This is a genomic window from Nocardioides sp. NPDC023903 (genome assembly GCF_040639295.1).
Lineage (GTDB): Bacteria > Actinomycetota > Actinomycetes > Propionibacteriales > Nocardioidaceae > Nocardioides.
In genome coordinates this window covers 1-114762 of sequence record NZ_JBEZZS010000017.1, presented here as the reverse complement: position 1 = coordinate 114762, position 114762 = coordinate 1, and the positions used below count along the sequence as shown (strand labels likewise).

Sequence of the window (114762 nt, the reverse complement as noted above, 5' to 3'; positions counted from 1 at the left end):
CGTCCACCAGTCGTTCGACGAGGTCGGCCGGGGCGCAGTGGATGCCCTGATCCGGGAGATCCAGTCCGGCGAGCACGAGCACCAGGAGGTCCTGGTGCCCGCCCGGCTGGTGGTCCGGGCCAGCACAGCCCCGCCGCGCAGGACGACCGGATGAGCCGGCTACGCCACCGGTGGGTGCGGTGGCCCGAGTCCCTCACGGGCCAGAGCGCTCGCGGACCGCTCGGCTTCGGGGCCGACTACAACCCCGACCAGTGGGGCCGGGAGGTGTGGGACGAGGACGTCCGGCTGATGCGTCAGGCCGGGGTGAACATCGTCTCCCTCGGGATCTTCTCCTGGGCCCGCCTGCAGCCGACCGAGGACACCTGGGACTTCGCGTGGCTCGACGAGGTGATGGACCTCCTGCACGCCCACGGCATCGCCGTGGACCTCGCCACCGCGACCGCCTCGCCGCCGCCCTGGTTGGCCGCCGGGCACCCGGAGATCCTTCCGGTCACCCGTGCCGGCGAGACCATGTGGCCGGGCGCCCGGCAGCACTGGCGGCCGACGTCACCGGTGTTCCGACAGCACGCCCTGGCGGTCGTCGAGGTGATGGCGAGCCGGTACGCCCACCACCCGGCGCTCGCCGCCTGGCACGTCTCCAACGAGCTCGGTTGCCACAACCTCTACGACTACTCCGACGACGCCGCGGCGGCGTTTCGCACCTGGCTGTCGCAGAGGTACGTCGACCTCGACGGCCTCAACCACGCCTGGGGCACCGCGTTCTGGTCGCAGCGCTACAGCGACTGGCGCGAGGTGCTGCCGCCGCGGCTGACGCCCACCATTCCCAACCCGACACACCAGCTCGACTTCAAGAGATTCTCCTCCGACGCCCTCAAGGACTACCTGCGCGCCGAGCGGGAGATCCTCGACCGGCTGACCCCCGACGTGCCGGTGACCACGAACTTCATGGTGATGGACCACTTCAACGGCATCGACTACGCCGACTGGGCGGCCGAGGTCGACTTCGTCTCCAACGACCACTACACGCTCGTCGACGACAGCGCCCGCGACGAGCTGTCGTTCTCGGCCAACCTGACCGGCGGCATCGCCGGCGGTGAGCCATGGTTCCTGATGGAGCACTCGACCAGCGCGGTCAACTGGCGCGCGATCAACCCGCCCAAGGCGGACGGTGCGCTGGTGCGGGACTCGCTCACCCACGTGGCGCACGGCGCGGACGCCGTCTGCTTCTTCCAGTGGCGGCAGTCCGTGTCCGGCGCGGAGAAGTACCACTCGGCGATGGTGCCCCACGCCGGCGAGGACAGCGAGGTCTATCGGACCGTGCTCCGGCTGGGCGGGCACCTCGAGCGGCTCGCCCCCGTCGTCGGGTCGCGGCGCCGGCAGGCCCGGGCCGCGATCCTCTTCGACATCGAGTCGTCGTGGACCCTCGACCTGGAAGCCAACCCGAGCTCTTCGGTGAGCCATCGGGCGGAGGCGCTCGACTGGTACGTCGCGTTCCTCGCGCTCGGTGTCCGGGCTGACGTCCTGCCCGTCGGCGCACCGCTGGACGGGTACGACGTGGTGGTGGCGCCTGTGTTGCACGTGATGCCGGCCGCGACGGCCGACCTGCTGAGGAAGTTCGTCGACCGCGGTGGCCACCTGGTCACGACGTACTTCTCCGGCGTCGTGGACGAGAACAACCACGTGTGGCCGGGTGGCTACCCGGGCGCACTGCGCGACCTGCTCGGCATCCGCATCGAAGAGTTCGGGCCGCTCCTGGACGAGTGCGAGGTCGTTCTCGACGACGGCAGTACCGGGACACTGTGGACCGACCGGATCACCGCGACGACTTCCGGCACGCAGGTTCTCGCGACGTACAAGACCGGCCTGCAGGCGGGCCGCCCGGCAGTGACCCGACGGGCCCTGGCTCACGGCTCGGCCACGTACGTCTCCACCCGGTTGGGTGCGGACGGACTCGAGCCGCTGCTGGCCCGACTGCTCGAGGCCGCCGGGGTGGACAGCGAGCTGCCCGAAGGGCTTCGTGGCCGGGTGGAGCTCGCCATCCGCGCAGACGGCGAGAGGGAGTACTGGTTCCTGGTCAACCGGACCGACGACGTCGTCGACCTCGGCGAGCTGGGTGACCTCGGCGAGCCGGTGTTCTCCTCGGGTGCCGATCGTGGCGACGCCGAGCTGGCGGGCTCCGGGGTGGCCGTGTTCACCCGCACCGCCCGATGATCAGCGAGACCCGCGGCGTGCACCTCCGGCGCGGCGGCACCAGCCTGGTTGTCCGGCTGGACTCCACCGAGCTCCCGTGCATCCTCCACTGGGGACCGGATCTCGGCGAGACCGCGGTCGAGCACCTTCCCGACCTTCTCCGCTCGCTGGAGATGCCGAGCCTCGACGGGGCGATCTACCAGCACTCGTGGGCATCCGTGCTGCCGCAGCAGACCAGTGGCTGGGTGGGTCGTCCGGGTCTGCTGGGTAGCCGCGCCGGCCAGGCCTGGGCGCTCACCTTCGACCTGGTGGACCACACGGTCACCGAGTCAACCGGCTGCACCCGGCTCACCAGCGTCGCGCTGGACGGGCCGGCCGGTGTGGAGGTGACCACCGAGATCGAGCTGTTCGGGAACGGCCTGCTGCGCCTGCGTGCCCGCGTGCGGAACCTGGAGGCGACGCCGTACGAGGTGACGCTGCTCGAGCCGGCTCTGCCGGTGCCGGCGGAGGCCGACGAGCTCTTGGACATGGCAGGGCGGCACGCCCACGAGCGCACCCCGCAGCGCCACGCGTTCACCCAGGGACAGCACGTCCGCGAGGCGTGGGGCGGTCGTCCCGGCCACGACTCGGCCACCGTGCTGTGTGCCGGCCGGTCCGGGTTCGGCTTCCGTGCCGGTCGGGTCTGGGGTGTTCACCTCGGCTGGAGCGGCAACCAGGTGCTCTGCGCCGAGAGCTCCTTCACCGGCTGGAAGCTGCTGCGCGGAGGCGAGCTGCTCATGCCCGGCGAGATCGTGCTGGGCCACGACGAGACCTATGCCTCGCCCTGGCTCTACGCCTCCTGGGGCGAGGGGCTCGATGCCTTCTCCGGCCGCTTCCACGAGCACCTCAGGGCGCGGCCCGTGCACCCACGGCGCGCGCGACCCGTACTCCTGAACACCTGGGAGGCGGTCTACTTCGACATGGACATGCAGAAGCTCGTCGAGCTCGCCGAGCGGGCTGCCGAGCTGGGCGTCGAGCGGTACGTCCTCGACGACGGCTGGTTCAAGGGGCGGCGTGACGCCACGAGCTCCCTGGGTGACTGGGTCGTGGACGAGGACGTGTTCCCCGACGGGCTCACCCAGCTGGTGAAGACTGTGCAAAACCTCGGCATGGAGTTCGGCCTGTGGTTCGAGCCCGAGATGGTCAGCCTCGACTCCGACGTGGCCCGGGAGCATCCCGAGTGGATCCTCGGCACCCACGCCGGTCCCGGCATCAGTTCGCGCAACCAGCACGTCCTCGACCTCTCCAACCCGGACGCCTGGGACCACGTGCTCAGTCAGATCTCGGCGCTGGTGGACCGCTACGACGTCGCCTACGTCAAGTGGGACCACAACCGTGCGCTGACCGGCGCGGGCCGCGGCCGAGACCACAGGCCCGCGGTCCACCTGCAGACACTTGCGGCCTATCGCCTGATGGACGCACTCCGTGCCCAGCATCCCGCGCTCGCGATCGAGTCCTGCTGCGGCGGTGGCGGGCGCCTCGACCTGGGAATCCTCGAGCGGACCGACCGGGCCTGGGTCTCCGACTGCATCGACGCGCACGAAGGGCACCGCCTGGTCCGGTGGACCGGGCTGACTCTCCCGCCCGAGCTGATGGGCACCCACGTGGGATCGAGCACCGACCACACCACCGGACGCCAGCACACCCTGCGCTTCCGCGCCGGCACCGCCATGTGGGGACACCTCGGCATCGAGTGGGACCTCACCACCATGCGGGACGAGGAGCGCGAGGAGCTTCGGGCCTGGATCGCGCTGCACAAGCGGTTCCGTGGGCTGCTCCACTCCGGCCGCGTCGTGCGGGCGGACACCTCGCACGACGGCCTCCAGCTGGACGGCGTGGTCGCCCCTGACGGGTGTGAGGCGCTGTTCCGTCTCTCGGCGCTCGACCACACCCTGGGCCAGCCGGCCGGCCGCATCCGGTTCCCCGGCCTGACCCCGGAGACGGCGTACCGGGTGGCGCCGGTGCCTCTTGCGGTGTCACCCAAGGACCGCCCCCGACCCGCGTGGTACGACGGCGGCGCGGTGATGAGCGGCCGACTGCTCGACGAGGTCGGCATCGTCGCGCCCCTGCTGGAGGCCGACGACCTGGTCATCGTGCACCTGGTCGCGGAGGTGGCAACCCCTCTGCCGCGACAGGGCTGATCCCCCGGCCGCGACACCCGGGATTCATCGCTCGTTGGTGCCTCGTTGGTCGAGCCAAGTTCCACATGACGTACGGGTCCGATTGGCTGACTCACGCCTTACCGCTCGGGCTGGTATGCCAGCCATCGCCAGCAACAGGACCCCCACATGAACCAGATCAAGTTGGTCGTCGCCGGCGCAGTGACCCTCTTGGGCGTGATCGCCTTCAGCGGACACTTCTCGGACCCCGCACCATCCGCCAGCGGAAAGGCGAGCGCCTCGGTCGGCAGCAGCAACACCCTTCGGATCGGTGTCGACAGCACCGAACCCGTCTACTACCAGAGCGGCGGCGCGACCAAGGGCTTCGACTACGAGATGGCGCACAGCGTCGCCGAAGGCATGGGCGTCGAGCCTGAGTTCGTGGCGATGGATTTCAACGAGCTCTTCCCGGCCCTGCGAGCGGGAAAGATCGACATGATCGGGGCCCAGGTCACGAGCACCTCAGAGCTCGAGCGGGAGTTCGACTTCAGCGCGCCGTACTTCTCGACGTACGTTGCCTTCCTCACCCCGAAGGGATCGACAATTCAGACGCGCGGCGACGTCAACGGGAAGAAGATCGCGGTCGTCGACGGCGCCATCCAAGGCTCCTACCTCGAAGAGAAGTACCAGGACGTCGAGATCGTCAGGGCCCCTAACGTGGGCGCTGCCATCGAGTTGATCGAGCGAGGCGAGGCGGACGCGTTGTTCCATGGAGCTCCTTACGCTCAGCCGATCATCAAAGCCGCACCCATAGCCCTGGAAGAGCCGATCGTCTACCCGGTCAAGGACGCCCCGATCGGATTCGTGATGCGCTCGGGCGACCAGCGCAAGGAACAGATCGACGAGGTCCTGAAGGACATGGTCCTCGACGGCGAGTGGCTGAGGATCAAGACCGCCTACTTCGAGGCAGGCCCGCTCGCCGATGTGTTCCGCGACAAGGGATCCTGAATCCTGCCCGCAGCCCTGACGCCCTCACGTTTCATACGAAGAGGGTGATTCGCCACCAGGTGCAGGCCGCCAGATTGAGATCGTCCGTTTTTACTTCCCGGCCGACATCGATCCCACATGAGCGGCCGGCAGGCCCAAGGAGCGTGCCGTCATGACCGAACAGACCCCACCGACCGAGGAGACCACCTGGCAGGCGCCGGAACCGCCGCCCAGTGGTTTGGCGACCGGCTTCATCATGTTCGCCGGCGTGATGATGATCATTGCCGGCAGCTTCCAGGCCTTCGCCGGCCTGGTCGCCCTCTTCGAGAACGAGTTCTACGTCAAGACCCCCAACTACCTGCTCGAGCTCGACGCCACCAGCTGGGGCTGGATCCACCTGCTGTTGGGTCTGCTCGTGCTGATCGCGGGCTTCGCCGTGCTCAACGGCATGGTCTGGGGTCGCACGATCGGAGTCGTCCTGGCCGTGCTGAGTGCCTTCGCCAACTTCGCGTTCATCCCCTACTCCCCGTTCTGGTCGATGCTGATCATCGCGGTCGACGTCTTCGTGATCTGGGCGCTGACGGTGCACGGTCGCGACATCACCCGCTGACCTGGCCACCGAACGACCGGCTCGGGCAGGACATCGGTTCGTCCGCTTCGGGTGATGTCACGGGCGGGCCCGCCAGCCAGCCTTGGGCGTGGCCTCGTACGAAGCCACTCCCACGACCACCGAAGGAATGCCATGTCAGAGATGACCGCATCCGACACCCCCGTCCTCGACCTGCTCGCCAACATGACGGCCGAATCCGTGGAGGCATCGAACCTCGACGTACAGGCCATCGCCCTCGTAAGACTCGCGGCGCTCGTCGCGAGCGACGCTCCGGCCGTCTCGTACGCCTTGAACCTCGCGATCGCAGATGAGGTCGGTCTCGACGCCGAGGACGTCCGCGGTGTGCTCGCGGCGATCGCACCCATCGTCGGGACCTCGCGCGTCGCAGCTGCGACGAGCCGCATCGTCCTGGCGATCGGAGTCGGGATCGAACAGGCATCGGCGCAGATGGCCGACGACGAACTGAACTGACACCATCATGTCGAACGACGCGCCCATCACACGCGAGCTCCGAGAACCCACCGACGAACCCGTGGCCACCACCGCGGACCGACCATCACGAGGCCGCTCGATCGCGGCGGTGATCTGCCTGGTGCTGGCCGGGTTGTTGACCACGCCGGCTGCGGTGGCCTACTGGGGGCAGCGCACTTTGAACGACGCCGAGCGATACGTCGAGACCGTCGGCCCTCTGATCGAATCTCCCGAGGTGCAGGACGTGATCGCGACCCGAGTCACCGGGGCGATCCAACAACAGGTCGACGTCGAGGCGATCCTCAACACCGCGTTCGCCGGCGTGATCGACGACAGACCGCGCCTGGAGCAGCTCGTGGCGCCACTCGCCGCGGCCATCAACGGTCTGGTGGAGCGCGAGGTCCGCGCGTTCATCGCCTCCGACGAGTTCGCCGACATCTGGGTCCTGGCCAACACCAAAGCCCAGCAGACCCTCCAGCGAATCCTGAACGGCGACAACTCCGGTGCCGTGTCGCTCCAGGGCGAAGAGGTCGTGCTCGACGTCGACGAGGTCATCGAACGAGTCAAGGAGCGACTCGTCGCCCGGGGTCTGACCATCGTCGAGAACGTGCCGATCCCCGAGACCGACCGTCAGATCGTACTGATGGAAGCACCCCAGCTCAGGCAGGTGCGCACGATCTACGCGTTCTCGAACCCGGTCGCCCAGTGGCTCCTTCCCGTGGTCGGGGTCCTGTTCCTGGCCGCCTTGGTGCTGGCCCGCCGCCGCCCACGGATGGCGGTGTGGATCGGGGCGGTCGTGGCTGCCAACGCCCTGCTGCTGGCGTGGGTGCTGTCCATCGGACAGCAGATGTTCATCAACGCGCTTTCCGGCACCGAGTTCGGGCCGGCGAGCAGGATCTTCTACGACACCTTGCTCACCTACCTCGACCGCGGCCAAGAGGTGGTTCTGTGGCTCGGTCTGGTGATCATCGTCGCCGGCTGGTTCGCCGGTTCCAACAGGTCCGGCACCACCGCGCGTACAACCGTCGGCGGTGGTCTCGAGAACCTCGGCGCTCGCTTGGGGGACGGCCCGGTCGGCGGAGCCGGCCGCTGGGTCGCCGCCAACGTGGCCTGGCTGCGAGTCGCCGTGGTAGCGCTGGGCGCCGTGGTCCTGCTCTGGGGCAACAACGTCTCGATGGACCGACTCTGGTGGTCCCTGGCGCTGGTGGTCGCCCTGCTCGTCATCCTGCAGGTCCTGGTCGGAGCCGGTCGAGGCAGGGAGCCAACCGCTTCCCTGGATTCTGACTTGGCGACCTAGTCGGAGACGTGATGAACGTCATCATCGCCATCGTCGTTCTGGTCCTGGTCACCGGCCTGACGGTGGCGGCGATGCTGGCGGTACGACGACGTGCACCGGAGGGCTCGTACTTCACCGACGGGGACCGGGCCTCGGGGGTGTTCGGGGTGCTGGCCACCGGCTTCTCGGTGCTGCTGGGGTTCATCATCTTCCTGGCCTTCACCTCGTACGACGAATCCCGCCAGGGCGCCGAGACCGAGGCGACGATCGTGGCCCAGCAGGTGCAGACCGCCCAGTTCATGCCCAAGGACTCATCTGCCGAGCTCACCGGCGAGCTCACCTGCTACGCCCGGTCCGTGGCCGGCACGGAGTGGGACGCCCTGAACGAGGGCAACCTCGGCGACGCGATCAACCCGTGGGGCGCCGAGCTGTTCCGCACCATCTCGACCGTCGACCCGAAGACGGCCACCGAGCAGTCTGCCTACGACCGGTGGATGGACCAGACCGCCGACCGCGAGCAGGCCCGGATCGATCGCGTCCACGGTGCCGAGGGCATCATCCCCGGACCGGTCTGGGTCGCCCTGTTCGTGATCGCCGGAGTGATCTTCGCCTACATGCTGTTCTTCGCCGACCGGGCCGAGGGTGCGGCCACCCAAGGGATGCTGATGGGCAGCGTGACCGTGGTGATCACCGTGCTGATGTTCCTGCTGGTGTTCTTCGACCACCCCCACGGCGGTGGCGCGGGTCGGCTGCAGCCAACGGCCATGGAGCGCACGCTGGGCCTGATCGACGTTCAGCTCGAGTTGGCCGGGCTCTCGGTGGCTCCCCCGTGTGACGAGGCCGGCAATGCACGCTGAGCAGGCGGCCGCCGCCAGTCACACGCTGCCCCACGCCCGTTCGATGACGTCGATGACCTTGGGCCGCAGGTCGCTCGCCGCGATCACCTCGTCCACCGAGCCGACCTCGACGGCACGGTGGATGTCGTGGACGCCGTCGAACTCGGCCGCGACCTCGGCGATCTTGTCCGCCCGCAGCTGAGCACGGAGCTCGGCCAGCTCGACGACGAGCGCGCCGCGTTCGCCGTCCTCGGCGTGGTCGATGCGCTCCTCGAGCGCGGCGACGCGCGGGTCCGCCGCCGCCCGCTTGGAGACCTCCGCAGCGAACACGACGGCCGCCGCGGGCGCGCCACCGAGGACCGAGGCGTACGAGCCCTCGATGGCGAGCACCGTCATCGACGGGTTGAGGTGCTTGGAGAACACCACGAACGCGCCGCCGTGGTAGCGGGAGATGACGCAGAAGACGATCGGTCCCTGGAAGTTGACGACCGCGCGGCCGATCTCGGCGCCGTACTCGAGCTGCAGGTTGCGCATCGACTCCGGGGAGCCGTCGAAGCCGGACAGGTTGGCGAGCACCACGAGCGGCCGGTTGCCCGATGCCGCGTTGATCGCGCGCGCGACCTTCTTCGACGACCGCGGGAACAGGGTTCCCGCGGTGTAGGTGTCCGGACCGTCGGTGGGAGGGAAGCCGGCGCGCGGCACCGGCTTGGACTCGATGCCGACCAGGCTGACCGGGTAGCCGCCGATCCGGGTGTCGACGACCACCGCGGTGTCGGCGTCGGCCATACCGGCCCACCGCTCGAGCATCTCGTGGTCGGCGTCGGCCAACGCCCGCATCACGGTGCGGATGTCGAAGGGTCGCTTGCGGTCGGGGTTGTGCTCGGCCGAGAAGATCTCGCCAACCGTGGTGAAGTCACCCGCGTGCGGGAAGGACGACACGTCGCGGTCGATCGGGTCGGTCGTCGGCGCGCGGCGCGGCCCGGTCTCGCCGGGAACCACGTAGCTGTGCTCGTAGTGCGCCATGAGCACCCGGAAGGCACCAGCCAGGTCGGGCACCCAGTACTGCGCCTGACCGTTCGGGCCCATCACCCGGTCGTAGCCGCCGATGCCGTGGTTGTCCTCCGCCGACACCCCGCCGGAGAAGTCGAGCGACTGCTTGCCGGTGAGCACCATCGCGCTGTCCGGGGTCATCACGAGGATGCCCTTGGTGTGCATCAGCATCGTCGCTTCGGCGTTCCAGTACGGCTGGGCGCCGACGTTGATCCCGGCAACGACGATGTTGATCTCGCCGCCGTCCTGGGTGAAGTGGACGATGCGGCGCAGCGCGGCGGCGACCCAGTCCATGTTCTCGGTGCCGCTCTCCATCGAGATCCGGGCGCCGGCCGACACCGCGAACCACTCGACCGGAATCTGCATCCTCTCGGCGAGATCGATGGCCGCGATCACCCGGGCGCACTCGGGCTCCGAGAGCGCGCCGAGCGACTTGAGCGGGTCACCGCAGAGCACGACTCGGCTGATGCCCTCTGGGTAGAGAGAGCTCGGGGTGGTCACGACGGCGACGATGATCCCGGCGCTGTTGAGCCCGGGAGCACGGTCGACGGGTACGAGCACGCCGTCGGCGCCGAGGTCGTGCTCGACGACCGTGCCGCTCCCTGCCAGGGCGCGCTGGAGCTCATAGGGGTAGACGAGGCCGCGGCGTCGGGCGCGCAGCACCTTGGCGGCGTACTCGTCCAGCGGGGCGAGCGGCTCGGTGGGCGGTTCGATGACGTCGGCCACGACACCCGCGCCCGGCTTGGCGTGGAAGCGGATGGCCAGCGGGGTCGGGGCGTCACCGTCCCGCCCGGCGACGCGGCCCTGCGCGAGCACCTCCTCGATCCCGGCGCCCTCGCTGAGCGGGGTGATCTTGCTCTGGAGCGCGGTGATCTGGTCGAGATCCGCCTCGACCACCGGCCACACCGTCACCCACACGTGGTTGACGTCGAGCTTGGTGCCCTCACGGCCCCGGGCGGTGCGTACGCGGCGGATCGCCTCGAGGCAGTTCTCCACGGCACGCTCGACGTGCGGCAGCGCGATCACGCGGCCCTCGTCGTCGCGGACCACGGCGAGCTGGCGGGCCTGGGCAGCCGCGACGAGCCGGCGGTCGGCGGGGTTGGCCCGGGCGACGCACTCGTAGAGCAGTACGTCGTCGGGCGCGGCGAGCCTGGTGACGTCGAACTCGCTGAGACGCCACAGGTTGAGCCTGCGACCGACCATCGGGTGCATGCCTCGGACCAGGCTGTCCTCGACCAGCTCGGCGGTCGGGGTCTGAGGGGCGCCGTCTGCGTGGTGGCGGTAGGTGAAGTAGTCGATCGGCTGTGGCGCGGCATGGCAGACCGCGATCGAGACACGGCGGGCGCGTCGGGCGAACTCGTGACCGGCGAGCATCTTGGCGAGCTCGGACGAGGCGAGGTCCGGATCGGCGGGCGCGTCGGTCCAGCGCAGGTAGATCTCGACGACGTCATCGTGGTCCGAGGACAGCGCCGAGGTGATGGCGGCACCGAGCTGGCCGTCGGGGTGGGCGAGCTCCGTCACGTCGCCGATGGTGGACACGACTCGCGTCGCGCCCTTCTCGTCCGTGGCGTACTCGGCGTGAGCGACCGGGCGTCCGCCGCCATCGTCTGTGCCGGTGACGGTCAGGTCGTGCAGGTGGTAGTCGCGGTAGTGGCGCCGGATCAGCACCTCCAACAGCGGCTCGCGCTCGGGAAGACCCTCGACCAGCCGGTCCCGGAGGAAGCCGACCAGTGGCTCGGGGACAGCCGCCAGCGCGTCGATGCGGGCGGCCCGGTCGGGGGCGTCCGGGTCGGTGAGGGCGGCGACCTCGGCCGGTACGCCCTCCAGCACCGCGCGGCGCTCGTCATCGACCAGCGGCTGGTCGAACCAGCCGAACCGGACCGAGCGGGCCAGGTCGCCGACCACGGCGAACCGGCGCTGCGTGGCACGCACCATCCGCTCGAGCAGCGCGCGGACCGCAGCAGCGTCCTCCGACGCCGGCGGCGGGTCGCCGAGCCAGCGCTGCAGCACCCCGATCGCGACATCGACGTCCGAGGGATGCTGCTGAGCGAGGAAGATGCGGAACACCGCGCGCTCGAGCTCCGGCGTACGTTCGAGGTCGGAGACCCCGTAGTGCGCGAGGACGCGCAGCAGCTTGTCGCGGAAGTGGTCCGGGAGCGCGCCCCGGTCGGGGTCCAGGCTGCGCAGGTAGGTGTGGAAGTACTCCCGCGAGCTGTGCACCCGCAGCTCGGTGGACGGCTCGTCACCGGCCGGGCGGTTGCGGCTGAGCTCGGCGAAGTCGGTGAACAGCGACAGCAGGTCCATCTCGGTGCGCAGCGTGTCCGCGGGCGCACCGTTGGAGCGAGAGGCCAGGTGGGCGGCGAGCAACGCCGGGCGCTGATCGTCCTCGACGTCGTAGCCGAGCAGCAGGCTGCTCAGGTCGTCCAGCGCACCGTTGCTGCGGCCGCGCTCGGTGGTGGGCTCGGGCAGATCGAGGTCGGCCAGGGTGGCAGTGGTCGCCTCGCCCTCGGCCTCGCCGGTCGGCTCGAGGCGCAGCAGCGGCGCCGCGGTCTCGACCTGGCTCCCGACCCGGACCAGGAGCTCCTTGACCCGGCCGGTGAACGGCGCGGTCAGCGCGGTCTCCATCTTCATGGACTCGAGCACCAGGACCGGGTGGCCGGCTGCCACCTCGTCGCCGACGGCGAGCGGGGTGGAGACGACGAGCGCCGGCGCGGGGGCGCGGACCATGCCGCCCTCGTCGCGGCTGACCCGGTGCATCACGTCGTCGACCTCGACCAGGTGGACGGGGCCGTGGGTGGCGGTCACCAGCCGGTAGCGGTGGCCGTCGACGGTGAGTCGCCCGTGCACCTCGTCGATGCGGTCGAGGGTGGCGGTGAGGGTGCGTCGCTCGCCACCGGCGGTGATGGTGACCTGGTAGCGGGCGGGTCCGGACTGCCGGACGGTCAGGGCGTACGTCGCACCGCGCAGCTTGAGCTCGATGGTGCGGGCAGGGTCGTGCTGGATCTGGGGTCGGCCGCCCTGGGCCGTCTGGAGCATGCGGGCGATCTCTCCGCGCTCGGCCTCGTCGTAGCCCTCGATCGCGGCGGCGACCAGCGCGATGCCGGCGTGCCGGGCGGCCTGTAGCCGCCCCTCGCCGCGCACCCGGTCGATCCAGCCCGTGTCGGCCCAGGCCGGGCTGCCGGTGGTGACCTCGGGCTGGTCGAGGAGGTCGAGGATGAAGCTCTTGTTGGTCGCGCCGCCGTCGATGATGACGGTGGTCTCGCCCATCGCCCGGCGCAGTCGCGCCAGCGCCTGCTCACGGTCGGCGCCCCAGGCGATCACCTTGGCGATCATCGAGTCGAAGTCGGCCGGGATGGTGTCGCCCTCGGCGACGCCTGTGTCGACCCGGATGCCGGGGCCGGCGGGGAACTCGAGGCGGCTGATCCGGCCAGGAGCGGGCGCGAAGTCGCGGTCCGGGTCCTCGGCGTTGAGCCGGGCCTCGACCGCGTGGCCGCGCTCGAGCGGCCGGTCACCGCTGAGCGGCACGCCGGAGGCGACCTGGATCTGCAGCGCGACCAGGTCGGTGCCGGTCACGGCCTCGGTGATGGGGTGCTCGACCTGGAGGCGGGTGTTGACCTCGAGGAAGGCGAACGTCTTCTCGCCCGGGTGGTAGAGGAACTCGACGGTGCCGGCTCCGGCGTAGCCCACCGCTGTGGCGAGCCGCTCGGCGGACGCCTTGAGCTCAGCGGCCTGTTCCTCGGTCAGCAGCGGGGAGGACGACTCCTCGATGACCTTCTGGTTGCGCCGCTGCACGGAGCAGTCGCGTACGCCGATCGCCCAGGCGGTGCCCTGGCCGTCGGCGATCACCTGGACCTCGACGTGGCGGGCGTCGGTGACGAGCTTCTCGAGGAAGACGACGCCGCTGCCGAACGCCCGCTCGGCCTCGTCCCGGGTTCGCTGGTACGCCTCGGTGAGCTCGGCACCGGAGGTGACCTTCCGGATGCCGCGACCGCCGCCACCGGCGGTCGCCTTGAGCATGAGCGGGTAGCCGATCTCCTCGGCGCTGGCGAGTGCCGACTCGAGGTCGTTCACGCCGCCGCGGCTCCAGGGAGCCACCGGGACACCGACCTCTTCGGCGATCAGCTTCGAGCCGATCTTGTCGCCCAGCTTCCGCATGGCCTCGGCGCTGGGGCCGATGAAGGTGACGCCCAGCCGGTCGCACAGCTCGGCGAAAGCCGGGTCTTCGGCGACGAAGCCCCAGCCGACCCAGGCGGCGTCCGCCCCGGAGGCGACCAGCGCCTGCTCGAGGACGGCGAGATCGAGGTAGGGGCGATCCGCGGCAGCGCCGAGCAAGTAGGCCTCGTCGGCCTCGCGTACGAACGCCGACCCGGCGTCGACGTCGGTGTGCAGCGCAATGGTGCGGATCGTCCCTTCGGACGTATCCCGCGCGTTGAGGTCGCGGACGGCATGGATCAGACGCATCGCGGCTTCACCGCGGTTGACGATGGCAATTCGAGAGACCTGTGGCACGGTGCAGACCCTTTCATCAGGCGCCGCCCCTGTGACCGCTCGACTCCGACAGGCTTCTGATGGATTCCTTGTCGATTTCCTAGTGGACACCGCCGGCGACGCCCCAGGATCACGCCGTTGTGATGCGTTCAGGATGGCCGTTTCCTACAACGTCCGGCGGGCCCCGTTGACCTTCTGCCGGAGCCAGTCCGGGACCCGGTCGTCGGCGCGAGGGAACGTCTCGAGGTCGAGCGCGTACAGGCCCGGGTGGGCCGGCCAGCGCCAGACCGGCTCGTCGTCGTAGTTGAAGACGACCTGGGTCGAGTGCTTCTCCCCTTCGTCCCCGCTCGCGATGGTCCAGCGGGCGGAGAACCAGGCGCCCCGGCCGGGCTCGTACATCACCCGCCTGAGCTCGTCGGTGAGCGCGAGGATGGTGTCGGGTGGCTTGGCGTGGGCGAGGCTGCCGTCCGGCCGGTGCACATCGATGCGACCGGTGAAGAACATGGACAGGTTGCGGTGGTTGAAGACCAACGTGGACCAGTCGCCCTCTACCTCGTCAGCGAGGTGGAGGGCGATCTCGTCGATGAGCTGTTCCTGTCTGACCACAGGAGGAACGGTCATGGCCATCAACCTACTACCGCTGTCGACAGCATTTCGAAACTCCGTTTCGCGGAGCAGGAACGGATGTGTTGTTTCCGACATACGACGGATCCGTGAGTTCCTCGTGACGCGGTGAACGCGGAGCGCCGTCGACGGCTAGGTTGAGCAGGTGACTCGGAACCCGCGACAGTCCCTGGATCGCTCGGTGCTGCGGCTGGGCGCCCGCGTGCGGGAGCTGCGCAAGGCGCGGGGGATGACGCTGGTCCAGCTCGCCGAGGCGACGGACCTGTCGCACCCGTTCCTGAGCCAGATCGAGCGTGGGATGGCGCGTCCCTCGATGTCCTCGCTGTTCCGGATCGCCGAGACGCTGGGCACGACCCAGCAGGCGCTGCTCGCGGACAGCGTCGAGAGCGCCTCCGCCGGCCCCGTGTCAGTCGTACGCCGCTCCGACCCCGGCACCGCGGAGGCGGCCAACGGCGCCGTGCAGGCACTGGTCGCCGGGGCCGATCACGCCTTCATCCCGATGGAGTTCACCGGGGACAGATCGGCCTGGGACCGCTACTGGCAGCACGAGGAGGACGAGTTCGTCTACGTGGTCGGCGGGACCCTTCGGATCGACCTGGACGGCGAGGAGCAGGTCATGGAGACCGCCGACTCGGTCTACATCCCCGGCGGCGTACGGCACCGGTGGGCCAGCGCCGACGGCGAGCTCTTCCGGCTGCTGGTGGTCAAGGAGCAGCGCGGGCGCTGACACGCCCCAGATCCGCAACGATCTCGCGCTCGTCGGCGGTGACGAGCATCCCGTCGCGTACGACGACCCGGCCGGCCACGACCACGTGCCGCGGACGCCGCCCGGGCGAGGCCCACAGCAGGCCGGCGACCGGGTCGTGTACGCCGGCGTCGGCGACACCGGAGACGTCCCAGACGCACAGGTCCTGGCCCTCCCCCAGCCCTGGCCTGCCGAGGCCGGCCGCGGAGCCGGTGGTCGCCATCGCGAGCACGTCGGCGGCCGCCAGCGGAGGACCCACCAGCGGCGCCACCTGCATCGCGAGACGGGCATCGGCGAGCAGGTGACCGGCGTCGTTGCTGCCGCCACCGCTGGTGCCGAGCCCGACCTCGATCCCGGCCTCCCGGAGCTCCGCGATCGGCGCGATCCCCCACCCCATCGGCAGGTCACAGCCGGGCGCATGGGTGGCACTGACTCCGGCCGCGCTCAGCCTCCGGATCTCGTCGGGCGTCACGTCGCACAGATGAGCCAGGGTCACGTCGGGCGCGAGCCAGCCCCACTCCTCCAGGAGGTCGATCGGGCGGCGGCCGTAGCGCTCGGCCGCGATCGCGACGTCGACCTGCTCGTTGGCCTGGGTACGCCGCCGCAGCCCGCGCCGGGCAGCCACCGCCCCCATCAGCCGGAAGGTCGGTTCCGGGTCCGAGTGCACCCCGGCCGGCCCGACCGCGACCTGCAGCATGCCGTCGGCGCTCACCCCGCCGGGCGCATCCCCGACCAGTGCCTCGGCGATCAGGTCGGCGCTGTGCGCAGCGGTCTCGGGGTCGTCCCGGGCAGCACCGCGGACGAAGACCAGGCGGGCGCCCAGCTCGGCCACTGCTCGCGCGGTCCCCTGCGCCAGCGGCACGGTCTCCTCGGGCGTGAGGGAGGCCGGCCAGGTCAGGTGATGGTCGGCCACGGTCGTGACCCCGCAGAGCAGCGACTCGGCGAGCCCGGCCCGCGCGGCGGCGTAGGTGAGCTCGGCGTCGACCCCGACGCGGTCGTAGGCCGCCGCCATCGTGGGCAGCCAGGTCGCCATCGGCACGCCGCGGGTGCCGGGCAGGGTGCGGAACGCGGTCTGGAGCAGGTGATGGTGGGCGTTGACCAGGCCCGGCGTGACCAGGCAGCCCGAGGCGTCGAGGGTGTCGTCAGGCCCGACGATCGAGAGGTCGCCCGACGCCGCCCCGGTGATCCGCAGCGTCATGCCGACGGCGTGAAGCGGGAGGCTTCCACGATGACCTCGGCCAGCGTGGCGACCCCTGCCTCGAAGCGAACCTTGCCGTCCTCGGCGGTGGCGGTGGTCGGGTCGCCGAGGTAGCCGTCGGTGCCGAAGTCGTCGGAGAGCCAGCCGAACGAGACCGGCTTGCCGAAGCCGATGTGCCGGTAGCCGGCCAGCTGCTCGGGCACCTTCCGCTCACCTCGCTCCTGGTGCACCAGCTCGGGCCGCAGGTGGAGCATCATCGAGGTCTCGCCGTGGCCGCCGTGGATGCCGAGGCCGAGTTCGTCGTCCCGCGAGGAGCGTCCACCCTGGTCGGGTGGCACCGAGAGATGCGCGAAGAACGTCGCGAGCCCGAACTGCTTGCGCAGCTCGCGGCTGGCGACCTGCCCGAGCGCGGAGTTCCCGCCGTGCCCGTTGACGAAGAGCAGCCGGGTGATCCCGGAGGTGCTCAGCGAGCGGCCGATGTCGACGAGTACCCGCATCAGGGTGTCCCAGGAGAGCCAGATCGTGCCGGGCGACCAGGAGTGCTCGTCGGACTTCGTGTAGGCCAGCGGCTCGAGCAGCACCACGGACGCACTGCCCGCCGCGGCGACCGTCGCGACCGCGGCCTCGGCGGCCTCGGCGGCGATGACGTAGTCGGTCGAGACTGGCAGGTGCGGACCGTGCTGCTCGATCGCACCGAGGCCGAGCACGGCGACGGTGTCCTCCGGCAGAGCGGCGATCTCGGGAGCGGTGAGGTCGGCGAAACGGGGCATCAGCGGACTCCGATGTTGATGCGGGTGTCGACCAGCGCGTGGTCGGTGAGCTTGCCCTGGTTGAGCAGCCCCTTGGGGTCGCGCTCTCGCGCGACCGCGGTGACGAGCTCGACGTTGCGGTCGACGTACCACTGGTGCGGCGAGTGCACGCCGACCCCGATCTCGTCGAAGCGCGGGATGCCGGCGAGGACCTGCTCCTCGGAGACGTACTCGGCGACCACCATCGCCAGCGGGGCCTTCCCCATCAGCTCCAGATGGAGCCAGACCGGACCGTCGTAGATCTGCCGCACGCGGTCGGCGTCGCTCCAGTAGAGCTCGCCACCGGTCTCCATGTGAAACCAGCTGCGGTCGCGGTGGGCGCGCTGGAGGAAGTAGACCGGATGGTTGTAGGACATCCCGGAGAGCAGGTCGGTCGCGGCGTAGTCCTCCAGACGAGCCCGTACGCTGCCGCCGGCCGCCACGACGAGCGACTCGATCTCGGCGACCGTGGACGCCTCCGCGATCACGCGCAGGCTGTGCTGGGACGGGTCGAGCTCGACGTTGGTGGTCAGGGTCGGGACCAGCGCGGGCTCGTCGCCCGAGGCGAGCCGCGGCAGCACCGGCAGGTCGAGCAGCCGGCGGTGCACGGAGACCATCGCGTCCCAGGTGTCGAAGGCGGCATAGACCGCGACCCAGTCGCGTGCGGGGTCGGTGCGGACGACCATCGAGGTCACCACGCCGGTCACGCCGTAGGCGTGGATGTACGGGAGCGTCTCTTCGCCTCGCACCGTGATCAGGCGCCCGCTGCCGTCCATCGGCGCCACCGTCAGCTCGGTGACGAAGCCGTCGGCGGTGGTGCCGTGCTCGATGGTCCCGGTGCCGGCGCTGCCGCCACCGATGAAGCCGCCGATCGTGGAGCCCTTGGTGGAGGGGAAGATCCACAGGTCGCGCCCGGCCGCCCGGGCAACCTTGTCGATCCGGGTCATCCGGGCGCCGGCCCCGGTGCGCAGGTTGCCGTCGGCCAAGACCTCGATCGCGTCCAGGCCGCGCAGGTCGAGGATGATTCCGCCGGTGAACGGGGTCGCCTGGCCGTAGTTGCCGGTCCCGGCCCCACGCGGGACGACCGGCACGTCGTGCTCGTACGCCACGGCCAGCACGTCGGCGACCTCCTGCTCGGTCCGCGGCCGGACGATGGCGTCGGCGACGTACCTGCCGCTCGGCACCTTCTCCTGGAGCACCGGCGACATCCGGGACCAGTCCGAGGAGAGCTTGACCAACGCGGCCGGGTCGGTCTCTACCCGGTCCGCGCCGAGGCGGTCGGCGACCAGGGCGGTCACCAGGGACGTACGTTCTGAGATGGTCATCGACATCACTTCATCGAGATCGAGTCGTCGATGAACCGGTTGTCGTAGAGCGACTCCGGGTCGATGTCGTCGGACGTGATCGTGCCTGCCTGCTTCATGATCGGCGCGAACGTCTCGACGACCTCCTTCATCCGCTCGCCGTCGATCTGGCCGAAGACTCCGGACTTCGGGTCGTCGTGGACCAGGTCGAGGTCGGTCATCGTCTTGGCGGCGTACGTGGCGACGCCCTCGCTGTAGGTCCAGCCGGTCTGATAGCGCTCGACGATGTCGACGATGATCCCGTTGGCCCAGTCCGGGTCGGCGAGGTAGTCGATCTCCGCCTGCTGCATCACCGGGACGAGCTTCTCGAGGCAGTCGGCCTCCTTCTCGACGTCCTCGGCGCGCACCGCGATCGGCTCGGGGTAGATGGTGTAGCCGACCTCGGCGAGCAGCTGGTAGCCGATCGGCTTGGCCCAGCTGCCGATCTCGTTCTCGTAGATGTAGGGCTCGGCGGTGGCGAAGCCCTGCTGGAGGATCGTGGGCTCGGTGACGAAGCGCTGCGGCGTGCCCTCGTAGGAGAGGTCGGACTGCTTCTCCTCGATCATCCCCTGCGACTCGAGCAGCGCCGGGATCACGTCGCCGGCGGTGACGACCGGGTCGCCGTCCCCGGCGGCCTCGGCGATGGTCTTCGCGTCGTCCTGGCTCTTCGGGTCCCACATCAGGATCTGTGGCGAGACGGTCAGCTGCGAGGCGAGCGCCACGGTCGGCTGCTTCTCCGCGGCCGCGATCGCGGCGTCGGTGTTGACCGCTCCGATCAGGATGTCCTTGTCGAGGTACATGGTCGCGGGGACGGGCTGGAACCCGGTCGCCGGACCACCCGAGCGGACCTCGATCTTCACGCCCGTGTCGACGCCGCTTGAGACGAGCGGCCCGGTGACGGTCTTCTTGTCGGTGTCGACGGTGTAGCCCTCGCCGATCAGGCTGTACATGCCGCCGTGCTCGGCCTCGGGCTGCCAGTCCTGCTGCATCACCACGGTTGCGGGACAGACGTCGGAGAGGTCCTTCGCGCTGCCCTTCTCCGCCTTCGTCACCTCGCCTGCGGTGGCGGTGTTGGCGGAGCCGGAGTCGCTCCCGCAGCCGGTCAGGGCCAGCGGGACGATCGTGGAGAGAGCGACCAGGGCGGCGGCTCTGCGGGTTCTCGCTCGGTTCGAGGATCGGTTCATGCTGTGTCCGTTTCTTGAGGGTGGAGGAGGGTCAGCGCTCGCCGTACCACTTGCCGATCACGGCACGGTCGAGAGCGGCGAAGGCCGAGAAGACGACGACACCGAAGAGGGCGGTGAGGATGATCGCCAGGAAGAGCGGCTCCATGCTGAGCCGGAGCGTGTAGACGCGAAGCAGGCCACCGATGCCGGGGCTGCCCTGCTGGAAGTAGAAGTCGCCGACGATCACGCCGATGACCGACAGCCCGGCGGCGTTGCGCAGGCCGGTGAAGATCGCCGGCATCGCGGCGGGCAGCTGCAGCTTGAGCAGCCGCTGCAGCCGGGTCGCCCGGTTGAGGGTGAAGAGGTCGTGCGCCGGTGCCGTCGCCGACTGCAGGCCGAAGAGGGTGTTGGCGATCATCGGGAAGACCGCGATGATCACGCAGACCACGATCCGGGCCCCGATGCCGTAGCCCATCCAGATCCCGATCAGCGGGGTCAGCGCCAGGATCGGGACCGTCTGCAGGATGACGGCGTAGGGGTAGAGCACCTTCTCCAGCAGCCGGGTCTGCGCCATCACCATCGCCCAGGCCATCCCGATGACCACCGAGATCACCAGACCGGCCAGCGCGACCATGACCGACTGCCACAGCGCCGCGAGCATCGGCTGCATGATCTCCGGCCGGCCCAGCGTCTCGCCGAAGACCTGGTGCGGCGGCGGCAGCAGGAACCGCTTGTCCTCTCCGAGGACGAGGTACGTCACGGCGTACCACACGGCCGCCAGGCCGGCGAGCGCCGCGATCATCGGCACGACCTTGGCGAGGAGTCCGCGGAGCACCGGGGACGTACGTCTGGTGGGCGGCTCGGCAGGTGCCGCCTCGGTCGCGGCCTCGACGTCCGGCTGGACGATCAGCTCGGTACTCAGCTCGGTGCTCATGCGTGCTCCTCCAATGCCTCGGAGACCTGGCCGACCAGGTGGGCGAAGTCAGACTCGAAGCGCAGCTCGGGCGGGCGTGGGAACTCCCAGGGCACCGGGATCTCCGCGACGATCCGGCCCGGCCGGCCGCTCATCACGACGACGCGCGTCGAGAGGTAGACGGCCTCGGCCACGGAGTGGGTGATGAAGAGGCCGGCGAAGCCCAGGAGCTTGAAGAGCCGCTGCAGCTCGGTCTGCATCGCCAGCCGGGTGATCTCGTCGAGTGCGCCGAACGGCTCGTCGAAGAGCGCGAGGTCGGGCTCGGCGACCAGGGCACGGGCGATCGAGACCCGCATCCGCATGCCTCCGGAGAGCTGACGCGGATGCTGCTTCTCGAAACCGGTGAGACCGACCAGGTCGAGGGCCTCCTGGGCCGCGCGGCGGCGCTGCTCCTTGGGCATCCCGCTCAGCTCGCCGATCAGCTCGACGTTCTTCCGGGCGCTGCGCCACTCCAGCAGGGTGGGGTCCTGGAAGACGTAGCTGGTCGTGTCCGCGTCGACGTCGACCCGGCCGATGGTGGCGTCCTCGAGTCCGGAGGCCAGCCGGAGCAGGGTGGACTTGCCGCAGCCGGACGGGCCGACGACGGAGACGAACTCCCCGGCGTCGACGCTCAGGTCGACCCCGGTCAGTGCGGTCGTACCGGTCGGGAATCGCTTGGTCACCCCGGAGAGGGCGAGCGTGGCAGTGGTGGTCGTGTTCATGTCACCTCGGCATGGGATCGAGATCGAGAACGGTGCTGACGCGGGTGTCGGCGAGGACGCGGCCGCCGTGGACGACGACGCGGGCGGTCTGGGATCCGGCGACGACCTCGTCGAGAGGTACGTCGGGGACGAGCATGAAGTCGGCCCGGCTGCCCGGCCCCGTGCCCGCGTCCGGGAGCCCGAGCACGGTGCGGGTGGCCGTCGTGACGGCGGCGAGGGCCTCCGCCGGCCGGAGATGACCGGCGGCAACCAGGAGCGAGGTGGTCTCGAACGGGTCGGCCCGGCCGACCGGGTTGAACGGGTCGCGCAGGTTGTCGGCGCCGGCCGCGACCGGCACCCCCGCCTCGAGCAGCGCCCGGATTGCGGTGAGACCACGCGGCACCGCCCCGTCCGCGTCGCGGCCCTGCAGGTAGAGGTTGGTGATCGGGAGCGTCACGATGCCGATCCCCGCCTTCGCCACCAGGTCCACCACGGGACCCCGGCGGTCGTGGCCGAGCATGCCGAGGCGTACGCAGTGGGAGGCGGTCACCCTCTGCTGCATCCCTCGGGCGATGACCTGCTCGGCGAGGTCGGCCAGGTCGAGGTGGCCGGTGGTCGTCTGCTCGTCGGTGTGCAGGTCGACCGGGAGGCCAGACCGCTCGGCGTGATCCAGGATGCGGCGGGTCTCCTTGGCGGGCTCGTCGGCCAGATGCGGACACCCGCCGAGGACATCGATCCCGCGCCCGATCGCGTCCTCGATCACCGCGTCCGGGACGTCCTGACCGGCGAGCAGGCAGACCTGCAGCGTGACCGTTCCGCTGAGCTCCTCGCGCAGGCCGAGCAGGGCATCGACCCCACGCAACGGGTCGCCCGCGAGGAGCGCGTCGGCATGCGTACGGATCGTGGTGATGCCGTTCGCCACGTAGCGGCGGACCGCCCGCCGGGCGCGGTCGGCGAAGTCGTCGGAGGTGAGCGTGGGAACGAGCGAGCGCCACTGCTCGATCGCGGTGACCAGGTCGTTCCCGGCATGCGGGCCCGGCTCGATCTGCTCCGCGCTCAGCGCCTTGTCGAGATGCGCGTGCGGCTCGCCGGCGGCGGGGATCAGCCGCCACCCGCTCGCGTCTGTCCCGGCAGCCGGCTTCTCATCCGCCGCCCGGACGGCCGTGATCTCACCGGCCGCGAGATCGAGATCGGCGAGGGTGCCGTCGAGGAGGCGTACGCCGCGCAGCGCGGTCAGCTCCAAGCCGGCCAGCTGCGCCGGGCCGTCCGCCGGCCCGACCTGTCCTGCACTTCGTGCCACGGCCATCGACTACTCCTTCCGGCTCAAATGTTGATGAGATGAACATTTTCGAGCGTAAGGAGCGGTTATTTCGGTGGCGTAACCGTTTCGGTCATCCTCGATGAAACCGCCAGACGCTCGCGGGCGGCGGCGCTCCTGACATAGCCGGCGGTGCGGTTGGGTACCGACCTGCCATGCAGCCGGCATCCACCTCCGCTGCCCCGACCGGGTTGGCGACCGCCCAAGGCGTGTTCAACATCGTCGCCGGCCTGTGGCCGCTGGTGAGCCTGCGCAGCTTCGAGTGGGTGTTCGGGCCGAAGCAGGACCGCTGGCTGGAGCACACGGTCGCCGGCCTGCTCTGCGTCAACGGCGCCGCGCAGATCGCCGCCGCCCGCGCCGGTGAGCCGGTCGCGGCCCGCCGGATCGGCCAGGGAACCGCGCTCACGCTGCTCGCGATCGACCTCGTGTACGTCCCCAAGGGACGGATCCGCTGGACCTACTTGATCGACGGCGCGATGGAGGCCGGCTGGCTGCTGGCCTGGAGGAGGGCCCGCTGAATGGTGACGAACGGCGTACTTCTCGTCTGGCTCTTCACGATGTCCGTCGGAGCCTTCATGTTCGGCACGGTGAGCCGCTTCGGCGCGCCACCGGAAGCCATCCGCAACTCCCGGCTCCCCGCCCCCGCCCTGCTCTCCCACCCCGCGCTGGCGGGAAGCGCCTTCGCCGCCTGGCTGGGTTTCGTCATCACCGACAACCGTGCCTGGGCCTGGGTCGCCGTCGGCCTGCTCGCGGTCGCCATCTGCCTCGGCGCGTTCCTGTTCGTCCGGACCGGGAAGCCCGAGCATCTCGTCCTCGCCGAGGAACGCGACGAGATCGCCGGCGACCCGGTCCGGGTGCCGTACAAGGTCGCCGAGCACGAGATCCCGCGCCCGGTGATCTACACCCACGGGATCTTCGCCGCCGTGACCTTCGCGCTCGCACTGCTCGTCGCTCTGGGCGTCGTCGACTGACGCACCCGGCGCTACCGGCCATCCGGTCAAGCACGGGCGACGGACGATCAACGCGGGGGCTCGGATCGCGGCGACGATCGAAGGGTGACAACGACTTCGCCTGAAACGACCCCGTCCCCGACCACCTCCCAAGGCCGAGCGGCGCCGGTGGTCGCGCTCGCCGCCGGGATCGCGATCCTGGTCTCGAGCGAGTTCCTGCCCGCGGGTGTGCTGCCCACGATGGCGCGCGACCTCGGGATCAGCGAGGGGACGGCCGGGCTCGCGGTGGCGGCGACGGCGATCGCCGGAGCCGCGACCGCACCGACCATCGCCATGATCCTTCCCCGGATGGACCGGCGTACGTTGCTGGTCGGCCTGCTGGTCGCCGCGGCCGTCGCCAACCTGGCGGTCGCGATCTCCCCCGGTTTCATCGTCCTGCTCCTCGGCAGGCTCGTGCTGGGCGCGGCGATCGCCGGCTATTGGTCCTTCGCGTTCGCCGTCGGGACGTACGCCTCGCCGGGCCGAGACCACGTCATCTCCACCTCGATCGCGCTGGGCGTCACGGTGGCCACGATCCTCGGCCTGCCGCTGGGCTCGCTGCTCGCCGACGGCCCCGGCTGGCGCTGGGGGTTCGCGGCCGCGGCGGTGCTGAGCCTGATCTCCGCCACCGCACTGGCACGAGCGCTGCCGCCGGTGCCGGCCCACCCAGGGGCCGGGCTGGCGATGATGCGTCAGGCCCTCCGCAACCCGCGGCTGGTCGCCGGTGTGTTCCTGGTCATCGTGGTGGTGCTCGGCAACTTCGTGGCGTACCCGTTCATCCGGATCGCGATCTCGGCCACCTCGCCCGGCGACGAGATGTGGATGCTGGCGCTGTGGGGTCTCGGCGGGCTCTTCGGCAACCTCGCGGCCGGCCGGTTCGCCGGCCGACTGCGGGCCGTCGTCACGGCCGCGCCGCTCCTTCTCGCGGGCGGTCTGGTGCTCACGTTCCTCGCCGAGAGCACGCCGGTCATGGCGCTGGCCATGATCGTGTGGGGCTTCGGATTCAACTTGGTGCCGGTCGGCACGCAGCTGTGGGTCACCCGCGTCGAGCCCGAGCGCACCGAGTCGGCGCTGGCGCTCCAGGTCACCGCGTTCCAGATCGCGATCACCCTCGGGGCGGCGCTAGGAGGCGCGGTCCTCGATGAGTACGGCGTCGGACGCGTGCTCATCATCGGCGCGGTCGGTGCGGTGCTCGCTGCGGCGGGCTTCGGCGCGGTCCGCGTCCCGCGTGGTTGAGGCTTCCCGCCACGCCTGCGGCCCGGTCCCGTGGACGGTGGTGAAGGCGCGGCTGAACGCCGCGCCCGACCCATAGCCCACGGCGTACGCCACCTGCTCGACCGGACGGTCACCGCCGGCCAGCAGGTGGCGGGCCGCGCGCATCCGCACGTCCCGCAGCGCCTCGCTCGGGCTCTGCCCCAGGCCGCGCCGGAACCGCTCCCCCAACGCCGACCTCGACAGGTGCACGGACTCCGCCATCGCCTCGACGGACCAGGCGCGTGCCGGATCCGCGATCAGCGCGGAGAGCACCTGCGCGACCGTCGGGTCGAGGACGGGCGCGGGACCATCGGTTCCGCGCCCGGTGTCCTCGAGCCAGGAGGCCGTCATCGCCGCGCCGAGCAGCGACGCATAGCCCGACGCGAACAGCGCCGTCGGACGGCACGGCCCCGCCAGCGGGCAACGCCGCACCAGCTCCGCCACCCCGCCGTGGCGACCGACGAAGTCGCGCACGACCAGCGGGTTCGCGAGCGGGTACGCCACCGCGACCACCCGCAGATCGGCCCGGGTCACCGCGGCCCCGTCGTGCGTTGCCAGCCGGTGCTTGATCTGGCCCCCGACCAGAGCCGCATCCCCCGCCCGGAGCAGGTGCGACTGCCCGGCGGCGGTCAGCACGACCGTGCCGTCGTCGACGAGCAACCAGGTGGCGGAGCGTACGTCCTCACCGGCGGAGCCGGCAGCCAGCTCCTCCTGGTAGGCGAGCGTCATCTCCCACGACGGACGGTCCTCGTTCACATCAGCCCCAGCATGCGAACGCGGTCAGGCTATTCCCGAAGGCCGGTCGCGGGCAGGTCATCCGTGCAGCGCGCGATACGCCGACAGCGCGCCGGGATGCAGGGGGATCCGCCCCGTCTGGATCATCGTGGCGGGCTCCAGGTACTGAAGCCCTCGGACGAAGTCCGGGATGAGCAGGTCCGCCCGGCTGACCATGACGTCGACGATCTCTCGCGCCACCCGGTGCGGTAGATCGCGGCGCGCCAGCAGCAGGTTGGGCACGCCGATCGTCGTGCCGCCCGAGCGCGGACCGTAGTCGACCGGTGGCACCTTCCGGGTGGAGTAGCGGTAGCCCGACTGCCGTGACATCGGGGCAGCGAGCGCGCCGAGATCGATCATCCGGAGCGGCCGCTGACGCCCCGCCTCGCTGATCGTGGGCGTCGGGATCCCGCCAGACCAGAACACGGCGTCGACGTCGTCCTCGAGCAGCCGGTCCAGACCGGCCGTCAGCCCCATGTACCTCACCGTGAGATCGCGGGTCCGCAGACCAGTTGCCTTCAGGAGCACGACAGCTGTCACGGCTGCACCGGACCCAGAAGCTCCGAGCACGACGCGCCGCCCACGAAGGTCCTCGACCTCGCGGATCGGACTGTCATCGGTCACGAGAAGATGCAGATAGTTCTCATAGATGCGCGCCAACGCCATCGGCCGCTCCGCTTCGGGCATACCGGCGACTATCCGGTCGAGGCCGTCCTCGAGCGCCAGTCCGAGCGCGGCCTTGCCGTCTCTGAGGAGACGTACGTTGTCGAGACTGCCTTCGGTCGACATGACCGTCGGCTCCAGCTCGGGACTCACGGCCCGCAGCTGATCGGCGAGCAGTCCCGCGAAGACCGCATAGGTCCCGAACTCCGTGCCTGCAGCGATCGTGACGGGCGACGTCTCCGTGTCGCGGCATCCAGCCAAGGACGCCACCGTCGGCGCCATGGCGGCGGCGGTGACAGTGCGTACGAACGTCCGCCTCGTCAGCGGCTCAGCCGGCCAGGTCACGACGCCACCCGCAGCGAGAACTCGGCGATCGTCCCGACCGGATCGGCGGGTCGCAGACGTATGCGACCGCCGTTGGCGCCGGCGAGCTCGTCCGCGATCGCCAGCCCGAGGCCGGTCCCCGGCCGCTGGTCACCGGATCGCCAGAACCGCTCGGTGGCCAGGTGCCACTCGTCGTGCTCGAGTCCCGGACCGTCGTCACGGACCCAGCCGACGACCCCGTCGGTGGTCGCGGTCGCCGAGAGCTCGACGCGCGCATCCGGGCCGGCGTAGCGGATGGCGTTGTCGATGAGGACGTCGAGGATCTGGTCGAGCACACCCGCCACCTCCACATCGGGCAGCTCTCCCGTGATCACCAACGACTGCCCCGCCGCTTCCGCGGCCGGCCGCCAGGCTTCGACGCGCTCGCGGATGACGGCGCCCACCACCTGGTTGGCCACAGTGACGCGCCCACCAGCACGTGCGACACCTTCCTCCTGAGCCCGCGCCAGCGACATCAGCTGGTCGAGGAGCGTCTCCAGACGCTCCAGCTCCTTGGCCAGGCCTGCGTAGGCCCGCTCACCGGTGCTGTTCACATGCGACTCCAGTCCGTCAGCCCGCAGCCGCAGCGCCGCCAGCGGGTTGCGCAGCTGGTGCGACGCATCCGCGACGAGCTGGCGCTGCTGCTCCAACGACCTGTCGACGGCGGCACCCATCCGGTTGAACTCCGTGACCAGCCCGCGGAGCTCCGCCGGGCCGGTCGCGAGCACATCCGCGCTGCGATCCCCGTGCGTGATCGTGCGCGCCGCTGCCTCGAGCGAATGGACCGGGCGCATGGTCCACCGCGAGAGCCGCCTCGTCAGCACCGCGGCCAGCACCAGGAGCGCCAACGCCCCGACGGCGATGAGCGCCCAGTCCCGCCGCACCTGGGCGGCGGCAGCCGAGGTGTCGACCCGGGTCAGCGCGTACGCCCTGACCTCTCCGTCCTCGCGGCCCGGCGCGCCGCGCAGCGGGTCCGCGGTGGTCCACGGCAGGATCCGGCGCATGGCGACGGGAGGCACCCCCACCAGCCCGACACGCAGCGCTGCCCTGACGGAGGCGGCGCCGCTGTCGAGGTCGCCGGCGAGTGAGAGCTCCTGACCATCGGCATCGACCACGAGGACCGGCTCGTCGTAGACGTCGTGGTAGCGATCGACCAGCTCTGTGACCGGTTGGCCGGAGGCGGCCGCCTCCGCGATCACCGCCATCTGCCGGTCCCGCTCGGACGCGAGCCGGGCGGTCCTCCGGTCAGCGAGCGTGGTCGCCAGCGGGAACGCCAGCGCCAGGAGCGACCCGAGCAGGAGCAGGCCGACCACGAGCTGTACCCGGCGCTCCATCACGGTCGTGTCCCCCTCACCGGTCAGCCGAGCCGGAAGCCGTAGCCGCGCACCGTCTGCAGCGGCAGGTCATGACCCAGCTTGCTGCGGAGCGCGGTCACGAAGAAGTCCAGCGACCGCGACTTGCCGACCGCTGGCGTGCCCCACACCTGGAGCAGCAGCTCGTCGCGGCTCACCGCCTCACCGGTGCGAGCGATCAGCGCAGCCAGCAGATCGAACTCCGTCGCCGTCACCGAGACCGGTTCCCCACCTCGGTGAACGGTGCGCGCGGCGACGTCGACGCTCAGCTCCCCCAACGTGACCACACGCTCGGCGGGCCGCGGTTCGGCGGAGGCCATCCGGCTTCGCCGAACCAGCGCGTGGACACGCGCGAGCAGCACCGCCCTGCCGACCGGCTTCACCAGGTAGTCATCGGCACCGGCACGCAGGCCGAGGACGACAGACCCGTCACTGTCGCGGGCGGTGAGCACGAGCACCGGGACCGTCGAGACCCGCCGCACCGTACGCAGGAAATCGAGTCCGTCCATGTCCGGCAGACCGAGGTCGAGCACCACCAGGTCGGCTCCGGCGATCTGGTGCAGCCCGTCGTCGCCGCGGCTGCAGTGGGTCGTGGTCCACCCCACGTCCTCGAAGGCGTCCACCAACGCCTCCGCAACGCTCGGGTCGTCCTCGACCACCAGAATCCGCACGGAGCCAACCTAACGTGGTGCGGTGATCAGAACGCGCCGGTGATGACGACGCGGACCTGATGCACTGCCAGTGCCAGGAAGACGGCGGCGCACAGGCCCATCACCACGTTGGAGTAGATCCGGTTGCGCCACTCACGCGGCACCCGGTCGGTGTTGAGGATCCACAGGAGCGTGATGGCGAGGAACGGCATGAAGAGTGCCCCGAGCACACCGTAGGCGAGGATCAGATAGACCGGCTGGTCCAGGAACAGGGCGATGATCGGCGGGAACGTCAACCACAGGATGTACGTGCGGTACCAGATCCCGCCGGCGAGCCGCTCCGGCGCGTTCTCGGGGACCTTCCGCAGGTGACCGGCGAAGTCGGCGAACATCAGGCTGACACCGTGCCAGACCCCCACCAGCGAGCTCAGCGCGGCGGAGAGGAAGCCGATCAGAAAGATCGTTCCGGCGGCCGGGCCGTACCGATCCTCGAGCACGTTCCCGATGTCGAGCATTCCCTTGTCGCCGGTGTCGACCGCGATGCCGGCCGAATACAGGAGCTCGGCCCCGACGATGAGCGTGGAGACGACGAAGATTCCGGTCACGATGTAAGCGACCGAGTTGTCGATACGCATCACCCGCATGAACGCCGGCGTCGCCCAGCCCTTCTCGCGCAGCCAGTAGCCGTACGCGGCGAGCGTGATCGTCCCGCCGACGCCGCCGGCGACGCTCAGGATGTTGAGCAGCGATCCGTCCGGGACCCGAGGCACCAGGCCGACGACGAGGTCTGGCAGGTTCGGCACCGTGAGCGCGGCAGCGGCCACCATCGAGACGAACATCAGCAGCACCATGATGCTGAGCGCCTTCTCGAAGAGTCCGTAGCGACCGGTCCAGACCAGCGCGAGGCCGAAGATCCCGGCGATGATGCCCCAGGCCTTCACCGACAGCACCGGCACCAAGGCATGGGCGGCGAGCCCGGTGCCGGACATGGCGGCAGCGCCGTACACGAAGCCCCAGATGACGAGGTACGGCCCGAAGTAGACGTGGGTCCAGCGGCCCAGGCTGCTCCAGCCCTCGTAGATCGTACGTCCGGTGGCCAGGCTGTAGCGACCGGCGCCCTCGACGAGCGCGACCTTCATCAGGCAGCCGAGCACGACGGCCCAGAGCAGCGCATAGCCGTACTTGCTGCCCGCGATCATGGTGGCGACCAGGTCGGCGGCGCCGACACCGGTCGCCGCGACGACCAGGCCCGGTCCGATCAAACGCCAACGGGGAACGGACCCCGCGGTCTTGTCATCGATGACAGACATCAGTTGTAGCTCCTCGGTCTCGTCCGGGCCGGATCACCCGGACGCGCCGACTATGTGACGGTCGACACAGTCGCGTCTATGAGGAGCCGCCCTCAGCGGGCTTTCCTTACACAAACCAATGAATCGGGAGCTCGACCCGATCCAGAGGCCAGGTTCAGCCCTCGAGCAGCGGCAGCACGTCGGCGATGGAGGCGACCACGCGAGTCGGCCGGAACGGGAAGGTCTCGACCTGCTCGGGCCGGGTCGACCCGGTCTCGACGAGGATGGTGCGCATCCCGGCCTCGAGGCCGCTGATGATGTCGGTGTCCATCCGGTCGCCGATCATCACGGTCGTCTCGGAGTGGGCCTCGAGCTGGTTGAGGGCGCTGCGCATCATCAGCGGGTTCGGCTTGCCGATGAAGTAGGGCGCCCGGTTGGTCGCGGCGCTGATCAGCGCTGCGACGGAGCCGGTCGCAGGAAGCGTGCCCTGCGGGCTCGGCCCGCTCGGGTCCGGGTTGGTCGCGATGAACCGCGCGCCGCCCTCGATCAGCCGGATCGCCCGGGTGATCGCCTCGAACGAGTAGGTGCGGGTCTCGCCGAGCACGACGTAATCAGGGTCGTTCTCGGTCATCACGTAGCCGACCGAGTGCAGCGCCGTCGTCAGACCGGCCTCGCCGACGACGTACGCAGAGCCGTCCGGCCGCTGGTCGGCGAGGAACTGCGCGGTCGCGAGCGCCGAGGTCCAGATCGACTTCTCCGGGACGTCGAGACCGGACCGGAGCAGCCGGACCCGGAGGTCCCGCGGGGTGTAGATCGAGTTGTTGGTCAGCACCATGAACGGCACCGACTTCTCGGTGAGCTTCGCCAGGAACTCTCCGGCGCCGGGGATCGGCTCCTCCTCGCGCACGAGGACACCGTCCATGTCGGTCAGCCAGGTCTTGATGGGGCGCTCGTCGATCACGGGGACATCCTCGCCCACGGATCAGTAGATTGGCGAGATGGAGTTGATCGATGGCGAGCCGGTCCTGGACCGGCCCTCGGTGACCGAGGTCGAGGCCTACTTCGAGACCACCGATCCCGACACCCGAGCGGTGTGGCTGCGGCTGACCCGCAAGGGTGTCGAGCCGGCCTCCCTCTCCTCCGACGAGCTGGTCGACGTCGGCCTCTGCTTCGGCTGGATCTCCGCCGTACGTCGCCGAGGCGATGAGGAGACCTACCTGCAGCGCTACACCCGCCGGCGCCCGAGCTCGAAGTGGTCCCGGCTCAACATCTCCAAGGTCGAGCGGCTCACCGCCGAGGGTCGGATGCGGCCGGCGGGCCTGGCCGAGGTCGAGGCAGCGCAGGCCGATGGCCGCTGGGACAACCCCTGGACCTGACCCTCAGCTGCGCTCGAGCCTCTTCCTCAACCCGTTGGTCATCGAGCCGACCGCGACCGACAGCAGAGCCCGAACGATGGGCGCCGTGGGCCCGGACCCCTTGGCCACCTCGACGGCAACGGTCCAGGTCAGCCGGGAGCCGGTCGGCGTCGACTCGACGACGTAGTCCTCCGCGAAGCGGCGGATGCCGGGGCGGGTCGACTCGGCGACCGCGAAGGTCATCCGCTGGTTCTCGTCCCAGCGGTAGAACTTCTCGCGCACCGTGGCCACACCGCCCATGGTGACCTCTCGCACCGTGCCGACGCCGTACGGTCGCTGGCCGACCCACCGCGTCTTCGTGGCACCAGGCCCCCACGAGACCACGGCGTCGTCCGCGGCAAGTGCCGCCCACAACGTCTCGACCGGCACGTCGACGTCGAGCACCTTGGTGGTGGCCGCGCGTGCGGTCCCCAGGAAGTCGTCGTCGGCGGGAGCGAGGGGGTACCAGCGGGTCATGTGGCCAACCTTTGTGAGCTCGAGGAGGGGACGACGACATCTTCGTCGATACAGGATCGCAGGAACGTCGCGGCGCGGCGAAGCGCTCGGCGGGCTTCGGGCACCAGGCGGTACATCGTGACGTAGGAGTGGATCTGGCCCCGCGAGACGATCAGCTTGTTGGGCACGTCGGCGCGGGTGAGCCGTTCATGCAGACGCTCGGAGTCGCCGGCGAAGCACTCCGTGTCCCCGACGTGGGTCTGGATCGGCGGGAAGGTACGCAGCAGCCCGATGCTCATGGTCAGCGGCGACAGGCACGGATCGTGGAAGTCGCCGCCAGGATGGAAGGCCTCCGCACATCGCGCCGCGAACGTCGGTGTCAGGACCGGGTCGTGGCGTCGGGCATCGCGGCGTACCGCCTCGGTCAGCGCCGGGTCGAGCAGCGGCGAGAAGAGCGTCACGCCTGCCGGCAGGTCGCGTCCACACCGGGCGAGCGTGGTCAGCAGACCCAGCGCGAGGTGGCCGCCGGCCGAGTCGCCCGCCACGACGATCAGCTCCGGCGGGTGGCCCTGCGCCAGCAGCCAGTCGTACGCCGCCATGGCGTCGTCGAGTGCAGCGGGATAGACGTGCTCGGGGGCGCGCCGATAACCGACCGCCAGCACTGGTAGGGCGCTCAGTGCCGAGAGCGGCCCGGTGACACACCGGTAGGACCGCGGGGAGGACGCCACGTAGCCCCCGCCGTGGAAGTAGAGGATCACGCCGTCGTCGCCGGTCTTGGCGTTGCGGGCGCGCACCCACTCACCCTCGAAGCGCGGAGTGCGGACCTGCTCGATTCGTGCCGCGGTCGGCCAGCCGGCCAGGACGCCACCTGCCGCGATCACACCGCGCAGATAGCGCAGCTGCAGTCCCTCCAGGCGCAGGCGGTCGATCTGTGGACGGACCGCGAGCCGGGCACCGGCCACCAGCACACGGCTCGTGGCACTCGGACCGAGCAGCTTCAGGTAGCGGATCACTCTTGTGTCTCCGCGCGGGCCTCGAGATCACGCACCATCTCGTGCACCCGGCGGTCACGGGCCAGCACCCGGTCGGCGCCGGCGTTGAGCACGCCGCGGAGCAGGGAGTAGGGAACCCAGCGGGCGGGAGCGACTGTGGCGCCTGCCCGTTCGGAGATCCCGGCGGCGATCGACTCGGCCGCGGCGTCCGCGGAGATTCGGTGGTTCAGCGGCCAGCCGAGCAGCTCGTCGAGGCGGCGTCCCATGGGGTCGTCGTCGAGAGTCGCGGTGGCCAAGGGTGTGTCGACGAAGCCGAAGTAGGCGACCCCCGCGCTCGCCCCGTGGGGCGCCAGCTCGAGCTTGAGGGCGCGGCCGATCTGCTCGGCGGCGGCCTTGCTCGACATGTAGCCGACCCCGCCGACCCCCGGCGAGAAGGCGGCACAGGAGGCCACCACGACAACGTGCCCCTTCGCCGCGATCACCGCGTCCAGCGCAGGCTGCACGGTGTTGAGCACACCGGTCTGGTTGATCGCGACCACCCGGTCGTAGTCAGCCAGGTCCATCGTGCGAATCGTGGCCGGCGGAGGCGTCACACCGGCGTTGGCCACCACGACATCAAGCTGCCCGTAGCGCTCGACGGTCCGAGCCACGACGCCGGCCATGGCGGCACGGTCGGTGACGTCGGCGACGACGGTGAGGACCCGCTCGGCGCCGAGGCTGGATGCGACCACCTCGAGCCCCGACTCGTTCAGGTCGACCAGCGCCAGCCGGGCGCCCTGGTCGTGCAACCGCCGGGCCAGGGCCAGGCCGATGCCCTGCCCGGCTCCGGTGATCAGCACGACCCGGTCGCGTACGTCGTACTTCTTGCCGAACCAGCCGCTCATGCCCGGATCCCCTCCTTCACGACGCGTCGAACGGCGTAGTGGGCGAGGTCGATCTTGCTGGTGCGGGCGCGGAAGCCCGCCGAGAAGCCCGGGTAGTGGGTGAAGTTCCGGCCGGTCGAGCTCAGGTAGTAGCTGCGGCAGCCACCGGTGAGGAAGACCGACCTGCTCAACCCCTTGTCGGCCCACTCGAGGAACTCGTGCTGGGCCTCGGCGGTCACCTCGAGCGAGGCCAGACCAGCCTTTTCCATCTCACGGAGCGCCTCGACGATGTAGTGCACCTGGTCCTCGATTGTGATCACCGCCGAGGTGTAGACGCCCGAGTTGGGGCCGAGGATCAGGAAGAGGTTCGGGAAGTCGTGCACCGCCGTGCCGAGGTACGCCGCCATCTCACCGTCCCGCCATACGTCGCCGATGCTGGCGCCGCCGCGGCCGTGGATCAGGTCGAAGCCCGGGTGGTCGGTCATCCGGAAGCCGGTGCCGAGGATGATCGTGTCGAGCTCGTGCTCGGTGCCGTCGGCGGTCACGACGCCACGCTCGGTGATCTCGGCGATGCCGTCGGTGACCACGGTGGTGTTGTCGGCGGTGAGCGCCGGATAGTAGGCGTTGGAGAAGGTCGGCCGCTTGCAGCCCACGGCGTACGTCGGCGTGAGCCTCCTGCGAAGCTCAGGGTCCTTGACCTGTCTCCTGAGCAACGCACGCCCCATCAGCTCGAGCGGCTTCTGCAGCCTCGGCTCATGGATGAACCCCGGCACCAGCGCCTCGAAGGTGAGCTCCCATGCCTTGCGTGCCGCCTTCTGCGCGCCCGGCACCCGGCGGTAGAGCGCGCGGGTCACCGCGCCGACCGGTCGATCGGGGTGCGGCAGGATCCATGTGGGCGTGCGCTGGAAGACGGTCAGGTGGCCGACCTGCGGCTGCACCCGTGGGATGAACTGCACCGCGGAGGCACCGGTGCCGATCACGCCGACCCGCTCACCGCGCAGGTCGTGGTCGTGATTCCAGCCCTGGGAGTGGAACACGGTGCCTGCGAACGTGTCGAGGCCGGGGATGTCGGGCACCGCCGGTGAGCTGAACGGTCCGATCGCACCGACCAGGACCTGTGCGGTCAGGTCGCCCTTACCGGTGGCGATACGCCACAGCTGCGAGTCGTCGTCCCACGAGGCGTCGGTCACCTCGGTGCGGAAGCGCACGTGCGGCAGCACGTCGTGCTCGACCGCGCACCTGTGCATGTAGTCCTTCAGCTCGGACTGCAGCGGGTAGAGCCGGCTCCAGTCAGGGTTGGGCGCGAAGGAGTAGGAGTAGATCAGCGACGGTACGTCGCACTGGGCGCCCGGGTAGTCGTTGATCTGCCAGGTGCCGCCGACCGCGTCGGCGCGTTCGAGCACGACGAAGTCGTCGATGCCCTCCTGCTTCAGGCGAATGGCGGTGCCCAGGCCACCGAAGCCCGCGCCGATGACGGCGACCCTCACGTGTTGGCTCATCTCAGATCCTCCGGGTCACAGGTCGATGGTGAGGCTGTCGCCGGCGGCGCGCGAGACGCAGATCAGCATGGAGTCGTCGCGCTCCGAGGGCCGCAGCTTGGTGTCGCGGTGCTCGACTTCTCCGTCGAGGACGGCGTGCTTGCACGAGCCACAGAAGCCCTGCTGGCACGAGTAGCGGACTCCCGGCACCTCGCGCCGGATCGCAGCCAGCGCGGACTCGTCGGCGCCCACGGGCACGGTCACGCCCGTGCGTTCGAGGTGCACCTCGAACGCACGACCACCCACGACGGGCGGCGCGGAGAACCGCTCGCTGTGCAGGGAGCCGGTCGGGTTCAGCGTCGGTTGCAGGGCACGGGCGGCATCGATCAGCGCCGGAGGACCGCACACGTAGATCGCGGCTCCCTCCTCGGCCCGACCCAGCAGGTCTGCCGCATCGGAGACACCGAACTCGTCGTCGGGCCGGAGCTCGAGCCGGCCGCCCTCGAGCCCCTGCAGCTCGGAAACGAAGGGCATCGTGGCGAGCGAGCGACCGAGGTAGACCATCGTCCAGCGGGCACCACGACGCGAGGCCTCGCGCACCATCGGCAGGATCGGGGTGATGCCGATGCCGCCCGCGACGAACAGGTAGGACTCGACATCGATGAACGGGAACGCGTTCCGCGGCCCGCGCACCGTCAGCAGGTCGCCCTGCGCGATCTCGCGGTGCATGGCCAGCGAGCCACCACCACCCTCGTCGATGCGGCGTACGGCGATGCGGTAGCTGGTGAGGTCGGACGGGTCGCCGCAGAGGGAGTACTGCCGCTGGATTCCCGAAGGCAGGAAGAGATCGAGATGGGCACCCGGCACCCAGGCTGGCAGCGGATCGCCGTCTGGGCGGCGCAGGGTGAAGCTGACCACGTCGTCGACCTCACGCGTGGTCGACTCGACCACGAGGTCGAGGTCGAAGCCGGTGCGGCGTACGGGCCGAGATCTCGAGAGGTACGGCGCCGCGGGGCTGGCCGCGAACAGAGCCGAGTAGGCCTGAGCCCCTCTGGCCAGCGCCCGGAGTCTGGGTGAGGGCTCGCCGAGCCGCTGCGGAGCCAACGTCGCCGCCATCAGAGACCACTCGCCGCCGGCGACTGCGCGAGGTAGCGCACCGCCTTGTCGATCGGGCCCATCTGGGAGGGATGGAAGCCCGGGCGGAGGTATTGCGGGATCTCCTTGAAGATGAACTTCAGGCCGGGGATCAGGCCCTTGCGGGTGTCCTTGACGAACTCGATCGGCCAGGTCCAGCGCGGACGGGTGACCGACGGGTCGTTGGCGTACATCCAGGACGACGTGTAGAGCCACAGCACGAGCAGGCCGGCCGAGGCGAGCAGCGCGGTGCGCACCCGGCGCGCGTAGCTGCCATCGACATACTGGAACACGTCGAAGGCGACGTTGCGGTGCTCCATCTCCTCGGCGCCGTGCCAGCGCAGCAGGTCGAGCATCGTCGGGTCCACGCCGATCTCGTCGAAGCGCTCGTTGTCGAGCAACCACTCACCGACCGTGGCCGTGAAGTGTTCGGCGGCGGCGTAGATACCCAGCCGCTCGTGGAACCAGGCCTCGCCGGCGCGGCCCTTCAGCCCGTGATCGCCGAAGACCTGGTCCATCAGGAACTCCATCAGTCGCATGATCTCGGGGATGTCGAAGCCGTTCTTCTCCAGATAGATCCGGAACGACTCGTGCGAGCTGGCATGGGTCTCCTCCTGGCCGATGAAGCCGACGAGCTCCTCGGCCAGGCGCGGGTCCTCGATCTGTGGCAGCGCGCGACCGAGCACGTCGGCCATTGCGCGCTCACCCTCGGGCAGCACGAGGTGCATGACGTTCCAGAAGTGCGTGGCGTAGGGGCGGCCTGGGATGTACTCGGTGGGCACGTCCGTCCAGTCGAAGGAGACGTCGCGGGCATGGATCGCCAGCGCCTCGTCTGAGTACTCGTGCTGCGTGGTTGCCATCTTCTTTCCTTCCTGGCCAACGGTTCGACTGACTGTAACAAAGCAACACCTATTGTTACAATGATGCAGACGTGATCACGTTATGCTCATCGCCATGAAGGACGCTCTGAGCCGTGCGGTGAACGCGGTCGCCGACTCCCCCGGCCTTGACAAGGCCGCACGACGGTCACCGGAGACCCAGCGCATCCTCGACGCCGCGCTCAATCAGTTCGCGGAGTTCGGCATCAAGCGCACGACCATCGGCGACATCGCGCGCACTGCAGGCATCGACCGGGTCACCATCTACCGCCGGGTCGGCAACAAGGACGCCGTGATCCAGGCCGTGGTCACTCGCGAAGCCATCCGCCTCTTCGAGCTGGTCACCGCCACCGCCCGCCGCGGCACTACCATCGAGGAGCGCGTCGAGCTCGGGTTCACCTCGATGATGGAGGAGGTACGCGGCAACGCCATGCTCGCGCGGATGCTGCAGGTCGAGCCCGAGACGGTGCTGCTCCAGCTCACGACCGAGGGCGGCCCGCTGGTCACCGGCGCGACGACGGCGACACTGGGTTTCTTCGGCGAAGCCGTCGAGGACGGCCTCCTCGAGACGACCGACGGCATGGACGCCAGTGCCGAGCTGCTGGTGCGCATCGTGCACTCCTACATGCTCACGCCCCGGGCTCTGATCGATCTCGACAGCCACCAGAAGCTGCGCGACTTCGCGCGTACGCATCTCGTGCCGATGGTGCTGCGCGCGGTGCCCGAACGCTGATTGACTCGGCGGTCAGCGCCCGTGACGGACGCTGAGCACCTTCTTCATCAGCGGCATGACGTGGCTCGCCCGGCGCAGCGTGATCAGCTCGAAGCCCGGCAGCGCGAACTTCTGGCGTACGACGGCGCGCGGCCGCGCGAACTCCCGAAGCCCATCGGCGCCGTGCACCCGCCCGAAGCCGCTGGCACCCACACCGCCCATCGGCACGGCGCCCATGCCAGCGAAGGCGATCACGGAGTTGACGGTGACCTGGCCGGCACGCACCCGATCGGCGATCTCGTCGCCGTGGGCACGAGAGAACACCGAGGCGCTCAACGCGTAGTCGTGGTCGTTGGCCAAGGCGATCGCCTCGTCGACATCAGCGCACCGACGCAGCGTGACGGTCGGCCCGAACGTCTCCTCGCGCACCGCCGCCGCGTCCTCCGGGAGGTCGGTGATCACGATCGGCTCGATCAGCCGGTCACCGATCGATTCGGGCCCTCCCTTGAGGAACCTCGCCCCGCGCGCGACGGCGTCGGCCACATGACGGCGTACGACGTCGACCTGGGCCGGCATCGTCATCGGGCCGTAGGTGGCACCCGTGTCCGACCCAGGACGGACGTCGTCGAGCTCGCGCAGCAGCGTCGACTCGAACTCATCGGCCACCTCGTCGACGACATAGACGCGCTCGACACCGACGCAGGTCTGCCCCGAGTTGGTGAAGGCACCCCACGCAACGGCCCGGGCCGATGCGGCGACGTCGGCGTCGGCAGCGACGATCACCGGGTCCTTGCCACCACACTCGAGGACGACCGGGGTCAGCGTCTCGGCGCACTGGGCCATCACCCGCTTGCCGGTGCGGGTCGACCCGGTGAAGCCGATCTTGTCGACGCCGGCGTTGCACAGGGCGGCGCCGGTCTCGCCGAAGCCGGTGACCAGCGACAGCACCCCCTCGGGCGCGTCCGGGTTGGCCGCGGCGAACGCGTCGACGTACCACCGGCTGACGGCGGGCGTGAACTCGCTCGGCTTCAGGACCACCGTGTTGCCGGCCGCGAGGGCGAACGACACAGCGCTGTTCGGGGCGTAGAGCGGGTAGTTCCACGGTCCGATCACACCGACGACACCGAGTGATTCGTAGTCGACGCGGGCCGCATAGTTGGAGAACAGCGGGCCGGGGTTGACCTTGTGCGAGCGCAAGACCCTGCCGGCGTTCCTGGCTGCCCAGTGCAGGTGCTCGACGGTGAGCACGACCTCGAGCACGGCGTCGTCGAGAGGCTTGCCGTTCTCGCGGTGGAGCAGGTCGGCGATCTCGTCGACCCGGCGCCACATGTGCTTGCGCCATGCGGCCAGGCGCACGGCACGACCGTCGTAGCCCAAGTCACGCCACCACGTCGAGGCGGCGCGAGCCGTTGCGACCACGGCACGCACCTCGTCCTCGCCCATCACTGGGAAGCTGGCGACCAGCGCACCGTCTGCCGGCGAGAGGGAGTCGATGCTCACGCGCCGGCCAAGTCGTTGGCCGGGTCGGTGGATCGGGCGTGGGCGTCGCGCAGCTCGCGCTTGAGCACCTTGCCCGCACCACTGATCGGCAGCTCGCCGACGAACTCGAAGCTGCGCGGCGTCTTGTAGCCGGCGATGTGGTCGCGGGAGTGCGCCTGCAGCTCCTCGGCGGTCACCGTCTTGTCGGCAGCGAGGACCACGCAGGCATGCACGCGCTCGCCGAACTTCTCGTCAGGCAGACCGATGACAGCCACCGCGGCGACCGCGGGGTGCTTGCTCAGGGCGCTCTCGACCTCGGCGGAGTAGACGTTCTCCCCGCCCGTCACGATCATGTCCTTGATCCGGTCGACGACATAGACGAAGCCCTCCTCGTCGATGAAACCACCATCACCGGTGCGATACCAGCCGTCGCGCAGCACGGCGGCGGTCTCCTCGGGCTTGTTCCAGTAGCCCTTCATCACATGCCCGCCGCGTACGCAGATCTCGCCGACCTCGCCGGTCGCGAGGTCCTTGCCGTCGGCGTCGACGACCTTGATCTCGGAGTGCGGGGCCGCACGCCCACCGGACCGGAGGTACTGGTCATGGTGGTCCTGCGGCAGCAGCAGCGTCGCCACCGGTGCGACCTCCGTCATGCCGTACGCCTGGGTCATCCTGATACCCGGGAATGCGTTCATGGTGCGCTTGAGGACACCTTCGGAGATCACCGAGCCGCCGTACAGCATGCGGTTCAACGACGACAGGTCGTAGTCGAGGAGCCCGGGGTGGTCGACGAGCATCTGGATCATCGTCGGCACGAGCAGGACGTCGGTCACCTTGTGGGTCTGTACGGCCCCGAGCACAGCCGCGGGCTCGAAGAACGGCACCATCACGTGGGTCCCACCGAGGGCGACCTGTCCGGCCCACGCCGCGAGGTCGGCGAGGTGGAACATCGGCGCGGCATGCAGGAAGATCGCGCCCTGACCGAGGAGCTCACCGCTGGCCACGGTGCCCAGCGCCGACGTGGTCAGGTTGGCCTGGGTGAGCATGACGCCCTTGGGAAAGCCGGTCGTGCCACCGGTGTAGAAGATTCCGGCCAGGTCCTCCCCGGAGCGGCGGGCGTCCTCGACGGGCTCGTTCTCGGCCACCAGGGTCTCGTAGGAGACCATGCCCTCCGGGAGCGGGCCGTCGCCGCAGTGCACGAGCGTGGTGAGCTCGGGGCACTGGGCGGTCAGAACCGGCGCCATCGGAGCGAAGGCGTCATCGATCAGCAGAACCGTGGTGCCGGAGTCCTTGAGCGAGTAGGCGATCTCGGCCGGGCTCCACCGGATGTTGATCGGGTTGACCACACCTCCGGCCCACGGGACGGCGAGCAGGTACTCGGCGTACCGGTCGCTGTTGAGCGACAGCATGGCGACGCGGTCGTCGGCGACCACACCGAGCGAGTGCAGGCCGGCGGCGAAGCGAGCGATCCGGTCGCCGTGCTCGGCGAAGGTCCGGACGCGCCCTCCGTAGATCGTCGCCGGCTTGTTCGGCGTGGCCTGGATCGCGCGGTGCAGTCCCTGGGTGAGGTACATGGTCATCTCCTGCTGAAGTGGTGGGTCTCGAGGTGGTGCAGCCCGGCCGAGATCCGGAGCCCTGTGATCAGTACGTCTCGCCGGCCTCGGCCTTGGCGACCAGTGATGCCGGCGGCGTGAACTGGGGGCCGTACTTGTCGGCGAGGTCGCGTGCGCGGTTCACGAAGCCGGGCAGACCACCTGCGTAGCCGTTCATGTACTGCACGACGCCGCCGGTCCAGGCCGGGAAGCCGATGCCGAGGATCGAGCCGATGTTGGCGTCCTCGACCGAGCGCAGCACGCCCTCGTCGAAGCACTTGACGGTCTCGATGGACTCCGCGAACAGCATGCGCTCGACCATGTCTTCGAACGGGATCTCCTTGGTGCCCGCCCGGAAGTGCTCGGCCAGGCAAGGCCACAGACCGGTGGCCTTGCCGTCGACGTAGTCGTAGAAGCCGCCGCCCTGCGCGCGGCCGGTGCGGCCGTGCTTCTCGATCATCGCGTCGATGACGTCGTACGCCGGGTGGTGGTAGTAGAGGTGACCCTTGCCGTCGGCTTCGAGACCGCGCTGCGTGGCCTTCTGGATCTTGCTCATCGTCGAGAAGTTCAGCTCGTCGGAGAGCTTCAGCGGCGCGGCCGGGTAGCCCGCCTGCAGACCGGCCTGCTCGATCGACGCCGCAGAGATGCCCTCGGCGACCATGGCGTGGGCCTCGTTGAGGAAGGTGCCGATCACGCGGCTGGTGAAGAACCCGCGGCTGTCGTTGACGACGATCGGGGTCTTCTTGATCTGCTGGGCGATGTCGAACGCCTTGGCGAGCGTCTCGTCGCTGGTCTTGTCACCCGCGATGATCTCGAGCAGCGGCATCTTGTCGACGGGGCTGAAGAAGTGCAGGCCGATGAAGTCCTCGGGCTTCTTCACGCCGTCGGCCAGTCCCGTGATCGGCAGCGAGGAGGTGTTGGAGCCGAGCACCGCACCAGGCGCGACGATGTCCTCGATCTCCTGGAACACCTTGTGCTTGAGCTCGACGCTCTCGAAGACCGCCTCGATCACGAGATCGCAGCCGGCGAGGTCGCCCGGGTCGGCTGCCGGGTGGATCTTGGAGAGCAGCGCGTCGGCCTTCTCCTGGCTCATCCTGCCGCGCGAGACCGCCTTGTCGAGCAGGTCCTTGGAGTAGCCCTTGCCGCGCTCGGCGTTCTCGACCGACACGTCCTTCAGCACGACGTCCATCCCGCCCTTGGCGCACACGAACGCGATGGCCGCGCCCATCATCCCGGCGCCGAGGATGCCGACCTTCTTGGCGACGTACTTCTCATGGCCCTCGGGGCGGCTGCCACCGGCGGCGATGTGCTGCATGTCGAAGAAGAACGCCTTGATCATGTTCTTCGCCACCTGCCCGGTCACCAGCTCGACCAGGTAGCGCGACTCGATGACCAACGCGTTGTCGAAGTCGACCTGAGTGCCCTCGACGGCCGCTGCCATGATGGCGCGCGGAGCCGGGTAGTTGGCGCCCTTGAGCTGCTTGCGCAGGTTGCTGGGAAGAGCCGGCAGGTTGGCCGCAAAAGCTGGGCTTGTCGGCGTTCCACCGGGGATCTTGTAGCCCTTGACGTCCCACGGTTGTACGGCGTCGGGGTTGGCCTTGATCCATGCCTTCGCGGCGGGGACCAGCCCGTCGACCGGGACGATCTCGTCGATGAGGCCGATCTCCAGGGCCTTCGCCGGGGTGTGCCGCTGACCTTGGCCGAGCACCTTCACGAACGCATCGACGACACCGAGCATGCGGACGGTGCGTACCACGCCACCGCCGCCGGGCAACAGACCGAGGCCGACCTCGGGCAAACCGATCTGGCTGCCCTTCACGTCGGCCGCGACGCGGTGGTGGGTGCTCAGTGCGATCTCGAGGCCACCACCGAGCGCGGCACCGTTGATCGCCGCGACGACCGGGCGACCGAAGGTCTCCAGGGTGCGCAGGGCCGCCTTGATCTCGGTGATCATCTCGAAGACGCGTTGAGCGTCCTCCTTCTTGGCAGCCAGCAGGTCGTTGAGGTCGCCGCCGGCGAAGAAGGTCTTCTTCGCCGAGGTGAGGACGACACCCGTCACCGACTCCTTCTCGGTGACCAGGCGCTGGACTGCGGCGTTCATCGAGGCGATGTACGCCGCGTTCATGGTGTTCGCGGACTGGCTCGGGTCGTCCATCGTCAGCGTGACGATGCCGTCGGCGTCCTGCTCCCAGGTGATCGTGTTCGGCTCGGTCGTGTTTCGTTCAGTCATGGTGAAGCCCTTCGGGTCGAGGAGGGAGGTCAGATGCGCTCGATGACGGTGGCGACGCCCATGCCGGCCCCGATGCAGAGTGTGAGCACGGCGCGCCGGCCACCGGTCCGCTCCAGCTCGTCGACCATGGTGCCGAGGATCATCGCGCCGGTGGCCCCGAGCGGGTGGCCCATGGCGATGGCGCCGCCGTTGACGTTGAGCTTCTCGTCGGGGACGTCGAAGTCCTTCTGCCATTTCAGGGCGACGGCGGCGAACGCCTCGTTGATCTCCCAGAGGTCGATGTCATCGGGGGCCAGGCCGGCGGCGGCAAGCACCTTGTGAGTGGCGGGTGTCGGACCAGTGAGCATGATCGTCGAGTCGGCACCCGAGGTGGCGGTGGCGACGATGCGAGCGCGCGGGGTCAGACCGAAGTCCTTGCCGACCTGCTCGCTGCCGATCAGCACCAGGGAGGCGCCGTCGACGATGCCGGAGGAGTTGGCCGGAGTGTGCACGTGGTTGATGCGCTCGACGCTGTGGAACTTCTGCAGCGCCACGGCGTCGAAGCCGCCGAGCTCGCCCATCGCTGCGAACGAGGGCTTCAGCGCACCCAGCGACTCGACGGTCGACTCGGGACGCATGTGCTCGTCACGGTCGAGGATGACGAGACCGTTCTGGTCGAGCACCGGGATGACCGAGTTCTTGAAACGGCCCTCCTCCCACGCGGTGGCGGCACGCTGCTGCGAGCGGACGGCATAGGCGTCGACGTCCTCGCGGCTGAAGCCCTCGATCGTGGCGATCAGGTCGGCACCCACACCCTGGGGGATGAAGTAGGAGTCGTAGTTGGTGGCCGGGTCCATCGCCCACGCGCCGCCGTCGGAGCTGATCGGCACCCGCGACATCGACTCGACGCCGCCGGCCAGGAGCAGCTTGTCCCACCCAGAGGCGACCTTCTGGGCGGCGGTGTTGCAGGCCTCGAGGCCCGACCCGCAGAAGCGGTTGATCTGCAGGCCACCGACGGTGTCGGGCAGACCGGCGGCCATCGCCGCGGCCTTCGGGATCACCGATCCCTGGTCACCGACGGGCGAGACGACACCGGCGATGAAGTCGTCGATCGCGTTGGTGTCGAGGTCGGGGTTGCGCTCGCGCAGCTCGTCGATGAGTCCGACCAGCAGGCTGACCGGCTTCACGCTGTGCAGTGAGCCGTTCTTCCCGCGGCCTCGCGGCGTACGGATGTGGTCGTAGATGAATGCGTGGTTGCTCATGGTGAGCGGTCCTTCCGTCGGGAGATCAGAGCGGCTGTCACAGCGAACGGGCGATGAGCTCCTTCATCACTTCGTTCGCGCCTGCGAGGATGCGCAGCACGCGCACGTCGGTGTAGATGTGGGCGATCGGGTATTCGTTCATGTAGCCGTAGCCGCCGAAGAGCTGCAGGCAACGGTCAGCGACCTCGGTGGCCCGGTCGGAGATCCAGTACTTCGCCATCGAGGCCTCGGTGGCGTCGAGCTCACCACGGAGGTGCTTCTCGATGCACTGGTCGAGGAAGGCGCGGTTGAGCCGGGAGATGGTCTCGCACTCGGCCAGCTCGAAACGGGTGTTCTGCAGCGCCATCAGCGGCTTGCCGAAGGCGTGGCGCTCCTCGGTGTAGGCCACCGCGAGCGCGACCGCCTTCTCGATCTGCGCCTGGGCGAGGATCGCGGTGATCAGCCGTTCCTGCGGTAGCTGCTCCATCATCTGGTAGAACCCCTGGCCCTCTTCGGGGCCGAGCAGGTTGGCCTGCGGCACTCGCATGTCCTCGAAGGCCAGCTCCGCGGTGTCCTGGTCCTTCTGACCCATCTTGTCGAGCACCCGGCCGCGGGTGAAGCCGGGAGTCTCGTCGTCGACCTCGGCCACGATCAGCGAGATGCCGGCAGCACCCTGGTCGTCGCCGGTCTTGGCGGCAATCACGATCAGGTCGCAGACGTGGCCGTTGGAGATGAAGGTCTTGGCGCCGTTGAGGACGTAGTCGTCGCCGTCCTTGACCGCGCGGGTCTTGATCGCCTGCAGGTCCGACCCGGTGCCGGGTTCGGTCATCGCGATCGAGAGGACCCATTCGCCGCTACACACCTTGGGCAGCCAGCGTCGCTTCTGCTCCTCGGTGGCGTACGCCGCGATGTAGTGGGCCACGATTCCGACCGAGACGGCGAATCCCATGGAGGTGTCGCCGGCTCTGACCTGCTCCTCGAGCAGCACGGTCTCGGCCGCGAAGGACGCTCCTCCCCCGCCGTACGCCTCGTCGAGAGACATCCCGACCAGGCCGAGCTCGCCGGCCTTGAGGTAGGCCTCGCGGCTGGCGTGACCCTGTGCGACATGCTCGTCGGCCCGGGTCAGCACCTCCTTGGCGAAGTAGGTCGCCGCGAGGTCGCGGACGGCTTCGAGGTCCTTGCTCATCCATGAGGACGTCGTTGTTGGCATGGCGCCAATAGTGGCCTATTGTTGGCACTCGGTCAACAAGGTCATCGAAATCCGCACGAAAGCAGGCCAACCGTGGACACCAGCACACCAACGGCGGAGCACACCTACACCGCCATCACCTACGCCGTGGACGATCGGATCGCGACGATCACGCTCAACCGCCCGCAGTCGCGTAATGGCTACACGCTGACCATGGCCGACGAGCTGAACCTGGCCCTCGAGCGTGCGGACCGCGACGAGGACGTCCGGGCCGTTGTGCTCACCGGGGCCGGAGACCACTTCTGCGTCGGCGCCGACCTCTCCGGTGGCGGTTTTGACGTCAACGAGGAGGGCAGCGACGCCGACGCATGGCAGGAACCGGCGGGCCGGTGCTCGAAGCGCATCTTCACGATGAACAAGCCGGTCATCGCTGCCATGCGCGGGGCGGCGGTCGGCGCCGGCCTGACCATCACGCTCGCCTGCGACTTCCGACTGGGCTCCACCGACTCGAGGTTCGGCCTCGTCTTCGCCCGCCGCGGCATCTTCCCCGAAGGCGGCTCGGCCTGGTACCTGCCTCGCCTGGTCGGCACGACCAAAGCCCAGGACTGGATGATCACCGGGCGCGTGTTCGGTGCCGACGAAGCGCTCTCCTCCGGCCTGCTCACCGCCGTCCACCCTCCGGACGAGGTGCTGGATGCGGCGTACGAGCTGGCCCGCGACCTGCGCGACAACACCGCACCGGTCTCCGTGGCGGTCATCCGCCAGATGCTCAACCGGCTGGGCGCAGAGCCCTCGCCGTTCTTCGCCCACGACGTCGACTCGCGCTTGATCGCCGGCCTGCCGACCAACGCCGACGCCGTCGAGGGCGTGATGTCGTTCCTCGAGAAGCGTCCCCCGGTCTTCGCCAACACGGTCGAGAAGGACCTTCCGGCCTGGCTCCCCTGGCTCGCGGAGAACGCGGCAGGGCAGACTGCTCCGGGTGAGCATGTCTGAACCCCGCTGGCGACGCCTGGGCGCCGACCAGCGCCGCGAGGAGATCTTCGCCTGCGCCCAGCGACTCTTCACCCAACGGCCGTACGCCGAGGTGTCGACCACCGACATCGCCCGAGAGGCCGGTGTCGCCCGCGGGCTGCTCAACCACTACTTCGGCACCAAACGCGACCTCTATCTCGAGGTCGTCCGAGAAGCCGCCACGGTCCCCGAGATCGCGGTCGCCCAGCTCCCTGACGGGACGCTCGAGGAGCGCATCGACGCCGCGGTCACCTGGTTCCTCGACTCCCTCGACCAGCAGGGCGCGAGCTGGATCAATGCCACCGGCAGCCACGGCATGGGCCGAGACCCAGAGCTGGAGAAGATCCTGGTTCAGGCCGAGAACGACTCCGTCGACCGATTGATCCAGGCGATCGGGGTGTCCGAGGCGGAAGGCCACCGCGACGAGCTCCGGGCCTTCATCCGCACCTATGGTCAGCTGGCCCGGGCCGCAGGCCGGGAGTGGCTCGTGAAGAAGACGCTCACCCGCGAGCAGGTCCACCAGCTGCTGCGGGTGTGCCTGCTGGCGATCGTGGACGACGTGCTGCCGGCCTCGCTCGACCACTGATACCCGGAGCAGCGCCGCCAGACCGCCATTCCGGCCTCTCACCCCTCCTGGCGCAGGTCGCCCTCGGCCCGGGGCGGCAGGTTGGAGAGGGCGGCCTGGACGAGCGCGACGCGCGCCTTGACCGTGACCGCGCGGCGGAGCCGGCCGACGTCGTCACCGATGTTGCGCTCGACGGACTCGCGGATCTGCTCTTCCGGGAAGCTCGGACGACCGCCGACGGGGACGTCGATGTCGGGGAGGTCGGTGAGCACCGGGAAGATCTGGGTGCCGATGCTGTCCAGCAGCTTGAACCGCTGGAAGCGGTCGGTCTCGTCCCAGACCTTGTCGATGTCGGCACCGCCCTTGCGGAACCTCCGGCCGGAGGCCAGGACGGTCTTGGCCGTCCCGGTCAGGGCCACGGTGAGCTCATGCTCGGTCAATCGCATGCGCCAAGCATGCCCGCAACCGGCCCGGACATCTCCCCCGGGCCGATTACCCTTCGATAACACCTGCCCCAGATAACAGGCGCAGATATCAGGCGGCGTTGAAGGACGCCGGGTCCGGACCCGTGCGGCCCTCGCTCTCCAGGGCGTCGATCGCGGCCAGGTCGGCGTCGGCGAGATCGAAACCGAACACGTCGAGATTCTGCGCGATCCGCGACGGGGTCACCGACTTGGGGATGACGATCCGGTCCTGCTGAAGGTGCCAGCGCAGGATCACCTGAGCAGGGGTGCGGCCGAGGCGGTCTGCGATCGCGGTGATCGCCGGGTTCTGGAGCATCGCGCCCTGGGCGAGCGGGCTCCAGGCCTCGGTGGCGATCCCGAGCCCGGCGCCGGCAGCGACGGTGGCGCGCTGCTGCAGCGCCGGGTGCAGCTCGATCTGGTTGACCGCCGGCACCGTGCCGCCGAGCGCGACGATCCGGTCCAGGTGCTCGGGCAGGAAGTTCGAGACGCCGATCGCACGGACCCGGCCGGCGGCGTACAGCTCCTCGAGGCCCTGCCAGGCGCCGACGTACAGGTCACGGGCCGGGGTCGGCCAGTGGATCAGGTAGAGGTCGACCTGGTCGAGACCGAGGAGCTCGAGGCTCTTCTCGTACGCCTCGACGGGCCGCTCATGGTCGGAGTTCCAGAGCTTGGTGGTGATGAAGAGCTCCTCGCGGGCGATACCGGACTTCGCGAGCGCGCGGCCGACGCCGGCCTCGTTGCCATAGACCGCCGCGGTGTCGATGCTGCGGTAGCCGGCCTCGAGCGCCACGGTCACGGCCGCCTCGGTCTCGTCGTCCGGCACCTGGAAGACGCCGTAGCCGAGCTGCGGCATCGCGACACCGTTGTTCAGGGTGATGGTCGGGATGGTCATGAGACTTCCTTCTCTGAGTTGGGGTGAGGTTCAGGCCGGGACGGGAACGGACGTACGCCGCTCGCCCCCGGGCGCGCGGACGGCGACCAGCAGCACGAGCAGACCGAGCGCGGTGACTCCGGCGCCCGCCCACAGCGGCGAGGTGTAGCCGAACCCGGCCGCGAGGGTCACGCCGCCGATCCAGGCACCCAGTGCGTTGCCGAGGTTGAAGGCGCCGATGTTCGCGCCGGAGGCGAGGGTGGGGGCCTGGTCGGCGTATCCCATCACCCGCATCTGCAGGGCCGGCACCGCGCCGAAGCCGACCGCGCCCATCAGGACCAGGGCGAGGATGGTCAGGATCTGGCTGCTGGCGACGAGGGCGAAGGCGGCGAGGATGACGGTCAGCGCGCTCAAGAGCACACCGAGGGTCTTGACCACGTCTCGGTCGGCGGCCCTGGCGCCCACGATGTTGCCGAAGAAGAGGCCGACACCGAAGAGGACGAGCAGCCACGGGACCGCGCCCGCGGAGAAGCCGCTGACCTCGGTCAGGGTGAAGGCGATGTAGGTGAACCCGCCGAACATGCCGCCGAAGCCCAGCACCGTCAGGGCGATCGAGAACCAGACCTGCGGGCTGGCGAAGGCGGCCAGCTCGGTGCGTACGGCCGGGGCAGCCTGATCGCGGCCGGTGTGGGCCGGGACCAGAAGGGCGATGCCGATGAAGGCGATGATGCCGATGACGGTGATGGCCCAGAAGGTCGAGCGCCAGCCGGCGGCCTGGCCGAGCAGGGTGCCGAGAGGTACGCCGAGGACGTTGGCGAGCGTGAGGCCGCCGAACATGAAGGCGATGGCGCGGGCCTTGCGGTCCGGGGCGACCAGCTGGGCGGCCACGACGGAGCCGATGCCGAAGAAGGCGCCGTGGCACAGCGCCGCGACGATCCGGCCGACCATCATCGTGGCGTAGTCGGGCGAGATCGCGGAGATCAGGTTGCCGAGGATGAACAGCACCATGAGGCCGAGCAGGGCGAGCTTGCGGGGCACGCGGGTGAGCAGGAGCGTCAGGCCGACGGCGCCGATCGCGACGCTGAGGGCGTAGCCGGAGATGAGGTAGCCGGCGGTGGTCTCGCTGACCCCGAAGTCGGTGGAGACCTCGGGCAGCAGGCCCATGATGACGAACTCGGTGAGGCCGATGCCGAACCCTCCGATCGCGAGGGCTAGCAGTGCGACGGGCATGGATGACTCCTGAACGTGGACGGGCTGCGTCTGTCGATAGTCCGCGTGCGCAGTAGTTGCACACGCTTCGTATTTATAGTTGCACGCGCGCACTATCCGCGCAACTCGGGTATGCTGGAGGCGTCCACGAAGGAGGACCCATGGGAATCGCAGACGACGCCGTCGAGATCCGCGCGCAGGGCTGGCGCACGCTGGCCGCCGTGCACGGCCTGATCGAGGCCGCGCTCGAGAAGGCGCTGCAGCGCGAGCACGGGCTGTCGGTCGTCGAGTTCACCGTCCTCGACGCGCTCAGCCGCCAGGACGGTTGGCACATGCGCATGCAGCAGCTGGCCCGCGCGGCGGCCCTCTCCTCCTCGGCCACGACCCGCCTGGTCACGCGCCTGGAGAACCGCGACCTCCTCACCCGGATCCTGTGCGTCGACGACCGCCGCGGGATCTACACCGAGCTCACGCCCGCCGGACGCGCGCTGCTGAAGAAGGCGCGCCCGTTGCACGACGAGGTGCTGCGTACGGCACTGGACGAGGCCGCCGAGATCCCCGAGCTCGCGCCGCTCGTACACGCGCTCGGGTCGTTGTCGCCGGCGCCTGCCTGATCGCGTCTCAGGCGAGCCAGCCGTTGCGCCGAGCGGTGAGGGCCGCCTCGGTCTTGTTGCGGGTGCCGGTCTTGCCGATGGCCGCGGAGAGATAGTTGCGCACCGTGCTCGGCGAGAGGAAGAGCCGGCCGGCGATGTCGGCGATGCTCGACCCGTCCTCGGAGGCCGCGAGCACGTCGCGCTCGCGCGCGGTCAGCGGATTCGGGGCGGCACGGAGCGTGGCGGCGGCCAAGCCGGGGTCGAGCACCGTCTCGCCGCGGAGCACCCGGCGGATCGCGTCGGCCAGCTCCTCGACCGGGCCGTCCTTGACCAGGAAGCCGACGGCACCCGCGGCCATCGCCTGGCGTACGTAGCCGGGTCGGGAGAACGTCGTCAGGATCATCACCCGGCACTCCGGGATTGACGCGCGCAGCTCGCGCGCGGCGTCGAGCCCGCTGATCCCGGGCAGCTCGATGTCGAGCAGGGCCACGTCGGGGCGTACCTCGAGCGCCGTCGGCACGATCTCGGTGCCGGTCCCGACCTGGGCGACCACCTCGAGATCGTCCTCGAGCCCGAGCAGCACGGCGAGCGCGCCGCGCATCATCGCCTGGTCCTCGGCGAGCAGGATGCGGATCACGATGCCGGCACCCTCGCCTCGAGGCGGAACCCGTCGGCCCCAGGACGTACGTCGAGCCGACCGTCGACCGCACGCAACCGCTGCCGCAGGCCCTCGAGCCCGCCCGACCTCTCACCTGTGTCCGCCGGACCACCGACCCCGTCGTCGACCACGGCGAGCCGGAGCTCGCCGCCGTCCTCGGTGAGCTCGAAGCGGCAGGTGGCCGCCCCGGAGTGGCGGAGTACGTTCGTGGCGCCCTCGCGCACGACCCAGGCGAGCGCCTGGCCGGCGATGTCGGGCACCTCGGCCGGGGCAGCGGTCACCGACGTACGGATCCCGGCGGCGTCGAGCGCGCCGCGTGCGCCGTCGAGCTCGTCGGCCAAGGAGAGCGTCTTCATCTGGTCGACGGCGACGCGGACATCGGCCAGGGCGGCGCGTCCGACCTCCTCGATGTCGGCCGCGTGCGCGGCCGCTGCCTCAGGGTCCAGGGCCGCCAGGCGGCGTACGGCCTCGGCCTTGACGACCATCACGCTCAGCGTGTGGCCGAGCAGGTCGTGGAGGTCGCGTGACATCCGGGCGCGCTCCTCGGCCACCGCCGCCCGGGCCAGCTCTTCCCGGGTGCGGCGGAGCTGCTCGACGGCCTCAATGAGGCGGAGGAAGGAGGTCGTGGTGATGCCGCTGAGCAAGGTGCCGCCGACGCTGAGCAGGTAGGCGTCGCCGATGCCCTCGATCACCGCGATCGAGACCGCCACACCGACCGTGGCCGCGACGATCGCCACCAGCAGACGCCAGCCGCGCAGGACCGCCGGGGAGACGATGGCCAGCACTCCCCAGACCGTCTGCCAGCCCTCGCCCTGCATCGCGGCGAGCGCGATCAGCGCGACGAGAACGGGCAGCAGAACGGCGGCCCGGCCGGTGACCACGAGCCCGACCGCGGTCGCAGCGAGGGCCAGCACCAGGACCACCTGGCCGGCGGCCGCCAGCGCGTCGCCGGAGAGATTGAGCAGCGGGAAGAGGAGCAGCACCGGCAGCCACACCAGCACCACGCCGTGGCGCTGAAGGTGACACCTCAGGCCGGACACGCGCGTCACTTTACCGTCGCCGCAGGCCGGCGATGACCACAACGGCCACGACTACGTGCAGGCTCGCGAGCCCCAGTCCCGCGGCCACGGTGAGCGCGCTGGTCGGTGTGATCAGGGAGACCACGGCGATCCCGACGGCGAGCATCGTCCACCGCGTCGTCCCGCGCTCGGAGCGGCCCTGCCACCACCGCAGCAGCGCCCCGCCGGCGAGCGCGATCAGCAGGCTGCTGACGATCACCGACCCGATCCCGATCTGCTGGCTGCCGGCAACCGACTTCACCTCCAGCTCGACTCCCCCGGCCGCGGTCCACAGCAGCCACACGGCGGTCGCCGCCACGGCTGCCGCGGCCGCCGTTCCCGCGATCCACGGCCACCCGACCCGGGTGCGCTGCGAGGTCTCGTTCGTCATGGTCGTCATGCGTGTCCTCCTTCTCCACCACCCACCGTGGGTGGCGTCTCCAGACTCGCGTTCCGAGGGATCCGGGCGTCAGATCTGATTGTCCGGACCCGACGGTGACAATTGTCAGTGGTCGATGTGCCTATCGTGGAGGCATGCGCATCGCCATCGTCGGCGGCCACGGCAAGGTCGCCCTGCATCTCCATCCGATCCTCGCGGCCGCGGGCCACACCCCGGTCGCGCTCGTACGCAGCGAGAGCTACCGAGCCGAGCTCGAGGCGCTCCGGGCCGAGGTGGGCCTGCTCGACATCGAGAACCAGGACGCCGACGGGTTCGCCGCCGCCTTCGCCGGCTGCGACGCGGTGGTCTTCGCCGCCGGTGGTGGCCCTGACGGCAACATCGAGCGCAAGCGCACCGTCGACCTGGAGGGCTCGACCAAGTCGATCGCGGGCGCCAAGGCCGCCGGAATCCAGCGCTTCGTGCAGGTCTCGGCGATCAGCGTCGACGCGCCGGTGCCGGCCGATGCGGGCGAGGTCTGGAAGGCGTACGTCGAGGCCAAGCGCGACGCCGACATCGCCCTGCGCGACAGCGACCTCGCCTGGACCATCCTGCGTCCCGGCGGCCTCACCGACGACGCTCCGACCGGGCGGGTGAAGCTGGCCGAGAAGCTCGACCGCCACACCATCCCGCGTGCCGACGTTGCCGCGGTCATCGCCGCCGTGATCGACGACGACGCCACCGTCGGCAAGCAGTGGGAGCTGGTCTCCGGCGACGCCACGATCGACGAGGCCATCGCCGCCGTCCTCTGACCCGGGCGCTGACTCAGCGGAGCCCCAGCAAACCCTTCACGTACGCCGCCTGGCCGATGTGCTGGGCGGCGTCGTCGACGACACTGACCAGTCGCACCGCGAGAGTGACCGGCGGGTCCCAGCGCTCGTCGATGACGCGGGCGAGGTCGTCCTCGCTCAACGAGTCGACCAGCTCGATCGTGACCTCGTGGACCGCCTGGTAGTAGCCGGTCAGCAGCTTCGGGTCCTCGAGCCGGAACGCCGCGACGTCCTCGGCGCTCTGCCCGTAGCCCATCGCGCCGGGCGCGTACGGCAGCGCGAACCGCTCCACCCAGCCTTCGCGCGCCCACACCTCGTCGGCGCCGGCGAGCGGGGCGATCTGGGCATCCTCCATCCGGGCGATGTGCCACAGGATCCAGGCGATCGAGTTGGCGCGCTCGTACGGTCGCCACAGCAGGTCGTCGACAGAGAGCCCGTCGATGATCTCAGGAAGGGTCTCCGCGATCCGGCCGAAGCCGTCCGCGAGCAGTCGCTGGGGCCAGGTTTCGCTCATGCCTTCCGTTCTACACCGTCGCTCTAGACCGTGTCCGGCAGGTGGCTCTGCGCCTCGCTCCACATCCGGGTCACGATGTCGGCGGCCGGCTCGGCGACGGCGCGCGCCGCGGCCTGGCCGGCCCAGTGGTTGGCCCGGTCCAGAGGCGCCTCTGCGGCGGGGTCGAGCGTTCCCTTGCGCCACCTGGCGACCAGCCGGCGCTGGTGCGGGTAGGGCGCGGGCGAAGGCGCACCCGGCGCGTCCCAGGAGCGCACATAAGGCGTCGGGGCGGCGCGGCCGAGGCGGCCGGAGTAGGCGCGGGTGGCGACAGTGTCCTCGGGCGCGAGGCCGTCGAGCGAGGCCGCCCAGGCGTCGGCGATCGCGGTCTCCGGCGACCGCAGCAGCGCGGTGCCGACCTGCACGGCGCTCGCGCCGAGGGTCAGCGCGGCGGCGACGGCACGCCCGTCGGCGATCGCGCCGGTGGCGATGACCGGCAGGTCGACCCCGTCGACGATGTGTGGCAACAGCGCGAAGAGCCCCACGGACGTACGCTCCGCCGTCTCCGGCGCGAAGACCCCTCGGTGTCCGCCGGCCTCGAGACCCTGCGCGACGATGGCGTCGGCACCGGCCTCCTGGGCGGCCAACGCCTCGGTCAGGGTCGTGGCGCACGCGAACCAGGCGATCCCGGCCTCGTGCAGGCGGTCGACGTACTCCGGCGAGAAGAGCCCCATGATCGAGGAGACGGCCCTCGGCCGGGCGGCGAGCATCGCCTCGCACTGCTCCTCGAACGACGGCGCGGGCGGCTGCTCGGGGCCCGGCGTACCGAATCGGCCCAGGAACTCCTCCGCCGCCGAGATCCTGGCGGGGTCGTCAACGGGCGGGTCGGGGATCCAGATGTTCAGCTGGAGCGGCCCCGCCGACAGCGACCGGAACTCAGCGGCCCACTCAGCGATCCGCTCCGGCGAGTCGAGCACCACCCCCGCCGCGCCCATCCCTCCGGCATCGGCGACCGCGGCCGCCGCCGCGGGCGGACAGGCACCCGCCATCGGCGCCTGAAGGATCGGCATCGAGAGGCCGTACGCCTCACAGAACTCCTGAGCACGTCGTCGAGCGGTCACCCGGCCAGGCTAGTCCTTCACCAGTCCGTCGCGGCCCCAACGGGGCGTCGGACCGGGGTCGCCGAGGTCGGTCCCCGGCGGCTCCTGCGAGACGTCCTTGGCGATCGCGGTGCCCCAGTCGAAGTAGGCCATCAGCGTCTTGTGCAGGTCCGGCCGGTCAGCCAAGACCTCCTCGATCGCGGCCTGCATGAGCTCGAGCCAGCGCTGCCGGTGCTCCTCACGGATCCCGAGGCCGAGGTGGACGTTGAGGAGGGCCTGATGGCCGCCGAGCCTGGCGGTGAAGTCGGCCGGGCCACCGAAGATCTCGCCCAGCCAGATCGCCACCCGCTCGACATGGGTGGGCGTGAAGCTCGCGAAGACCGGCGCGAGGAGCTCGTCGGCCAGCACCCTCTCGTAGAACGCGTCGCTCAGCCGGCGCAGCGCGGGCTCGCCGCCGAGGTCCTCGTACAAGGTCATGCCTCACCATCACGTGCGGCACCGAGATGCGCAACGAAATACTTGTGGCGGTATGGGGAACCGCACGGCAGGATCGGCCCCATGCGCACACTCATCTACTCCGCTTTCGTGTCCATCGACGGCGTCGTCGACTCCCCCGGCGGCGGCTCCGAATACGAGCAGCACCGCAGCGGCGGCTGGACCTACAAGGACATCGAGTTCCTGCCGGAGGCCTACGCGATCAAGGGCAGCGAGATGGAGGAGGCCGGCGCGATGATGTTCGGCCGGCGCAGCTACGAGGCGTTCGCTCCGATCTGGCCTGACATCGAGGACTTCACGGTTGTCAAGGAGATCCCCAAGTACGTCGTCTCGACCTCCCTCGGCGACGACGCCCTGGTCGAGGGCTGGGGCCCGCAGACCATCCTGAGGTCGTTCGACGAGGTCGAGAAACTCAAGCAGGGTGACGGCGGCCCGATCCTGATCGCCGGCAGCGCCGAGCTCGCCCGCAACCTCTCCGACGCTGGCCTGATCGACCGCTACCACCTGCTCGTCTTCCCTGTCGTCCTCGGCGCCGGGAAGTCGATGTGGAGCGAGACCGACAAGGACAAGCAGCGGCTCGAGCTGGTCGAGTCGGAGACCTACGCCAACGGCATCATCAAGCTCGTCTACGACGTAGTCCGCTGACCGCGGTCAGGGGCACCGCGCGTAGAGACGACGCGACCCGGTCCCGTACGCCGTGGGATCGGTGAACGCGCAGCCGTAGTCGGGCGCGGCGACGGCTGCTCGGTCGAGCACGTCGTCGCCGGCCGGGCGGTCGCCGTCCTCGACCCAGTCGACGAGGTCGCCCCAAGCGGCCGAGGCCTCGGCGGGGCTGAACTCGCAGTGCCCCGCGGAGCGGATCGCCCGCTGCACGACCAGACCGTCGCGGTGGTGGCGGGCCACCTCACGCGCGTAGATCTGCTCCAGCGAGAACGGCACGAACATGTCGCCGAGGTTGTGCAGGCTCACCACCGGGGCGGTCGGTCGGCCGGAGATACGCGACGGGGCGTTGAGCCGGTGGCTGTAGCGCCCGGCCAGGTCGGTGGGCTCCGCCCGCTCGATCTCGGTGTTCAGGTCGACCGGCGAGCTCGGCGTGTAGACGGTGTCCTGGTTGGTCGCCACCCGGCCGATGTTGAAGCCGAGCGTGCCACCGTCGTCCACCGACGGCAGCGTGAAGAGGAAGTCCTTCCACTGCCCGAAGGCCGCCACCGCGCCCGGGCGCGGGCCACCGCTGCGCTCGATCGTCATCGCCCGCAGCTGCTCGCCCTCCGGGGTCAAGGTGCCGCCGAGCCCGAGCCGCTCCTTGATCACCGGGACGTCGACGCTCTGGTAGTCCTTCGTGTAGGGGTAGGCGTCGTGCCCCGCGAGCGCCTGCGCACCGAGGTTGTAGTCGACGAAGAAGTCGAAGAGCTCCACATCCCCCAGCTGCCCGCACATCGGCAGCGCGCCGTCGTAGAAGCCCGGATACTGCTCCAGCGAGCGCCCGATCACGTGCCCGCCCATCGACACCCCGGTCACATAGGTGCGGCTCGCCTTGCGCGGCAGCAGCTCGGAGGCGTACGTCGCCAGGTCCCGCGTCGATCGCACCCCGGCACCCACGTCGTAGCCGTTGGTCGAGTAGCTCGACGCCGCCCAGGCGTAGCCCTGCTCGAGGAACGTACGCCGCAGCCCGAACCCCGGGGTCTCGGGCGTCAGCGTGTAGCTGAGCCCGCGGTAGCCGTGGGCCCACATCACCAGCTCGCCGTTCCAGTCGGCCGGCACCTCGAGGATGTACGCGGCGTGCTCGTGCACGCCCTGGCGCACCGTGGTCGCCTGGCCGCCGACGGCGATCGGCGCCACCGGCGGGTTGTTGATCGTGTAGCCGGGAAGCGGCTGGTCACCGGGTGGTTCGGGGTCGGCTAGCGCCGTGCCGGACGAGGCGACCAGAGCGGAAGCGGTCAGGAGCAGGGCGAGGAGAGCGGCTGACACACGAGGCATGTCTTTGAGAGTAGGGCTCGTTGTGACTGGCGTCACAAGAACAGTGCACGATGTGCCTCGTGCATTCTGCACAAGGAGTTCAGCGGCCGACGGCCTTCCGGATCGCGCCGAACGCCGCCTGGCCGACGCCCTTGATGCCTGCCGCGATGAAGGTCGTCCAGTCGAAGTAGTCGCGCCAGAGCACGATCTTGCCGTCGCGCACCTCGAAGGTCCCGCACACCCAGAACTCGGCGGAGACCGAGCCGCGGCTGAGCACGTCGATGCGTTCGGTGAGCACCACCGGGCCGTTGGCGGCGATGTTGATCATCCGGACCTCGAAGCCGGTCGCGTACTTCCCCATGATGCGAAGCTGGCGCCCGACCTCGGACAGGCCACGGGCGGGCGGAAGAGGCACGTTCTGGTAGGTGACGTCGTCGGCGCACAGCGCCAGCGCAGCGTCGACCTCACCGGTCTCGAGCGCGGCCAGGAACTGCTCGACGATCTGGATCTCGGTCATGCCGCCACGTTATCGCTGTTCAGCGGCCAGCGCCGGGCTCAGGACCAGACAGTCCTGCCGGTGCAGCGCCGGATCGTCGAGAAGCTCCTCGACGGCGACGCGTCCGCCCGGGACCCGCCGCAGCGAGGTCGAGTCCTTCTCCTTCACGAACACGTCGCGCGTCCTGGCCAGCTCGGCGAGGTAGCCACGGTCCATGTGCTCGATCTCGAGCATCAGCGCCCAGTGGGCAGTATCGGCCAGCGACCGCGCCGCGCCGTCGACCACCTCGCGCTCGAAGCCCTCGACATCCACCTTCACGCAGAACGGCCGCCCCGAGCCGCCGAGCACCTCGTCGAGAGTGGTGACCTGGACGTCGCGGAGCTGCCAGCGGGCAGAGCCGTCATGGCGCTCGTCGTACAGCGACGACGTCCCCGACCAGGTCCGGTCGACCGCGAACCGCGCGGCGCCGGGCTTGTCGGCGACGGCCTGCGCGCGCAGGTCGATCGCGATCCCACGGGTCTCGAGGGTCTTGCGCAGGACCTTGTGCAGCGAGGTGTTCGGCTCGAACCCGATCAGCTCCACCCCCTCGGGGATCTCCACCCCGACGAGCATCTCGCCGTAGTTCACGCCGATGTCGATCACGGTCCGCCACTCGTGCAGCCCGAGCGCCAACCGCCACAGCTCGAGCGAACCACGGATGATCCGGCCCTTGTTGGCGATCAAGCCCAGGGCCCGCGGATCCGTCGGCTTCACATAGATCCGATGCCCGTCTTCGGTTGTCGCGTACGCCATCTCGAGCACCTTCACCTAGGGATCTTCCGGCCCAGCCGCCATTGGCTGTCGCCGAACCCTAAAGTGCCTACGGAAACGCCAGCCGAACCTGGGGCGACGCGGATCAGGCCGCACGCAGCCCGAGCCAGGGTCAGGAGATCTGCTCGACCAGGTTGTCCGCGTACTCCTGGACGGTGTTGCCGTCCTGGAACTGCTCTCCGTCGAGCAGGACGGTCGGGGTGCCCTGGACGCCGTCGTCGGCGGCGGCCTTGGTGGCGGCGTCGGCCCAGGCCTTGCCGTCGAGGTTCTCGATGCGGTCCTTGACTGCGGACTCCTCGGCGCCGGCCTCGACGGCGAGGTCGACGAGATCGGCAGCGTCGGGGAACGGGCCGGACTCGCTGGGCTGGTTCTCGAAGAGCAGGTCGTGGAAGGTCTTGGCGACCTCGTCGCCGGACTCCTCCTGGACTACCGCGAAGGCCGAGGTGGCGAGCTCGGAGTAGGGGCCGACCTGGTCGAGGAGCACGAACGGGCGGTAGTCGACCTGGACCTTGCCGTCGGCGGCCAGCTCGGCGAGATCGTCGCGGGAGGCGGCCTCGAACTCAGCGCAGTAGGGGCACAGGAAGTCCTCGTAGATGACGACCTTGTGAGGCGCGTCGTCGGGACCGATCACCAGGCCGTGCTCGCTGCTGCCGGCCTCGACCGCGGTGACCTCGCTGTCCCCGGACCGGTTCAGGCTGAACCAGACGAGGCCACCGATGATCACCGCGATGGCGACGACGACAGCCGCGACGGTGAGGATCGACTTGCGGGCCTGCTTCTTGCGCAGAGCCTCCAGCTCCGCGGCGGCCTTGGCAGCGCGTGCCTCACGCTTCTCCTTGCGCGAGTGGCTGCTGGCTGAATCCGTGCTCATGGAGCCAACATAGGTCGGTCTCCTGAGCGCATGCTGAAACCACGCCATGGGAACCGTTATCACATCGTCTCCTAACCCTCCGCGAAGCCGTTGAGCAGCAGCGTTATGGTGCTCCGGTGGCTTCACTGAACGAACGTCTGGTCTGGATCGACTGCGAGATGACCGGGCTGTCCCTCGAGCACGATGCGCTCATCGAGGTGGCAGCCCTCGTCACCGACTTCGATCTCAACGTGCTCGGCGACGGGGTCGACATCATCATCAAGCCCCCGGCCGAGGCGCTGGAGCAGATGGACGACTTCGTACGCGACATGCACACCAAGTCCGGCCTGCTGGTCGAGCTCGAGAACGGTGTGCCGATGCGCGAGGCGGAGGAGCAGGTCCTGGCGTACGTCTGGGAGCACTGTGGCAAGGACTCCCGGCCTCCGCTCGGCGGCAACACGGTGGCCACCGACCGCAACTTCCTCGCCCGCGACATGCCCGAGCTGGAGGGCTTCCTCCACTACCGCAACGTCGACGTCTCCTCGATCAAGGAGCTGTCGCGTCGCTGGTTCCCGCGGGCCTACTTCTCGGCTCCCCCCAAGCGCGGCAACCACCGCGCGTTGGCCGACATCCAGGAGTCGATCGAGGAGCTTCGCTACTACCGCGAGGCGGTCTTCGTGCCGATGCCCGGACCGGACTCCGAGGTGGCGAAGGAGATCGCCGGTCGGCACGGAGCCTCGATCACCGGCCTCGGCGACCCTGCGGCCACCCCCGATTCCACAGATCCGGTCTGATTCCCCTATGATTCTTGCTGGCTCGAACATGCGCTGTTCGAGCCGATGGTGGGCGTAGCTCAGCTGGTAGAGCATCGCGTTGTGGTCGCGAGGGTCGCGGGTTCAAGCCCCGTCGCTCACCCCATATGGCGAGGTTCAAACCTCCACCAGAGGGACAACCTCTGGAGGTTTGAACCTCGCCCTTCATCTATTTGAGCGTGACGCGAGCCAGCGCACCGTGCTCGAGCGCGACCCAGAGCGCACCGTCCGACCCGATGGTGAGCCCATGAGGCTCGGAGTTCGGGGTCGGCAGCGCGACCGACTCGATCACGCCGGCCGTGGTGATCGACCCGACCCGGTTGCCGCCCCACTCGGAGAACCAGAGCTCATCGGCGCCGGCGACGATGGCGTGCGGGCGCGCGCCGCGGTCAGGCAAGGGATGCTCGGTGATCTTCCCGTCCACAGTGATGCGCCCGACCTGGCCCGCCGCGATCTCGACGAACCACAGCGCGCCGTCGGGGCCGAGAGTGATCCCGACCGGTGCCGCGTCGGGAGTGGGGAGCTCGTGCACGGTCACCTCGCCGTGCAGGTCGATCCGGCCGATCGCGTTGGCCCGGTTCATCGTGAACCACAACGCCTCGTCCGGGCCGCCCACGATCGCCGACGGGAACGCCTCGGTGATCGGGAGCGGGAACTCGGTGACCGTGCCGTCGGTGGTGATGCGTCCGATGGAGTCCGTCGTGGTCTCGGTGAACCACAGCGCACCGTCGGGACCGGCTGCGATCCCGTACGGCCCACACTCCCGCAGCGCATGCTCGCGCACCGCGCCGTCGACCGTGATCCGGCCGATCCGGTGGGCGCGATACTCGGTGAACCAGAGCACACCGTCCGGCCCGGGCGCGATGATCGTCGGGCCGCAGTCGGCCGCCAGCTGGAACGTGGCCGGAGACCCTCCCGGGACGAGGCGGCCGATCTCACCACTGCCCTCCAGGGTGAACCAGAGCGCATCGTCCGGACCTACGGCGACGGCGTACGGGCCACGGCCCGGCACTGGATGTTCGGTGATGCGGCCCGGCTGTTCGGGTGTCATAGAGGCCCTTCTCCGTTCGGCTTCGACGCACCCACTCTCGCCCGGCGGCGAGAGTGGAACAACTATTTTCCGGGCATTCTTGGAATCCCGGATTTACCTGACTAAAGTCAGGTATATGACAGTGGACACCTCGGTGATGCGCAAGTTCAACATGAGCTACGTCCGGCGGGTGGGAGCGCTCGAGGACTCCTTCCTCGGCAGCGGTCTCCCCTATGGCACGGCCCGGATCCTCTACGAGATCGGGCTCGGCGCCCGCACAGTTCAAGACCTCAGGACCCGCCTCGGCGGCCTCGATTCCGGCTACGTCAGCCGGATGCTGCGGACGCTGGAGAGCAAGGGGTACGTCGCGATGGACCGCGACCCGGCTGACGGTCGGCGCCGACTGGTGGTGCTCACCGAGGACGGCCTCAAGCAGTGGGACGACCTCGAGCGCCGCTCCGAGGAGCGCGCCCACCTGCTCCTCGACCCGCTGACCCAGCGGCAGCGCGACCGTCTCAACGAGGCCCTCGCGACGGCCGACCTGCTGGTACGGGCCGCCGCGATCACCATCGAGCAGGTCGACCCACGCGACCCGATGGCTCAGGAGGCGATGGGCCACTACTTCGCCGAGATCGGCGACCGCTTCGGGTTCACGGTCGGCGACGAGGGCTTCGGCGACGACCCCTCCCTGCGACCGCCCCATGGCGCCTTCTTCGTGGCCGCCAGCGACGGCGCCCCGGTCGCCTCCGGGGCAGTGCGTGAGTTCGACGGCACCGGCGAGATCAAGCGCATGTGGGTCGACCCCGCCTGGCGCGGCGCCGGCCTCGGCTCACGCCTGCTGCGCCACCTCGAGGCCGAGGCGCTGCGGTTGGGCCACCGGGTCGTACGCCTCGACACCCGTGACGTCCTCAGCGAGGCGATCGAGATGTACGAGCGGGCCGGCTACGAGCGCATCGACCGCTACAACGACAACCCCCACGCCACCCACTTCTTCCGGAAGCAGCTGGGCTAGGCGTACGTCTCCAGCCGCTCCAGCGGCGGCTGGGCGCTGGGATGCGCGACCGCGGCGGCGCCGACCGCGCAGGCCGTACGCAGCGCCTGCTCGTCCGGTGCGCCGGCCTGGATCGCGAGGGTGAGCGCCGCGGAGAACGCGTCGCCAGCGCCGACGGTGTTGACCACGTCCGGCGCCGGCGCGGCGGACACGCGGGCGATCTCGGCACCCTCGGCGATCATGGCCGCACCCGCGGCGCCGTAGGTCACCGCGACCCGCCGGGCCGCGCGCAGCTCGGGCATCGCGGCGTACTCGGTCTCGTTGACGATGAACAGGTCGACCCGCTCGACGAGGTCGGCCGGAAGCGGCTGCGCCGGGGCGGCGTTGAGCGCAATGAACCCAGGGGTCCGTGCGGCGACGGCGCAGACCACCTCGAGGGACAGCTCGAGCTGCATCAGCACCGCCTCGTCCGCCCCGACCGAGATCCCGTCGGCGCCGACCGACTCGTTGGCGCCGCCGCACACCACGATCTGGTTCTCCCCCGCGGCGTCGACGGCGATCAGCGCTGTGCCGGTCGGCGAGTCGGTGACGCGGATGCCGGCGACGTCGACCCCCGCGGCGCGGATCGTCTCGACCGCCCAGGCACCGTCGGCATCGGAGCCGACCGCGCCGACCATCCGCACCCGTGCTCCCAGCCGGCTCGCGGCGACCGCCTGGTTGGCACCCTTCCCGCCGACGTCACGGCGCAGCCGACCACCCCCGACGGTCTCCCCCGCGCCAGGCAGCCGCTCGACGAGCGCCGTCAGGTCGACGTTGATGCTTCCGACGACGACCAGGTCCTGTGGTGGGCGCACCGCCATCAGGGACGTACGAGGCCGATGCAGGAGTAGGGCAGGCCGGAGATCCGCTCCAGCGGCACGCCGCGCGCCTCGGCGAGCTTCTTGATCTGGCCCAGGTCGGCGTCACGCGCCGGGTCGACCAGGATCGTCGACGGCTCACCGTGCAGCAGCAGCCGGATGGTCTCGTCGACACCGGCCTCGACCAGGCTGACGTCGCCGTCCGCGAACTTCTCGGCGACCTCCTCGACCGCGTCCCAGCCCACCCAAGTGGGGGTGTGGTCACCGCCGAGGTGCGCAGCGAGGTCGAGCATCACCTTGGTGCGCACGATCGGGAAGCGGGCCGCGACCGTGTCGATGAACTTCTTGGACACGTCGGCGGCGGCCAGGTCGGCGTGGAACACAGCGCCGTGGAAGTCGTTGGGGCTGACCCGGTCGTCGTCGATGATGGGGCGCGAGACGAGGCCCGAGACGCTCGAGCCGAGGCACGCCGACGGGATCAGGTAGTCCTCGCGGGTGCCGTAGACCGCCACGCTCCGGCCCGGGTCGGCGAGGACCGCGAGCTCCGGGGAGAACGGCGAGGCCAGATGGGCGTCAAGCGTCGAGTTGGCCTTCTCGACCGAGGCCGCCAGCTCTCGGGCGATCGCACCCGTGCCGGTCCACCCGTCCACGAACATCACCTGCGCGGGGTCGTGATGGGCGGCCAGATAGGCGAGCGCGGTCTGGTCGATGCCACGACCGCGGATCAGCGAGATCGCGTAGTGGGGCAGGTCGAGCCCGTGGACGCGCTGCGCCCAGCGTCGCATCAGCACGCCGATCGGGGTGCCGGCGCGCACCAGGGAGACCAGCACGGCGTCCTGTCCGCGCCGGGCCAGCACCTGCTCGGTGACCAGGCCGATGGCGTACGCGACCCGCTGGGCCGAAGCGGTCAGGGCTTCGTCGAAGAGCTCCCGCTGCGCCTCCGCGTACTCCTCGGCCGGCGTCTCCGCCTCGTCCGCGGACAGGTCCTTGAGCAGCCAGGCCACGTCATCGCGCTCGTAGGACCCGAAGGTCGGCCCGTGGAGCGGGGCCGGCAGCTGCCGGGCAGGCTGGTCATGGCGCGGCTCCGGGGCGTACGCCGGGATGGTCACGACCACGACCCGCGGCGCGATTCGGGCGAGCTGGTCGACCAGGCCGCCGTCCTCGTGCAGCGCGGGGGTGTCGGCCGGCTCGTCGACGACCAGCACGATCGTCTCGAAGGCGCCCTCACGCAGGTTGTAGGCGAAGCGTGGCTCGTCGCCGTCGGCGGGCGCGTCGTGGGACGGGAAGGTGATCGCGGTGCGGATCGCATAGCCCGGGTCGTCGACGTCGAGCACCGGCGACCGCGTGGTCGTCGAGTAGGTGATCTCGTGGCGGCGGCCCTCGGCCGCGCGCCGGTCCGCCAGGGCGGAGGCGATCCGCAGAGGTGCGTACATCAGCTCCTCGGTGCCGAGGACGTGCACGGGGCCGTCGGGGATGCGGCCGGCGACGGCCGCGGCGGTCACCGTGACGGCAGACTCGTAGGAGCCGGCGGCGCTGGGCGCGAAGCCGTGGCGGCCACCCTCCGGGACGGCGCGTGGCCAGGTGGCGACGACCTGGACGACCTCGCCGCGCGGGCGCTGGCTCGGCTCGACGCCGGCCAGCTGGCGGAGGTTCTCGACCGTGTCGATGAGCCGGTTGCCGTTGTCAGCGAGGTCCTCGGGCAGCTCGATCTCGCCGCTCGCGAGGGAGACCACGTCCAAGGTCGCGCGCAGCCGCTTGATCGACCGCTCCATCCGGCCACGGTCGGCCTCCGAGCGCAGGTCGACGAGCGCGGCCACGACGTAATGCTTGTGCGGGAACTTCTTGTGCAGCGCCCGGATCGTGTTGACAACGGTCTTGCCGGTGATGACCTCGTCGTCGACCAGCACCAGGGTGTCGGCGCGGGCGAGGAAGGCAGGGTCGGCGGGGAGCAGCCGGTGGGCGGTCGCGTGCGAGTGCTCCTCGTAGAAGTCGGCGACGGACTCGATCCCGTCGACGACCCTGCGGGTGGAGTGCAGGTAGGGCGCGCCGATGGCGTCGGCGACGAGGTGGCCGAGAGCGGTCGCGGTCTCGGCGTAGCCGAGGACCACCGCGTCACCCGTGACCGCAGCGCGCGCCTTTGCGCCCAGGCGCAGCCCGGCGTCGGTCACCAGACGCGGGTCGGTCGGAACGTGCTTGCCGAGGACGGAGGAGACGAGGAGCTGCGCGCGGCGAGGGTTGCGTCGGACCGCAAGACCCACCAGATCAGTGAGCATCATCCCGCTCGGCGCGTCGGTCGTCCGCAGACGCACGCCCAGACGTTCGGCCACCCAGGTGCCTGACCAGCCGCTCGCTTCGTCTCTCACAGGTGACATTCTCCCCCAATGCTCCTCATCTGACTCAACCGCACGTAGGGCACCCATGTCCACTGCGGAGCCCGTCCAAGCGGCCCAGACGTCCAGAATGAGAACACGTTCTTGTCGGTTGCGTCGGGGAGCAATAGGTTCCGCACATGCCTCGTCGCTCGGGAAGCATCGGAATCGTGGCCGCCGCGGCGGCCGTGCTCGCCTTCGGGACCTCGCTGCTGAGCCCGGTCGGGCCAGCTGGCGCAGACCCGGCGGAGGAGACGCCACGGCTGTCTCGCGAGGGGCGCTGGCTGGTCGACCAGCACGGCCGGATCGTGCTGGTGCACGGTCAGAACCTGGTCTGGAAGCACGATCCGTACGTCCCGCCCGACTCGCCCGAGGGTTTCACCGCGGCCGACGCGGAATGGCTGGCGGAGCACGGGTTCAACGGCGCCCGGATCGGCACCCTGTGGGCAGGCGTGACCCCGGACGCCCCCGGACAGGTCGACGAGGACTACCTCGACGACTGGCAGCGGGTGATCGACCTGCTCGCCGACGAGGGCATCTGGATGCAGTACGACTTCCACCAAGACATGTGGCACGAGACCTACGGCGGCGAGGGCGTGCCCGACTGGGCAGCGAAGCGGCCGGCGCCCTACAACCTGCACCCGCCGATCAAGCTGTCCTTCCCGGCGACCTACATCACGCCCGAGCTGGCCACGGTCTACGACAACTTCTGGGCCAACAAGAACGGCGTCCAGGACGGCTGGGCCGCAGCCTGGGGCGCGGTCGCGCAGCGGTGGGGCGACCAGCCCTACTCGATGGGCTACGACCTCATCAACGAGCCGTGGGCGGGCCGGGAGTGGCTGACCTGCCCGATCACCGGGTGCGCCAGCTCCTACCGGGACGAGTTCCAGCCGGCGTACGAGAGGGCGACGGCGGCGATCCGCCGGTCCGACCCCGACGGGATCGTCTGGTACGAGTCGCAGCTGCTCGCCAACCAGGTCCCCAACTCGAGCTTCGGGCCGGCCAACGACGACCAGGTCGGCTACTCGTGGCACAGCTACTGCCCCTACGGCTATCTCGACTCCCAGGGCATCCCGGTCGGGGTCAGCGGCTGCAAGGACTATGACGAGACCCACAACCTCAAGGCGCTCGAGCAGGCCGAGACGATGGGCGCGACCAACCTGATGTCGGAGTTCGGCGCGACCGACAACACCGAGCTGCTGGCCATCGACACCGCCTCGGCCGACGACCACTTCACCTCCTGGATGCACTGGGCCTACAAGCACTGGGACGACCCGACCACCGCCGACGGCGCGCAGGGGATGTTCGCGGACGACGCCGATCTCTCGACGGTGAAGCCCGAGAAGCTGCGTACGCTGGTCCGCACCTACCCGCAGGCCACGGCCGGCACGCCCGTCGACCTCTCCTTCGACCCCGCCACCGGCGCGTTCAGCTACACCTACGAGCCAGCCGCTGACATCGACGAGCCGACCGAGATCTTCGTCAGCCCGATCCACTACCCCTCCGGGGCGGACATCGACGTCGAGGGCGGCCGGGTCGTCGGCGAGGCCGAGCACAACCGGATCCTGGTCGAGGCGACCGGAACCGAGCCGGTGACCGTCACGATTGACTAGGGTGGTGGTGTCCCGCCCGCTCCGGCCCGCGTCGGTCCAGCCCTCGGAGGATCACTTGTCCGTCTCGCTCGCCAAGGGACAGTCGGTCTCGCTCACCACCGGTGACGGCAGCAGCATGACGCACGTACGGATAGCGCTCGGGTGGGACGCGGTCAGACAGGGTCTCTTCGGCGGATTCCGTGGCGCCGACGTCGACATGGACGCCTCCGCGATCCTCTACGACGCGGCCGGCGCCCACCTCGACCAGGCGTGGTTCCGGCAGCTGAAGTCCCGGGACGGCGCCGTCGTCCACACCGGCGACAACCGCACCGGCGCCGGCGAGGGCGACGACGAGTCGATCATCGTCCACCTCGACCGGGTGCCCGCCGAGGTCGCGCAGATCGTGTTCACGATCAACTCGTTCACCGGACAGAGCTTCGCGCAGATCCAGAACGCCTTCTGCCGTCTGGTCGACGAGAACACCCGCACCGAGATCGCCCGCTTCGACGTGAGCCAGACCGGCCCGCACACGGCGGAGATCATGGCCAAGGTCAGCCGTCAGGACGGTGGCTGGGCGATGACCGCGCTGGGCGAGATCGGCAACGGGCGTACGTTCCAGGACCTGCTGCCCTCGATCGCTCCGACGCTCTGACCCCTGAGGTAGCGGTCAGCCGAGTGAGCCGACCCCGACGACGGTGAGGCCGGCGCCGAGGACCGTGACGCCGAGCGCGGCCAGGATCGGGGTGACCTTCGCCGCGACCTGGAGGTAGGTCTTCGACTCGGCGATGCGGACGACGAGGTTGTTGCCGGCCAGCGCCAACAGGCCGACGCCGAACAGGATCGTCGCCATGCCCAGGCCGAAGGTGATCACCAGCAGCAGGGCGAATGCCGAGCGGCCGGCGAACAGGCCGGTCACCAGGACCAGGAACGCTCCCGGGGACGGGGTCAGGCCGCCGGAGATTCCGAGCAGGACGATGCCGGGGCGGCGTACGCCTTCCGGGTGACCGTGTCCGTGCTCTCCGGAGTGGCCATGCGAGTGGCCGTGGGAGTGCCCGTGTCCGGTCCCCGAGCGGGCAGCGCGCCAGTGCCGGCGCAGCAGCCAGAGCCCGGTGCCGACGACCAGGACCCCGGCGACGATCTGCAGACCAGCGGTGAGGTTCTCCAGGCGTACGAGATCCGAGAGCGAGAAGAACGCCCACGCCACCGCGATGACCAGCACCGAGAAGGTGTGCATCACCGCGACCGAGCCGCCCAGCCACGCCGCGTCGCGCACCCGGCCCTCCGCGCCGATCAGGTACGCCGCTGCCAGGGTCTTGCCGTGGCCCGGCGCGATCGCGTGCGCCGCGCCGGCCGCGAAGGCGAGCACGAAGGCGGCCGCGGCGATGCCGGGCTCGTCCAGATAGCCCTGCACGCGCTCGACCAGAGCCGCCGCGCCGAACCAGTCACCCGTCAAGAAATCGTCCATGTCAGGCGCAAACGATGGCACAGAGTTTCGTCGCCGCATACGGCTGAGGCAAGCGTTTACCAACCGGACAGACGGGCGTCAACAGCGGCGCTCGGCCACGTTCACCGGATCTCAGGATCCTCGTCCAATGGCCGGGCGTGTGCCTCGGCCGTTCGGCACCTCGGGCGATGCCGCACGTCATGCCGCACGACCCCAAGGAGCATCGTGTTCGCACCAACGAGTGCCAGCCTCGCCAGACCCGGACGGAGGCGACTCGTCGCCGTTGCCGCCGGTCTGGCCCTCGCGGGTGGTGTCATCGCCGCCCTGCCCGGTGACGCCGTCACCTCCGCCAGCGCGGCGAGCTACACCGCCGTCGGCGCACCGCTGACCGGCCCGCCGCGCGCTGCGCTGGCGACCGTGGACGCCCCGACAGCCGACGTACTCGACATCGACTTCGAGGGCGGCGCCCCGCACGAGCGCGCCCAGTCGCTCGAGCCGCGCACCTGGGGTGCGCCGACGTACGGCACCGACGACACCCTCGCCGAGACACCGACCGACGTGATGACCGTCGACGGCACCGACGACGCGGTCTCCGTCGAGCACGACCCGTGGGCCGACCTGCAGCAGGGCTTCACCATCGAGTGCGTCTTCCGGGTCGAGACCACGCTGCCCGCCACCAACGAGAAGGACCTCTGCTCCAACAAGGAGGCGGGCGGCTACTCGGTCTACGTGACCGGCTCCAACCTGGGCACGATGGCCCACATCGGCGGCGGCTACAAGACGGTGCTGACCCCGATCACCGCCAACCGCTGGTACCACGTGCTCTCGGTCTGGGACGGCCAGAGACTGAACCTGTACGTCAACGGCACCAAGGCCGGCTCGACCGCCGCCACCGGCGCGCTGCAGGCCCCGGCCGCGACCTCGCGCCGCTTCGTGGTCGGCGCCGACTCGTCCCCCACCGGGATCGGCCAGCCGGCCCCGCCCGCCTCGTTCGCCGCTGCCTCCCTCTTCGCCCGGGCGGTGACCGATGCCGAGGCCGCAGCGCTGGCCGGCTCCTACGACACCGCTCCCCCGGTGCCGGCCGCGGACGTGCTCGACGTCGACTTCGACGACGGCACCCCGGCCGACGACACCGGCCGCGCCGTGACCACGGTCGGCGAACCGGTGATCTCCGACGACACCGCACTGGACGCCAAGGTCGCCTCCTTCGACGGCTCCAACGACGCGTACGCCTATGCGATGGGCTCCGCGGCCTGGGACCAGATCGACGAGCAGGTCTCGATCGAGTGCACCTTCAAGGACAACGGCACCTTCCCCAACGGGACCGAGCACTCGATCTGCTCGGAGAAGGAGGGCGGCGGCTACTCGATCGTCGTCTACAGCGGCAAGCTGACCTTCGCCGTCCACGCCGGCGGCGCCTACCGCAACGCCCAGGTCGAGATCGAGTCCGGCCGCTGGTACCACGCCGTCGGCACCTGGGACGGCTCGACCGCCCGGCTGTACGTCGACGGGCAGCTCGCCGCGCAGATCGCGGCACCCGCTCCGCTGACCCGTCCCGGCGGCAACGCCCTCAACTCCTTCTACGTCGGAGCCGACTCGGTCAACCAGTTCTGGTCGCCAGTCACCGTGCGCACCGCGCGGATCTTCACCGAGGTGCTCACCGCCGACCAGGCCAACGCCCTCAACGTGGCCGCGCTCGGTGACGTACGCGACGCCGGAGTGGTCGTCAACGGCACCACCCCAGCGGCCGGTTCGCACATCACCACGCCGACCGAGTTCGCCGTCGACATCACCAACCAGGGCAACGCCTCCGGCTGGACCTACACGCTCGACGGCGATCCGATCCGTCCCGGCCAGGAGATCGGCGCCGGCCTCGCTCGCGGCGAGCACACGATCGAGATCGCTGCGAAGGACGTCTTCGGACGGCCGGTCGCGCACACCTCGACCTTCACCTCCGACGCCATCCCGACCGGCGGCGGCACCGACACCGGACAGGGCAAGGGGAAGGTGACGCTCTCCGCGATCGCCAACAGCCCCGACGGCTCGGATGTGACCACCACCTTCAAGGCGGCCTCCGCCTCTGTCGCCGACGGCGGCTTCCAGGGCGTCGTGCCGGTGCTCCCGAGCGCGCTCGAGTTCGACTACTCCTACCCAGAGACGATCGCCGGGAGCCAGAAGCCGGACGGGCAGACCACCGACAGCGCCTCGAGCAAGCTGATCCCGTTCCAGCGCTACGACGTCTCCGTCCCGGCCTCCGACTCGCGACGCCACGTGGTCTGGACCGGCACGGCCGACCCGGCCCGTTCGGTCTCGCTGCGGGTGTGGAACACCGTCGAGAGCCGCTGGGACGAGCTCTCCTCCGCCCGCGGGATCGCCGACGGCGACACCACGCTGCAGGGCCGGGCGCTGGCCGCCCACGTCGACAACGGCGTCATCCACGTCCTGGTGACCGGCATCGACCCGTTCGCCGACGACCTCTCGCCGCGCGACGAGTCGGCCGCCGACGACAAGGACCACTTCGAGAACCCCGACGACTACGACTTCTCCTTCGCCCACTTCACCGACACCCAGTACATCGCCGAGGGTGCTGCCGGTGGGACGTACGAGAACTTCAACGGGATCGAGGAGCCCTCGGACGTGCAGCTGGTCGAGGAGCAGGCGGTGTGGCAGCGCGCCTATCGCGCCGAGACCGAGTGGATCCGCGACAACGCCGACCAGCGCAAGATCGCGTTCACCTCGCACACCGGTGACGTGACCGAGAACGACACCAAGGACCCGCTGGCCACCGACGCCAACGGCAACCTGCTCTACCCAGGGCTCGACGAGCAGATCACCCGCGAGTTCGAGTTCACCTCGGGCGCGCAGGGGATCCTCGACGAGGCTGGCGTGGTCAACCAGGTGGTCGCGGGCAACCACGACAACCAGGGTGGTCGCGAGACCGGCGCGCAGTCGCGGTTCAGCCGCTACTTCAGCCCGGAGCGCTACTACCAGGCGGCGCAGGGATGGCCCGAGGGCGCGTCCTACCACGCCTGGGACGAGGAGACCGACGCCTCCGGCAACGTGGTCACGCCGGGCACGGACAACCAGAACAACTACGTGCTCTTCTCCGCCGGCGGGCTCGACTTCGTCGCCGTCGGCCTCTCCTACGGCGTCACTCCGGACGAGGCGGCCTGGGCGAGCGAGATCTTCGCCCGCTTCCCGGACCGCAACGGCATCCTGAGCACCCACGCCTACCTGGCGCCCTCCTCGGCTCCCGACGGGCGTGGGGCCAACTTCTCCACCGACGGCTCCCGGCTCTTCGACCAGGTCGTCGAGGCCAACCCCAACGTGTTCCTGGTCCTCGCCGGCCACGAGCACGGCGTCGGCACCAACCTCAAGCGCGGCATCGGCGCCACGGTGTCGCACAACGTGGTCGAGCTGCTGGCCGACTACCAGTTCTACAAGGTGACCGCCGGTGAGCTCTTCCCCGACTCCGTCGACGCCTCGGGCAACATCGACCTCAACGGTGACGGGACGGTGGACCACAAGTCGACCGACCTGCTGCAGTTCGGCGCCTCCTACCTGCGCCTGTTGCAGTTCGACACCGAGCGTTCGGAGATGTCGATCGACACCTACTCCCCGCACCTGGACGACTTCGGGGCGACGGAGTACGACGACCGGCACCGCTACAACGGGGCCGAGGACAACCTGACGCTCCCCGTGGACCTCTCCACCCGGCGTACGTCCTTCACGACCGATGCGCTGACCGTGGTCACCCCGACCGACGCCGTGATCGGCACCGACACCGCGCGTTCGGGCTGGCCGGCGACGGTGGAGTGGGCCGGGCTGAACGAGGGTCAGGTGTACGCCTGGACCTCGACCTCCCGCACTGGCGAGGCCCAGACGCTCGGCTCGATCGACCAGTTCGGCGGCGTCTTCCTGGCCACCGCGGCCGGCACCGATGCAACACCGCCGGTGCTGACGGTCCCGGCCTCGACGACGATCGAGGTGGGCGCGGAGTTCGATCCACTGGACGGGGTCAGCGCGACCGACAACACCGACGGTGACCTCACCGGCAGCATCCAGGTCTCCGGCAGCGTCGACGTGAACACGCCGGGCGCCTATCCGCTGACCTACACGGTCACCGACGCCAACGGCAACCAGGCCGTCGCCTCGCGCGCGGTCGTCGTGGAGGAGGTCGAGACGCCCGAGCTGACCCCGGTCACGCTCACCGCGAAGGACACCACGGTCCGCTTCGGACGCGACCTGGTGTTGCGTACGTCGGTCGCGCCGCGCAGCGCCACCGGCACCGTGCAGTTCCTCATCGGTGAGGACGTCCTGTGCGAGGCGCGGGTGCGGCGCGGGGTCGCCGAGTGCGAGGTCGACGTGATGCCCCCGCCGGGCCGTCACCAGGTGCAGGTCTTCTACCCGGGCGACGACACGCACGCACCGGCCACGACGAACCTCACGCTGACGGTCAGGCAGCGTTAGTGGCTCGTCTCCTCCGGGCTCTCGCGGTGGTCGCCGGCTTCGTGCTGGCGGCCACCGCGGGCCTGCCCGCCGACGCGCATCCGTTCGGGGCACCGCAGACCGCGACGATCGCCGGCACCACCGGCGCTCCCGAGGTGACCTGGCGGTTCGGGGCCACCGACGACATCGCCTACCTCGCGGTGCAGGTCGGCGCGCTCCCGCCGGACCGGATGACGCTCGACGGCGTCGTCCTCTACGAGCCCGGCGACGAGAAGGCCCTGGCGGAGTCGGAGGCCTACGCCGACTACGTGCTCGACCACATCCGGATCGAGGGCTGCGACGGGTCGGTCGAGGCGGGCGAGGACCTGATCGCCGACGGCACCACGGTCACCTTCGACTGCCCGTCGCCGACCTCGGCCACGAAGATCGAGATCGACATGATGACCGACCTGCATCCGGCGTACCAGACCATGGCCTCGGGGCCGAACGGCCAGAAGGCGGCGTACGCAGGGACCTCCCGCTCGCACGGCTGGTCGCTCGACGAGTCGCGGGCCGCGGCAACCGGGCTCAGCGCACTGTTCCAGCTCGCCGGCACCGTCGGCGCGATCGCGCTGGTCGGTGCCGGCGGGTGGTGGCTCGTGCGCCGCCGCCGGCAAGCTAGCGCTTGAGCTTCTTGATCTCGTCCTTGGCGGCCTGCTGGGCGATGGCCTCAGCCTGGGCCTCCTCGCCGAAGACACCCTCGACCTTGGCCTTCTCGACCTTCTTGAACTGACGCAGCATGCTCCACGCGATCACCGCGACGGCGACGCAGAGCGCGATGAAGATGCCGAAGGCGGTCCAGCCCGCGACCACGTCCTCGTCCTGCGGCGGGGTGGGCTCAGGAGCGGGCTGAGAGGTGTGCAGCGTGTGCGTCGTCATCGGAAGGCCGGACATACCGACATTGTCTCACCTGTGCCTGAGAGATCGCGCGGGCAGGGGCGCCGTCGCGAGCGTCGCGAGACGGGTGCGATGGCAAGGCGGAGCCTCGAAGGCGGTCTGGTTGCACCATCGAGAGGCGACAACGCAGCCAGCGCGCCCGTATCGCGGCGCGTAGCAGGCGGCCCTGCCCGCGCGATCTCTTTGAAACCTCAGGCGGTGACGACCTTGCCGAAGCTGATGTCGCGTCCGACCGCGGCCTTGCCCTCGTCGTCGGCGGTGGAGACGTCGAGACCGGCGAAGAGATCGGTCTCCTCGCGCTTCTCCGCCTCGGGCACCGGCACGTAGGAGGTCACCAGCTCGTAGTCCTCGGTCGGCCAGGCCTCCTTCTCGATCTCCCGGGGCACCGCGAACCACGGGCCGTCGGGGTCGATCTGGGTGGCGTGCGCGAGCAGGGCCTGGTCACGTACCCCGAAGAAATCGGCGCACTCGACCTTCGTGGTGACCCGCTCGTCCCAGCCCGGATCCGGCTTCCAGCTCTCGAGGCGGTCCTCGTACGGCGAGGCGAGCCCGTGACTCGTGATCGCCTCGTGCAGGGCGATCATCCGGGGGTAGTTGAAGGTGTGGCTGTAGTAGAGCTTCAGCGGCTGCCACGGCTCACCCGCATCCGGGAACAGGTCAGGGTCGCCCGCCGCCCGGAACGCCTCCACCGAGACCCGGTGGCACATGATGTGGTCCGGGTGCGGGTAGCCCCCGTTCTCGTCGTACGTGGTGACCACGTGCGGCCGGAAGGTGCGGATGATCTCGACGAGCCGGCGCGTGCTCACCTCGAGCGGCGTCCTGCCGAAGCAGCCCTCGGGGAGCAGCGACCAGTCCTTGGCCCCCATCTCCTCGACCAGCATGAACTCCTCGACCCAACCGGAGTCGACGAAGCCGAGCCAGTCCTGCTTGATGCCGAGGATGTCGCGGGCGCGATGCATCTCCTCGCGTCGGATCTCGTGGATGTTCTCCAGGATCCCGGGGCGCTCCATCTTCGGGTTGAGGATGTCGCCCCGCTCGCCGCCCGTACACGTCGCGACATGGACGTCGACCCCTTCGGCGACGTACTTCGCGGTGATCCCGGCGCCCTTGCTCGACTCGTCGTCGGGGTGCGCGTGCACGTGCATCAGGCGGAACGCCTGCTGGAGCTGCTCTGGCATGAGTTCAATCCTAACCACGCTCTGTCTCACGGATCGGTTACCCGCTCCCACTCCGCGGACAACTTTGGTGGTAGGCGTCTAGGGACGGATGTGCGGTCTCCTTCGGCGAGGTGGGACCATGTTTCCCGTGAGCACGCCGTCATCTGCCGAAAGCGGATCCCGAAGCCGTGAGTCTGCTGAAGCGGAGCCCGAAGCCATGAACTCTGAAGAATCCCGCATCGCGGCCCGCTACGGCCGCGGCCCGCGCCGTCGCCCGGGCGTACTCATGGTCGCCCTTGTCCTCGCCCTCGTGGCGATCGTCGGCTGGTTCGGCTGGGCGCTGTGGCTGGCCCTGCACCCCGAGGTCTCCTCCGGGCTGGAGAAGTGGGAGGCCGTCAGCGAGAACGAGGTCGAGGTGACCTTCGTCGTACGCCTCCACGACAAGGACGCGAAGCCGGTCTGCACCGTCGAGGCCGAGGACGACCAGGAGGAGAAGGTCGGCCACCTCGAGTTCACCGCCACCGAGGGGCGCCAGACGATCACCATCCCGACCGAGCGCCGCGCGCTGCGGGTCGAGTGGGGTGACTGCACGGTCGAGTGACCGTACTTCTCAGGCAATCCCTGCACTTCTCTGGCATTGCATTGCCAGAGAAGTGCAGGGCTCTGAAATTTGTAGGGCCGGTTAACCGGGTATCCCTACGCGGTGAAAACCTCAGTCTTCAGGATCTCGACCTTGAGCGGCCCGCGAGGACCCTCGTAGGTCACGGTGTCACCGGCGCTGGCCCCGATGAGGGCAGCGCCGATGGGCGAGGCGGCCGAGGAGATCTCGAGGCCGCCTGCGTACTCCTTCATCTCGATCGAGGCGATGAGGCGGGTCTCGGCCTCGTCGTCGTCATCGCCCTCGAACTTGAACGTGACCAGCTTTCCGACCGAGACGACACCGTCGTCCTCGGGGACGGTGGTGTCGGCCTTGCGCAGCAGTGCTTCGAGCTGCTGAATCTGACCCTCGAGCTTGCCCTGCTCCTCGCGCGCGGCGTGGTAGCCGCCATTCTCCTTGAGGTCACCTTCGTCGCGGGCGGAGCTGATCTCGGCAAGGATCTCCTGGCGTCGGGGGCCCTTCAGGTATTCCAACTCCGCGGTGAGCTTGTCGAATGCACCCTTGCTGAGCCAGATAGTGGCAGCCGTGGTCTCGGTCGACTGAGTCATAGCGAGTTACTCCTGATGGGTAGTGAATAGGTAAGGGGCGCCGGTCAACCCCCATCAACCGGCGCCTTTTCTCCCTGCTGAGCGGGCGTGTTTCACCCAGCTGAACGTTCCGCGGGAGATTGTCAGAAGGTTCAGTTTAACAAGGCAACCACACCCGAAGACAGTTCGCGACCGAAACGTTGCGCAATCTGACCTCGGGACCGTTCCACGGAACGCAGCGCGCGTCCTCAGGGACTGATCGCCGGATATCCCTTGCTGCGCAGCTGCTCGAGCACCCGCTCGGCATGGTTCTGCCCCCGGGTCTCCAGCTGGAGCTGCACACCGACCTCGGCGAGCCGTAGTCCGGGGCTGGTGCGCGAGTGCACCACCTCCATGACGTTGGCTCCGGTGTCGCCGATCACCGACAGCAAGGTCGCCAGGGCGCCGGGCTGGTCGGGGATCGTCACCGCGACCGGCAGGTAGCGCCCGGCCAGGGTCATGCCGTGCTGGATCACCTTGCCGAGCAGGAGCGGGTCGATGTTGCCACCGGAGAGCACGACCACGACGGGGCCCTCGAAGGCCTCGGGCGCGTCCATCAGGGCGGCCACGCCGACCGCGCCGGCGGGCTCGACGACCAGCTTGGCCCGCTCGGCGAGGGCCAGCAGCGCGCTCGAGATCGCCTCCTCCGAGACCGTACGGATCTCGTCGACGTAGGCCTGGATCATCGGGAAGTTGGTCTCCCCCGGCAGGCCGACCGCGATGCCGTCGGCCATCGTCGGCATCTTGTCGAGCCGGATCGGGCGGCCCTCGCGCAGAGAGACCGGGTAGGCGGCGGCGGTCTCGGCCTGCACACCGATCACCTTCACGTCGGGGTGCTTCGCCTTGATCGCGAGCGCGGCACCGGCGAGCAGGCCACCACCGCCGAGCGGGATGACGACCGTCTTCACGTCCGGCGTCTGCTCGAGGATCTCGAGCCCGATCGTGCCCTGGCCCGCGACGACGTCGGGGTGGTCGAAGGGGTGGATCATCACGGCGCCGGTGCGCTCGGCGAAGGCCATCGCGGCCTCGAGGCACTGGTCGACGTACTGCCCCTCGAAGATCACCTCCGCGCCGTAGGCGCGGGTGGCCTTCTCCTTCGGGATCGGCGCGCCCTCGGGCATGAAGACGGTGGACGGGATGCCGAGGGTGGTCGCGGCCAGCGCGACGCCCTGGGCGTGGTTGCCCGCGCTCGCGGCCACCACCCCGTTCTTGCGCTGCTCCTCGGTCAGCCGGGCGATGCGTACGAAGGCACCGCGCGCCTTGAAAGAGCCCGTACGCTGCAGGTTCTCGCACTTGAGGATGACCGTGTCGCCGATCATGTCGGTGAGCCAGCGGGCTCCCTGGACAGGCGTCTCGGTGATGTGGTCGCGCAGCAGCTCGCGGGCCTCGAGGATGTCCTCGTACGTCGGCTGACCATGCATCTCAGGCACTGCCTGCTCCTGGGCTCGGCGGGGGTGGGGAGGTCGGGCCGTTGGCCGGCAACGCAGGTGGCGGCGCCGTCGGCGCCTGGGGCGACGCCGGGGCGGTGGCGGTCAGATGGTTGGCCACCGCGTTGAGGGCGGCCACCAGCGGCACGGCCACGAGGGCACCGGCCACGCCACCGAGCACGATGCCGGTCGCGACCGCGAGGATGACACCGAGCGGGTGGACCCGTACCCAGCGGCCGAGCAGGAACGGCTGCAGGCCGTGGGCCTCGAGCTGCTGGACCAGGATCACGCCACCGAGCATCAGCAGCGCCGTCAACGGGCCCTGGGAGACGAGCGCGACGAGCACAGCGACCGCGCCGGCAACTGTGGCACCGATCAGGGGGACGAACGAGCTCAGGAAGACGAGCACGCCGATCGCCGCCACGAACGGGACCTGCAGGGCCGCGGCGATGACCATGATGCCGACCGCGTCCACCGCGGCCACGATGACCGTGGCCCGGGTGAACTGAGTCAGCGACACCCACGCGACCCGGCCCGAGCTGTCCATCCGGCTGCGCGCGGCCCGCGGCGCGAGCCGGACCAGCCAGCCCCAGATCCGCTCGCCCTCGGCGCAGAAGAAGTAGGTGGAGAAGAGCACGATGAACAGGCCGGCGAAGACGTCGAGGGCGACCCCGCCGACCTCGCTGACCCGGGAGAACGGGTTGGAGGCGTACGCCGCGGCCCAGTCCTCCAAGGTGGTCTGCACCGTGTTGAGCCAGGTGTCGATCTGGGTCTCGCTCGCGTTGAACGGGCCGTTGATCAGCCAGTCGCGGATCTCGTCGAGCGCCTTGACGGTCTGCCCGGCCAGGTCGTTGAAGCCGTTGGCGACCTGCGTACCGGCGAAGCTCAGCATGGCGATGACCACCACGAGCACGCCGATCACCACGAAGAGTGCCGAGATGCTCCGCTTGAGCCCTATCCGGGCAAGGCCGTGGACGACCGGGGAGACGAGCGCGGCGATCAGCAGCGCGATGACCACCGGGACCACGACGATGCTGAGGAAGCCGAGAGCGCGGACGATGAGGTAACCGGCGGCGACGATCACCAGGAACCGCCAGGCCCACTGCGCGGACAGCTCGACGCCATAGGGAACGTAGGTGCGGCTGACGGCCTTGGGCGACGTCACCGGCTCGGGGGCGGCCAGCTGCTCCTGGCGCTCCTCGCGCAGGCGCTCGAACTGGTTGACGAGCCGCAGCGCGAAGTTCTCGGCCGACTCACGGGCCTCCGCAGCGGCCTCCTTGGCCACCTCGGCCGACTCGCGCGCGTCGGCCTCGTCCTGGGCGAAGCGCTCCGCCTCACGCGCCTCTCGGCTGCGTCTGAACGCGCCCCTCATCCGCTCGAGGCCATCCTTGGCGCTCCGCTTCTCGGCACCGGGAACATCCCCCTGATCTGTCACCTGACAGAGGCTACCGGGAAGGTGTGAGGTGGGTCGCAAGGCGCCTTGCCGTCGCGGGATGTGACCTCGCGAGCAGGCCCACCGCGGCGAGCACATAGTCGCCGTCGACCGCCCGCAGCGGCGCCTCCGGGAGCTGCCATCCGCCGCGAGCCGACCAGCGCATCACCCGCTCCTCGATGCCCCGGCGACCGTGCCGGAGTACGCCGCCGGAGCCGATCACGACGCCGACCCGGCGGAGGTCGGTGCCGGTGCGCTCGATGACCTTGCCGCCCGGGGCCAGGACGACCCGGGACCGGCCCGCGTGCCGCTGCAGGGCCGTGGAGATCGCGATCCTCGCCAGGAGCTCGTCGATGTCTCTGTCCTGCTCGGTGCGCGGCAGCCAGCCAGGGTGGTTGCGCCGATGCTCGACCTCGCCGGAGAGATCCGACTCGGCGAGACTCGGGTCGGAGTGGTCGGCCGCGGCGAGGGTCGTGGTCGCCGACCAGCGCATGCCCAGATCGCCCTCGACGGTCCGGGTCACCGGGGTGACGGCGACGACCTCCTCGCGTACGTGCTCCGCCTCGGGGTCGGGGCGGACCACGCTGTGCACGTCGGTCGTGGCGCCGCCGACGTCGACGACGACCACGTCCTCGCCGAGCACCTCGGCCAGCGTCTCGACTCCCTGGAGCACGACATCGGGGGTCGCCCCCTGCACGATCCGACGGAAGTCGGCGCGGCTGCTGAGGTTCTTGCCGCCGATCACGTGCTCGAGGAACATCTCCCGGACCGCCGCGCGGGCGCTCTCAGGCGCAAGCACGCCGATCTTCGGCACGACGTTGTCGCAGGTCACATGGGGAACATCGGCCAGGATCTCGTCGATCTCCGAGTTCGCCTCGCGGTTGCCCGCCACGACCACCGGTCCACGCCAGCCAGCCGCGGCCAGCTCGCGCGCGGCCGAGACGATGGCGTCCCGGTTGCCCCCGTCGGTGCCGCCGGTGAGCAGCACGAGATCAGGGGTTGTGAAGCCAAGGGTGGCCCCTAGGTCACTCTCGTCTTCACGATCTGCGGTCGCGACCACCGCGACGACCTTGCCGCCACTGGACAGCGCCACACGCCGCCCGGCCTCGGCGGTCACCAGCTCCTCGTTGCCGACGACGGCGATCCGGAGCCCACCACCCGCAGAGGAGCAGGCGAGGATCTCGGCGCCGACCGCCCGGGAGTCCTTCTCGGTGAGAGCGGCCAGGCAGGCGTCGTACGCCTCCATCACCTCGTGCAGCGACGTCGGTGCGCTCGCGGTCCCGAGGATCTCGCCGGAGACGAGGTCGACGTGGAGCGCCTTGGTCCAGGTGGAGCCGAAGTCGACGCAGACGGCGGTCTGTGGCGGGTCAGCTCTGGTCAAGGGCCTGCTCGAGGTCCGCGACCAGGTCCTCGGCGTACTCGATCCCGACGGAGAGCCGGACCAGGTCGGCCGGCACCTCGAGGTCGGTGCCCGCGACCGACGCGTGCGTCATCCGCCCTGGGTGCTCGATCAGGCTCTCGACACCGCCGAGCGACTCGCCCAGCGTGAAGATCTTGGTGCGCTCGCACACCGCGAGCGCAGCGGCCTCGCCGCCGGTGACGCGGAAGGAGATCATGCCGCCGAACCGCTTCATCTGCTTCTGAGCGGTCGTGTGGCCGGGGTGCGTCTCCAGGCCCGGGTAGATGACCTCGCCGACCTTCGGGTGCGAGGTCAGGAAGTCGGCGACGCGTTCGGCGTTGTCGCAGTGGCGGTCCATGCGTACGGCCAGGGTCTTGAGGCCACGCAGCGTCAGCCAGGCGCCGAACGGGTCGGCGATCGCGCCGGCGGCGTTCTGGAGGTAGCCGATCTTCTCGGCGAGCCCGTGGTCGCGGACGATCACGGCTCCGCCGACGACGTCGGAGTGGCCACCGACGTACTTCGTGGTGGAGTGCACCACGACGTCGGCACCGAGGGTGAGCGGCTGCTGCAGGTAGGGGCTGGCGAAGGTGTTGTCGACGACCAGCAGCGCGCCGGACTCGTGGGCGACCGTGGCCAAGGCGGAGATGTCAGCGATGTTGAGCAGCGGGTTGGTCGGCGTCTCGACCCAGACGACCTTGGTCTTGCCCGGCTGGATCGCGGCCGCGACCGCGTCGACGTCGGCGACCTGGGCGGGCGTGTGCGCGATCCCCCACTGGCTCTCGACCTTGTCGATAAGCCGGTGGGTGCCGCCGTAGGCGTCGTCAGGGATGACCATGTGGTCACCGGGCCGCATCAGGCTGCGGATCAGGGTGTCCTCAGCGGCCAGACCGGAGGCAAAGGCGAACCCCTTCTCGCCCTCCTCGACCGCCGCCAGCGCGCCCTCGAGCGCGGTGCGGGTCGGGTTGGCGGAGCGGCTGTACTCATAGCCGTTGCGCAGGCCGCCGACGCCGTCCTGCTTGTAGGTCGTGGTGGCGTAGATCGGCGGGATCACCGCACCCGTCGTCGGGTCGGGCTCGTAGCCCGCGTGGATCGCCTTGGTCTCGAAACCGGCCTTGCCGAGGTGCTGCTGCTCGCTCACACGCCGAGCCTACGTCCGATCCCACCTCGCCGCCCATCCGGGAACGTTCGCGCGTCGAACTGTGTTGGAGACTGGTAGCAACCCTGACTTTCTGGAGGTCACTCATGTTCGGTCGACCGACTCAACTCTTCCCCGCGGACCGCACCCTCGCCGGGCGCGACCAGGCCCTCTTCGACCTGCCCGCCAAGCACCGCGTCCTGGGCACTCCGCTGCTCGCCTCCCCCGAGGACGGGACCGCACCCGAGGGGGCTGAGGTGGCGTACTTCGGTCTCGGCTGTTTCTGGGGAGCCGAGGAGATCTTCTGGCAGACGCCGGGGGTCTACTCAACCGCCGTCGGTTATCAGGGCGGCACCACGGCCAACCCGACCTATGACGAGGTCTGCAGCGGTCAGACCAACCACACCGAGGCGGTCCGGGTCGTCTTCGACCCCACCGTGGTCTCCTACGCGGACCTCGTCAAGAAGTTCTTCGAGGTGCACGACCCGACGCAGGGGATGCGGCAGGGCAACGACGTCGGTACGCAGTACCGCTCGGCGCTCTACTACGTCTCCGACGCGCAGCGGGAGACCGCTGAGGAGCTGACCAAGGTCTACGGCGACGAGATCGCCCGGCGTGGCTACGGCGAGATCACCACCGAGATCCGCGAGGTCCCGACCTTCTACGCCGCCGAGCCCGCGCACCAGCAGTACCTGGACCGCGTGCCCAACGGCTACCGCTGCCACGCGAACACGGGCATCGCCTTCCCCACGAACGCCTGAGGTCAGGCCAGCGGCAGATACATCACGTGGAGGCCGACCCGGCCGTGCGACGTCGAGTCGAACGCGTCCGGGACGGTCCCGATGATCTGGAACCCGAGGGACTTCCACAGGCGTACGGCGGTGGTGTTGGTCTCCACGACCGCATTGAACTGGATGCCGTGGAAGCCCTGCTCGCGGTGCCAGTCCACGCAGTATTCGCCGAGGGCGCGGCCGACGCCCTTTCCGCGGGCGTTCGGCGAGACCATGAACGAGGCGGTGCCGATGTGGCTGCCGCGGCCGGGGCGGTTGGGTCCCATCTTGGCGCTGCCGAAGATCTCGTCGCCCTCGACCGCGACGACCACGTGGTCATACATCCACAGGTCCTTGGCCTCCTCTGAGGTGAGGCCCTCGGGGTAGGCGTAGGTCTCCCCCGCAGCCACGATCTCGGACCAGAACGGGTAGATCTGCGGCCAGTCCTCGGCCGTCGCTTCGCGGATCTGCATCAGAGGTCGACCTTTCCGTCGATGGCCTCGCGCATGAGGTCGGCGTGGCCGCAGTGGCGGGCGTACTCCTCGATCATGTGCACCAGGATCCAGCGCAGGCTGATCGGATGGCCGTCGCGGCTCCTGCCGGCCGCGATCTGGTCGAGGGACCCGGGGGTGTCGGTGAGCTCGTTGGAGCGAGCGATCGCCTCGCGGAGCAGCGTACGCAGCGCCTCGGGGTCGTCCTGGGAGGCGCTGGTGAAGTCCCAGTCGGGGTCCTCATCCCATGGCGCGGTGTCGAAGGGCGGTATCTCGCCGGTGCCGGCCAGGCGTACGCCGAACCAGATGCCCTCGACGTACGCCATGTGCTTGAGGATCCCCGCCAGCGTCATGGTGCTGGGCGGGAAGGGGCGGTTGAGCTGCTCGTGGTCGAGGTCCGCGACCTGCCTGAGCAGGGTCGCCCGGTAGAAGTCGAGGAACGTGCGCAGGGTGGTGGACTCGTCGGCGACGAACGGGGCGCCGGTCGGGTGTCGGGTGTCCTCGAAGAGTGCCTCGGTCATGGGCGCCAACGTAGCGGCGGCGAGTTTCCTCGGCGAATCACTTTCGCGAAACTGAAACGCGTTCTAGATTTGGGCCATGCCCCACGCTCCCAGAGGTCCACAGAGTCCCGAGAAGCCGCTCAGAGTCGTCGTCTGGTCCACCGGGACGGTGGGTCGTCATGCGATCGCGGGAGTCGATGCGCATCCGGACCTGGAGCTGGTCGGGGTCTGGACCTCGACGCCGGCGAAGGCAGGCCAGGACGCCGGGGAGCTGGCCGGGCTCGGACGTACGCTCGGGGTGGCGGCGACCACGTCGCGCGACGAACTGCTGGCGCTGAAGCCGGACTGCGTCGTCCACGCGGCGATGACCGACGACCGGGTCTTCGAGGCGATCGAGGACCTGACCGGGCTGATCCGGGACGGGGTCAACGTCGTCTCCTCCGGGCCGGTCATCCTGGTCCACCCGCAGGGGACGCTGCCGGACGAGATGATCGAAGGCATCCACGAGGCCGGGCGCCAGGGCGGTGCGTCGCTGCACGTCAACGGCATCGACCCGGGCTTCGCCAACGACGTACTGCCGCTCGCGATGACGTCGCTGTCCCAGCGGATCGACCACCTCCGGGTCAGCGAGATCGCCGACTACTCGACGTACTTCCAGCCCGTCGTGATGAAGGACCTCTTCGGCTTCGGGGGCTCGCTGGAGGACAAGCCGTTCCTGTGGGAGCCGGGCGTACTGAGCACCGCATGGGGCCCCGTCGTCCGCGTCCTCGCCGCAGGCCTCGGGGTGACTCTCGACGAGCCGCTCGCCGAGCACGTCGAGCGCCGTCCGGCGGTCAAGGACACCAAGACCGTGTCGGTGGACATCGCGGAGGGCACCCAGGGCTCCGTACGCTTCACCGTCACCGGCAGCGTCGACGGAGTCCCCCGCATCACCCTCGAGCACGTCACCCGGACCGACGCGGAGTCCGACCCCGACTGGCCCACCCCGGCCACCGGCGACGGCTGCTACCGCATCGAGGTCACCGGCGAGCCGTCGATGACCGTCGAGTTCAGCCACCACGGCGAGCACGGCGACCACAACGTCTCCGGAATGATCGTCACGGCCCAGCGCCTGGTCAACGCCATCCCCGCCGTAGTCGCGGCCGCCCCCGGCCTCGTCTCCCCTCTCGACCTCCCGCTGATCACCGGCCGCGGCCTGGTCACCGGAACCAACTGAAGCCGAGGCGTCAGCCACGTCGGCCGAAGCGTCACCGTGCTGCCCACTCGGCCGACGCGCGTGACGTCTCGGCCGACGGGGGCGACTTCTCGGCAGGAAAGGAAACCAGATGAGCATTCTTGATCGATTCAGACTGACCGGCCACGTGGCTGTGGTCACCGGAGCGGGGCGCGGGATCGGGGCGGCCACCGCGGTGGCGCTGGCCGAGGCCGGGGCGGACGTGGTGATCGCCTCGCGCACCGAGAAACAGCTTCGGGAGGTCGCCGAGAGGGTCGAGGCGGCGGGTCGGCGGGCGCTGGTGGTGCCGGCGGACCTGGCCGATACGGAGGCGACTGCGGGGCTGGCGGCGACGGCGTACGAGGAGTTCGGGCGTCTCGACATCGTGGTCAACAACGTGGGCGGGACGATCCCGAACACGTTCCTCGACACCGACGAGGGCTACCTCGAGGAGGCCTTCCACTTCAACGTGACCACGGCGCACGCGCTGACGCGGGCGGCGGTGCCGTACCTGGTGAAGAGCCCGGACGGGCAGCAGTCGGTGGTGTCGATCAGCTCGATGATGGGACGTACGGCAGGGCGGGGCTATCTCGCCTACGGCACCGCCAAGGCGGCGCTGGCGCACTGGACGCGGCTGGCCGCGACCGACCTGGCGCCGCGGATCCGGGTCAACGGCATCTTCGTCGGCTCGGTGCGGACCAGTGCCCTCGAGTTCGTCGCGGGCGACGACACCATGCGCGGCGAGATCGAGTCGAAGACCCCGCTCGGGCGCATCGGCGATGCGGAGGACATCGCCGCCGCCGTCGTCTATCTGACCTCCCGGGCCGGGCAGTTCGTCACCGGGAAGATGCTCGAGGTCGACGGCGGCACCGAGGCGCCGACGCTCGACCTCAAGCTCCCGGACGTCGGCGCCTAGCCGGTGCCTAGACCGTGACGTCCTTGTGCCAGGACTCGGTGACGTAGTCGGTCACCCAGCCCATCGACTTGTAGAGCCCGTCGGCACCGGTGGGGCTGTCGGCGTCGACCTCGAGCGAGACCCGGTCACGGCCCCGCTCGAGGGCGTCGCCGATGACGGCGTAGAGCAGCCCCTTCGCCACCCCGCGGCCGCGGGCGTTGCGGTTGACGCCGATGTACTCGACGTACGTCCCCTCGACCCCGGCCGCATTCGCGGGCAGCACCGAGGCGACCAGCGTGCCGGCGGGCAAGGTCTCGTCCACATACGCGAGCCACCAGTGGTCCCAGCGGTGACCCGGGTCCTCGCGGAGGCGCTGTACGAACTCCGGGAAGCTCTCCCGGTAGGAGTTGAAGTGGTCCTGGAAGGACTCCTCCAGGGTCTGGTGGACCGTCTGCAGGTCCGCCGCGACGGGCATGCCATTCTCGTGGGTCTCGACCGGGCGGATCGTCACACCTTCGCGGAGCGGGGGCACCGTCTCGTCGGGCAGCACCGGCCGGCTCATGTGCAGCCAGGTGCGCTTGTTGGTGAACTCCGCTGCCGCCAGCCACTCCCGCTGCACGGTGTCGTCGGCGAACGGGCTGGCGTCGAGGTGGGACTCGGTGATGCCGCGCAGCTCGGCCATCGACCGGGCCTGGTCCTCGAGCCACGCATAGAGCCCGGCCGCGACCTCGGCGGCCTGGGCGATGGTGCGGTCGACGTAGAGGTAGACAAGGGTGCGGCCGGCAGCGCGGTCGTGGGCGATGGCCCAGGCGCGGACGTCGCCATCCGGGTCGATCGCGACGAGCTGCTGGCGGGTCCAGGAAGCGGGGCCGGCGATCTCGCCGGTGATGGCGTCGGCATCGACCTTTCCGGAGCCCTCGAACGGCGTCTTGTCGGCCGCCCGGAGCCTCAGCAGGGCGGGCAGATCGTCGAGGTCAGGGACCTTCGCCGTCCAACCGGTAGGGAGTTCCACGGGCGTCTCGCTATGGTCGCTCACCCGTCCATTCTCCCAAACGGTGTCAGCGGTCGACCCAGCGGTCCGCGCCTGGGACCAGCGAAGATGCACCCGCGGTGAGCTCGGCGAGCAACGATTCGAGCCGTTTCTCGTCCTCCGGAGGCGCCCCGATCCGCAGGGTCACCGCAGCCCCGTAGGAGGTGTCGAGGACGGCCACACCGGACGATCGCAGGTCGGTCTCGAGGCGGCCTGCGGCGTCGTACGGCACCCCGATCTCGTACTCCCGGACGAGCTCGCGCCGGCGCGTCCCGACCTCGTCGAGCGCAGTCCGGACCGCGTCGGAGTACGCCCGGACGAGACCGCCCGCGCCGAGCAGCGTTCCGCCGAACCAGCGGGTCACGACAGCGACCGTGTCGGAGACGCCTGCGCCGCGGAGCACCTCGAGCATCGGCGCCCCAGCGGTGCCGGCCGGCTCGCCGTCGTCGTTGGAGCGCTCGACCGGCTGCGGCGGCGGGCCGATCCTGAAGGCGGAGCAGGTGTGGCGGGCATCCCAGTGCTGCTTGCGCAGCCGCTCGACGACCGCCCGCGCGTCGGCCTCGTCCTCCACCCGAGCGAGGGTGCAGAGGAACCGCGACCGCTTCTCCTCGATCTCGGCGGCTCCGTCGCGGCCGATAGTCAGGTAGTGCATCTCACCCCAACCATCATCACCACAGTCCGAGCACGCTGCCGCCGAGACGGATGATGAACCCGGCGACCACGACGATGAAGAAGACGCGTACGAACCCGGCGCCCTTGGCGACCGCCGTCCGTGCCCCGAGGTAGCCGCCGATCAGGTTGCACACGCCCATCACCAGGCCGGTCTTCCACAGCACCGCGCCTTGCGGGATGAAGACGACAAGGGCGGCGAGGTTGGTGGCGACGTTGGCCATCTTCGCCTTCGCGCTCGCCTCCAGGAAGGAGTAGCCGAGGAGGCCGACGAGCCCGATCACCAGGAAGCTGCCGGTCCCGGGCCCCAGCGCGCCGTCGTAGAAGCCGACCGCGAACCCGACGATCATCGCGCCGATCAGATGCCGGTGGCCGTCGTACCTCAGCTCGGTCGCCTCGCCCAACGACGGCTTGAAGAGCACCCACGCTCCGACCAGGATCAGCGCGATCAGGACGATGGGCTCGAAGACCGACTCGGGAAGGTACGAGGCGACGCCCGCCCCCAGAGCAGAGCCCGCGAACGCGAGGATCATGAGCGGGATGAACGTCTTCGGGTCCGGGCCCACCCGCCGGTAGTAGGTCGCCGCGCTGATCGAGGTGCCGAAGATCGAGGCCAGCTTGTTGGTCGCCAGGACCTGCACCGGCGCGGCGCCGGGAAGGAAGAGCAGCAGCGCGGGGAGCTGGATCAGTCCGCCTCCGCCGACCACCGCGTCCACGTATCCAGCGGCCAGGGCCGCGAGAGCGAGAAGGGCAAGTACGTTCAGCGTCTCCTCGGGCACGAGCGCAGATTACGCGGCGGGATGCTCACCGAGTTAACTCGGTCGACGTGTGGTTACCTCGTGGAACTCCGCGAGGGAAGTGGGCGCTCACCGAGTTACCTCGGTGAGCATTCAGCCGGCCCACCAGCCGCGGCCACCGAACGCATCGGGATAGCCGCCGTAGGAGTTCGACGTACGCCGCGCAGTCCTGTCACCCAGATAGGACCCGACCACGGCGGCGCCGAGGTCGTCCAGCTCGGGCGCGACGACGCGGCCCTCGACGCGGCGGGCCATGGAGTCGATGAAGCGGGCCAGGCCTGGATCGTCGCCGAGGCGGAAGAAGGTGGTCTGGGCGCCGAGGCGGCGGGAGTTCTCCAGCTCCTCGACGGACCTGGCGATCGTCACCGGGTGGGGCGGGTAGGAGAACCAGACGTCGCCGCCCTCCTCCAGGTGGGCGGTGGGCTCGCCGTCGGTCACGATCAGGAGCACCGGCTGGGCGCCGGGGTGCTTGCGGAAGTGCCGGTTGGCGAGCAGCAGCGCGTGGTGCAGGTTGGTGCCCTTGTCCCAGATCGCGTCGAGGGCGGTCAGCTTCTCGATCTCCATCGTCTGGGCGTAGCGGCCGAACGAGATCAGCTGCAGGTCGTCGTTGCGGAAACGGCTCTTGATCAGCGTGTGCAGCGCCAGCGCGGTGCGCTTCATCGGCACCCAACGGCCATCCATCGCCATCGAGAAGCTGGTGTCGACTAGAAGGGCGACCGCTGCCTGCGTACGGGCCTCCGTCTCCTGCACCTCGATGTCGTCGACACTCAGCCGCACTCCGGGCCCGCGTCGGCCCTCGCCGACCTCGCGGATGACGGCGTTCGTGATCGTGCGAGGTACGTCCCAGGGTTCGGTGTCGCCGAAGGCCCAGGGCCGCGAGGAGCCGGAGAGGTCGCCCGCCGCGCCGGCGCGCTGCAGGTCGCGTTCGCCCTGCCGTCCGGAGAGCCGCTGCGCGACATCGCGGAGCAGGGCCTTGCCGAGCTGGCGCATCGCCTTCGGGGTCAGCCGGAGGTCGCCGTCGGAGCCGCGCTCGAGCTGGCCGGAGTCACGCAGCGCCTGCTCGAGCTCCTGCAGGGTGCGCGCGTCGACCGCGGCCTCGTCACCGAGCTGACGGGAGAGGGCGTCGAGGTCGATGTCGTCGAGCCGGGAGCCGGCGTAGGACTGCTGGAGCTGCTCGGAGAGCTGGTCGAGCTCGGCGATGTCCTGCAGCACACCGGTGCCGTCACCGAGGCCCAGACCCTCGCCGCCGCCGAACTCCTCGGAGCCGTACCAGTCCTCGCCGGGACGCGCCGCCTGCAGGTTGGCGTCGAGCTGTGCCATCTGCTCCATCAGCGCGGGCGATCCGAAGGCCTGCCGGGAGAGCTCCATCAGCTCGCGTCGTTGCTCGGCCGACATCGAGTTGAGCATCCGCTGCGCGGCCGCCGAACGCTGCGCGAGGGTGTCGAGCAGCTCGTCGATGTTCTGCGGGTTCTCGGGGAAGTGCTGGCCGTGCTTGGCCATGAACTCGTCGAAGTCCTCGGGGGTGTCCTCGCCGCGGTTGTGCTTGTCGAGCAGCGTGTTGAGGTCACGGAGCATCTCCACGATCGCCTCGCGGTCCTCATCGGTCGCCCCCTCGAGCGCCTGCTTCATCCCGGCGAACCGCTGGTCGAGGAGCTCGCGGCCGAGCAGGTCCTTGATCTCCTCGTAGGCCTCGCGGGCCTCGCGTGAGGTCCAGTCGTAGGAGGAGAGCTCGCTGACCGCGGCGGCAGTGTTCGGCGAGAGGTTGTCGATCTGCATCTCCCGGAACGCGCGGTCGCCGTCGTCCATGGTGACGTCGCGGGCGAGCTGCTTGCGCTCCTCCAGGACCGCCTTGTCCAGCAGCTCACGCACCTGCTCGAGCGTGCCGTCGAGGTTGTGGCGCTGCAACATCTCTCGGCGCCTCTCGGCGACCTGGCGGGCGAGGTCGTCGAGGCCGCGCTGGTCCTGTCCCCCGCGCCGCAGGAACTCCCGCATCGCCCGCTCGGGCGAGTAGCCGGACATCACGTCCTCGCCGATCGCGTCCAGCGCCTCGGCGATGTCGACCGGCGGCGCGAGCGGGTCACCCCCGGCGTACTTCTTGTAGCGGCTCATCACTGCCCCGCTCGGTCTGTTGGTCTCGACACGCCTCCGCCTAGCGGCTCCGTCGGCTCGACCAGCGGCGACTGCTCAGCCATAGATCGTCTCGCCACCCTCAGTGTCCTTGCCGATCTTCCTCGCCAGGAACAGGCCTTCCAAGGCCAGCTCGATGGCGCTGGCGAGCTGGCCGTCGTTCTTGGGGCCGCCGGTGGACTCGTAGACGCGGTCGCCGATCTGGTCGTAGAGGTCGGACTCACCCAGGACGGGGAGGCCGGCCAGGAAGTCGCCGGCAGCGACCTTGGTGCCGGTGGTGACCATGCGGCCGTCCTCGATGGCGTCGATGAGCAGCGCGAAGTCGAGGCCGCGGAAGGACTTGCGGACGGTCTCGGCGATGGCCGTACGCAGCAGGTGGGTGAGGATCTCGGCCTCCCGGCCCTCCTCGCCGGACTCGAACTCGATCTTGCCGGAGAGCACCTCGACGGCCGTCTCCAGGTCGACGATGCGGGCGACCGCGTCGGCCTCGCCCAGGACGGTGGCGCGGTGCAGCGCCGAGGCGGCGACGGTCTCGGCGCCGGCGATCGAGAAGCGCGCCGAGACCCCGGAGCGCTGGTCCACCGCGGAGGACGCCCGCAGATGACGGGTGAAGACGGCGAGGATCTCCAGGAGATGGTCGGGTATGTCGGCGACCAGGGCGGCCTCCTGCCGGATGACCGCCATCTCCGCGTCGAGCTCGCGCGGGTAGTGGGTGCGGATCTCGGCGCCGAAGCGGTCCTTCAGCGGGGTGATGATCCGGCCGCGGTTGGTGTAGTCCTCCGGGTTCGCGGAGGCGACCACGAGCAGGTCGAGCGGCAGCCGCAGCACGTAGCCGCGGATCTGGATGTCGCGCTCCTCCATCACGTTGAGCATCGCGACCTGAATCCGCTCGGCGAGGTCGGGCAGTTCGTTGATCGCGACGATGCCGCGGTGGGAGCGCGGGATCAGGCCGAAGTGGATGGTCTCCGGGTCGCCCAGCGAGCGTCCCTCGGCGACCTTCATCGGGTCGACGTCGCCGATCAGGTCGGCCACGGAGGTGTCGGGCGTGGCCAGCTTCTCCGAGTAGCGCTCGGAGCGGTGCTTCCACGCGATCGGCAGCGCCTCACCAGCCGTCGCTGCCAACCGCTGGGAACCCACGCTGACGGGCTCATAGGGGTGCTCGCCGAGCTCGGAGCCCTCGATGACCGGGGTCCACTCGTCGAGCAGCCCCACCAACGTACGCAGCAGCCTGGTCTTCCCCTGGCCACGCTCGCCCAGCAGGACGACGTCGTGCCCGGCGATCAGGGCACGCTCGAGCTGCGGGATGACGGTGTCCTCCAGCCCGTGCAGCCCGGGCCAGGGGTCCTCTCCGGCTGCCAGCTTCGCCAGCAGGTTGTCGCGGATCTCCTCGCGGAGCGACTTGAACACATGGCCACTCGCGCGAAGCTGGCCGAGGGTGCTGATCGTGGGTGCGGCAGTCACGGACGCAACGCTACGCCGCCGCCCAACCCCTGGGCGGCCTCGGCGTCGACGTCCCGATCCGCGGATGCGGAGGACCCGACGCTGGCGAGCAGCTCCTCGACCCGCTCCCGGGTCAGCGCGGTGCGGTCGAGCTCCCCCACCTCGTCCAGGATCACGACGACCTCGTGGAGCGTCGCCCGGGCCTGCGCGAGGCGGTCGGTCTCGCGTTCGACCACGGCGCGGCGTACGAGGACGTTGGCCTCACCCCACCGGTTGCGCTCCTCGAGGCGGTGGGTCAGCTCCAGCCGCAGGTGGGTCTCGGCCTCGGCGTAGCGCCGCAGGCCGATCAGGGCGTCGACCAGGGTCATCCGCGGCGAGGCGGAGGAGTCGACGTCGACCGACGCATAGCCGATCTCCTCCTGGACCAGCCGCACGGCGTCCTCGTAGCGCTCCATCCGGACGTAGACCTCGGCCAGCCCGATCAGGCTGGCGCGGGCACGGTCGGCCATCCCGGCCCGGTCCGCGACGGCGTACGCCTCCTCGAGGACCGCGACGGCCTCGTCGAGGGAGCCGGTCATGCTCAGCGCCTGGCCGCAGTTGGACAGCGCCATCTCCAGACCCGCAGCGGTGCCGGCCTCGCGGAACACCTCCGCGGCGCCACGGAACTCCGTGATCGCCCGCGTCAGGTCGCCGACCCGCGCCCGACTGATCCCGAACTGGTTGCGGATGTAGGCCGCGTCGACGTGCTGACCCGCGCGAAGGGCAGCGTCGAGGCCGAGCTCCTGGAGCGGGATGGTCTCGGCGGGTGGGTGCCGCATCGAGAGGCTGAACATCTTGTTGACCAGCTGGTAGGCGGGTTCCAGCAGCCCGGCGCGCACGGCGAGGCGTACGGCACTGCCCATGGTCAGCCACTCCCGGTCACCCCAGGCGCGGGCCTGCTGCGAGGTGGCGAAGCTCAGCGGCGTCACCCCGTCGACGACGGGGTCGAGGCTCATCAGCCGGAAGGACCGGCCGTCGGCCTCGGAGGCGGCGACCAGGGAGTGGGTGTACCAGCTCACCAGCCGCAGCAGCGCCTCGCCGGACTCCTTCTCCGAGCCCATCTCCAGGGCGTAGTCGCGGATCAGGTCGTGGAGCACGAAGCGCCCGGGCCGGTGCTCGCGGACGAGGTTGGCGTCGACCAGCTTGTCGACCAGGCGGCGGGCGGCGGCGATGTCGACGGCGAAGAGCGCCGCCATCGCGGGCATCCCGATCTCGTGACCCGGACGGAGGCCGAGGAGGCGGAAGGCACGCCGCGACTCCTCATCGAGGGAGTCGTAGGACCAGGAGAAGACCGCGCGCAGGTCGGAGATCGGGTCGAGCGGCGCCTCCAGCGCCGCCAGCCGGCTGGTCTCGCCGTCGAGCTCGGCGACCAGGTCGGTCAACGAGAGGTCGGGGTAGCGGCTGCAGCGCTCGGCCGCGACGGCGAGAGCCAGGGGCAGGTGTCCACACCGGTCCGCCAGGGCGCGTACGTCCTCCTCGTCCGCCGTCCGGTCGATGAGCCGCTGCCTCAGGAAGGCCGCCGACTCCGCCGGGGCGAGCGTGTCGAGCGCGAGCCGTCGAGCCCCCTCGCGGGTGGCCAGGCCACGCAGCTGGCTCCGGCTGGTCACCAGCACCAGCGAGTCCCCACCCGGCAGCAGCGGTCGCACCTGGGTGGAGTCGCGAGCGTTGTCGAGCAGCAGGAGCATGCGCCGCTGCGCGAGGGTCGTACGCAGCAGGGCGGATGCCGCATCCACCTCGGCCGGCACCGAGGCGGCGTCGACGCCGAGCCCGATCAGCAGGGTCGTGAGCGCCTGGGCGTGCGAGAGCGGCTCGCCAGGTCCGAAGCCGCGCAGGTCGATGAAGAGCTGACCGTCGGGGAAGTGCTCGGTCCGGGCACGCGCCCAGTGCACCGCGAACGCGGTCTTGCCCACCGCTCCGATGCCGTGCACGGCGACCACGCTCGGACAGCCGGCGTCGTGGGAGATGGTCACCGCGTCGAGCAGCCGGAGCTCGGCCTCACGCCCGGAGAAGCTGGGGATGTCGGCCGGGAGCTGTCTCGGGATCATGTCCTCCTCCGAGACGCGCTGCGCGGGCACGGTCGCCTGGCCCTGGGAGACCTCCGGGGCCGGCGAGGAGCCGGCCAGCAGCCGGGAGAACGTGGAGCGCAGCTCCGCGCTGGGATCGGCGCCGAGCTCGTCGGCCAGCCGCGCCCGAACCTCCTCATAGGCCTCCAATGCCTCGGCCGTACGCCCCGCCGCGTCCAGCGCGTCCAGGAGCACCACCCACAGGGACTCGCGCAGCGGATGGTCGCCCACCACCCGGCGCACGTCGGCGACCGCCTTCGCGGCTCGGCCGGCGGCGATGTCGAGCTCGGCGCGGTGCTCCAGCGCGGCAAGGTAGCGGTCGACCAGCCACGGACGGGTGCGCTCTGCAAGGGAGTCCCCGGAAGGCTCGTCGAACGGCTCGGCGCGCCACAGCGCGATGGCCTCCTCGAGCCGGTCGTAGGCCTCCGGGCCCTCGGCCGCGTCGAGCAGGTCGATGAAGGCGAGCGCGTCCACCGAGGAGCGCGGCAGGTCGAGGATATAGCCGCCGGCGGCGCGGCGTACGACCTCCTTGCCGAGCACGCGACGCAGCCGCCCGATGTAGGTGTGCAGGCTGCCGCGCGGGTTGTCGGGGAGCTCCTCGCCCCAGATCCGGTCGGCGAGCAGGTCTGCGGAGACCGGGGTGCCGGCCTCCAGGGCCAGCAACGACAGCAGCGTCCGAGGGCGTCGCCCCGGGACCTCCACGGGCTCGCCCGCGCGCGTGACGATCAGGGGCCCCAGCAGACAGATGTTCACATCCGTCACCGATGCACCCCCGCCGTCCCGAGCCGCTTGCGCCTGAGAGCCACCCCCACACAATAGACGGGGCACTCCGGGCCTACGACGAGAATGCGTCCTTTCCAGTACACAATGGGGCGCATGTCTCCCTTCGGCCGCACCGTCACCGGTTCGCCCCTGCCCCAGGAGTGCCCGTGCGGCAGCGGGCGGCGCTATGCGATGTGCTGCCACCGGCTGCACCGTGGCGGTGCCCTGGCCGAGACTCCGGAGGAGCTGATGCGCAGCCGCTATGCGGCGTACGCCCTCGGGGACTGGGATTACATCTTCCGCACCTGGCATCCGGGCACCCGCCCCGACGACCTGGGCGTGGCCGCACCCGACCCGAAGCTGACCTGGACGGGGCTGGAGATCGAGGGCTCCGGGCTCGATGACGACACTCACGGCTGGGTGGCGTTCCGGGCGTCCTACCAGGCGCCGTCGGGCGACGGAGTGCTCGCCGAGCGCAGCCGGTTCGAGGTGCGTGCCGGACGATGGTTCTACGTCGATGGCGAGATCGAGAGTCAATGACCAAACGCAAGCATTCGCGTGAGTTTGAGGCAGACAGTGGAGAAACTGTTGCCGATATGTGGACGCGACCGGGTCCAGCACGACAGACTCTGACAGGTGACCACTGACGCGACCGAGGACCTGACCGGTCTGGAGCCATCGGCGCGCTCGCTCTTGGACGCGGTCATCGCGATGTCGAGCGAGCTCGACCTGAGCGCCATGCTGGAGAGAATCACCCGCTCCGCCTGCGAGCTGACCGGGGCGAGCTACGGCGCCCTCGGCGTCCTCAGCCCCGACGGCGATCTGCAGGACCTGATCACCTACGGTCACCAGCAGGAGCCGACGCTGCAGGTCGTGGGCAAGAGCCGGGGCCGCCGGGCTCGCCTCGACGACGACGGCGACGACGACGAGCCCGCATCGACGACCCGGCCCCGAGGAATCACCGCTCCCGAGCCTCTCCTGCTGGTCTCACCCCGCACGCATGATGGCGGCGGCAGCCACGCGCTGCGTACCGGCGACCCCGGCAAGCGCAAGTTCATCGAGGTGCCGCTGCGCACCGACAACCGCGACTTCGGCCACCTGCTCCTGTCCGAGAAGGTCGGCGGCGCCGAGTTCACCAGCCACGACGAGCAGCTCGTCGTCGCCCTGGCCCGCGCCGCCGGCGCCCAGATCGACAAGGTGCGCGAGCTCGAGCTCAGCGAGCAGCGCCGCCGGTGGCTCGAGGCGAGCGCCGAGCTCAGCCGGGCCCTGACCCCTCCGCTGGACCATCTGGTCGCCCTCGAGCGGATGTGCGAGACCGCGCTGCCGCTGATGCGCGCGATCGGGGTCGGTGCCGGCACCCGCATCGAGCACGGTCTCGTCTCCGGCGTCGCTGCCGCGCCCGGCGAGGAGGAACGGGTCCGGGCCGTGACCGAGAAGGTCCCGCTCCTGATCGACCGTCGCATCGTCGAGCCGCTGGATCTCGAGGTCGACGGGCTCTACGTCGTGGTCGCTCCGGTGCGCTCCTCGCTCGCCGGCCGTGGCGCGCTGCTGGCGATCTACGACAAGGCCAGCGCCGCCCACGACGAGCACGAGCGCGAGCTCTTCTTCGGCTTCGCCGGCCAGGCCGCCCTCGCCCTGGACCGCCTCCGCGCTGTCGAGGACCGGGCCGACCTCGCCGTCATCACCGACCGTGACCGGATCGCCCGCGACCTGCACGACGTGGTCATCCAGCGCCTCTTCGCGATCGGGCTCCAGCTCGAGACCCTGGGTCGTAACCCGCAGCGGGTCGAGGATCTGCCCAAGCGACTCTCGGAGCAGGTCGACGCGTTGGACCAGACCATCAAGGACGTACGCGGCTCCATCTTCGACCTCAGCAACCACGATGCCTCCTCGCTGCGCGCGCAGGTGCGTGAGGTCGTCCGGGAGTACGCGGGCGTCATGGACTTCACCCCGGAGATCAAGATCACCGGGCCGGTCGACACCGCGGTGCCCGACTCGGTCCGCAACCATCTGCTGCCGGTGCTGCGCGAGGCGGTCTCCAACCTCGCCCGGCACGCCCAGGCTCACAGCGCCCAGATCGAGCTGAGCCTTCAGGACGACGAGGTCAAGCTGGTCGTACGCGACGACGGCGGCGGCGTCCCGGACGAGGCCGAGGAGAGCGGGCTGAAGAACGCCCGCTGCCGCGCGGTCCAGCTCGGCGGTCAGCTCGAGATCGGCCCCCGCTCCCCCAGCGGCACCGAGCTCGTCTGGCAGGTGCCGATCACCGCTGGGGTCTGAGCTCTTTTCTTGGCTTCCTACTGTCCCCGGCGGGGGTGGAGGAGCTCCTTGGCCATCAGTGCCGCCTGGGTGCGTCGTTGCACACCGAGCTTGGCCAGGATGCTGGAGACGTAGTTCTTGACCGTCTTCTCGGCCAGGAACATCCGGCCGGCGATCTCGCGGTTGGTCAGTCCCTCGCCGATGAGCGCGAGCAGGCGCTTCTCCTGGGGCGTGAGCGCCTGCATCTGCGGCGACTCGCCATCGGGGTTGCGCATCTTCTCCATGACCTTCGCGGTCATCAGCGGGTCGAGCAGCGAGCCGCCACCGGAGACGGTGCGGATCGCCTCGACCAGGTCGTTGCCGCGGATGTCCTTGAGGACGTACCCCTTGGCCCCGGCCATGATCGCCGAGAAGAGCGCCTCGTCGTCGTCATAGGAGGTCAGGATGAGCGCGAGCATGTCCGGGTAGGCCGCACGGACCTCACGGCACACCTCGATCCCCGAGCCGTCGGGCAGACGGGCGTCGAGCACGCAGACGTCCGGCTGGAGGCGGTCGATGTCCTCGCGTGCCTGGGCGGTGGTGCCGCCCTGGCCGACGACGGCGATGTCGTCATGACTGTCGAGCAGTGTCGTCAACCCTTGGCGCACGACCTCGTGGTCGTCGAGCAGGTAGACCCGGATCGTCCTTGTCTCGGTCAACACCGTCTCACTTCCCCCATTCGTTGAAGGGAGACCACGGTATCGGTCAGCCCCAGTCCGGTCGATGTGTGAGTCATCCACAATACGGTTTTCGTGCCGCCATGCGGACCAGGCTCTGCGCCAACTGTCGAGCCATCCTCCCGCGCAAGCACCTCACGCGCCAGCGACGCGGCGGTCGCCGTGTCCAGATGAGCCAAAGGTTCATCCAGAACCAGGACCTTGTGCCCTGCCAGCAGCGACCTCGCCACCGCCAGTCTGGCCCGTTCGCCCCCGGAGACCTCGGCGGCGCCGTCGCCGAGCCTGGTCTGCATTCCGGCGGGGAGGGCATCGAGCCAGTCGCCGAGGTGGGCGCGGCGGATCGCCTGCTCGACCTCGTCGTCGGTGGCTCCGGGCCTGGCCAGGCGTACGTTCTCGACGAGGCTGGAGGCGAAGACGTGCGGGTCGTCGTCGACGAGACCCACGATCTTCCGTACGTCCTGTGGGTCCATGTCGCGGGTCCACCGGCCGCCGAGCGTGATCGCTCCGGTGTCGGGGTCGAGGAAGCGCAGCAGCAGCGCCGCCAGGGTGCTCTTGCCGGAGCCGGAGGGGCCGACGATGCCGATCCGCGCGCCCGGCTCGACGTGCAGGTCGGGGAGCTCGACGCTGTGGCCGTCGCCCGGTCGGGCGGTGACGTCGGTGATCGTGATCGTGGTGTCGTCGGTGGGCCGCTCGGGGTTCTCCGGGGCTTCGACCGCCGGTGGGCGCCTGGTGAGATCGTCGAGACGGTGCTGCGCGGCACGGGTGCGAGCCCTGGCCGCACCGGCGTCGGCGAGGGTCGCCGCGGGCTCGGCCAGCGCCAGCGGGACCAGGGTGAGCAGAGCGAGCATCGGACCGTCGCCGACCGTGGCGTAGGCGGCGGTCGCCGCGACCGCCGCGCCGGCGGTGACCAGCACGATCGCCTTGGCCAGCGACGAGGCCGACGCCGCAGTGGTGGTCGCCCTGGTGGCGGTGCCGGCCAGGTCGTCGAGGGTGTCGAGCACGGGCTCGCTGGCCTGCCACATCCTGCGCTCGGTCGCCGTCTGGGTCGCCTCGACCACCTGCTCGGACACCCTCGCCCGCACCGTGATCGAGATCTGCTCGGCACGTGCTGCTCCTGCGTACGCGATCCCGAAGGCGACCCCCGCCGCCAGCACCGTGGCGGTGGTGAAGGCCGCGGCGACCGGGTCGATGAGCGCGGTCGCCAGGACCGCGAGGGCCGCCACGACGGCGTACTCCCGGATCGGCAGCCGCACCCGCAGCTCCTCGTCGAGAACCGCGTCGACATCGTCGACGACGCTGGCCAGCACGTCTCCCCGGCGACCGGGAAGCGCGCCGGGTACCAACGGCACCAGCGCGTCGTAGATCTCCACCCGTCGCTTCGCCAGCAGCCGCAGCGCACTGTCGTGCGACCACAACCGCTCCAGGTAGCGCAGCACCGGCCGCGCGATCCCGAACGTACGCACCCCCACCATCGCAGCCACCAGCGTCAGGATCACCGGATGGTAGGAGGCCTTGATGATCAGCCATCCCGCCAGCGCCGTCAGCGCCACCCCCGACGCCCAGCTCAGCCCGCCGACCACCGCCGACCCCCACAGCGCCCCCCGCGCCGAATCCTCACTTGTGGCGGCCGAATCGTGAGTTGTGGCGGGCGAATCGGCAGTTGTGGGGGACGAAACTCCACCTTCGTCCGCCACTTCTGCGGTCTCGGCCACCGCTTCTGCAGTCTCGGCCGCCACTTCTACGGTTTCGGCGGGGAGGGCTTCGACGGGGACGGTGATGACCTGGTCGGCGATGTCGATGAGCGCCTGGCGGTGGGCGACGAGGACTACGGCGCGGTCGCGGGCGAGGTCGGTGACGGTGTCGGCGATGATCCGCTCGGTGTCGGGGTCAAGGTGGGCGGTCGGCTCGTCGAGGAGGACCCAGGAACGATCGGAGAGTACGACGCGGGCCAGCGCCAGCCGGGCTCGCTCCCCCGCCGAGAGGGAGCGGCCGTCCTCGGCCAGGTCGGCACCGAGACCGCCGGGGAGGTCGGCGATCCGGTCGGCGAGGGCGACCCGCTTGAGTACGCGCCACAGGTCGCTCTCGGTCGCCTCCGGCGACCCCAGCCGCAGGTTGTCGGCGATCGTCCCGCTGAGGAACACCGGACGTTGCGGCAGATAGGCGAACCGTCGTCGCCACTCGTCGCCCGCGGCCGGCGTCTGTCCGTCGAGCTCGACCGTGCCCACGTACGTCTCGTGGAGGCCCGCGATCGTCGCCAGCAGCGTGGACTTCCCGCAACCGCTCGGCCCGACGATCGCGGTGATCCCCCGCGCGGGGACCGTCGCTGAGACCGGCGCCAGCGCTGGCCGCTCGCGGCCCGGGTAGGTGACGGACACGTCGCCGACCTGGAGCCCGCGCGCGTTGGTCGAGCCGCCGGAGCCGCTAGGCGAAGGCGTGTCGAGACCAACACAGTCCGCGGTGGCCTCGAGGGTCGCCGTACCCTCGGCGGCCGCATGGAACTCGGTGCCGACGCGACGCAGCGGCCAGTAGGCCTCGGGGGCCAGCAGCAGGACCACGAGAGCGGTCTGCAGGTCGACCGAGCCGGCGGCGAGCCTGACGCCGATGATCACCGCCACCAGGGCGACGGAGATGGTGGCGACGAGCTCGAGCACGGCCGAGGAGGCGAACGCGATCTTCAGGGTCTCGAGGGTGCGGCGGCGGTAGCGGTCGGTGATCGTGGCGATGACACGCGACTGGGCCGTCGCGCGGCCGAAGGCGACCAGGGTCGGCAGGCCCTTCATCACGTCGAGGAAGTGACCGGCCAGGGCCGACATCGCCCGCCACTGGCTGGCCGCCTGGTCACGCGTGGCCAGCCCGACCAGCACCCCGAAGATCGGGATCAGCGGCAGCGTGAGCCCCACGATGAGACCGCTGAGCGGGTCGGTCCAGACGATCACCGCGAGGACCATGACGGGCAGCACGCACGCCAGCACCAGCGCCGGCACATAGCGCGTCAGATACGGCTCGGCGGCCGAGACCCCGCGCGTGGCCAGGGCCGAGAGCGAGCCCGAACTCCCCGACCGGCCGCGCAGGATCGCCCCGACCACCCGGCGCCGCAGGTCCGCCCCGACGACGCCGGCCGCCCGGGCGCCGGCCACGTCGGAGACCACCCCGACGACGGCGCGCCCGGCGAAGACGGCCACGACCGCCAGGGCCCAGCCGCTCACCGACCCCGTGTCGCGGATCGCGGAGATGAGCAGTCCGGTGACGGCGTACGTCTGGGCGATCAGCAGCACCGCACCCAATACCCCGGCGGCCACCACGACGGCCAGCGGCCGCCGGGCTACCGACAGCTGGGCTCGCAGTCGCGGGTCGTTCGGGCGCATCTCAATGAGCGGCGGGGATGTGATGGATCGAGATCCGCTTGCGGAAGATCCAGTACGTCCAGGCCTGGTAGCCCACCACGATCGGCGTGAACACCGCCGCGACGATGGTCATCAGCTTCAGCGTGTAGGGCGTCGCCGCGGCGTTGGTCGTCGTCAGCGAGTTCGCGACATCCGTGCTCGAGGGCATCACGTCCGGGAAGAGCCCCACGAAGAGCCCCGCCACGGACAGCCCGATGGCGAAGAAGGTGCCCGCGAAGGCGACCCCCTCACGACCGACGTACGCCGCTGCCAGCCCGCCCACGAGCGCGAGCGCCGCCACGACGAAGAGAACGGCGGTGCCGAGGTTGCCGGTCAGCGCCTGGGTCCAGACCAGGAACACCACGGCGAGCACGGCGGCGACGGCCCCGACGCGGAGCGCCAGCGCACGAGCCCGGCCGCGGATCTCGCCGTCGGTCTTGAGGGCGATGAACAGCGCACCGTGGGTCACGAAGAGCGACAGCGTGACGAGTCCGCCAAGGAGGCCGTACGGGTTCAGCAGCGTCAGCACCGTCCCCGTGAACTCGAAGTCGGCGTCGATCGGCACCCCGCGCACGATGTTGGCAAAGGCCACACCCCACAGGAACGCGGGGACGTAGGACCCGAAGATCACTGCGCGGTCCCACCAGCCGGCCCACGTGACCGAGGGCCGCTGGTGGCGGTACTCGAAGGCGACGCCACGCACGATCAGCGCGATCAGGATGAGGAACAGCGGCACATAGAAGCCGGAGAACAAGGTGGCGTACCACTCCGGGAACGCCGCGAACGTCGCGCCTCCCGCGGTCAACAGCCAGACCTCGTTGCCGTCCCAGACCGGCCCGATCGTGTTGATCATGACGCGCCGCTCGCGGTCGTCGCGGGCCAGCACGGGAAGCAGCATCCCGACGCCGAAGTCGAAGCCCTCCAGGACGAAGTAGCCGATCCACAGCACGGCGATGAGGCAGAACCAGACAGTCGTGAGTTCCATCAGTTGCTCCTCAGTACGCGAAGTTCATCGGCTCGTCGGCATCCGAGTCGGAGCCGCGCAGGGAGGGGTCGGGTGGCTCGACGAATGGGTCCGGAGCCTTCTTCACATACTTGATGAGCAGCCCGACCTCGACGACGGCGAGCACCGCATAGAGCGCGGTGAACCCGAGAAGCGACATCCACACCTCCCAGGGCTCGACGCCCGGCGAGACACCCTGGGCCGTCGTCAGCACCCCGAAGACCACCCATGGCTGGCGGCCCATCTCGGTGAAGATCCAGCCCATCGAGTTGCCCAGCAGCACCATCACCGGCGCCGAGATCGCCAGCGCAGGCAGGAAGCGCCCGACCAGCCCCGTCGGCGTACGTCCTCGGCGGGTGAACCACAGCACCGCCAGCCCGATGAGGCTGCCGACAACACCAAGACCCATCATCCAGCGGAAGGTCCAGTAGGTGACCGGGATGTTGGGGGTGTAGTCGCCGGGTGAGTAGTACGTCGCGCCCGGCGTCGAGCCGTACGTCTCGCGGTACTGCTCCTGCAGGTCGTAGATGCCCTCGACCTTGCCGTCGAATGTGCCGGTGCCGAGGAAGGACAGCACGCAGGGCACCTCGAGCGCCCACTTCTCGTGCTTCCCGTCGCGGGTGCCGATGGTCAGGATGGAGAACGGCGCGCACGAGTCGGAGGTCTCCCACAGGGCCTCCGCGGCCGCCATCTTCATCGGCTGCACCTCGGTCATGATCTTGCCCTGGATGTCGCCCGAGACCGCCACACCGATGCCGGAGAAGACCATGATCCAGGCCGCCAGCACCATGCCGCGCCGGTGCATCGGACGGTCGGCGTTGTTCTCGCCCGGCCGGCGCAGGTAGAGCCAGCCCAGGATGCCGATCATGAATGCGGCCGAGGTCAGGTACGCCGCGAGGATGACGTGCGGGAACGTACCCAGCTGCACCTTGTTGAACATCACCGCCCAGAAGTCGGTGAGCTCGGCGCGGCCGGTGACCTCGTTGAACTTGTAGCCGACCGGGTGCTGCATCCAGGAGTTGGCCGCCAGGATGAACCACGACGACGCCAGGGTGCCGAGGTGCACGATCCACATGCACGCGTTGTGCAGCGCCCGCGGCAGCTTGTCCCAGCCGAAGATCCACAGGCCGAGGAAGGTCGACTCCAGGAAGAAGGCGAGCAGCGCCTCGATCGCCAGCGGAGCCCCGAAGACATCCCCGACGAAGCGGGAGTAGTCCGACCAGGTCATCCCGAACTGGAACTCCTGCACGATCCCGGTGACCACACCGAGCGCGAAGTTGATCAGGAAGAGCTTCGCGAAGAACTTCGTCAGCCGAAGCCACTCAGGGTTCTTCGTACGCAGCCAGATCGTCTCCAGCACGGCGACGAGCATGGTGAGTCCCACCGTGAGCGGGACGAACAGAAAGTGGTAGACGGTCACGATGCCGAACTGCCACCTGGCTAACTCCAGGACGCTGTCCACGTCGGTCACTATGTCACTGGCGCAACATCGGCCACACCACCCCCTCCCCTAGGCATACGTCCCGTGTGTCGTGGCTTACGTCCCTGGTGAACCACGCCACCAACCGCGCCCAGCGAACACCAAAAAGCCCGGCCGCCCTGGGCTCGAGGTCACGACCGCGGGGGGATGATCGCGACCTCGAGTCCGGGACGGCCGGGCTCTCAGGTCTTCGTGCCACCAGGGCCGCATTCAGATGGGGGAGCTGATGCGGCAACCTGGTGTCACTCAGTGTTCAGGCCGAGGAGAACCTCAGCCCGTGAGATCACTATCTCATCATCTGCGCCCAGAGGCTGCGGTCGCAGACGGACTGTTTACGTACTGTAAACAGGTAACCTGCGTATCAGTAGACGTAATACGCGGGCGATACAGCGTCCCCACAGAAAATCCGGTATGCATTTGGATGTACCTTGAGGTAGGGGGTGAGCATGTCGGATCGCGAAGGTGTCCTCGCGCGGGTGGTCGACGAGGTCATCGACTACGTCGGCGCGGGCCTGAGCGTCCATCTTGTCGGCCCCCGCGGATCCGGACGCAGCGAGCTCTGCTCCCTGGTCGCCAACCGGCTCGAGGACGAAGGCCGGTCCGTGCTGCAGATCAGCGGCCACCGCGCCTGGCAGAACGAGCCGTTCGCCGCGCTGACCGCCGCCGGCATCGGCAGCGCGACACCCACCGGCCCCCGACGCACCATCGGCGAGATGACCACCGCGCTGAGCAAGCAGCTCGGCAACGGCACCGTCCTGGTGATCGACGACGCCGACGCGCTCGACACCTACTCGGTCGGCGCCCTGCGCAACATCCACCGCCAACGACGTCTCCTCGCCGTCACCAGCAGCCGCCACCAGCACCCCGTCGCCGAGAACACGCTGATGCTCGGCATCGCCCCGTCGGTCCAGGTACGCTCCCCCGCGCTCGAGGTCGACGAGGTGCACGAGGTGTGCCGCGGGATCCTCGGCGGCCCGGTCGAGGCCGGGTCCCTGGCTCGGATCGCGATGGCGACCGGCGGCCTGCTCGGCCTGGTCCGCGCCATCGCCACCGTCGGACCGCGGGCAGGGGTGCTGGAGCAGCTCGACGGACTGTGGCGGCTGCCACGGCGTACGGGCTGGGCTCCTGAGCTGGCCTCGGCGGTCGAGCCGCTTGTCGCCGGGCTCGAGCAGGACGCCTGGGACGGCGCGACCGCGCTCGCGGTGACAGGACCAGTGCCGCTGGACGAGGCCGAGAAGATGATCGAGCGCAAGGTGCTCGACGCGCTCTTCGCCCACGGCCTGGCGCGGCACAGCGAGGACGGCCCGGGCAGCGGTGTCGTCGGCCTCTACCCGCCGCTCATCGGCGACTACCTGATCACCGAGGGCTCGGCGTTCGGGCTGGTGATCGCGCGCAACCACCTCGCTGCCGAACAACCGCTACTCGACTACACCAGCCACCGGCCTCGTGGCGCCGACGCCGCCCTGCTCCACCAGCGCTCGCTGCGCCAGATGGCCGACGAGGTCACCCGCGCGCGCCGCTCCTGGACCGAGATGCCCTCTGCCGAGACGGCCCTGCCGCTGCTGGTCGCGCTCCGCAACACGGCGGCGCCTCGCGACCAGATCGAGGAAGTCGAGCGGCGTACGCCACTGACCGACACCCAGGAGTCGGCCTGGATGCTGGCCTGGTTCGCCACCTGGAAGGCGGTCGAGCTGGGCGACCTGAACGACGCCAAGGCGGTGCTCGACGACGGGCTGAAGCAGCTGCCCAGCTTCGCCGCGACGCTCGAGGCCTCCCGCGCCCATCTGCAGTTCCAGACGGAGTACGTCCCCGAGGTGCCCACGGTCGAGCCCGACCCGCGCGACACGGTCGGCCCCGAGATGCTCGGAGTCGTCGCCGCCGAACGCCTCCTCGCCGCTGGGATGGTCGAGCAGGCGCGCAACCTCCTGGAGAGCCAGCAGCCGGAGAACCCGCTCCCCGCCGGGCTGCACGCCTTCCTCATCGGGCTCGCCGACATGCTCGGTGGTGACCTGGAACGCGGCATCGACTTCGCGCGCGAGCAGCTCGAGGCGGCCAACCAGAGCTCGAGCGCCATGCTCATCCAGGCCCACGCCTATCTCTGCGTCCTCGGTCTGAGCATCGCCGGCCGGCTGACCGAGGCGAGCCAGGCGGCGTTCCAAAGCCTCTCCTCCTCGAGCGTCGCGGCCTACCGCGACGTCGCCCACACCGGCATCCTGACCCTCGGCGCCGAGATCGCGATGGCGCAGGGTCGCCCGGAGTACGCCCGCAGCCTCGCCTCCCAGATCGGCGGCGCGAAGGTGGCCTTCGGCCCCTGGCCCGGGATGGTGGCCAGCATCATGGCGCCGGCCAGCGGCCGGATGCCCAGCCTCAAGGAGCTGTGCGAGCTCGTCGGCCAGCGGCTGGACGCCGGCTACATCACCGGCGGCATCTTCCTCGCCGTCGAGGCGGTCGAGCGCGGCGCCAACGAGAACAAGCACATCACCCGCGCCGCCAGCCTCGCGGCCGGCACCGAGAGCCCGCTGCTGCAGGGCATGGGGGCGTACGCGGCGACCACCGCGGCCGGCGACGTCGACGGCCTCCGCGAGGCGATCGTGAAGCTCGCCGATGCCGGCGCCCTCGTGTTCGTGACCAGGGCCGCGATTTCGCTGGCGATCCTGCAGCGCGAGGCCGGCGACCTGGCCGGCGCCGCCGAGACCCTCGACACCGCCTGGGAGCGCTCCGAGATCTCCGGCAGCCGAGCCGGCATGTTCCGTCGCGCGGCAACCCACATCGGGCTCTCCGGGCGGGAGAGCGAGGTGCTCCGGCTGCTCCCCGAGGGCCCCACCACCGCCTCGCTCGCCGCGGACCTGGAGATGAGCACCCGCACCGTCGAGACCCACCTGCACAACATCAGCCGCAAGACCGGGGTCTCCGGTCGCGAGGACCTCGCTCGGGTGGCCGACACCTGGCTCCGGCCGGCGCCGAACGGTGACTATTCAGCCGGCGTCAGGCACTTCACCAACGGCTCGTAGAGCTCCTTGCTGGCCTTCTGGTCCGCCTCCGAGAGATCCTCCGGGCTGATCTTGGAGACATCCTCGGCCTCGACCAGAAGGCGTACCGCCTCGTCGGAGAGGCCCGAGTCGTAGTAGGTCTTCGCCAAGCACGCGGCCTGCTTCTCGGTCACCTGGTCGCCGCTGCTCTTCGCGATCTGGCCCTGGATGTCCTCGACACTGGGCCGATCACCCCCGCCGCCACCGCCGCCCTCGCCGCCACCACATGCAGTCAGCGAGAACAGCGTGAGCAGAGAGGCCGCGGCGATGGCCGTCAGGCGATGCTGACTGCCTCGGGCTACGCCTCGGCGGTTGTGGGGGGACGCGATCATGAGCACGCATCATGGCGTACGCGACCCTCCCCCGCCAGAGGGAGGGTCCAGCCGCCTCAGGAGCTGGTCAGGAAGAAGAGCAGGTCCTGGCGGGTGAGGACACCGACGGGCTTGCCGTCCTCGTGCACCAGCAGCGCGTCGGAGGAGCCCAGGGTGTGGGCGGCGTCGTGCGCGTCGGCGCCGGAGCCGATCGAGGGCAGTGACGGGGACATGTGCTCCTCGACGGAGTCGGTGAGCTTGGCCTTGCCGGTGAACAGCGCCTCCAGCAGGGTGCGCTCCGAGACCGAGCCCGCGACCTCGGCGGCCACGATCGGCGGCTCGGCACGGACGACGGGCATCTGCGAGACGCCGTACTCCTGCAGGATGTGCACCGCCTCGGCGATCGTCTCGCCGGGGTGGGTGTGGACCAGGTCGGGCAGCCGGCCGGACTTGCCGCGCAGCACGTCGCCGACGGTCTGCTTGGCCGCCTCGCCGATGGCGAAGCCGTACTGCGCCAGCCACTCGTCGTTGAACACCTTGGTCAGGTAGCCGCGCCCGGAGTCGGGCAGCAGCACGACGATTACGGCGTTCTCGCCCTCCGGCGTGCCGGCCAGCTCCGCGGCGAGCTGCTTGGCGGCGTACGCAGCCATGCCGGCGCTGCCGCCGACGAGCATCTGCTCCTCGCGGGCGAGCCTGCGGGTGTAGGCGAAGGAGTCGGCGTCGGAGACCTCGATGATCCGGTCGGCGACATCGCGGTCGTACGTCTCCGGCCAGAAGTCCTCACCGACACCCTCGACCAGGTAGGGCCGCCCGCTGCCGCCGGAGTAGACGCTCCCGGCAGGGTCGGCGCCGATCACCTGGACGTCGGGGTTCTGCTCCTTGAGGTAGCGGCCGATCCCGGAGATCGTGCCGCCGGTGCCGACACCGGCGACGAAGTGGGTGATCTTCCCCTCCGTCTGGCGCCAGATCTCGGGGCCGGTCTCCTCGTAGTGGGAGCGCGGGTTGTTGGGGTTGGCGTACTGGTTCGGCTTCCATGCCCCGGGCTGCGAGGCGAGCCGGTCGCTGACGTTGTAGTAGGAGTCGGGGTGCTCCGGCGGAACGGCCGTGGGCGCGACGACGACCTCGGCGCCGTAGGCCTTCAGCACGTTGCGCTTGTCCTCGCTGACCTTGTCGGGGCAGACGAAGATGCACTTGTAGCCCTTCTGCTGGGCGACCATCGCCAGGCCGACACCGGTGTTGCCGGAGGTGGGCTCCACGATCGTGCCGCCGGGCTTCAGCTCACCGGACGCCTCGGCCGCCTCGATCATCCGGGTGGCGATGCGGTCCTTCACCGAACCGCCCGGGTTGAGGTATTCCACCTTGGCCAGAACCAGCGGTCCTTGGCCGGGTGCGGAGGCGCCGGCGCCGTCCAACGCACGCCCCAGCCGCACGAGCGGAGTGTTGCCAATAAGGTCGAGAAGCGAGTCCACGTACTCCATGCCGACAGCGTATGTCCACTAGGTGAGATCCCCTATATCCCGATACTGAGTGCCCGGTAATGGGCCGAAGACTTTAGAGTGGTCCCCGTGGCGAAGAAGAGTCTGGCACGCAAGACCGCGTACGCCGGCGGGGGTGTTCTGGCCGCGACGGCCGCGTTCGCCGGGGTCCTCGTCGCGGAAGCGGCGCTTGCCGTCAAAGCGACGCATCAGGTCAAGATGCCGGTGGCACCCTCCCCGACCGGGTGGTACGGAGCACGGCAACCGGGGCGACCGATCAGCATCGCGCTGCTCGGCGACTCGAGCGCAGCTGGCTACGGGATGACCGAGGTCGAGGACACCCCAGGCGCCGTCCTCGCCTCCGGAGTCTCCGAGAAGGCACACCGGCCGGTGCGCCTGCACGACCTCTCCGAGATCGGCGCCAAGTCCTCCGACCTGCACCCGCAGGTCGAGAAGGCGATCGCCGCCGACGCTGACATCGCGGTCATCCTGGTCGGCTCCAACGACGTGATCCGCCGGGTGCGCCCGCGGGTCGCGGTGAGTCACCTCGCCCAAGCCGTCATCCGGCTCCAGGAAGCCGGAGTCACCGTGCTCGTCGGCACCGTCCCCGACCTCAGCACCGCCACCCCGATCCTGCCGCCGCTGCGCTCGATCATGCGAGCCTGGTCGATCCGTATCGCCGCCGGCCAGATCTTCCACGTCATCCGCGCCGGTGGCCACACGGTGTCGCTGGGTGACGTACTCGGCCCGGCCTTCAAGGCCACTCCGGCCTTCTGGTTCGGCGCCGACCAGTTCCACCCCTCCGCCGCCGGCTACCACGCCCTCGGCGAGGTGCTGGTGCCACCGACGCTCTCGGTGCTCGGCCTCGTCGGCGACGAGGACGCCATCCTGGAGACCTACAACGGCAAGCAGGTGATGCCGCTGGCGGCAGCCTCGCTGCGCGCCGTCATCCGGCCAGGAACCGAGATCGACCCGGCCCCGCGCCCCCGTGGACGCTTCGGCCGCAACTGGGCCCGTGCCCGTTCCTTCGAGAACGAGCAGCGCGAGCCTCGCCGGGGCGAGCGCCCCGACGAGACTCCCCCGGTCGCCGAACGCCACCACGCCCAGCGCTGACGACAAACAAACCGCCCCGTGCCTTGGTAGGCACGGGGCGGTTGTTGTTTGTCAGAATGCGGGTCTCGATCAGTCCTGCTGCAGGATCGCGAGGATGCGAAGCAGGTAGAAGTAGATCATGACCAAGCTCGCCGTCAGAGCGAACGCGGCACGCCAGGACTCCCGCTCCTCGAGCTGGTTGGCGACGCCCTGCTCGACGAAGTCGAAGTCGAGGATCAGGCTGAAGACTCCGAAGACCAGGCCCGCGATGGAGAACACCAGGCCCATCGCCCCCATCCCGAACAGCCCCATGCCCGCACCGAAGAAGCCGAGGACGACCTCGAGAAGGATGAGGCCGAGGAGGCCGAACCCAGCGGCCATCATGAAGGTGCGGAACTTGTTACCGACCTTGATGTCGAAGAACTTGTACGCAGCCAGGACACCTGCGAACGCCGCGAACGTGCCGAGCACGGCCTGCACGACGATGCCACCGCCGAACATGGCGTCGAAGGTCTTGCTGATGCCGCCGAGCAGCATCCCCTGGAGCACGGCGTAAGCGAGGACCAGTGCGGGGCTGACCACTCGCTTGAAGCTGTTGACGAGACCGAGGATCAGACCGCCGATCGAGCCGATCGCAGTCGCGGCGTACAAAGGCGCGAGGTTGGCGCCCGTAGTGATGTCCGGGGTCAGCATCCACGTGGCGATGGCCGCAAGGACAACGAGTCCGAGCGAGATCGCGGTCTTCTGCACGACCGAGTCGATCGTCATGGGGGCGCCCACGGCGGGAGCCTGAGGGCCGCCGGTGGACCACTGGCTCGGGTCCTGCCCGTAGCCGGCGTAGGACGCGCCGTTGCCACCGTAGGTCGCGTTGCCGTAGGCGTTCTGCGACGGCTGCCCGAAGCCCTCTGCCCTACGGAACACCGGGTTGTTGCTCTGCATTTGGGGGTCACTCCTCGAAAGCGACTGGAAAGTCGCCGCCACGGTGGCGGCTCCTATGGCCAGCGTACCGGCCCTGTGTCTCACTCAACGTCCGGGACAACCCTGATGTTCCGGGGATCGCAGAGTGCCCCGAGTGGGACTCGAACCCACACTGAAGCGTTTTTAAGACGCCTTCCTCTGACCGATTGGGATACCGGGGCGCGCGGAAGAGATTAGCGTCATAAGTACGTCTGCCGCTGGTGCAGCGCGTGGGCGCCCGCGACGCGGTCGATGAAGAGCAGGCCGTTGGTGTGGTCGATCTCGTGCTGCAGGCAACGGGCCTCGAAGGCGTCGGTGACGATCTCGACGGTCTCGCCGGTGACCGGGAGCTGGCCGCGTACGGTCAGCCGGGAGGCCCGCTTCACGTCACCGGTCAGGTCGGGGACGGACATGCAGCCCTCGCGCGCCTTCTCGTTGCGGCTGGCCTCGATAACCTCCGCGTTGCACAGGACGTACGTCCCGTGGTGGGTCTTGGTCTTGACGTGGGTGGAGACGTCGACGCAGAAGACCCGGGCCGAGACCCCGACCTGGTCGGCGGCCAGGCCGACGCAGCCGGGCGAGACCCGCATGGTGGCGATCAGGTCGGCGGCGAGCTGGACAGTCTCGGGGGCGGCGGGGTCGACGTCCTTGCCGGGCACGGAGAGGACCTGCGCGGGAGCGCGTACGACCTCGAGGACCTTGCCTTCGACCCCCAGCTCGGCCTCGGTCCAGGCGGCGACTCGTTCGTTCACACTCACAGGTCGTCGGCCTCGATCGGCCGCAGGGTGGCGTCGACGCCGAGCTCCTGGGTGACCCGCTTGATCGACGCCTCGAGCACGGAGACGTCGGCGTCCGCCGGCAGCTCGAGCTCGGCGACGACGACGTAGAGATCCCCGGAGAGACGGGTGGTCAGGTCGGTGATGTTGCCGCCGACGGCGGCGATCTCAGCGGTCACAGTGGAGACGATGCCCGGACGGTCACCGCCGTGGACGGAGAGCACGAAGAGCTGACCGGCGCCGGCCGGCGCCTGCTCCTCGGGGAGCTCGTAGACGGTGACCGTCAGGGTGCCGTCGGACGCGATCGGCTCGAGGTCGGCTCGGATCGCGTCGGTGGTCGCCTCACCCGCGCACAGCAGCGTCATCGCGAAGTGTCCGCGGAGCCGGGTCATCGTCGAGTCCTCGAGGTTGAGTCCGAGTCCGGCCAGGCGGGCGGTGGTGTCGGCGATGATCCCCGGGCGGTCGTGTCCCAGGACGGTGATGGCGTGGATGGTCACCAAACCATTGTCACCCGCGGCCCGCCGATGGCGGACCGCGGGTGACTCAGATGGCCCCGCTATAACAGATCAGCTCTAGCCGCAGCTCAGCCGCGGAACCACTTGTCCTTCTCCTCCTCGGGAGAGTCGACCGGCTCGGGAGCGAACTCGGGCGTGCCCTCCGAGGTGGGCTTGACCGCGGTGTCGCCACCGCCCAGGTCGTCGTAGGACGCCTTGTCGGGGTCGGCCGGCGGGGGCGGCGGGACCTCGGTGGCGTACGGGTCGGCCGGGGCGATCGGGTCGGTGAGCGGGTCACCGGTGACCCCGGCCTGCGGGGCGGACGGCGTCGGCGGAACCGGCGGGGCCGGCGGAGCCGGCGGGTAGCCGCCGTACTCGCTGCTCGAGGACGAGCCCGTGGTCGGCTCCGGGGCCTCCGGAGCAGGCGTCGGGGTGGTGGACTCCGGGACGGAGCCGTTGCGGTGCAGCTTGTCGGAGGCGACCCCGGCAGCAGCCGAGACCTTCTCCTTGGCCTGCTCCGCGTAGGGACCGGCCTTCTCCTTCACCGTGGCGGCGTAGGGACCGGCCTTGGCCTTGGCGGCCTCGGCATAGGGAGCAGCCTTCTCCTTGATGGGCGCCGCCTTCTCCGAGGCGGTCGCGAGGGCCGACTGGACGCGCGGGTCGCTGGTGACCTTGTTAGCGCCGGCCTTCAGCTGCTCAGACTTGTTCTTGACCAGCACGCCGACACCAGCGGCGGCGATGGCAAGCAGGATGAGCTTTTTCACTTCTTGACCTTCCGAGAGACAGCTTTGGTTCTGTTTGATGGGTATACGCCGGTGAACCCAAACCTAGGCGTCAAACACAAGATCAAGTCCCCCGACATGCCTAGTCTCTAACGGACCAGGCGATTCCGTCGAGGATGTCGGACTCGGAAACCAGAAGAGACTCGACCCGCGAGCGCCTCAGGATCCGGCTGAGAATCACTCCGCCGGCGGCGATCACGTCGGCCCGGCCGGGATGCATCCAGGGCAGCGCCAGCCGCTCGTCGACGGTCATCGCCAGCAGGCGGTCGACGAGCCGGTAGACGTCGTCGGGCGCGACCTCGGCGTGATCGGTGGCGTCGCGGTCGTACGCAGCCAGCTCGAGCAGTCCCATGGCCAGCTGGATCATGGTGCCGCCGACGGCGACCAGGGTGTTGGCGGTGGCCGGGTCGACGGGGCAGTCGTCGAGGTGGGCGTCGATGTCGCGTACGCAGGCCTCGATCTCCTCCCGCGTGGGCGGGTCGGAGCGCAGGTGACGCTCATGCAGGCGCACCGAGCCGATGTCCATGCTGTCGGACTCGCCGACGCCCAGCGTCGGCCCATCGCCGAGGATCAGCTCGGTGGACCCGCCACCGATGTCGATCACCAGCACCGGCGGCTCCGGGGTGCCACGCAGGTTGCGGGCCGCGCCGCCGAAGGAGAGCGCTGCCTCCTCCGCCCCGGTGACGACCTCGGGCGTGACCCCGAGCCGAGCGCGTACGCCGTCCATGAAGGTCTCCGCGTTGGCAGCGTCCCGGGTGGCGGAGGTGGCCACGAAGCGCACCTTCTCGACACCGTGCTCGCGGATCAGCGTCGCGTACTCGTCGATGGCTCCGAAGGCGCGCTGCAGGGCCTCCTCAGCGAGCACACCGGTGCGGTCGACGTCCTGGCCCAGGCGGACCATGCGGGCCTCGCGTACGTCCTCGGTCAGGCCGTCGGCGGTGACCGTCGCGATCAGGAGCTTGATCGTGTTGGTGCCACAGTCGATCGCAGCGACCTTCGTCACTGCTCCTCGTCCTCCAGCTCCAGGTCCACGCACGGGCCGGACTTCCACCATTCGCCGAGGCGCTCGAGCACCTCGTCGCCGAGCGGGTTGACGCCGGGTCCCTGGGCCAGCGCCTGGCCGGCGAGGACGTGCAGGCACTTGACCCGATTGGGCATCCCACCTGCGGAGATGCCGTGGATCTCGGGCGGGTCGCCGAGCTCGTAGCGAGCCTCGAGATAGGCCTCGTGGGCCTTGGCGTAGGCGGTGGCGAGCTCCTCGTCGGTGGCCAGCCGCGCCTCCATGTCCTTCATCACGTGAGTGCCCTCGAGGGTGCCGATCTTCGAGGCGGCACGCGGGCAGGTGAGGTAGAAGGTCGTCGGGAACGGCGTGCCGTTGGGCAGTCTCGGCTCGGTGGTCACCACATCGGGCAGCGAGCACGGGCAGCGGTGCCCGACCTCGTGGATCCCCCGTGGCTCGCGTCCCAGCTGTGCCGTGATCGCGGACACGTCCTTGGGATCGATCGCCATGTCTTCAGTCTTTCTTCTGCTTGGGCGGGTCGATCTCCGACTCCGGCCCGTCTCCTGTCTGCTCCGGCGGGTCACCGGCCAGCAGCACGGAACCCCACGCATCGTCCCACCATGCCTTCGGCTGCTCCGCACTGCCCACCTTGCTGGGGTCGGTGAGCTCCGGCTCGGTCTGGATGCGCTCGCCGTTCTCGTCGAGGGCGACGTACGCCGTCTCGCCCGGCATCACGAAGCCGAACCGCTCGCGGGCCTGCTGCTGGACGTAGGCGGGGTCCTCCCAGCGACGGGTCTGCTCCTCGAGCTGCTTGATGTGTTCCTTGCGCTCGGCGATCTCGGTCTGGAGTGCGTTGATCTCGTGGCGCTGCTGGAGGTAGGCGCGCAGCGAGGAGGCGTAGGAGATCACCATCACGGCGGCCACCACGATGATCATCATCGCCCGTCCGGTGAGCTTGGGCCGGCGCAGGCGCTTGCGCAGCGCGTCGATCCCGCCGATGCCGCCCATCGATGCCGGGCGGGCCGGGATGGGGGCACGCGGACGTCGCCCCGGACCCTGTTGGGCCCGAGGACCGCGTACGCGCTTGCTCTGACCGGGTCCCTGCGTTGCCACGTCGCTCATCCTCCCATCCAGGACCAGCGACGCGGCGCATCTGCGCCGCCCGGCGGCGCTCGTCGGAGTAGGCCAGCCGAGGAGTACGGCGTATTCGGTCAGCTGGCCGCGGATCTTGGTCGGGTCCGCCTCCGGCTTGTCGATCTTGTTGATCGCGACCACGATCGGGACACCGGCCGCCTTG

The 114762-nt window shown here is 69.9% G+C and carries 103 protein-coding genes, 2 tRNA genes and 1 pseudogene (1 of these 106 only partly in view); 34 read left to right on the top strand and 72 right to left on the bottom strand.

Annotated features, from left to right (window positions below):
- The 8 genes from AB0F44_RS18395 to AB0F44_RS18360 all read left to right on the top strand — a co-directional run.
- Positions 1-154, top strand: partial view of a LacI family DNA-binding transcriptional regulator gene (locus tag AB0F44_RS18395; RefSeq protein ID WP_357357808.1) — the end only. It extends 887 nt beyond the left edge of the window; 154 of the gene's 1041 nt are visible here — the last part of the coding sequence; its start codon lies off the left edge, out of view; it ends in the stop codon at positions 152-154.
- Complete coding sequence (locus AB0F44_RS18390; protein WP_357357806.1) at positions 151-2211, top strand: beta-galactosidase; 2061 nt, start codon at positions 151-153, stop codon at positions 2209-2211. The genes AB0F44_RS18395 and AB0F44_RS18390 overlap by 4 nt, the downstream gene beginning before the upstream one ends.
- Positions 2208-4370: an alpha-galactosidase gene (locus tag AB0F44_RS18385; protein WP_357357804.1), complete on the top strand. Its 2163-nt coding sequence runs from the start codon at positions 2208-2210 to the stop codon at positions 4368-4370. Before AB0F44_RS18390 ends, AB0F44_RS18385 begins: the two co-directional genes overlap by 4 nt.
- Before the next feature lie 147 nt (positions 4371-4517).
- Positions 4518-5336 (top strand): ABC transporter substrate-binding protein, encoded by an 819-nt coding sequence (locus tag AB0F44_RS18380; protein ID WP_357357802.1) that lies wholly within the window; start codon positions 4518-4520, stop codon positions 5334-5336.
- A gap of 151 nt (positions 5337-5487) precedes the next feature.
- Positions 5488-5925 carry a hypothetical protein gene (locus tag AB0F44_RS18375; RefSeq protein WP_357357800.1) on the top strand — a complete coding sequence of 146 codons (438 nt, stop codon included), beginning with the start codon at positions 5488-5490 and terminating at the stop codon, positions 5923-5925.
- A 132-nt stretch (positions 5926-6057) separates the two neighbouring features.
- On the top strand, positions 6058-6396 hold the full coding sequence (locus tag AB0F44_RS18370) for a carboxymuconolactone decarboxylase family protein (RefSeq protein ID WP_357357798.1): 339 nt from the start codon (positions 6058-6060) through the stop codon (positions 6394-6396).
- Positions 6397-6457: 61 nt separating this feature from the next.
- Complete coding sequence (locus AB0F44_RS18365; protein WP_357357797.1) at positions 6458-7693, top strand: hypothetical protein; 1236 nt, start codon at positions 6458-6460, stop codon at positions 7691-7693.
- Between the two features lie 11 nt (positions 7694-7704).
- Complete coding sequence (locus AB0F44_RS18360) at positions 7705-8529, top strand: hypothetical protein (protein ID WP_357357795.1); 825 nt, start codon at positions 7705-7707, stop codon at positions 8527-8529.
- Between the two features lie 18 nt (positions 8530-8547).
- Here the strand turns inward: AB0F44_RS18360 and AB0F44_RS18355 are convergent, their stop codons facing one another.
- Complete coding sequence (locus AB0F44_RS18355; protein WP_357357794.1) at positions 8548-14067, bottom strand: carboxyl transferase domain-containing protein; 5520 nt, start codon at positions 14065-14067, stop codon at positions 8548-8550.
- Between the two features lie 144 nt (positions 14068-14211).
- The gene (locus AB0F44_RS18350; protein WP_357357792.1) at positions 14212-14667 is read right to left on the bottom strand and encodes an agglutinin cell wall attachment protein; all 456 of its coding nucleotides are present in this window, start codon (positions 14665-14667) and stop codon (positions 14212-14214) included.
- A 148-nt stretch (positions 14668-14815) separates the two neighbouring features.
- Between AB0F44_RS18350 and AB0F44_RS18345 the strand changes: the two genes are divergently transcribed.
- On the top strand, positions 14816-15397 hold the full coding sequence (locus AB0F44_RS18345) for a helix-turn-helix domain-containing protein (protein WP_357357790.1): 582 nt from the start codon (positions 14816-14818) through the stop codon (positions 15395-15397).
- Here AB0F44_RS18345 and AB0F44_RS18340 read toward each other — a convergent pair.
- The 7 genes from AB0F44_RS18340 to AB0F44_RS18310 are packed head-to-tail and all read right to left on the bottom strand — an operon-like array spanning position 15375 to position 22866.
- A complete protein-coding gene (locus AB0F44_RS18340) occupies positions 15375-16613 on the bottom strand; it encodes an amidohydrolase family protein (protein WP_357357788.1) in 1239 nt (412 codons plus the stop codon). The two genes, AB0F44_RS18345 and AB0F44_RS18340, sit on opposite strands and share 23 nt — an antisense overlap.
- A complete protein-coding gene (locus AB0F44_RS18335; protein ID WP_357357786.1) occupies positions 16610-17383 on the bottom strand; it encodes a creatininase family protein in 774 nt (257 codons plus the stop codon). Before AB0F44_RS18335 ends, AB0F44_RS18340 begins: the two co-directional genes overlap by 4 nt.
- Complete coding sequence (locus AB0F44_RS18330; RefSeq protein ID WP_357357785.1) at positions 17383-18726, bottom strand: FAD-binding oxidoreductase; 1344 nt, start codon at positions 18724-18726, stop codon at positions 17383-17385. The genes AB0F44_RS18335 and AB0F44_RS18330 overlap by 1 nt, the downstream gene beginning before the upstream one ends.
- A 5-nt stretch (positions 18727-18731) precedes the next feature.
- Complete coding sequence (locus AB0F44_RS18325; protein WP_357357783.1) at positions 18732-19928, bottom strand: hypothetical protein; 1197 nt, start codon at positions 19926-19928, stop codon at positions 18732-18734.
- Between the two features lie 31 nt (positions 19929-19959).
- Positions 19960-20841: an ABC transporter permease subunit gene (locus AB0F44_RS18320; RefSeq protein WP_357357781.1), complete on the bottom strand. Its 882-nt coding sequence runs from the start codon at positions 20839-20841 to the stop codon at positions 19960-19962.
- Positions 20838-21581 carry an ABC transporter ATP-binding protein gene (locus AB0F44_RS18315; protein WP_357357779.1) on the bottom strand — a complete coding sequence of 248 codons (744 nt, stop codon included), beginning with the start codon at positions 21579-21581 and terminating at the stop codon, positions 20838-20840. The genes AB0F44_RS18320 and AB0F44_RS18315 overlap by 4 nt, the downstream gene beginning before the upstream one ends.
- Position 21582: 1 nt before the next feature.
- A complete protein-coding gene (locus AB0F44_RS18310; protein WP_357357777.1) occupies positions 21583-22866 on the bottom strand; it encodes an amidohydrolase family protein in 1284 nt (427 codons plus the stop codon).
- 167 nt (positions 22867-23033) lie between these two features.
- Here AB0F44_RS18310 and AB0F44_RS18305 point away from each other — a divergent pair, with 167 nt between their 5' ends.
- From AB0F44_RS18305 to AB0F44_RS18295, 3 genes are all read left to right on the top strand, one after another.
- Positions 23034-23396, top strand: coding sequence for a hypothetical protein (locus tag AB0F44_RS18305; RefSeq protein WP_357357775.1), 363 nt, complete (start codon positions 23034-23036; stop codon positions 23394-23396).
- Complete coding sequence (locus tag AB0F44_RS18300; RefSeq protein ID WP_357357773.1) at positions 23397-23849, top strand: hypothetical protein; 453 nt, start codon at positions 23397-23399, stop codon at positions 23847-23849.
- 84 nt (positions 23850-23933) lie between these two features.
- Positions 23934-25103, top strand: coding sequence for an MFS transporter (locus AB0F44_RS18295; RefSeq protein ID WP_357357772.1), 1170 nt, complete (start codon positions 23934-23936; stop codon positions 25101-25103).
- Here AB0F44_RS18295 and AB0F44_RS18290 read toward each other — a convergent pair.
- The 6 genes from AB0F44_RS18290 to AB0F44_RS18265 form a co-directional block, all read right to left on the bottom strand.
- The gene (locus tag AB0F44_RS18290) at positions 24990-25877 is read right to left on the bottom strand and encodes an AraC family transcriptional regulator (RefSeq protein ID WP_357357770.1); all 888 of its coding nucleotides are present in this window, start codon (positions 25875-25877) and stop codon (positions 24990-24992) included. The genes AB0F44_RS18295 and AB0F44_RS18290 overlap by 114 nt on opposite strands.
- A 57-nt stretch (positions 25878-25934) precedes the next feature.
- Positions 25935-26903 (bottom strand): TAXI family TRAP transporter solute-binding subunit, encoded by a 969-nt coding sequence (locus AB0F44_RS18285; protein ID WP_357357768.1) that lies wholly within the window; start codon positions 26901-26903, stop codon positions 25935-25937.
- On the bottom strand, positions 26900-28255 hold the full coding sequence (locus AB0F44_RS18280) for a HAMP domain-containing sensor histidine kinase (protein ID WP_357357766.1): 1356 nt from the start codon (positions 28253-28255) through the stop codon (positions 26900-26902). Before AB0F44_RS18280 ends, AB0F44_RS18285 begins: the two co-directional genes overlap by 4 nt.
- A 23-nt stretch (positions 28256-28278) precedes the next feature.
- Entirely contained in the window at positions 28279-28944 is a 666-nt protein-coding gene (locus tag AB0F44_RS18275; RefSeq protein WP_357357764.1) for a response regulator transcription factor, read from the bottom strand.
- A 26-nt stretch (positions 28945-28970) separates the two neighbouring features.
- On the bottom strand, positions 28971-30233 hold the full coding sequence (locus AB0F44_RS18270; protein ID WP_357357763.1) for an Nramp family divalent metal transporter: 1263 nt from the start codon (positions 30231-30233) through the stop codon (positions 28971-28973).
- A 154-nt stretch (positions 30234-30387) separates the two neighbouring features.
- Positions 30388-31173: an HAD-IIA family hydrolase gene (locus tag AB0F44_RS18265; RefSeq protein WP_357357761.1), complete on the bottom strand. Its 786-nt coding sequence runs from the start codon at positions 31171-31173 to the stop codon at positions 30388-30390.
- Positions 31174-31210: 37 nt separating this feature from the next.
- On the opposite strand from AB0F44_RS18265, the gene AB0F44_RS18260 reads away from it, so the two are divergent.
- Complete coding sequence (locus tag AB0F44_RS18260; protein ID WP_357357759.1) at positions 31211-31588, top strand: hypothetical protein; 378 nt, start codon at positions 31211-31213, stop codon at positions 31586-31588.
- A gap of 3 nt (positions 31589-31591) precedes the next feature.
- Here AB0F44_RS18260 and AB0F44_RS18255 read toward each other — a convergent pair whose 3' ends face one another.
- The 6 genes from AB0F44_RS18255 to AB0F44_RS18230 are packed head-to-tail and all read right to left on the bottom strand — an operon-like array spanning position 31592 to position 37389.
- Entirely contained in the window at positions 31592-32083 is a 492-nt protein-coding gene (locus AB0F44_RS18255) for an SRPBCC family protein (protein ID WP_357357757.1), read from the bottom strand.
- Positions 32080-33075 carry an alpha/beta hydrolase fold domain-containing protein gene (locus tag AB0F44_RS18250; RefSeq protein WP_357357755.1) on the bottom strand — a complete coding sequence of 332 codons (996 nt, stop codon included), beginning with the start codon at positions 33073-33075 and terminating at the stop codon, positions 32080-32082. Before AB0F44_RS18250 ends, AB0F44_RS18255 begins: the two co-directional genes overlap by 4 nt.
- A complete protein-coding gene (locus AB0F44_RS18245) occupies positions 33072-33938 on the bottom strand; it encodes a short-chain dehydrogenase/reductase (protein WP_357357753.1) in 867 nt (288 codons plus the stop codon). The genes AB0F44_RS18250 and AB0F44_RS18245 overlap by 4 nt, the downstream gene beginning before the upstream one ends.
- Positions 33935-35416 (bottom strand): NAD(P)/FAD-dependent oxidoreductase, encoded by a 1482-nt coding sequence (locus tag AB0F44_RS18240; protein ID WP_357357751.1) that lies wholly within the window; start codon positions 35414-35416, stop codon positions 33935-33937. The genes AB0F44_RS18245 and AB0F44_RS18240 overlap by 4 nt, the downstream gene beginning before the upstream one ends.
- A 15-nt stretch (positions 35417-35431) precedes the next feature.
- Entirely contained in the window at positions 35432-36511 is a 1080-nt protein-coding gene (locus AB0F44_RS18235) for a PDR/VanB family oxidoreductase (RefSeq protein WP_357357749.1), read from the bottom strand.
- Positions 36511-37389, bottom strand: a complete 879-nt coding sequence (locus tag AB0F44_RS18230; RefSeq protein WP_357357747.1) for a metal-dependent hydrolase — start codon at positions 37387-37389, stop codon at positions 36511-36513. Before AB0F44_RS18230 ends, AB0F44_RS18235 begins: the two co-directional genes overlap by 1 nt.
- 94 nt (positions 37390-37483) lie before the next feature.
- Here AB0F44_RS18230 and AB0F44_RS18225 point away from each other — a divergent pair, with 94 nt between their 5' ends.
- On the top strand, positions 37484-38140 hold the full coding sequence (locus tag AB0F44_RS18225) for a helix-turn-helix domain-containing protein (protein WP_357357745.1): 657 nt from the start codon (positions 37484-37486) through the stop codon (positions 38138-38140).
- 12 nt (positions 38141-38152) lie between these two features.
- Here the strand turns inward: AB0F44_RS18225 and AB0F44_RS18220 are convergent, their stop codons facing one another.
- The 5 genes from AB0F44_RS18220 to AB0F44_RS18200 form a co-directional block, all read right to left on the bottom strand.
- Positions 38153-39619, bottom strand: a complete 1467-nt coding sequence (locus AB0F44_RS18220; RefSeq protein ID WP_357357744.1) for an aldehyde dehydrogenase family protein — start codon at positions 39617-39619, stop codon at positions 38153-38155.
- The gene (locus tag AB0F44_RS18215) at positions 39616-41178 is read right to left on the bottom strand and encodes a long-chain fatty acid--CoA ligase (protein WP_357357742.1); all 1563 of its coding nucleotides are present in this window, start codon (positions 41176-41178) and stop codon (positions 39616-39618) included. The genes AB0F44_RS18220 and AB0F44_RS18215 overlap by 4 nt, the downstream gene beginning before the upstream one ends.
- 61 nt (positions 41179-41239) lie before the next feature.
- Positions 41240-43420 (bottom strand): 3-hydroxyacyl-CoA dehydrogenase NAD-binding domain-containing protein, encoded by a 2181-nt coding sequence (locus AB0F44_RS18210; RefSeq protein WP_357357740.1) that lies wholly within the window; start codon positions 43418-43420, stop codon positions 41240-41242.
- Positions 43421-43449: 29 nt separating this feature from the next.
- Complete coding sequence (locus tag AB0F44_RS18205; RefSeq protein WP_357357738.1) at positions 43450-44661, bottom strand: acetyl-CoA C-acetyltransferase; 1212 nt, start codon at positions 44659-44661, stop codon at positions 43450-43452.
- A gap of 37 nt (positions 44662-44698) precedes the next feature.
- Positions 44699-45850, bottom strand: a complete 1152-nt coding sequence (locus tag AB0F44_RS18200; protein WP_357357736.1) for an acyl-CoA dehydrogenase family protein — start codon at positions 45848-45850, stop codon at positions 44699-44701.
- Between the two features lie 72 nt (positions 45851-45922).
- Here AB0F44_RS18200 and AB0F44_RS18195 point away from each other — a divergent pair, with 72 nt between their 5' ends.
- Positions 45923-46822 (top strand): enoyl-CoA hydratase-related protein, encoded by a 900-nt coding sequence (locus tag AB0F44_RS18195; RefSeq protein WP_357357734.1) that lies wholly within the window; start codon positions 45923-45925, stop codon positions 46820-46822.
- Positions 46815-47426: a TetR/AcrR family transcriptional regulator gene (locus AB0F44_RS18190; RefSeq protein WP_357357820.1), complete on the top strand. Its 612-nt coding sequence runs from the start codon at positions 46815-46817 to the stop codon at positions 47424-47426. The genes AB0F44_RS18195 and AB0F44_RS18190 overlap by 8 nt, the downstream gene beginning before the upstream one ends.
- Before the next feature lie 38 nt (positions 47427-47464).
- Here the strand turns inward: AB0F44_RS18190 and AB0F44_RS18185 are convergent, their stop codons facing one another.
- The 3 genes from AB0F44_RS18185 to AB0F44_RS18175 all read right to left on the bottom strand — a co-directional run bounded on the left by AB0F44_RS18185 (position 47465) and on the right by AB0F44_RS18175 (position 49970).
- Positions 47465-47851 (bottom strand): hypothetical protein, encoded by a 387-nt coding sequence (locus tag AB0F44_RS18185; RefSeq protein ID WP_357357732.1) that lies wholly within the window; start codon positions 47849-47851, stop codon positions 47465-47467.
- A gap of 88 nt (positions 47852-47939) precedes the next feature.
- Entirely contained in the window at positions 47940-48761 is an 822-nt protein-coding gene (locus AB0F44_RS18180; RefSeq protein ID WP_357357731.1) for an aldo/keto reductase, read from the bottom strand.
- A 30-nt stretch (positions 48762-48791) separates the two neighbouring features.
- Positions 48792-49970: an MFS transporter gene (locus tag AB0F44_RS18175; RefSeq protein ID WP_357357729.1), complete on the bottom strand. Its 1179-nt coding sequence runs from the start codon at positions 49968-49970 to the stop codon at positions 48792-48794.
- 140 nt (positions 49971-50110) lie between these two features.
- Here AB0F44_RS18175 and AB0F44_RS18170 point away from each other — a divergent pair, with 140 nt between their 5' ends.
- A complete protein-coding gene (locus AB0F44_RS18170; RefSeq protein ID WP_357357727.1) occupies positions 50111-50563 on the top strand; it encodes a MarR family transcriptional regulator in 453 nt (150 codons plus the stop codon).
- Between the two features lie 7 nt (positions 50564-50570).
- Here AB0F44_RS18170 and AB0F44_RS18165 read toward each other — a convergent pair whose 3' ends face one another.
- From AB0F44_RS18165 to AB0F44_RS18155, 3 genes are read right to left on the bottom strand one after another with little or no spacing between them, the layout of a single operon-like run.
- Positions 50571-51179 carry a response regulator transcription factor gene (locus AB0F44_RS18165; protein ID WP_357357725.1) on the bottom strand — a complete coding sequence of 203 codons (609 nt, stop codon included), beginning with the start codon at positions 51177-51179 and terminating at the stop codon, positions 50571-50573.
- Positions 51176-52240, bottom strand: a complete 1065-nt coding sequence (locus AB0F44_RS18160; protein ID WP_357357723.1) for a histidine kinase — start codon at positions 52238-52240, stop codon at positions 51176-51178. The genes AB0F44_RS18165 and AB0F44_RS18160 overlap by 4 nt, the downstream gene beginning before the upstream one ends.
- A gap of 10 nt (positions 52241-52250) precedes the next feature.
- Positions 52251-52658, bottom strand: coding sequence for a DUF6069 family protein (locus AB0F44_RS18155; RefSeq protein WP_357357721.1), 408 nt, complete (start codon positions 52656-52658; stop codon positions 52251-52253).
- Between the two features lie 134 nt (positions 52659-52792).
- On the opposite strand from AB0F44_RS18155, the gene AB0F44_RS18150 reads away from it, so the two are divergent.
- Positions 52793-53446, top strand: coding sequence for an NAD(P)H-binding protein (locus AB0F44_RS18150; protein ID WP_357357719.1), 654 nt, complete (start codon positions 52793-52795; stop codon positions 53444-53446).
- Positions 53447-53459: 13 nt separating this feature from the next.
- On the opposite strand, the gene AB0F44_RS18145 is transcribed toward AB0F44_RS18150, so the two are convergent.
- Genes AB0F44_RS18145 through AB0F44_RS18135 form a run of 3 tightly spaced genes read right to left on the bottom strand, consistent with a single transcriptional unit; the run spans position 53460 to position 55531 of the window.
- Positions 53460-53978 carry a DUF664 domain-containing protein gene (locus AB0F44_RS18145; RefSeq protein WP_357357717.1) on the bottom strand — a complete coding sequence of 173 codons (519 nt, stop codon included), beginning with the start codon at positions 53976-53978 and terminating at the stop codon, positions 53460-53462.
- Between the two features lie 23 nt (positions 53979-54001).
- Complete coding sequence (locus AB0F44_RS18140) at positions 54002-55075, bottom strand: nitronate monooxygenase (RefSeq protein ID WP_357357715.1); 1074 nt, start codon at positions 55073-55075, stop codon at positions 54002-54004.
- Positions 55076-55084: 9 nt separating this feature from the next.
- A complete protein-coding gene (locus AB0F44_RS18135; RefSeq protein ID WP_357357713.1) occupies positions 55085-55531 on the bottom strand; it encodes a group II truncated hemoglobin in 447 nt (148 codons plus the stop codon).
- An 81-nt stretch (positions 55532-55612) separates the two neighbouring features.
- Between AB0F44_RS18135 and AB0F44_RS18130 the strand changes: the two genes are divergently transcribed.
- Positions 55613-56194, top strand: a complete 582-nt coding sequence (locus AB0F44_RS18130; RefSeq protein ID WP_357357711.1) for a dihydrofolate reductase family protein — start codon at positions 55613-55615, stop codon at positions 56192-56194.
- A 6-nt stretch (positions 56195-56200) separates the two neighbouring features.
- On the opposite strand, the gene AB0F44_RS18125 is transcribed toward AB0F44_RS18130, so the two are convergent.
- From AB0F44_RS18125 to AB0F44_RS18110, 4 genes are all read right to left on the bottom strand, one after another.
- A complete protein-coding gene (locus AB0F44_RS18125) occupies positions 56201-57526 on the bottom strand; it encodes a hypothetical protein (protein ID WP_357357709.1) in 1326 nt (441 codons plus the stop codon).
- A gap of 79 nt (positions 57527-57605) precedes the next feature.
- On the bottom strand, positions 57606-58022 hold the full coding sequence (locus tag AB0F44_RS18120) for a limonene-1,2-epoxide hydrolase family protein (RefSeq protein ID WP_357357707.1): 417 nt from the start codon (positions 58020-58022) through the stop codon (positions 57606-57608).
- Between the two features lie 9 nt (positions 58023-58031).
- A complete protein-coding gene (locus AB0F44_RS18115) occupies positions 58032-58793 on the bottom strand; it encodes an FkbM family methyltransferase (protein WP_357357705.1) in 762 nt (253 codons plus the stop codon).
- Positions 58794-58923: 130 nt separating this feature from the next.
- A complete protein-coding gene (locus AB0F44_RS18110) occupies positions 58924-59682 on the bottom strand; it encodes a thioredoxin domain-containing protein (RefSeq protein ID WP_357357704.1) in 759 nt (252 codons plus the stop codon).
- A 125-nt stretch (positions 59683-59807) separates the two neighbouring features.
- Between AB0F44_RS18110 and orn the strand changes: the two genes are divergently transcribed.
- Together orn and AB0F44_RS18100 are read left to right on the top strand one after the other, a co-directional pair.
- Entirely contained in the window at positions 59808-60455 is a 648-nt protein-coding gene (gene orn / locus AB0F44_RS18105) for an oligoribonuclease (protein WP_355018300.1), read from the top strand.
- Positions 60456-60503: 48 nt separating this feature from the next.
- Positions 60504-60579: transfer RNA gene (locus AB0F44_RS18100), tRNA-His, on the top strand.
- Between the two features lie 63 nt (positions 60580-60642).
- Here AB0F44_RS18100 and AB0F44_RS18095 read toward each other — a convergent pair.
- Positions 60643-61524, bottom strand: coding sequence for a virginiamycin B lyase (locus AB0F44_RS18095; protein WP_357357702.1), 882 nt, complete (start codon positions 61522-61524; stop codon positions 60643-60645).
- A 115-nt stretch (positions 61525-61639) separates the two neighbouring features.
- Between AB0F44_RS18095 and AB0F44_RS18090 the strand changes: the two genes are divergently transcribed.
- Positions 61640-62515, top strand: a complete 876-nt coding sequence (locus tag AB0F44_RS18090) for a bifunctional helix-turn-helix transcriptional regulator/GNAT family N-acetyltransferase (protein WP_357357700.1) — start codon at positions 61640-61642, stop codon at positions 62513-62515.
- Here AB0F44_RS18090 and AB0F44_RS18085 read toward each other — a convergent pair.
- Together AB0F44_RS18085 and AB0F44_RS18080 are read right to left on the bottom strand one after the other, a co-directional pair.
- Positions 62512-63348 (bottom strand): ribokinase, encoded by an 837-nt coding sequence (locus AB0F44_RS18085; RefSeq protein WP_357357698.1) that lies wholly within the window; start codon positions 63346-63348, stop codon positions 62512-62514. The genes AB0F44_RS18090 and AB0F44_RS18085 overlap by 4 nt on opposite strands.
- A 5-nt stretch (positions 63349-63353) precedes the next feature.
- A complete protein-coding gene (locus tag AB0F44_RS18080) occupies positions 63354-65723 on the bottom strand; it encodes a phosphoribosyltransferase domain-containing protein (protein ID WP_357357696.1) in 2370 nt (789 codons plus the stop codon).
- Between the two features lie 137 nt (positions 65724-65860).
- Between AB0F44_RS18080 and AB0F44_RS18075 the strand changes: the two genes are divergently transcribed.
- Complete coding sequence (locus tag AB0F44_RS18075; protein ID WP_357357694.1) at positions 65861-67333, top strand: cellulase family glycosylhydrolase; 1473 nt, start codon at positions 65861-65863, stop codon at positions 67331-67333.
- Between the two features lie 55 nt (positions 67334-67388).
- A complete protein-coding gene (locus AB0F44_RS18070; protein WP_357357692.1) occupies positions 67389-67964 on the top strand; it encodes a TerD family protein in 576 nt (191 codons plus the stop codon).
- Positions 67965-67979: 15 nt separating this feature from the next.
- Here AB0F44_RS18070 and AB0F44_RS18065 read toward each other — a convergent pair whose 3' ends face one another.
- The gene (locus AB0F44_RS18065) at positions 67980-68777 is read right to left on the bottom strand and encodes a cobalt transporter (RefSeq protein WP_357357691.1); all 798 of its coding nucleotides are present in this window, start codon (positions 68775-68777) and stop codon (positions 67980-67982) included.
- Between the two features lie 204 nt (positions 68778-68981).
- Here AB0F44_RS18065 and AB0F44_RS18060 point away from each other — a divergent pair, with 204 nt between their 5' ends.
- Together AB0F44_RS18060 and AB0F44_RS18055 are read left to right on the top strand one after the other, a co-directional pair.
- Positions 68982-73226, top strand: a complete 4245-nt coding sequence (locus AB0F44_RS18060) for a LamG-like jellyroll fold domain-containing protein (protein WP_357357689.1) — start codon at positions 68982-68984, stop codon at positions 73224-73226.
- Positions 73226-73873 carry a hypothetical protein gene (locus AB0F44_RS18055; RefSeq protein WP_357357687.1) on the top strand — a complete coding sequence of 216 codons (648 nt, stop codon included), beginning with the start codon at positions 73226-73228 and terminating at the stop codon, positions 73871-73873. Before AB0F44_RS18060 ends, AB0F44_RS18055 begins: the two co-directional genes overlap by 1 nt.
- Here the strand turns inward: AB0F44_RS18055 and AB0F44_RS18050 are convergent.
- A complete protein-coding gene (locus AB0F44_RS18050; RefSeq protein ID WP_160024995.1) occupies positions 73863-74138 on the bottom strand; it encodes a hypothetical protein in 276 nt (91 codons plus the stop codon). The genes AB0F44_RS18055 and AB0F44_RS18050 overlap by 11 nt on opposite strands.
- Before the next feature lie 194 nt (positions 74139-74332).
- On the bottom strand, positions 74333-75319 hold the full coding sequence (mca, locus tag AB0F44_RS18045; RefSeq protein WP_357357684.1) for a mycothiol conjugate amidase Mca: 987 nt from the start codon (positions 75317-75319) through the stop codon (positions 74333-74335).
- A gap of 196 nt (positions 75320-75515) precedes the next feature.
- On the opposite strand from mca, the gene AB0F44_RS18040 reads away from it, so the two are divergent.
- The gene (locus tag AB0F44_RS18040) at positions 75516-75899 is read left to right on the top strand and encodes a DUF4307 domain-containing protein (RefSeq protein ID WP_357357682.1); all 384 of its coding nucleotides are present in this window, start codon (positions 75516-75518) and stop codon (positions 75897-75899) included.
- Between the two features lie 95 nt (positions 75900-75994).
- On the opposite strand, the gene greA is transcribed toward AB0F44_RS18040, so the two are convergent.
- The 5 genes from greA to AB0F44_RS18015 form a co-directional block, all read right to left on the bottom strand.
- On the bottom strand, positions 75995-76504 hold the full coding sequence (gene greA, locus AB0F44_RS18035; protein ID WP_350662145.1) for a transcription elongation factor GreA: 510 nt from the start codon (positions 76502-76504) through the stop codon (positions 75995-75997).
- Positions 76505-76731: 227 nt separating this feature from the next.
- Positions 76732-77943: a threonine ammonia-lyase gene (ilvA, locus tag AB0F44_RS18030; RefSeq protein WP_357357818.1), complete on the bottom strand. Its 1212-nt coding sequence runs from the start codon at positions 77941-77943 to the stop codon at positions 76732-76734.
- A 1-nt stretch (position 77944) separates the two neighbouring features.
- Complete coding sequence (locus tag AB0F44_RS18025) at positions 77945-79384, bottom strand: AI-2E family transporter (protein WP_357357680.1); 1440 nt, start codon at positions 79382-79384, stop codon at positions 77945-77947.
- A gap of 10 nt (positions 79385-79394) precedes the next feature.
- A complete protein-coding gene (locus AB0F44_RS18020) occupies positions 79395-80762 on the bottom strand; it encodes a glutamate mutase L (protein ID WP_357357678.1) in 1368 nt (455 codons plus the stop codon).
- On the bottom strand, positions 80749-81918 hold the full coding sequence (locus AB0F44_RS18015; protein WP_357357676.1) for a cystathionine gamma-synthase: 1170 nt from the start codon (positions 81916-81918) through the stop codon (positions 80749-80751). The genes AB0F44_RS18020 and AB0F44_RS18015 overlap by 14 nt, the downstream gene beginning before the upstream one ends.
- A gap of 104 nt (positions 81919-82022) precedes the next feature.
- Here AB0F44_RS18015 and msrA point away from each other — a divergent pair, with 104 nt between their 5' ends.
- Positions 82023-82676, top strand: a complete 654-nt coding sequence (gene msrA, locus AB0F44_RS18010) for a peptide-methionine (S)-S-oxide reductase MsrA (RefSeq protein ID WP_357357674.1) — start codon at positions 82023-82025, stop codon at positions 82674-82676.
- A 2-nt stretch (positions 82677-82678) separates the two neighbouring features.
- On the opposite strand, the gene AB0F44_RS18005 is transcribed toward msrA, so the two are convergent.
- Positions 82679-83158: a GNAT family N-acetyltransferase gene (locus tag AB0F44_RS18005; RefSeq protein ID WP_357357672.1), complete on the bottom strand. Its 480-nt coding sequence runs from the start codon at positions 83156-83158 to the stop codon at positions 82679-82681.
- Positions 83158-83697, bottom strand: coding sequence for a DinB family protein (locus AB0F44_RS18000; protein WP_357357671.1), 540 nt, complete (start codon positions 83695-83697; stop codon positions 83158-83160). Before AB0F44_RS18000 ends, AB0F44_RS18005 begins: the two co-directional genes overlap by 1 nt.
- A gap of 76 nt (positions 83698-83773) precedes the next feature.
- Between AB0F44_RS18000 and AB0F44_RS17995 the strand changes: the two genes are divergently transcribed.
- Together AB0F44_RS17995 and AB0F44_RS17990 are read left to right on the top strand one after the other, a co-directional pair.
- Positions 83774-84892 carry a diacylglycerol kinase gene (locus AB0F44_RS17995; RefSeq protein ID WP_357357669.1) on the top strand — a complete coding sequence of 373 codons (1119 nt, stop codon included), beginning with the start codon at positions 83774-83776 and terminating at the stop codon, positions 84890-84892.
- 109 nt (positions 84893-85001) lie between these two features.
- Positions 85002-85805 (top strand): SDR family oxidoreductase, encoded by an 804-nt coding sequence (locus AB0F44_RS17990; protein ID WP_357357667.1) that lies wholly within the window; start codon positions 85002-85004, stop codon positions 85803-85805.
- A gap of 7 nt (positions 85806-85812) precedes the next feature.
- Here the strand turns inward: AB0F44_RS17990 and AB0F44_RS17985 are convergent, their stop codons facing one another.
- The 6 genes from AB0F44_RS17985 to AB0F44_RS17960 form a co-directional block, all read right to left on the bottom strand.
- On the bottom strand, positions 85813-86796 hold the full coding sequence (locus AB0F44_RS17985; protein WP_357357665.1) for a GNAT family N-acetyltransferase: 984 nt from the start codon (positions 86794-86796) through the stop codon (positions 85813-85815).
- Between the two features lie 46 nt (positions 86797-86842).
- Positions 86843-87466, bottom strand: coding sequence for a YigZ family protein (locus AB0F44_RS17980; protein WP_357357663.1), 624 nt, complete (start codon positions 87464-87466; stop codon positions 86843-86845).
- A gap of 16 nt (positions 87467-87482) precedes the next feature.
- A complete protein-coding gene (locus AB0F44_RS17975) occupies positions 87483-88262 on the bottom strand; it encodes a TSUP family transporter (protein ID WP_357357662.1) in 780 nt (259 codons plus the stop codon).
- Between the two features lie 111 nt (positions 88263-88373).
- The gene (locus AB0F44_RS17970) at positions 88374-90389 is read right to left on the bottom strand and encodes a VWA domain-containing protein (RefSeq protein WP_357357660.1); all 2016 of its coding nucleotides are present in this window, start codon (positions 90387-90389) and stop codon (positions 88374-88376) included.
- A gap of 75 nt (positions 90390-90464) precedes the next feature.
- Positions 90465-91868, bottom strand: coding sequence for an ATP-binding protein (locus AB0F44_RS17965; RefSeq protein ID WP_357357658.1), 1404 nt, complete (start codon positions 91866-91868; stop codon positions 90465-90467).
- The gene (locus AB0F44_RS17960) at positions 91865-94711 is read right to left on the bottom strand and encodes a BTAD domain-containing putative transcriptional regulator (RefSeq protein WP_357357656.1); all 2847 of its coding nucleotides are present in this window, start codon (positions 94709-94711) and stop codon (positions 91865-91867) included. The genes AB0F44_RS17965 and AB0F44_RS17960 overlap by 4 nt, the downstream gene beginning before the upstream one ends.
- A gap of 114 nt (positions 94712-94825) precedes the next feature.
- On the opposite strand from AB0F44_RS17960, the gene AB0F44_RS17955 reads away from it, so the two are divergent.
- A complete protein-coding gene (locus tag AB0F44_RS17955) occupies positions 94826-95251 on the top strand; it encodes a YchJ family protein (protein WP_357357654.1) in 426 nt (141 codons plus the stop codon).
- Between the two features lie 96 nt (positions 95252-95347).
- Positions 95348-96988, top strand: a complete 1641-nt coding sequence (locus tag AB0F44_RS17950; RefSeq protein ID WP_357357652.1) for a histidine kinase — start codon at positions 95348-95350, stop codon at positions 96986-96988.
- 17 nt (positions 96989-97005) lie between these two features.
- Here the strand turns inward: AB0F44_RS17950 and AB0F44_RS17945 are convergent, their stop codons facing one another.
- From AB0F44_RS17945 to AB0F44_RS17930, 4 genes are read right to left on the bottom strand one after another with little or no spacing between them, the layout of a single operon-like run.
- Positions 97006-97668, bottom strand: a complete 663-nt coding sequence (locus AB0F44_RS17945; RefSeq protein ID WP_141792128.1) for a response regulator transcription factor — start codon at positions 97666-97668, stop codon at positions 97006-97008.
- A complete protein-coding gene (gene cydD, locus AB0F44_RS17940) occupies positions 97662-101048 on the bottom strand; it encodes a thiol reductant ABC exporter subunit CydD (RefSeq protein ID WP_357357650.1) in 3387 nt (1128 codons plus the stop codon). The genes AB0F44_RS17945 and cydD overlap by 7 nt, the downstream gene beginning before the upstream one ends.
- A gap of 1 nt (position 101049) precedes the next feature.
- Positions 101050-102051, bottom strand: coding sequence for a cytochrome d ubiquinol oxidase subunit II (gene cydB, locus AB0F44_RS17935; RefSeq protein WP_357357648.1), 1002 nt, complete (start codon positions 102049-102051; stop codon positions 101050-101052).
- Positions 102052-102061: 10 nt separating this feature from the next.
- Positions 102062-103531 carry a cytochrome ubiquinol oxidase subunit I gene (locus tag AB0F44_RS17930; RefSeq protein WP_357357646.1) on the bottom strand — a complete coding sequence of 490 codons (1470 nt, stop codon included), beginning with the start codon at positions 103529-103531 and terminating at the stop codon, positions 102062-102064.
- Between the two features lie 464 nt (positions 103532-103995).
- Between AB0F44_RS17930 and AB0F44_RS17925 the strand changes: the two genes are divergently transcribed.
- Entirely contained in the window at positions 103996-106560 is a 2565-nt protein-coding gene (locus tag AB0F44_RS17925; RefSeq protein ID WP_357357644.1) for a LuxR C-terminal-related transcriptional regulator, read from the top strand.
- On the opposite strand, the gene AB0F44_RS17920 is transcribed toward AB0F44_RS17925, so the two are convergent.
- Both AB0F44_RS17920 and AB0F44_RS17915 read right to left on the bottom strand, forming a co-directional pair.
- Positions 106521-106910 carry a hypothetical protein gene (locus AB0F44_RS17920; RefSeq protein ID WP_357357643.1) on the bottom strand — a complete coding sequence of 130 codons (390 nt, stop codon included), beginning with the start codon at positions 106908-106910 and terminating at the stop codon, positions 106521-106523. The two genes, AB0F44_RS17925 and AB0F44_RS17920, sit on opposite strands and share 40 nt — an antisense overlap.
- A gap of 56 nt (positions 106911-106966) precedes the next feature.
- Positions 106967-108367, bottom strand: a complete 1401-nt coding sequence (locus AB0F44_RS17915) for a cystathionine beta-synthase (protein ID WP_357357641.1) — start codon at positions 108365-108367, stop codon at positions 106967-106969.
- A gap of 87 nt (positions 108368-108454) precedes the next feature.
- On the opposite strand from AB0F44_RS17915, the gene AB0F44_RS17910 reads away from it, so the two are divergent.
- Positions 108455-109477: an SGNH/GDSL hydrolase family protein gene (locus tag AB0F44_RS17910; protein WP_357357639.1), complete on the top strand. Its 1023-nt coding sequence runs from the start codon at positions 108455-108457 to the stop codon at positions 109475-109477.
- Between the two features lie 69 nt (positions 109478-109546).
- Here AB0F44_RS17910 and AB0F44_RS17905 read toward each other — a convergent pair whose 3' ends face one another.
- The 8 genes and pseudogenes from AB0F44_RS17905 to AB0F44_RS17870 all read right to left on the bottom strand — a co-directional run.
- Complete coding sequence (locus tag AB0F44_RS17905) at positions 109547-110395, bottom strand: Bax inhibitor-1/YccA family protein (protein ID WP_357357638.1); 849 nt, start codon at positions 110393-110395, stop codon at positions 109547-109549.
- Between the two features lie 125 nt (positions 110396-110520).
- A tRNA-Leu gene (locus AB0F44_RS17900) sits at positions 110521-110595 on the bottom strand.
- A gap of 18 nt (positions 110596-110613) precedes the next feature.
- A complete protein-coding gene (def, locus tag AB0F44_RS17895; RefSeq protein ID WP_357357636.1) occupies positions 110614-111165 on the bottom strand; it encodes a peptide deformylase in 552 nt (183 codons plus the stop codon).
- Between the two features lie 2 nt (positions 111166-111167).
- Positions 111168-111686, bottom strand: a complete 519-nt coding sequence (locus tag AB0F44_RS17890) for an ACT domain-containing protein (RefSeq protein WP_357357634.1) — start codon at positions 111684-111686, stop codon at positions 111168-111170.
- A gap of 86 nt (positions 111687-111772) precedes the next feature.
- Entirely contained in the window at positions 111773-112447 is a 675-nt protein-coding gene (locus AB0F44_RS17885; RefSeq protein ID WP_357357632.1) for a hypothetical protein, read from the bottom strand.
- A 100-nt stretch (positions 112448-112547) separates the two neighbouring features.
- Positions 112548-113468: a Ppx/GppA phosphatase family protein gene (locus tag AB0F44_RS17880; RefSeq protein WP_357357630.1), complete on the bottom strand. Its 921-nt coding sequence runs from the start codon at positions 113466-113468 to the stop codon at positions 112548-112550.
- The gene (locus AB0F44_RS17875) at positions 113465-113974 is read right to left on the bottom strand and encodes a DUF501 domain-containing protein (protein WP_357357628.1); all 510 of its coding nucleotides are present in this window, start codon (positions 113972-113974) and stop codon (positions 113465-113467) included. Before AB0F44_RS17875 ends, AB0F44_RS17880 begins: the two co-directional genes overlap by 4 nt.
- Positions 113975-114230: 256 nt before the next feature.
- Positions 114231-114762 (bottom strand): annotated as a pseudogene (locus AB0F44_RS17870) (septum formation initiator family protein); the annotation flags it as partial.

Bases quoted from the DNA above. Each gene is read 5' to 3' on its own strand.
- cydB (WP_357357648.1), bottom strand. From the start codon at position 102,051: ATGGAACTCACGACTGTCTGGTTCTGCCTCATCGCCGTGCTGTGGATC.
- AB0F44_RS17970 (WP_357357660.1), bottom strand. From the start codon at position 90,389: ATGAGCCGCTACAAGAAGTACGCCGGGGGTGACCCGCTCGCGCCGCCG.
- AB0F44_RS18080 (WP_357357696.1), bottom strand. From the start codon at position 65,723: ATGTCACCTGTGAGAGACGAAGCGAGCGGCTGGTCAGGCACCTGGGTG.
- AB0F44_RS18150 (WP_357357719.1), top strand. From the start codon at position 52,793: ATGCGCATCGCCATCGTCGGCGGCCACGGCAAGGTCGCCCTGCATCTC.
- AB0F44_RS18135 (WP_357357713.1), bottom strand. From the start codon at position 55,531: ATGACCTTGTACGAGGACCTCGGCGGCGAGCCCGCGCTGCGCCGGCTG.
- AB0F44_RS18185 (WP_357357732.1), bottom strand. From the start codon at position 47,851: ATGCGATTGACCGAGCATGAGCTCACCGTGGCCCTGACCGGGACGGCC.
- AB0F44_RS17915 (WP_357357641.1), bottom strand. From the start codon at position 108,367: ATGGAGTACGTGGACTCGCTTCTCGACCTTATTGGCAACACTCCGCTC.
- AB0F44_RS17990 (WP_357357667.1), top strand. From the start codon at position 85,002: ATGAGCATTCTTGATCGATTCAGACTGACCGGCCACGTGGCTGTGGTC.
- greA (WP_350662145.1), bottom strand. From the start codon at position 76,504: ATGACTCAGTCGACCGAGACCACGGCTGCCACTATCTGGCTCAGCAAG.
- AB0F44_RS18125 (WP_357357709.1), bottom strand. From the start codon at position 57,526: ATGCCTCGTGTGTCAGCCGCTCTCCTCGCCCTGCTCCTGACCGCTTCC.
- AB0F44_RS18330 (WP_357357785.1), bottom strand. From the start codon at position 18,726: ATGACCATCTCAGAACGTACGTCCCTGGTGACCGCCCTGGTCGCCGAC.
- AB0F44_RS18300 (WP_357357773.1), top strand. From the start codon at position 23,397: ATGGTGACGAACGGCGTACTTCTCGTCTGGCTCTTCACGATGTCCGTC.
- AB0F44_RS18240 (WP_357357751.1), bottom strand. From the start codon at position 35,416: ATGAGCCAACACGTGAGGGTCGCCGTCATCGGCGCGGGCTTCGGTGGC.
- AB0F44_RS18090 (WP_357357700.1), top strand. From the start codon at position 61,640: ATGACAGTGGACACCTCGGTGATGCGCAAGTTCAACATGAGCTACGTC.
- AB0F44_RS18115 (WP_357357705.1), bottom strand. From the start codon at position 58,793: ATGGCGTACGCGACAACCGAAGACGGGCATCGGATCTATGTGAAGCCG.
- AB0F44_RS18380 (WP_357357802.1), top strand. From the start codon at position 4,518: ATGAACCAGATCAAGTTGGTCGTCGCCGGCGCAGTGACCCTCTTGGGC.
- AB0F44_RS18040 (WP_357357682.1), top strand. From the start codon at position 75,516: ATGAACTCTGAAGAATCCCGCATCGCGGCCCGCTACGGCCGCGGCCCG.
- AB0F44_RS18175 (WP_357357729.1), bottom strand. From the start codon at position 49,970: ATGCCCGTCGCACTGCTAGCCCTCGCGATCGGAGGGTTCGGCATCGGC.
- AB0F44_RS18230 (WP_357357747.1), bottom strand. From the start codon at position 37,389: ATGGCAACCACGCAGCACGAGTACTCAGACGAGGCGCTGGCGATCCAT.
- AB0F44_RS17875 (WP_357357628.1), bottom strand. From the start codon at position 113,974: ATGGCGATCGATCCCAAGGACGTGTCCGCGATCACGGCACAGCTGGGA.
- AB0F44_RS18360 (WP_357357795.1), top strand. From the start codon at position 7,705: ATGAACGTCATCATCGCCATCGTCGTTCTGGTCCTGGTCACCGGCCTG.
- AB0F44_RS18280 (WP_357357766.1), bottom strand. From the start codon at position 28,255: ATGGAGCGCCGGGTACAGCTCGTGGTCGGCCTGCTCCTGCTCGGGTCG.
- AB0F44_RS18335 (WP_357357786.1), bottom strand. From the start codon at position 17,383: ATGCCCCGTTTCGCCGACCTCACCGCTCCCGAGATCGCCGCTCTGCCG.
- AB0F44_RS18200 (WP_357357736.1), bottom strand. From the start codon at position 45,850: ATGCCAACAACGACGTCCTCATGGATGAGCAAGGACCTCGAAGCCGTC.
- AB0F44_RS18235 (WP_357357749.1), bottom strand. From the start codon at position 36,511: ATGGCGGCGACGTTGGCTCCGCAGCGGCTCGGCGAGCCCTCACCCAGA.
- AB0F44_RS18390 (WP_357357806.1), top strand. From the start codon at position 151: ATGAGCCGGCTACGCCACCGGTGGGTGCGGTGGCCCGAGTCCCTCACG.
- AB0F44_RS18210 (WP_357357740.1), bottom strand. From the start codon at position 43,420: ATGACTGAACGAAACACGACCGAGCCGAACACGATCACCTGGGAGCAG.
- AB0F44_RS18155 (WP_357357721.1), bottom strand. From the start codon at position 52,658: ATGACGACCATGACGAACGAGACCTCGCAGCGCACCCGGGTCGGGTGG.
- AB0F44_RS18310 (WP_357357777.1), bottom strand. From the start codon at position 22,866: ATGGCCGTGGCACGAAGTGCAGGACAGGTCGGGCCGGCGGACGGCCCG.
- AB0F44_RS18260 (WP_357357759.1), top strand. From the start codon at position 31,211: ATGGAGTTGATCGATGGCGAGCCGGTCCTGGACCGGCCCTCGGTGACC.
- AB0F44_RS18180 (WP_357357731.1), bottom strand. From the start codon at position 48,761: ATGACCATCCCGACCATCACCCTGAACAACGGTGTCGCGATGCCGCAG.
- AB0F44_RS17925 (WP_357357644.1), top strand. From the start codon at position 103,996: ATGTCGGATCGCGAAGGTGTCCTCGCGCGGGTGGTCGACGAGGTCATC.
- AB0F44_RS18110 (WP_357357704.1), bottom strand. From the start codon at position 59,682: ATGAGCACGGATTCAGCCAGCAGCCACTCGCGCAAGGAGAAGCGTGAG.
- AB0F44_RS18325 (WP_357357783.1), bottom strand. From the start codon at position 19,928: ATGAACCGATCCTCGAACCGAGCGAGAACCCGCAGAGCCGCCGCCCTG.
- AB0F44_RS18370 (WP_357357798.1), top strand. From the start codon at position 6,058: ATGTCAGAGATGACCGCATCCGACACCCCCGTCCTCGACCTGCTCGCC.
- AB0F44_RS18000 (WP_357357671.1), bottom strand. From the start codon at position 83,697: ATGACCGAGGCACTCTTCGAGGACACCCGACACCCGACCGGCGCCCCG.
- AB0F44_RS17995 (WP_357357669.1), top strand. From the start codon at position 83,774: ATGCCCCACGCTCCCAGAGGTCCACAGAGTCCCGAGAAGCCGCTCAGA.
- AB0F44_RS17955 (WP_357357654.1), top strand. From the start codon at position 94,826: ATGTCTCCCTTCGGCCGCACCGTCACCGGTTCGCCCCTGCCCCAGGAG.
- AB0F44_RS18305 (WP_357357775.1), top strand. From the start codon at position 23,034: ATGCAGCCGGCATCCACCTCCGCTGCCCCGACCGGGTTGGCGACCGCC.
- AB0F44_RS18205 (WP_357357738.1), bottom strand. From the start codon at position 44,661: ATGAGCAACCACGCATTCATCTACGACCACATCCGTACGCCGCGAGGC.
- AB0F44_RS18215 (WP_357357742.1), bottom strand. From the start codon at position 41,178: ATGACCATGTACCTCACCCAGGGACTGCACCGCGCGATCCAGGCCACG.
- AB0F44_RS18270 (WP_357357763.1), bottom strand. From the start codon at position 30,233: ATGTCTGTCATCGATGACAAGACCGCGGGGTCCGTTCCCCGTTGGCGT.
- AB0F44_RS18170 (WP_357357727.1), top strand. From the start codon at position 50,111: ATGGGAATCGCAGACGACGCCGTCGAGATCCGCGCGCAGGGCTGGCGC.
- AB0F44_RS18320 (WP_357357781.1), bottom strand. From the start codon at position 20,841: ATGAGCACCGAGCTGAGTACCGAGCTGATCGTCCAGCCGGACGTCGAG.
- AB0F44_RS18255 (WP_357357757.1), bottom strand. From the start codon at position 32,083: ATGACCCGCTGGTACCCCCTCGCTCCCGCCGACGACGACTTCCTGGGG.
- AB0F44_RS18225 (WP_357357745.1), top strand. From the start codon at position 37,484: ATGAAGGACGCTCTGAGCCGTGCGGTGAACGCGGTCGCCGACTCCCCC.
- AB0F44_RS18375 (WP_357357800.1), top strand. From the start codon at position 5,488: ATGACCGAACAGACCCCACCGACCGAGGAGACCACCTGGCAGGCGCCG.
- AB0F44_RS18385 (WP_357357804.1), top strand. From the start codon at position 2,208: ATGATCAGCGAGACCCGCGGCGTGCACCTCCGGCGCGGCGGCACCAGC.
- AB0F44_RS18350 (WP_357357792.1), bottom strand. From the start codon at position 14,667: ATGACCGTTCCTCCTGTGGTCAGACAGGAACAGCTCATCGACGAGATC.
- AB0F44_RS18050 (WP_160024995.1), bottom strand. From the start codon at position 74,138: ATGTCCGGCCTTCCGATGACGACGCACACGCTGCACACCTCTCAGCCC.
- cydD (WP_357357650.1), bottom strand. From the start codon at position 101,048: ATGCGCCCGAACGACCCGCGACTGCGAGCCCAGCTGTCGGTAGCCCGG.
- AB0F44_RS18315 (WP_357357779.1), bottom strand. From the start codon at position 21,581: ATGAACACGACCACCACTGCCACGCTCGCCCTCTCCGGGGTGACCAAG.
- AB0F44_RS17980 (WP_357357663.1), bottom strand. From the start codon at position 87,466: ATGCACTACCTGACTATCGGCCGCGACGGAGCCGCCGAGATCGAGGAG.
- AB0F44_RS18005 (WP_357357672.1), bottom strand. From the start codon at position 83,158: ATGCAGATCCGCGAAGCGACGGCCGAGGACTGGCCGCAGATCTACCCG.
- AB0F44_RS18130 (WP_357357711.1), top strand. From the start codon at position 55,613: ATGCGCACACTCATCTACTCCGCTTTCGTGTCCATCGACGGCGTCGTC.
- AB0F44_RS18065 (WP_357357691.1), bottom strand. From the start codon at position 68,777: ATGGACGATTTCTTGACGGGTGACTGGTTCGGCGCGGCGGCTCTGGTC.
- AB0F44_RS18075 (WP_357357694.1), top strand. From the start codon at position 65,861: ATGCCTCGTCGCTCGGGAAGCATCGGAATCGTGGCCGCCGCGGCGGCC.
- AB0F44_RS17905 (WP_357357638.1), bottom strand. From the start codon at position 110,395: ATGCAGAGCAACAACCCGGTGTTCCGTAGGGCAGAGGGCTTCGGGCAG.
- msrA (WP_357357674.1), top strand. From the start codon at position 82,023: ATGTTCGGTCGACCGACTCAACTCTTCCCCGCGGACCGCACCCTCGCC.
- AB0F44_RS18095 (WP_357357702.1), bottom strand. From the start codon at position 61,524: ATGACACCCGAACAGCCGGGCCGCATCACCGAACATCCAGTGCCGGGC.
- AB0F44_RS18245 (WP_357357753.1), bottom strand. From the start codon at position 33,938: ATGAGCGGCTGGTTCGGCAAGAAGTACGACGTACGCGACCGGGTCGTG.
- AB0F44_RS18340 (WP_357357788.1), bottom strand. From the start codon at position 16,613: ATGACGCTGCGGATCACCGGGGCGGCGTCGGGCGACCTCTCGATCGTC.
- AB0F44_RS18120 (WP_357357707.1), bottom strand. From the start codon at position 58,022: ATGACCGAGATCCAGATCGTCGAGCAGTTCCTGGCCGCGCTCGAGACC.
- AB0F44_RS17920 (WP_357357643.1), bottom strand. From the start codon at position 106,910: ATGATCGCGTCCCCCCACAACCGCCGAGGCGTAGCCCGAGGCAGTCAG.
- AB0F44_RS18190 (WP_357357820.1), top strand. From the start codon at position 46,815: ATGTCTGAACCCCGCTGGCGACGCCTGGGCGCCGACCAGCGCCGCGAG.
- ilvA (WP_357357818.1), bottom strand. From the start codon at position 77,943: ATGCATGGTCAGCCGACGTACGAGGACATCCTCGAGGCCCGCGAGCTG.
- mca (WP_357357684.1), bottom strand. From the start codon at position 75,319: ATGCCAGAGCAGCTCCAGCAGGCGTTCCGCCTGATGCACGTGCACGCG.
- AB0F44_RS18145 (WP_357357717.1), bottom strand. From the start codon at position 53,978: ATGAGCGAAACCTGGCCCCAGCGACTGCTCGCGGACGGCTTCGGCCGG.